Here is a 112,710-nt window from a genome sequence, read left to right on the forward strand (position 1 = left end):
TTGAACCGCTGGACACGCCCGAGCGCCGGGCGGGGCTGAAGGGACGGCTGCGCCAGGCCGCCTCGGCGGTGCAGGACAAGGATCTGGCCGAACAGTACAGGCGAGAACTGTTCGACCGCTTCGACGCCCTGTTTCCCGCCCGCCGCGCGCCCGCCGCGTCGCCGGCCGCCGGAGCCGGGGGCCGCTGGAGGCCGGGGCCGCCGCCGAAGCTGGGGCAGACCGCCGAGGGGGCGCAGGCGATGCAGTCGCTGAGCCGTTCGATCGAGCCGGTGGCCGCGGCCCTGGCCCACGGCGCGGTCGACGACCCGGAACGGATGGACGATCACCTCGAGGCGATCGCCCGGCACGGCTTCGGCGACCCCGCCCTGGACGGACTGGCGCAGGAGCTGGTTCGCCTGCGGTTCTCGGGGCAAGACCTTGACTCAGCCGCCCTCCGACGCCATCTGGCGCAATCGGGTCATGGCGTTTTGATGCACGAGGTCGAGAAGGCGGCGGCAAAGTCCGGCGCGCCCTTCCTGGCCGCAGACAAGCCCCTCGGCGAGGCGCGGATCCGATGGTCGCAGGCGTTCGACGCGCTCACCCGCGTGGCGGCGCTGGAAGACGCCCTGACTTCGGCGCGTGGCGTGCCGGGGCAGGACGAGGCGTTTCGCCGGCTGAAGGCCGAGCGTGACGTCCTGCGTCGCGCGATCAAAACCGGCGAGATTTGGGAAGACAGCGCGGGTTCGTAACAAACGACCCCGCCACACGTTGTATTGGCGGACGGCCTGATCAGCCCTCCACCCGGAGACATACTGAATGAGTGCGCAGACCGAGACGCAGGAAGCCGAAGTCCAGACCGACGGCCCGCTGCTCGACCTCACCGACGCCGGGGTGAAGAAGTTCATCAAACAGGCCAAGGCGCGGGGCTATGTGACGATGGAGGACCTGAACAAGGTCCTGCCGTCCGAGGAGGTGACTCCGGACGCCATCGAGGACACCCTGGCCATGCTGTCCGAGATGGGCGTCAACGTCGTCGAGGCGGAAGAGGACGCCGCCGAGGGCCAGGCGTCGGAGGGCGGCGAGGTCGCCGCGACCGCCGAGACCGCCGTGGCCGAGACCCCGGCCAAGGCCGCCTATGACCGCACCGACGATCCGGTGCGGATGTATCTGCGCGAGATGGGCTCGGTCGAACTGCTGAGCCGCGAGGGCGAGATCGCCATCGCCAAGCGGATCGAGGCCGGCCGCGACGCCATGATCTCGGGTCTGTGCGAGAGCGCCCTGACGTTCGAGGCCATCATGGTCTGGCGCGACGAACTGGCCAACAACCGCATCCTGCTGCGCGAGGTCATCGATCTGGACGCCACCTACGGCGTGCTGAACCCCTCGTCCCTGCCGCACAACCAGCCGCCCCAGCCCCTGCCGGGCGAGGCCGCCAAACAGCAGCCCTCGTCCGAGGAAGGCGCGGCCGACAAGGCCGAGGAGGACGAGGAGGACGAGGACTTCGACGACGGCGGCGGCATGTCCATCTCGGCCCTCGAGGCCGAGCTGCGCGACGGCGTCATGGAGGTGCTGGACGCCATCGCCGGCGACTTCGGCGCCTTCCGCAAGCTGCAGGACAAGCTGGTCGAGGCGCGGCTGAAGGGCGAGACCCTGACCGCCAAGGACCAGAAGGCCTACGACGCGCTGACGGCGGACATTTCCGGTCGCCTGAAGACCATGAAGCTGAACAACAACCGCATCGAGGCGCTGGTCGAGCAGCTGTATGCGATCAACAAGCGCTTGATGGGCCTGGAAGGCCGTCTGCTGCGTCTGGCGGACAGCTACGGCATCTCGCGTCCGGAGTTCCTGAAGGCCTATTTCGGGGCCGAGCTGGACCCGAACTGGGCCGAGCGGGTCAAGGAGATGGGCGTGCGCTGGACCAAGTTCAGCGAAAACGAACAGAGCCAGATTGCGCAGATCCGCGCCGATGTCGCCGCCGTGGCGACCGAGGCCGGACTGCCCATCGACGACTACCGTCGCATCGTCCAGACGGTGCAGAAGGGCGAGCGCGAGGCCCGTCAGGCCAAGAAGGAAATGGTCGAGGCCAACCTGCGCCTCGTGATCTCCATCGCCAAGAAATACACCAACCGCGGCCTGCAGTTCCTTGATTTGATTCAGGAAGGGAACATTGGTCTCATGAAGGCGGTCGACAAGTTCGAGTACCGCCGCGGCTACAAGTTCTCGACCTACGCCACCTGGTGGATCCGTCAGGCGATCACCCGCTCGATCGCCGACCAGGCGCGGACCATCCGGATCCCGGTGCACATGATCGAGACGATCAACAAGATCGTCCGCACCAGCCGCCAGATGCTGCACGAGATCGGCCGCGAGCCGACCCCGGAAGAGCTGGCCGAGAAACTGGCCATGCCGCTGGAGAAGGTCCGCAAGGTCCTCAAGATCGCCAAGGAGCCGATCAGCCTCGAGACGCCGATCGGCGACGAGGAGGACTCGCACCTCGGCGACTTCATCGAGGACAAGAACGCCATCCTGCCGATCGACGCGGCCATCCAGTCGAACCTGCGCGAGACCACCACCCGCGTGCTGGCGTCCCTGACGCCGCGCGAGGAGCGGGTCCTGCGTATGCGCTTCGGGATCGGCATGAACACGGATCACACGCTGGAAGAGGTCGGCCAGCAGTTCTCGGTCACCCGCGAACGCATCCGCCAGATCGAGGCAAAGGCGCTCAGGAAGCTGAAGCATCCGAGCCGAAGCAGGAAACTGCGGAGTTTTCTGGATCAGTGAGGACATAGAAGGTGAACCTCACTGATCTACGCGAAGAAATCATCGCGGCAGACGCAAAATCCGCGTTCGATGTCCTTGTCGCTGGGTTTTCGTCGCATGCCGAGTTCTCGGTTCACGCACATGAACAGGGTTTTCTAAACAGCCTGCGGATTTTGCGGGGGGATGATTTCTGTTTCGCCGCCATCCCGCACGACGAGTGGGTTCTGGCCTACATTCGAAAGCCCGCGTTGCGGCACGGGCTTTCGACTTATGAAAATGTCGTGGCGGAATTTCCGGATGCCCGACTTAACAGTAAGGGCGAAATCACTTTGCGGATTCGCGACGCTGCAACTGCTGAACGTTGGCTCTCCGTAGCCTTGGCGGAAGCATAGCGGTAGTGTGGATGGGTCTTCGGGCCTGATCGGCACACCGCCCGCAAACCGTGCGGCACGTCTCATCCATCCGTAGGGCGGGGTTCACCCCGCCTCCCCTCATGCCCAACAAAAGCCGGGGTGAACCCCGCCCTACCGCTTTTTGCCCGGCGGCGCCGATTGGCGCAAGTCTGCCGCGCCCGCCCTTGCCTCCCCATGCAAAACCAACCATTCTTGCCCGACACGCCCGGAGTCTCCCATGACCTCATTCCTCTCCCGCCTGTTCGGCAAATCCGCCGCCGCTCCCCCTGCGGCCCCAGATCCCGTCCTGCACAACGATTTCCGCATCTTCCCCGACCCGATCAAAGAGGGCAGCACCTTCCGCATCGCCGCCCGCGTTGAAAAGACCATCGCGGGCGAGGTGAAATCCCACCAGCTGATCCGCGCCGACACACGCGGCAGTCTGGACGAGGCCACCGAAGCCTCTGTCGCCAAGGCCAGGCAGGCCATCGACCAGTTGGGCGACACGCTGTTCAGCTGACCCCGGCCTGTAAGCTCACCAAACCCCGGCCGCCCCTTCAGGCCGGGTCGGCCTCCACCACCTCCCACGCCTCGCCCATCGCCACAATGCAGGCCCGCCCGTCGCTGTAGCTTTGCACCAGCGTCCAGTCGCCGCGCGGCGTGGCCCAGACCTCCATCACCATCTCCACATTGCGCACCCCCTGCCCGGCCAGTTGCGCGCCGTATTGCACGGTCAGCCGCTGCACCATCTGGGCCCGCGGGGCGCAGATCACCTCGGCCAGCGGCGACCCGGCGGCCAGCGGCGATGCACCCGGCCAAAGCAGGATCAGACAGGCCAGCACAGGCATGATTCGGATGTCCATACAGAAAACCGTAACACAGGGATGACAAATTCAAAGCCTCTCGCCAAACCACCCTGACCGCGCCCGGTTACCATTCCCCTGCCCCAACGCGCGCCCCACCGGGGCCAATCCCCCTGCGCACACACGTCATGCGCAAAGCCATACGTTTTCCATACGCAAACCAGACGCAAACCAGCCCCGCTGAGTCCGCGCCGCCACACCTCCCTCCCCAGATCATGTGGCACCAACTTCGCCCTAGCCCAGATCGCTGGCTTGCCCCTATACTCTGTGGATACCAACCCGGAGCATACCGGGATCAGAGGCAGGCCCATCAACGAACAAGCGAGGAGGGAGCCTATGCGCTGCCCATTCTGCGGCAATATCGACACCCAGGTGAAGGACTCGCGCCCGGCCGAGGATCACGTCGCCATCCGGCGCCGGCGGTTCTGCCCGGCCTGCGGGGGGCGCTTTACCACCTATGAACGCGTGCAATTGCGCGATCTTGTGGTCATCAAATCCTCTGGCAAACGCGAGGATTTTGACCGCGACAAGCTGGAACGCGCCATCCGCATCTCGATGCAGAAACGCCCCATCGACCCGGAACGGATCGACCAGATGATCAGCGGAATCGTGCGGCGGCTGGAATCGATCGGCGATACCGACATCCCGTCGCGCACCATCGGTGATATCGTCATGGAAAGTCTGGCGCGGATCGACACCGTGGCCTACGTCCGTTTTGCCAGCGTTTACAAGAACTTCCAGGCGGCAGACGATTTTGACAAATTCGTCAGCGAGTTGCGCCCCGGCGAAAAACCGGAAGAGTGAGCGGGGCGGACGAAGCCCATATGGCCCACGCCCTCGCGCTTGCTGCGCGGGGGCTTGGCCGCACCTGGCCGAACCCGGCGGTCGGCTGTGTGATTGTCCGCGATGGCCGCATCCTGGGCCGGGGCTGGACCCAGCCGGGGGGCCGCCCCCACGCCGAACGCCGCGCGCTGGACCTCGCGGGCGATGCGCGCGGGGCCACCGCTTATGTCACGCTGGAACCCTGCGCCCATCACGGCCACACCCCGCCCTGCAGCGATGCGCTGATCGCGGCGGGCGTTGCCCGTGTGGTCACAGCACTCACCGACCCCGACCCGCGTGTGTCGGGCAAGGGCCATGCGATGCTGCGTGCGGCCGGGATCACGGTTACCGAAAATATCCTTGCAGAACAAGCCACTCTCCTGAACGCGGGCTTTCTGAAACGCGTGACCCGGGGCCTGCCCTTCGTCACCCTGAAACTCGCAACCACCATCGACGGCCGCATTGCCACCGCCAGCGGCGAGTCGCGCTGGATCACCGGCCCGCAGGCCCGGCGCTTCGTCCACGGGCTGCGCCTTACCCATGATGCGGTGATGGTCGGCTCCGGCACCGCCCGCGCCGATGACCCGGATCTGACCGTGCGCGACATCGGGGCCACCCATCAGCCGGTCCGCGTCCTGCTGGACCGCGCCCTGTCGCACCGCCCCGACAGCCGCCTCGGCCAGACCGCGCGGCAGCATCCGGTCTGGGTCCTGCACGCCGCCAACGCCCCGGCACAGGCGCAGCAAGCGTGGCAAGACACCGGCGCCGTGCTGCTGCCCTGCCCGACCGCCCAAGGCCACCTCGACCTGACCGCCGCATTGCAGATCCTTGCGGCCCAAGGCATCACCCGTATCCTGAGCGAGGGCGGCGGCACCATCGCCGCAGCGCTGATCGCTGCGGGCCTTGTCGATGACCTGATCCACCTGAGCGCTGGCAAACTGATCGGCGCAGATGGCACCCCGGCCCTAGGCCCGCTCACCCTGCCCCGCCTGTCCGACGCCCCGACCTTCCGCCTGATCGACCGGAAAACACTCGGGCCGGACACGCTGACCCACTGGACAAGCCTCTGAAGGCATTGCACCTTTCTTAAATACTCCCCGCAGAGCGGCCTTTCCTAGCGCCGCGCCATCACCTTCGCGATAGCCGCCGGCATCAGCCCCGTCTGGTCGCCGAACACGCGCACGCCCTTGCCCTGTTCCCACAACGCCACCAGCAGCCAATCACGGTACATCGCGATGGCCCCTTCCGTGATGTCGCAGGCATGTGGCTGGCAGCCGCTGGCCACCACCCAATCCCCCACGGTCTCGAAATTGCTGGCGACCCCGATGATCCGCTGTGCGTCCAGCAACGCCGCCTCCCCCATCTGCGCCACCAACCGCTCGCGCTGTTCGGGGGCCGACAGAAATTCACTCGGATGGCGTCCGAGCCAGGCCGAGGGCGGCGCGGTCGCCGCGATACCACTTGGCGGCATCTGCAGCACCACATCACGGATCGCGGCGCTTTTCCCGTCCCAGTGAAAGGCAACCGGCCCCTCACCGGGCCGCATCGATGGCAGTGTCACGATCACAGACTCTGCGTCCCAGCTCACCTCGGCAAGGTCGGAACAGGTGCCAAAGCGGTCGCTCAGCCGCAGCTGCCCGGGGCGCGTGTCCAGCCAGACGAACTCCGCCGGGCAGGCCGATCCGCCGGAGGAGACCGACACCAGCACCACATCGCCAAGCCGTTCGCCAAAGGACGCATAGGGCATCCCTTCGAACACAAAGGTCTGCCCGCCGATGCTCAGCACAGAATCGATGTCCTGCCGCGTGATGACCGCCACGCCAGAGGGCGTGTCGATCCGGTTATAGCTGTCCTGTGCCTGTACAGATCCGGCACAAGTTATGGCCATCAGGCCGATGATGGTTCCACGCATGGTCATCCCTACCCTTCTGCAAATAAATCGCCCTGCCCCGGCACCTTGGGTGCCTCCAGCCCCAGATGCCGCCAGGCCTTTGATCCCAGCATCCGCCCGCGCGGGGTGCGCAGGATCAGCCCCTGCTGCAACAGATACGGCTCGATCACCTCTTCAATGGCATCGCGCGGCTCGCTCAGCGCGGCGGCAATCGTCTCCACCCCCACCGGGCCGCCGCCGTAATTCTCGGCCAGCAGCACCAGATAGCGCCGGTCGGCCCCGTCCAGCCCCAGATGATCGACCCCCAGCCGCGTCAGCGCCCGGTCGGCAAGCGCCCGGCTGATCCGCCCGCCCTCTTCCACCAACGCAAAATCCACCACCCGGCGCAGCAGGCGCCCGGCGATGCGCGGGGTGCCACGCGCGCGGCGCGCAATCTCGCGGCAGCCCTCAGGCTCGGCCTGCACGCCCAGAAGCCGCGCGCCACGGGTCACAATCTCGAACAGCTCGGCTTCGGTATAGAATTCCAGCCGGGTCGGAATGCCGAAGCGGTCGCGCAGGGGCGTGGTCAAAAGCCCCAGCCGTGTGGTGGCCCCCACGAGAGTAAACGGCTGTAATTCAATGCGAACCGTCCGCGCCGCAGGCCCCTCGCCGATCACCAGATCGAGCGCAAAATCCTCAAGCGCCGGGTACAGCACCTCTTCGACCACCGGCGACAGCCGGTGAATTTCGTCGATGAACAGCACATCGCGCGGTTCCAGATTGGTCAGGATTGCGGCCAGATCACCGGGGCGGGCCAGCACCGGGCCAGAGGTCATCCGAAACCCCACCCCCAACTCGCGCGCCATGATCTGCGCCAGCGTGGTCTTGCCAAGGCCCGGTGGCCCGTGGAACAGCGTATGGTCCATCGCCTCGCCGCGCATCTTCGCGGCTTCGATGAACACACGCAGATTGGCCCGCGCCTCGGCCTGCCCGATAAATTCGTCCAGGCCCTGCGGGCGCAAGGCGCGGTCAGTGTCTTCGGGCAAGCGCTCGGGGCGCAGGGCGGGATCTGGCTGCAACATGGCAGAACAATCCCCGAACGCCGGGGATTTTGCAAGCCGTCAGATCAGACCACAGGTCAGACCCACGGCCCGGATTTCGGCGCTGCACGCCCACCCGCCCGCGGGATCGACGACCGCCCCACCGGCTGGCGCGTCACCGTCATCGCCTCCAGCGCCGCAATCCGGTTGGCGGTGTTGGGATGGGTCGAGAACAGCTTGTCATGCGCATGGGCATGCAGCGGGTTGATGATGAACATATGCGCAATGGCCGGATTGCGCTCGGCCGCGTTGTTGTCGATGCCCTTGGCAAAGGCGTCGATCTTGTGCAACGCACTGGCCAGCCAGGACGGATTCCCACAAATCTCCGCCCCGACCCGGTCGGCCTCATACTCGCGTGAGCGTGAGATCGCCATCTGCACCAGCGCCGCCGCCAAGGGCGCAAGGATCATCAGGGCAATGGTGCCGATCATTCCGCCGGGCCGGTCGCGGCTGCCACCGAAGAACAGCGCGAAATTCGCCAGCATCGAAATTGCCCCGGCAAAGGTGGCCGTGACAGTCATGATCAGCGTGTCATGGTTGCGGATATGCGCCAGTTCATGCGCCATCACGGCCGCCACCTCTTCGTCACTCAACCGGCGCAACAGGCCCGTGGTCGCCGCAACCGCCGCGTTCTGCGGGTTGCGCCCGGTGGCAAAGGCATTGGGCTGGTCGGTGTCGATCACAAAGACCCTGGGGCGCGGCATTCCCGCCCCGTCGGCCAGTCGGTGCACCATCCGCACCAGCCCCGGCGCGCTGGCCTCATCCACGGCCTTGGCCCCGGTCATCGACAGCACGGCCTTGTCCGAGTTCCAGTAGGCAAACAGGTTCATCGCCGCCGCAACCGCCAGCGCAATCGCCGCCCCGCTGGCCCCGCCCAGCATTGCGCCCAAGCCCATGAACAGGGCCGTCAGCGCCGCCATCAGCATGAATGTCTTGACGTAGCCGCCCATGGGTCCCCTCGCTTTTACCACTTCCGATATGGGAAACCCCGGCGCAGTTGAAAAGAGCGACACGTCAATTCGGCCTGTGAATTGCAGCTTTTCCAAATACTCCGGGGGGGGCGCGGCACGCGCGGGGGGCTGGCCCCCCTACTTCGGTGCCAGCAAACGCAACGCCTTGCGGATGATGGTGCCGGTTTCTGCCTCCGGCTCTTCCCCGGCCACCGTGGCCACGGCCTGCGCCGCGTCGCCATGGCCATACCCAAGGTTCAGAAGCGCCGACAGCGCATCCGCAGTGGCCCCGGCCCGCCGGGCCGGGCCTTCGTCCGACTTTGCCGCTTTCTTTGGCGGGGCCACCGGGGCCATATCCTCGATCACCTGATCATCGACCTCGGCCCGGGCCGACAGGCTGACGCCTGCGGCCATCACCGCCGGGGCCTTGGCCTTCAGCTCCAGAATAACCCGCTGCGCCAGTTTCGGCCCCACACCGGGGGCGGCCTGCACCGCGCGCGCGTCGCCCAGCGTGATCGCGCGCGCCACACCTTCTGCCCCCAGCGCGCCCAGAATGGACAGCGCCGCCTTGGCCCCAACCCCCTGCACCGTCACCAGCAGCCGGTGCCATTCCTTTTCCAGCATGGTCGGAAAGCCGAACAGTTGCAGCAGATCTTCACGCACCAAGAGTTCGGTATACAGCGACACCGGCTCGCCCAGCAGCGGCAGCGCTGCCATTGTTCGGTCCGACACATGCACGATATAGCCCACGCCGCGCACGTCGATCAGCACTTCGCCGGTGCCGCGCCAGTCCAGCCTGCCAGAGATTTTCCCGATCATCCTGCCGCCCTTTTCACTGCGGCTTCCAGCCGGCCTGCCGATTGCAGATGATGCGCGTGGCAGATCGCGATGGCCAGCGCATCCGCCGCATCCGGCCCGGCGATCACCACGCCCGGCAGATGCAACCGCACCATATGGTCAACCTGCACCTTGGCGGCATGGCCGACACCCACCACACATTTCTTGACCGCATTGGGGGCATATTCCCCCACCGCCAGCCCGAACTGCGCGGGCACCAGCAAGGCAATGCCGCGCGCCTGCCCCAGTTTCAGCGTCGCCACCGCGTCCTTGTTCACAAATGTATGCTCCACCGCCGCCGTTTCGGGCTGCCACTGGCGGATCACCTCGGTCAATTGGGCGTGCAGGCTGCGCAACCGTTCGGCCAACGACCCCTCCGCCCCATCGGAATGGCAGATGCCATTTGCGACATGGGTGATTCGCGCGCCTGCCACGTCAATCACGCCCCAGCCAAGGTTTCGTAACCCCGGATCGATTCCCACAACCCGCATCCCTGCCCGCATCCCTGTTTTCCGGTCTGTCTGTTTGGCAAGGGCTAGCACGAAAGGGGAACATTCGCCAAGCCAATTCCCCGCACGGGCCGAAATCGACCCGGCAAGCAGCCCGGTTTTTACACCGCCGTTACACTTCGGGCCTGATACCGACATTCGGCGCGTGAAAGACGACGCCTCCGGCCATGTCCTTAAAATTAAGGCAAAAACCGGGGTTCCGCCCATGCAGTGGCTGCATGGCAGCCATGATGCGGGGCCATCTTGCTTTGCACATGCAGCATCGTTATCTGGCAAAGCGAGGGCAAAAACGCCTCTCACATAAGCAGTTTAAAAAGGATCACCGCAATGGCCGCTTTTGAAACGACCCGCACGGCGCCGTTCGGCGCCATCTCGATTTTCCGCGCCGTTCAGGGCGTTGGCAGCATGTTTGCCGCCGTTTCCGCCTGGAACGATGCCCGTATTACCCGCAAAGCCCTGTCCAGACTGTCGGACCGTGAGCTTGACGATATCGGCCTGTGCCGCGGCGACATCGAGAGCCTGACCCGCTGAACCGGACCCCGGCCTTGACGCCGCCCCGGTTCCGCCAAAGGATCAGCCGAATGACATAAGGCCGCCGAGCATCGCTCTGGCGGCCTTCTTGTTTGTGCTGCCGTTTGTTCCGGACCCGCAGGCGGACCGCTCAGCCGTCAAGCCGTCCGAACAGCGCAATCTGCCGCGCAATTGTCGTGGTGACGGGATCAGCCTGCATCAGCCAGCCGCCAAGGCGTTCCACCCCCTGCCCCGCCAGCAGATCGGCGACCCGGTCGCTGTAAGCCACGCTTCCCAGCTGATACAGGAAGGCCGCTTTCATCAAAGTGCCAACGAAGACCGCGATGAAAAGCGGGCGCAGCACCGGCACCCGGATCTTGCGGCGGTACCTGGGATGGGACCGGGTGTAGAACGAACGCCCCAGCGCGCCCTCAGCCTCAAAGCCATGACCTTTGGCATGGGCCTTGTGAATGCGCGCAATGCGGGTATTGAACTCAGCGATGCTGTCAGACATGACCTGTCTCCACACTCTCAAATCGCCCCACGCAAAAAACGTAAGGCGGAAATGTGGCAACTTCGGGGCAATAAAGGCGGCTTTCCGGCGACAATCGCCGGGCTTTGTCTCAGATACGCCGCATAACCAGCGTGGACCATTCGCCGATATCCTCACGCCCGGCGGGATCAAACCCGGCGGCGACATAGGCAGCCGTCACGGTTTCGGCCTGCACCACCAGCAGACCCGACAGGATGCACAAGCCCCCCGGTGCCAGATGCGCCGCCATCGGCGGGGCCAGTTCGATCAGCGGGCCTTTCAGGATATTGGCAAAGACCAGATCAAAGGGTGCTGCCTCGGCCAGACGCGGATGGGCAAAGCCCGCCGCCTCCATACACTCGATCCGGCCCTCCAGCCCGTTGATCGCCACATTGGCGCGGGCGACATCCACCGCCACCTGATCAATGTCGCTGGCCAGCACCAGCGCATCCGGCAGCACCGCCGCCGCCGCCATCGCCAGCACGGCGGTGCCGCAGCCGATATCGGCCACACGTGCGGGCGCAAAGCCATCGCTGAACAGCCGGTCGAACGCGCGCAGGCACCCCAGCGTGGTGCCATGGTGGCCGGTGCCAAAGGCAACCGTCGCCTCGATCTGCAAGGCCACGCGGTCAGGCCCCAGATCTGCGGCGCGGTCGGTATCATGGCTGCCGAACACAAAGAACCGACCGGCCTCGACCGGGGCCAGTTCGCGGCGCACCTTGGCCACCCAGTCGATTTCCGGCAGTTCCGAAATCGCAAACGGCCTGGCCCCATGTGCCGCCGCCAAGGCAACGAGCATCCCGGCATCGGGCTGGTCCAGGAAATACGACCCCACCTCCCACAGGCCCGAGTCGTCCTCAATCTCGAACGCGCCCACACCGTAGGGGCCGGGTTCCATCGCTTCAATCGCCTCGGCCAAGGCCTTGGCCGCCGCCTCACCCGGCAGGGTGGTCAGCGCGGTAAAGGTGCGTTGTGCGTGTTCGGTCACGCTAAAGGGGGTGGCGCCGAACGCTTCGGCCAGCACGTCCAGCAGCGCTGCATTCGGTTCTTTGGCAAACAGCGCCACCACCCGCGCCAGACCGGGGGTTTCCGCCTCGTCGTAGATGTCCACCTCCAGCGGTTCCGGCTGCATCCGTTCCAGCGCCTGAGCCAGACTTTCGGCGGCGTCATCGCCTGCGATGGTGGTCAGCGCGGTATAGGTGGGCATTGTGGAAACCTCTGGCATGTTCGCGTCTGGCCCTAGCCGCCGCTGCCTCTGGCGTCAAGGCGACTGCCGCCAACCCGGCCCCGCAGCACGCGCCAGACCACACCCGCCAGACGGCGCGGGCCAAGATCGGCGTAATCCATCTCTCCGGCCAGCAGGGCCAGATAGCGGCGCTGAAAATGGTCGGATGACCCAAGTGCGCGCAACAGGCGCGGCTGCAAGGCGGGGTGGTAGACCAGCTTTGCCAGCAGCCGCGCCCGCAGCAGTTCCGCCCGGATCGGCCGCATATGGGCCTGATAGCGGATCAACGCCGTCTGCGGCGCGCCTGCGCGCAGCGCCTCGGATGCAGCTTCGGCGGCCAGCCGCCCCGACAGGATGGCCCAGCCGATGCCCTCGCCGGTGATCGGGTCGACCAGCCCCGCCGCATCCCCCGCCAGCAGAACAGTCCCCCGCCCCGGCACCGCGCGCGATGCACCCGATGGCAGGTGATGCCCTTTGATCTTCACCGTGGCAGGGTCCACACCCCGCGCGCGCAGCCAGTCGTGAAAGCGCGGGCGCAGGTCCTTTTCCTGCACCGACACCCCGCCGATCCCCAGCGTGCGGCCCTGCGCCTTTGGGAAATCCCAGCCGTAGCCAAAGGGCAGCGCGGTCATGTCCAACCCGGTCTCTGGCCCCGGCGCGCCCGGCACCTCGGCCTCCAGCGCGAAACCGATGGTGGCGGGGTCATGCCCGCGGCCAAACAGCGCCCGCGCCACGCCCGAATGCACGCCATCGGCCCCGATCATCAGCGGCGCGGTCAGCACCTGACCCCCTGCCAGCGTGACGCGGCCCGCCCCGGGCAAACATTCCGCCATGCGCTGCCCGCAAAAATCCTGCGCCCCGGCGGCAATGGCGCGGGTGCGCAGCTCTGCGTCAAAGGCGGCGCGCATGGTCATGTAAATCGGCGGGGCGTGGTCCAGCCGGGCCAGACTCACAGGACCAGAGAAAAACCGCACCGAACGGCTGATGTGAAACAACCCGTCCGGCAGATCGCCGAACACCGCGCGCGCATAGCCGTAGGCCCGCGCCGTCACGCCGCCGCCGCACAGCTTGTCGCGCGGGAACAGCGCCTTGTCGATCAGTGCCACCCGCAGCCCGGCCCGGATGGCGCTGATCGCGGCGGCAGAGCCCGCAGGCCCCGCCCCGATCACCAGCACATCATGGCTGGTGGCGCGCAAGGTCAGGCCGAAACGCCGGTGCCGATCGGGCAGGTCACGCCAGTGCCGCCGATGCCGCAATAGCCGTTGGGGTTCTTCTGCAGGTATTGCTGATGATAGTCCTCGGCAAAGAAGAACTCCGGCACCGGCACAATCTCGGTCGTGATCGTGCCCTTGCCAGCCTTGCTCAGCGCGTCCTGATAGACGGCGCGGGTGGCTTCAGCCGCAGCAGCCTGCGCGTCAGTGTAGGTGTATATGCCGGACCGATAGGTCGAGCCCACATCATTGCCCTGCCGCATGCCTTGCGTCGGGTCGTGGCCTTCCCAGAACAGCTTCAACAACTGCTCGTAACTCACGATCTTCGGGTCATAAATCACCCGCACCACCTCATTGTGGCCGGTCAGCTGGGTGCAGGTTTCCTTGTAGGTCGGGTTCGGGGTAAAGCCGCCCGCATAGCCCACCATGGTCAGCCAGACGCCGGGGGTCTGCCAGAACTTGCGCTCCACCCCCCAGAAACAGCCCATGCCGAACATCGCCTCTGCCATGCCCTCGGGCACCGGTGATTTCAGGGGCAGGCCGGAAATGAAATGCGTGTCGGCGGTCGGCAGCGGCTCTGCCCGACCGGGCAGCGCGTCTTTCGGGTCAACCATCTGCGATTTGGCGCGGTTCATGAAGAACATCTTGAAACTCTCCTGAGGTCAGACAGGATATATAGGGTCGGCCGCGCGAAACACCACTCACTCTGCGGGTTCCTGGGCCGCGACAGGCAGGCCGCGGGCAAAGATCGTCTCATACCCCGGCTCCGGGTGGCGCGGGATCAGCAGCACCAGCCCCAGCGCGATCAAGGCCATCCCCGCCCCCAGCAGGAACACATAGTCGGGCGAGGTGGCCCACAAATACCCCATTCCGGCCGGCAAAAACACCGCCGCGATGTGGTTGATGGTGAAGGACACCGCCGCCGTGGGCGCAATGTCTGCCGGATCGGCAATCTTCTGGAAATAGGTGCGCAGGGCAAAGGACAGCGCAAAAAACATCTGATCGGCGATATAGAGCGCGCCCGCAATCACCAGCCCCCAGCCGAACCAATAGATGCCACCGTAGAACAGAAACACCAGCGTCAGCCCGATGTATTCAAACGCCATCACCGACCGTTCGCCAAAGCGGCCAAGTGCGCGGCCCATGGCAGGGGCGGCGACCATCTGCAGCACATAGTTGATGAGCAAAAGCGCGGTCATCTCTGACACCCGCATCCCGAAGCGTTCCACCATCATGAATCCGGCAAACACCACGAAAATCTGCCGCCGCGAGCCTGCCATGAACTGCAGCGCATAGAACAGCCAGTAGCGCCGCCGCAGAACGATGGTGTTGCGCTGCTTGATCGGGTTCACGAACTGCGGATAGGCAAGGGCCGCAAACAGCGTCAGCGCAATCGTCGCCCCGCCTGCCACCATATACACCGTGTTATAGGTCAGGTCATAGCGATCCCACAGCAGCATCAGCATACCGTAAGCCAGCAACGATGCCCCTGACCCCACCGCCACAATGCGCCCCAGCACCTGCGGCGCGCGGGATTTTTCCACCCATTGCAGTTGCAAGGACTGGTTCACCGTTTCAAAATAATGAAACCCGATCGACGACAGCAATGTCACGATCAGCAAGCCGCCAAAGCTGGGAAACCACGCGGTGACGACCGTGGCCACCCCCAGCAGCAGCAGGCTGCACAGCGCCAGCATCTGTTCGCGGAACACCAGCAGCAGCGCGATCACCCCCACCGCCAGCAGGCCCGGAATTTCGCGCACCGTGTGCAGCCAGCCGATTTCCACCCCGGTGAACCCGGCCATCTCGATGACGAAATTGTTCAGCACCGCCGACCAGGTGGCAAAGGCCAGCGGCATCGCCGCCGCCATCACATAGAGCAGCGTTTCCGGCCTGCGCCAGCGGGGCAAGGTATGGGCATCATCAAGGGACATGCGCTCGAACATGCCATTCTCCTACACCCGAAGCCCGCAATCCGCCAAGCGCGCGATTGTGTTGGGTACAGGCCGCGCCCTTGCGCGGCGCCCTGCCCCCGCTTACCCATGCGTAAAAACGAGGACAAATGCATGAGCCTTGGTGTCTTTCTTGCTGTCCTCGGGGCCGCCTTTCTGCACGCGCTGTGGAACGCGCTGATCAAGCTTGGCACCTCCAAGGTCGGGACGATGGTGATCCTGTCGGTCATCGAGGTGCCCATCGGGCTGGCCGTCGCTGCCCTGTCGCCGCCCATCAACCCCGCTGCAATCCCTTGGGTCATCGCCGCAGGCTGCACGCATTTCGCCTATAAGTTCTTTCTGACCTACGCCTATGACCGGGGTGATCTGAGCCGCGTCTATCCCATCGCGCGCGGGGCGGCCCCGATGCTGGTGGCTCTGGCGGGGGCGATGATGCTGCCCGATGCGGTCAGCTCGCGGCAGTATATCGCCATTGCGGTTCTGGGCCTTGGCATCCTGCTGATGGCGCGGGGCGTATTTTCCAGTGGCGAGGACCGGCGGCTGCTGCCCTTCGCCCTCGGCTCTGCCGCCGCGACCGCCACCTACACGATGATCGACGGCATGGGCGCGCGCATATCGGGCGCGCCTGCGGCCTATGTGGCATGGGTCTTTGTGGCGGACGGGCTGATCTTCACGCTGGGAATGCTCGCGCTGCGCGGCCGGTCGGTCCTGCCGCGCGACGCCCGCGCCTGGGGACTTGGATCAGTTGCCTCGGTCGCCAGCTACGGGGCCTATGCAGTGTCGATCTGGGCGATGACCATCGCCCCCATCGCCGTGGTTGCGGCCTTGCGCGAAACCTCGATCCTGTTTGCCGTGCTGATCGGCTGGATCGCATTCGGCGAGAAGATGAGCGGTGAAAAGGCCATCGCCGCCGCTGTCATTGTGACGGGCGTCCTGCTGACGCGGGCCTAGCGCAGGCCCGGACGTTCGGGGATCACCTGCTGCACAATCCCGGCAAAGGTCAGGTAAAGCGAGGTCAGGATCAGCCCCCAATGCGCCCAGGATGCCGGATGGAAATCGACGAATGCCGCCCATCCGGCAAACACCACCCACAAGAGCGACACCGGCAGCGAGATATTGCGCCAGCGTCTGGTGCGGGTCGGGTGAATGAATTTCAGGTTGCAGAACATCGCCACCGTCAGCGCAATCACAATGGCCAGCACCAGCAGCGTGCCCGGGGCCACCGCAAACAGCACCAGCACCACCATGTTCCAGCAGGCGGGAAAGCCGGCAAAGGACTTATCCTTGGTTTTCATGCGGGTATCGGCGAAATAGATCACCGACCCGTAAACGATCACGATGATCGCAATCCACCCGGTCCAGCCCGGCAACAGCCCGGATTTGAACAGCGCATAGGCCGGAATGAACACATAGGTCAGAAAGTCGATGATCAGGTCCAGCAGCACGCCATCGTAGTTCGGCCAGTTCTTGTCGACCTCATACCGGCGCGCCAAGGGGCCATCGATGCCATCGACGATCAGCGCGAACACCAGCCACAGGAACATCAGGCTCCAGTTTTCTTCAACAGCTGCCAGCATGGCAAACATCGACAAAACCGCGCCGGTGGCGGTCAGCAGATGGACGGAAAGGGCTTTGTAACGCAATTGCATCACGGTTTGATGGCCCAATCCGCGCGCGGGTGCAACCAGTCAGGCGCGGGGATGCGCCTTTTCATACACTTCCATCAGCCTTGCCGCATCAACTGCCGTATAAACCTGCGTCGTCGACAGCGACGCATGGCCCAGCAATTCCTGTATCGCGCGCAGATCACCCCCGGCCGACAGCAGATGCGTGGCAAAGCTGTGGCGCATTGCATGCGGCGTCGCGGTCGCGGACAGGCCCAGCTGCATCCGCGCCTGCTCCATCACCGCCGAGATCAGCCTTGGGTTCAGCGGCCCGCCACGCGCACCGCGAAACAGCGCCTGACCAGCGTCCAGATCAAAGGGGCACAGCCGCACATAATCAGCCACCGCCGCCCGCGCGACGGGCAGCACCGGCACCAGCCGGGTCTTGTTGCCCTTGCCGGTGATCCGCAACACCTCGGGCAGCGGATGCGCCGCCCCGGTCAGACCAAGCGCCTCGGATATCCGCAAGCCGCAGCCGTAAAGCAGCGTCAGCACCGCCCTGTCACGCGCACCGACCCAGTCGTCGCGCCCCTGATCGGCCACCGTGTCGATCATATCCTGCGCGCCGCTTACCGACAGCGGGCGCGGCAGCTTGCGCTTGAAGCGTGGCGCGCGCGCCGACAGCACTGTGGTCGCATCCGCGCCCGCCCGGTCCGCCACCCAGGCGGTAAAGCTTTTCACCGAACTCAACGCCCGCGCCAATGACCGCGCCGACACCCCGCGCGCCCGTTCATGCGCCATCCACGCCCGCAGATCGCCCTGCGGCAGGCTGGCAAGCCCCGCCAGCCCCTCGGTTCCGCCGCGATGGATCGCCAGAAACTGCAGATATCCGGTCACGTCGCGCAGATAGGCGGTCACGGTATTCTGTGCCGCCCCATGGATGGCCGACAACTGCTGGCTCCATGTGGCCAACGCGTCCCGCACCTGTGGAGATATCGCAGTCACGACAGCCAGCGGCGCATGGTCCGTTCAAACACACCCGCGAAATGCGCCAGCAGATCGGTGCCGTGGGTCGATTTGAACTGATGCGGGTCCTCCGCCCCCAGCACCAGCATTCCCGGAAGGCGCCCCTTGCCGAAATCCAGCTTCAGCAGCGCCTCGGACCGTATCCAGCCCGCCCGGTCACCATAAATCGCATCCGACGACGGGATGGTCTGGCGCAGCGTGACCGGGCGCAACGGCACATTGCGCCCACCTGTCAGATAGTCGCCCACGAACCCCGGTTCGGCCACGAACAGCACTTCCCCCAGCTTGCGCAGCGCCGGGTCCTCAGAATCCTGCACCGATTCCAGCACCAGCCGGATGCAGTCCACCCGCAGGGTTGCCGCCACATCGGTGGACAGGTTTTTCAGAAAATCCTCAAAGCTCAGCGGGTCCAGCATCTGCAGGATCGCCCGGTGCACCTGATTGGTCCCGGCAAGGTTTTCATAGGCCGCCGCAATCACCGTGCGGTGGGTGTCTTCCAGCCGGTCCAGCCGGTTTTCCAGCCGCTCCATCGCGATGCCGCGCAGATCGACGATATTGCTGCCCATGGCCCGTTCATTGGCCCCGATCAGGGCCGCCATCAGATCGCGGTCCTCCAGAATCGTCTCGGGTTCGGCAATGATACGGTCACGCAGGTCTTGTTCGATCATGGTCACTCTGCCCGGTTCTTTTGGGTGATTTGCTTGCGATGATAACGGCAAGTGCCCCGGATAGGGAAGATTTTACGCCTGCAGGCCGCAGGCCCGCCCGCATTCCGCCGCCGCCCTGTATCTGATATGTCGCGCCGGTCACATGCGCGGAGACGACACGATGTCCAGTTTTCAGGGCGGGCCCAGTCCCGAAGGATCACCCGGCCTTCTGATCCTCTATACCGGCGGCACCATCGGGATGGTGCCCGGCCCCGCCGGTCTGCAACCCGGCCCCGGTGTGCTGGAAGCCGCCCTTCCAGTGCTGACCCCGGCGGGCGTTGCGGTGACGGTGGAACAGTTCACCCCCCTGATCGACAGCGCCAACATCCGCCCCGCCGACTGGAACCACATGCTGGGCCGGATTGACGCATGGAAGGGTCAGGCCGTGATTGTCGTGCACGGCACCGACACCATGGCCTATACGGGTGCTGCCCTGTCCGCCGCCCTGTCCGATGCGCGGCTGCCGGTCATCCTGTGCGGATCGATGGCCCCCCTGAACACCGGCGGCGATGCCGAGGCGAACCTGACGCTGGCGCTTATCTCCGCACTCAGTGCCCCGGCGGGGGTCTGGCTGGCCTTTGCAGGCCGCCTGTTGCCCGCCGCCGGGCTGGTGAAGCAAGACAGCCACGCGGCGGATGCCTTCCGCAGCATCCCGCAGGAACGGCTGCCAACACCCGCGCGCCGCTTTGCCGACCGCAGACTGGCGATCCTGTCGCTCTCGCCCGGCCTGCCCGCCGCAGCACTCAACGCTGCACTGGGCGAACTGGATGGCGCAGTGCTGCGGGTGTTTGGCGCGGGCACCATGATGCAGGACCCCGCCATCATCGACGCCCTGCGCAGCGCCGTCGCCCGCGGCGGCCGCCTGCGCGCGGTCAGCCAATGCGAAAACGGCGGGCTGGAGCCCGCCGCCTATGCAGCCGGGGCTGCACTCTGGTCTGCCGGAGTGGAAAACGGCGCGGGCGAGACGGCAGAGCTGGCGCTTGCACGTCTATGGCTGGCCTTGTCCTGAACCGCCCCCCTCCCCCTTGGGGGGTCGGGGGGCTGGCTGGCCTCAGATGATCTTCTGACCCGTCTGCGCCCAATCCTTGGTGAACTGGTCCAGCCCTTTTTCGGTCAGCACATGGGTTGCCAACGCCTTGATCACCGATGGCGGCGCGGTCATCACATCGGCCCCGATCAGTGCGCATTGGGTGACATGGTTCGCCGTGCGGATCGAGGCTGCCAGAATCTGCGTGTCAAAGCCGTAGTTGTCATAGATCTGGCGGATGTCGCTGATCAGCTCCAGCCCGTCGAGGTTGATGTCATCCAGCCGCCCGATGAACGGGCTGATGAAGGTCGCCCCGGCCTTGGCGGCCAGCAGCGCCTGATTGGCGGAAAAGCACAAGGTGACGTTGACCATAAGACCATCATCAGACAGCACTTTACAGGTTTTCAGCCCGTCCCATGTCAGGGGCACCTTGACGGCAATGTTCTCGGCGATCTCGGCCAGTTTGCGGCCTTCGGCGATCATGTCCTCGGCCTTCAGCGCCACCACTTCGGCGGACACCGGGCCAGAAACGATCGAACAGATCTCTTTCGTCACCTCCAGAATATTGCGGCCGGATTTCAGGATCAGCGACGGGTTGGTGGTCACACCATCGACCATGCCAAGGTCGTTCAGCTCGGCAATTGCCGCGACATCGGCGGTATCTACGAAAAATCTCATGGGGCGCGTCCTTCGATAGGGTTCGGCGGGGGGTTGCGACAGGGTCTGTGGGGGTTTACCCCATCAACATCAAAAACGAAAGACGGGTGATGGCGCTAACAGTCACAGATCGGACACCGGACAGAACCTATGCGCCGGGCCAGACCGTCGGCGTGCTGATCACCGAGGCGCTGGGGCGCACAGGCCCCGGCGTGCTGGATTACCGCGCGCCGGAAGGCGGCTGCGGCGACGGCGATCTGGTCGAGGTGCCGCTGGGGCCGCGCAAAATTCTCGGTGTGGTCTGGGGTCCGGGGGAAGGCACCTATGATCCCGCCAAACTGCGCAGCGTGTCGCGCGTGCTGGATGCCCGCCCGATGCGGGCCGAATTGCGCAGTTTCCTGACCCGCGCTGCCGATTATACCCTGACCCCGCTGCCCGCCATGCTGCGCCTTGCCACCCGCGCGCCGGGGCTGATGTCGGGTGCCGCCACCCGCCGCGTCTACCGCCTTGCGGGGCCAGTGCCGAACCAGCTGACCGACGCCCGCTTCCGGGTGATCGAGGCGCTGCGCGATTACGGCGGTGCATCCGTGACGCTGGCCGAATTGACCGAAGCGGCGGGCTGCACCGCATCGGTGGTCAAGGGCCTTGTCGCCAAAGGCGTGCTGGCCGAAGAAGACGCGCCCAAAGACACCCCCTACCCGCCGCTGAACGCCAATGCCGATGGTCGTCTTGCGGGCGACCAGATCGCCGCAGGCGACGCACTGGTCGCAGCGGTGGACCGGGGCGATTACTCCTGCACCCTGCTGAAAGGCGTTACCGGATCAGGCAAAACCGAAGTCTACCTTGAGGCCGTCGCCGAATGCCTGCGCCAGCACCGGCAAGCCCTTGTCCTGCTGCCGGAAATCGCGCTGACCGCCGATTTCCTGACCCGCGTGCAGGCCCGCTTTGGCGCGCGGCCCGCCGAATGGCATTCCGGTGTGACCATGACCGAACGCCGACGCATGTGGCGCATGGTGGCCGAAGGGGGAGCGTCTTTCGTGGTGGGCGCACGTTCGGCCCTGTTCCTGCCGTTTCAGGATCTTGGCCTGATCGTGGTGGATGAAGAACACGACACCTCGTACAAGCAAGAGGAAGGCGTGCTGTATAACGCCCGCGACATGGCGGTGCTGCGCGGTGCCATTCAGGGTTGCCCGGTGGTCCTGGCCTCGGCCACGCCCAGCCTTGAATCCTGGGCCAATGCCGATGCCGGCAAATACCTGCGCCTGAACCTCAGCGCCCGCTATGGCGCGGCGGAAATGCCTGAGATGCGCGCCATCGACATGCGGGGGGAATCGCTGAGCAATGACCGCTTCATCTCCCCCAGCCTTGCCGCCGCCGTCACTGACCGGGTGGCAAAGGGCGAACAGTCGCTGTTGTTCCTCAACCGCCGCGGATACGCCCCGATTACCCTTTGCCGCGCCTGCGGCCATCAGGTCGGCTGCGACCATTGCGACGCGCGGATGGTAGAGCACCGCTTTCTCAAGCGCCTTGTCTGCCACCAGTGCGGGGCCACCAAACCCGTGCCCACCACCTGCCCCGCCTGCAAGGTCGAGGGCAAGATGGCCGCCGTCGGCCCCGGCGTCGAGCGGCTGGCCGAAGAGGTCACCGCCCGTTTCCCCGATGCCCGCGTGGCGGTGCTGTCGTCTGACCTGTTCGGATCGGCCCGCACGCTGAAAGCGCAGATCGGGGTGATCGCAGAGGGCGGGGCAGATATCATCATCGGCACCCAGATTGTCGCCAAGGGCCACAACTTCCCCCTGCTGACCCTCGTCGGCGTCATAGACGCCGACCTCGGGTTGCAGGGGTCTGACCTGCGGGCAGCCGAGCGCACCTTTCAGCTGATGCGGCAGGTCGCGGGCCGCGCAGGCCGGGCCGAATTGCGCGGGACGGCGCTGCTGCAAACCCACCAGCCTGACCACCCGGTGATCCGCGCCATCCTTGGCGGCGATGAAGAGGCGTTCTGGAAGGCCGAAGCCGCCGAGCGACAGGCCGCAGGTGTGCCGCCCTATGGCCGGATGGCCGGCATCATCCTGTCAGGCCCCGATGTGGCCCAAGTCTTTGATCTTGGCGGCGAACTCGCCCGCCGCGACGCCCCCCTGCGCCGGATCGGCGCGCAGGTCTTCGGCCCCGCCCCCGCCCCCATCGCCCGCGTCCGTGGCCGCCACCGGGTGCGGCTGCTGGTCAAGGCCGACAAGGGCACCAGCCTGCAGGCCGCGCTGTCGGATTGGGTGGCGCAGGTGAAGCTGCCCACCAATGTGCGGCTGGCGATCGACATTGATCCACAGAGTTTTTACTGACGCGGTTGCGCAGTCTGCTGAGTGCGGGAGCGCTCCGCGCGGGAGTATTTGGAAAAGGTGCAATGCCATAGGGCACGCCCTTGCTGCGGTGTAGGACGCCAGCTGATCCGTGCGGGGCGCTGTGCCGCTGGCTGGCGCTGCAGTTTATCGTTGCTGAAAGGCCAGCCGCAGGCCGAGCGCGCAATACAGCGTGCCGATCACCTTGCCCTGCCAGCGCTGAATCCCCGGGTGGCGCTGCAGGGCACCGCTGATCGTGCCGGCGCAGGCAGCCACCAGCAGCGTCGCCGCCGTTCCGACCCCTACAAACAACAGGCCCAGCACCAGCAGTTGCAGCGCGACATTGCCTTGGGCGGGCACCACGAATTGCGGCAGGAAGGCAAGGAAGAACATGGCAGATTTCGGGTTCAGCACCTCGGCCAGACAGGCCTGCCGGAAGGCGGCAGCGGGCGTGATGGGGGTCACCGGCTGCTGACCCACCCTATGCTGACCCGGTGCAGGTGCCTTTTCCAGCAGGCTGCGCAGCCCGATATAGATCAGATAGCCTGCGCCCAGCAGCTTTATCACCATGAAAGCCTGGGCCGAGGCCATGATCACCGCCGAAACGCCGACCACTGCCAGCACGGTATGGATCACATCACCAAAGCCGATGCCAAGGCTGGTCGCCACCCCGGCCCGGGTGCCCGAAGTGCTGGCCCGCGCCAGCGTCAGCAGGATCGACGGGCCGGGAAAGAACACAAAGCCGACCAGCACTGCCAGATAGGTCATCAGCATTGTCAGCTCCGGCATCTTTGCCCCCGTCATCCGCGCGCATGGTCTGCAGGGTATGCTATGAAACAGACCGCCAGACTGCAATCAATTCGTGAAACCTGTCGCAAGATCAAAAGTCCAACCCATTGATATTCCTCAATCGACTGTCTTCCCCCTGTGTTGCACCCGGGGCCACCCGCAGGCCTGAGCCGCCCCTGAACGCCCCGTCAGTCCCCGGCAGTTCCGGTCACCGCCTTCACCTGCGCCATGAAATCCTCACCCCGTTTTTCAAAGTTGGGGTACTGGTCGAAACTGGCCGCCGCCGGGGCCAGCAGCACCACCTCACCCGGTACCGCCTCCTCCGCCGCGCGGGCCACTGCCTGTGCCATGGTCCCGCAGATCTCATGCGGGGTGTCGCCCAGTTGCAGGGCAAAGTCGCGGGCCGAGTGGCCGATCAGATAGGCCTTCACCACCGGGCCAAGGAACGGCTGCAACGCGGCGATCCCGCCGTCCTTGCCCATGCCCCCCGCAATCCAGCGGATCGCCGGAAAGGCCTGCAAGGCCTTGGCCGCGCTGTCCACATTGGTGGCCTTCGAATCGTTGATGAAGCGCACGCCGCCGCGCTCTCCCACCAGCTGGCTGCGGTGCGGCAGCCCGGCGAAGGTGGCGAACGCCCCTTCAATCAGCTTGGGCGCGATGCCCAGGGCGCGGGCTGCCGCATAGGCGGCGCAGGCGTTCTGGTGGTTGTGGGCACCGGGCAGGCCCGGGACCTCGCGCAGGTCAATGCTGGCCACCTGCCGCCCCTTGCGCCATTCCGACAGGAAGCCCTTGCGGGCAAAGACGCTCCACCCGAACTGGTCCAGCTTCTGGCCGGACGAGATCCGGATCACCCGGTCATCCAGCGGGCCCATGCCCATCTGATTGGCCAGAAACTGGCCCTCCACCTCATCCACCCCGATCACCGCGCGATCGGGGCCGCCTTCGGCAAACAGCCGCCGCTTGGCCGCGAAATAGCCCCCCATGCCGTGGTGCCGGTCCAGATGGTCGGGCGACAGGTTGGTGAAGACCGCCACATCCGGGGTCAGCGCGCGGGCCAGATCGGTCTGATAGCTGGACAGTTCCAGCACCACCACCTCGCCATCCTGCGCCGGGTCGATCGACAGCACCCCCTTGCCGATGTTGCCCGCCATCTGCACGGGGCGGCCCGCGACCTCCAGAATGTGGTGGATCAGAGCCGTGGTGGTGGATTTGCCGTTCGATCCGGTCACGCAGACCACGCGGGGCATGGTCTCAAACTCCTCCCAGTCCGAGGCGGCAAAGCTGCGAAAGAACAGGCCGATGTCATTGTCGACCGGCACCCCCGCCTCCAGCGCGCGGGCGAGGATCTTGTGGGGGGCGGGGTAGAGATGCGGGATGCCAGGGCTGGTGATCAGGCAGGCCACCCCGTCGAAGGCGCCCGCGCGCGACAGATCGGTAAGGGTGAAGCCCTCTGCCTCGGCTGTTGCCCGCGCCTCGGGGCTGTCGTCCCACAGCAGCGGTCGTGCCTCCCCCGCGATCAGCGCGCGGGCGGTGGCGAGGCCGGAACGGCCGAGGCCCAGAACGGCGACCTTTGCGCCTGCGTAGCCCTTGACTGGAATCATATGCCGCCCCTTCTGAATTGACCCTCACCCGATAGGGGATGGCGGCCCATCTTGGAAGAGGGCGGCTTTGCCTGCGGGGGACAGCGTGTAGCGGCCCTTGGCCGGGTGGTCGAACCAGCCGTAGTGATTGTCGCGCAGGATCGCGCCTGCCCGCGCGATCCCGGTGGCCTTGGCCAGTGCCGCCGGGCTGGTGCCTTCGGGCAGGACACTCAGGGCGGCGGCGAGGCGCAGGGCGTCCTGACGGTAGGCGGTCATCCGTTTGACCCGGGTGGTGCCACCGGTGTTGGGGTCGCCCTGCCGCTTGTGGAACTCGCGCAGCAGGCGGGCGGCTTTGGCGGCGTTCTTGCGGGGTTGATAGGGGCCGGGATCAAGGTGCGGTTCGACCCGGCCGTCGTGGATGGTCAGCAGGCCGAGACCGAGCCGGCGCAAAAGGGCGGTCAGGTCGCGGTAGCGATGGGTCCATTTTGCGGGCTGGGGCACGGCGAGGTAGACGTGGTCAAACAGCCCCTGCCGCGCCACCCCCTGCAGGATCAGGGGCAGGTTGAGGGCGGTTTTCAGCTCGACGATCACCGGAGGGTCCGGGTCGCGGCAGGCCATCACATCCGCCGCCCCGACCTCGGCCTTGACGGTATAGCCCTGCGCTTCGAGGAAGGCTTTGACGGGGAGGTAGAGGTCAGCTTCGCGCAAGGGGTGTCCACTGTGTTACAGGGATGCGGGATCAATGATATCAAGGGTTTGGGTTTTTGATGTTAAGAAAATTTAATGATTGGGGAGACAAAGCGGGCCGGGTCCGTGGGGAAAGGATGGCGGGTTTGATGGGGGGTTGCAAGGGTCGGGGGCAAGGGTGGCGGGGTGAACCCCACCCTACGGCGGTTGTCTGGATGCGCCATTCAGGTGGGTGGTTCCGGGGCAAAGCCCCGGGTTCACCCACCTTGGGGTGGCAGTCGGGCTGCCGGTGTACTGGCTACCGTACCTTCAGAGTTGCCAGACCGATCAGCGCGAGGATCAGGCTGATGATCCAGAAGCGGATCACGATCTGGGGTTCGGCCCAGCCTTTCTTTTCGAAATGGTGGTGGATCGGGGCCATCAGGAACACGCGTTTGCCGGTGCTTTTGAAGTAGAGCACCTGGATGATGACTGACAGCGCCTCGACCACGAACAGGCCGCCGACGATGGCGAGGACGATTTCGTGCTTGGTGCAGACCGCGATGGCCCCCAGCGCTCCGCCAAGGGCGAGGCTGCCGGTGTCGCCCATGAACACCGCTGCCGGGGGGGCGTTGTACCACAGAAAGCCCATGCCGCCGCCGAACAGGGCGGCGCAGAAGATCAGCAGTTCGCCGGTGCCGGGCACGAAGTGGACACCCAGATAGGTGGTGTAATTGAAGTTGCCGACCACATAGGCGATCACGCCAAAGGTGCCTGCCGCGATCATTACCGGCATGATGGCAAGGCCGTCCAGCCCGTCGGTCAGGTTCACCGCATTGGCAGAGCCGACGATGACGATCATCCCGAAGGGGATGAAAAAGAACGACATGTTCAGCAGCAGGTCTTTCAGGAAGGGAAAGGCCAGCTGGCTGGTCAGTTCAGGCGGGTGGAAGCTGGCGGCGGCGAAGGTGGCGAGCGCCGCGATCACCAGACCGGCGGAAAAGCGGACCTTGCCCGAGACGCCCTTTGTGGTCTGTTTGGTGACCTTGGCATAATCATCGGCAAAGCCGATCAGGCCGAATGCAAGGGTGACCAGCAGCACGATCCAGACATAGGGGTTGTCGAGCCGCGCCCAGAGCAGGGTGGAAAACAACAGCGCCGACAGGATCAGGAGGCCGCCCATGGTGGGGGTGCCGGCCTTGATGAAATGCGAGGCCGGGCCGTCATCGCGGATCGGCTGGCCCTTGCCCTGCTTGCGGCGCAGGATGTTGATCAGCGGCTGACCGAACATGAAGCCAAAGACCAGCGCCGTCAGGAAGGCGCCGCCGGCGCGGAAGGTAATGTAGCGGAAGAGGTTGAAAACATCGCCCCCCCCGGAAAACTCGGTCAGCAGATACAGCATTCAGGCGGTCCCTTCTGTTGGGGCGTTGCCTTGGCCCATTTTGCGCAGGGCGTCAACGACGAGGCTGACCTTTGATCCCTTTGAGCCTTTGACGAGAATGATATCGCCTGCGTCCACCAGCTGGCGGGCGTGGGCGGCGAGGTCGGGGGCGGTTTCCGCCCATTCGCCGCGCTGTGCACGCGGGAGGGCGGCGTGCAGGGCGCGCATACGTGGGCCGACGCAATGGATGGTGTGGATGGCATCCAGCCCCGGATGGCGGGCGATGGCGGCGTGCAGGGCGGTCTCGGACGGGCCAAGCTCCAGCATGTCGCCAAGGATGGCGATGCGGCGGCCCTGCCCCACCCGGCCAACGCCGTTTTCGGGCTGTGCGGCGATGAGGACATCGAGGCTGGCGGCCATAGACGCGGGATTGGCGTTGAACGCGTCGTCAATCAGCTGAAAGCTGGTTTCATCAACACGGTCAAGCTGGATGGTTTCGCGGGTCCCACGCCCGGCAGGGGGCTGCCAGTTGCCGATGTCGCAGGCGGCCAGTGCCGGATCACACCCCAGCGCATCGGCGACGGCGAGCGCGCCAAGCGCGTTGAGTGCGAAATGCCTGCCGGGGGTGCGGACCTTGAACAGCAGGGGCGTGCCGTTGCGGGTGGCGCGGATGACGGTGGCGTCCTCGGTGATATCGGCGTGATCCATATGATAGTGCGCGCCGGGGGCGGTGCCGAACAGGACCGCCCTGGCACCGCTGGCGGCGGCTTTGGCCAGCAGGATGGGGGTGGTCGGCAAATCGGCGTTCAGAATCGCGGTACCGCCGGGCAGCAGGCCATCGATGATGGCGGCTTTTTCATGCGCGATGGCGTCGACATCCGGGAACGCCTCCAGATGCGCAGGGGCGACGATGGTGATCAGGATCACATGTGGCTGCGCCATACGGGCGAGCGGGGCGATTTCGCCGGGGTGGCTCATGCCGATTTCGATCACCGCAAAATCGGTGTCTGCGGGCATGCGGGCAAGGGTCAGCGGCACGCCCCAGTGGTTGTTATAGCTGGCCTCGGCCGCGTGAACGTGGCCCTGCCCGCCAAGGATGGCGCGCAGCATGTCCTTGGTGCTGGTCTTGCCGACCGATCCGGTGACGCCGACGACCCTGGCACGGGTGCGGGCACGGGCAAAGGTGCCGAGATGTTCAAGCGCTTGCAGCACGTCCGGGACGATCAGCAGCGGGGCGTCTTTGGCGACGCCTTCGGGGCGGTGGGTCACGAGGGCGCTCGCGGCCCCTTTTTTCAGGGCCTGCGCTACGAAATCATGGCCGTCGCGCGCGTCCTTGAGGGCCACGAACAGGTCGCCCGATTGCAGGGTTCGCGTGTCGATCGACACGCCGCTGGCCTGCCATGCGGCGGTGGTGCTGCCGCCGGTGGCCGTCACGGCATCGGCAGAGGTCCAGAGCGGTGCGGGGGCCATCAGATCACCCCGTCGAGGGCGGCGACGGCGACGCTGGCCTGTTCGACATCATCGAACGGGTAGACCTGCCCGGCGATGGTCTGGCCGGTTTCGTGCCCCTTGCCCGCGATCAGCAGGGCGTCGCCCGGTTGCAGGGCATCGACGCCGCGCAGGATGGCTTCGGCGCGGTCGCCGACCTCGGTCGCGTCGGGACAGGCGGCCATGATGGCGGCGCGGATGCTGGCGGGGTCTTCAGAGCGGGGGTTGTCATCGGTGACGTAGAGCACATCGGCATGAGCCGCGGCGGCTGCCCCCATGAGGGGGCGCTTGCTGGTATCGCGGTCGCCGCCTGCCCCGAAGACGATGATGATACGGCCCATGACATGCGGGCGCAGGGCGCGCAGGGCGGTTTCAATCGCGTCGGGCGTGTGGGCGTAATCGACATAGACCGCAGCACCGTTGCTGCGGGTGGCGGCAAGCTGCATGCGGCCGCGCACGCCGGTCAGTTTCGGCAGGGTAGCGAAGACCGCTTGCGGGTCATCGCCCGAGGCGATGGCGAGGCCCGCCGCAAGGGCCACGTTTTCCGCCTGAAACCCGCCGACAAGGTTCAGGCGGGTCATGTGGGGCTGACCTTGCCACGCAAAGCGCAGGTCCTGTCCGGTGGCATCATAGCGTTGGGACAAAAGGCGCAGGTCTGCGCCCTGTCCGTGGCCGATGGTCATGGTCGGCAGACCGCGATCCAGACACAGCGTCACGATATCAGACCCATGCGCGCCGTTCAGGTTGACCACGGCCACCGCGTCATCGGGCAAGAGGCGGGTGAACAGGGCGGCTTTGGCCTGCAGATAGGCCTCCATCGTGTGGTGATAGTCCAGATGATCCTGCGTCAGGTTGGTGAACCCGGCAGCACACAGGCGCACGCCGTCCATCCGGCGCTGGTCGAGGCCATGAGACGAGGCCTCCATCGCGCCATGGGTCACGCCTGCGCCTGCGGCCTGCGCCAGCATGGCGTGCAGGGTGATGGCGTCTGGCGTGGTGTGGGCCGAGGGCGCGGTCCATGCGCCCTCTACCCCGGTGGTGCCGATGTTGATGGCGGGATGGTCCAGCGCTTCCCAGATCTGGCGGGTGAATGTGGCGACAGAGGTTTTGCCATTGGTGCCGGTGACGGCCACCATGCGGGCGGGTTGGTCCATGAACCACAGGCTGGCGGCGCGGGCCAAGGCCTCGCGCGCGTCTTCGACGACCACGACGGGGGTAGGCCCTGCGGGCAGCAGGCGGGCCCCGGCGGCGTCGGTGAGGATGGCGGCGGCCCCCTGGTCTATCGCAGTGGCGGCAAAACTTGCGCCGTGCACCCGGCTGCCGGGCAGCGCGGCAAAGAGAAAGCCGGGCTGCACCGCCCGGCTGTCGACCGTAAGGCCGATGATGACCGGGTTTGCCCCGGCCCGGGGCGTCAGTCCCAGATCTGCCAGTGTCGCGCGGCGGGTTGCGCGCGGATTTGCCCGGTGCGGTGCCATGTCATGTTCCCTCAGTTCCGGACGGCTGTTAGCCCATCAAGGGGGGGCGCTTCAACCATCGGACGGATATCCAGCAGGGGGGCGATGCGTCTTGTGATCTCGGCCGCGACCGGAACCGAAGTCCAGCCCGCGGTGCGGCGGGGTTCGGTGCCGGAGGTTTCCACGGGTTCATCCAGCGTGACCAGCACCACATAGCGCGGGTCCGAAGCCGGGAAGACCGACGCGAAGGTGTTGATCACCTTGTCTTTGTAATAGCCGCCGGTGCGCTTTGGCTTGTCGGCGGTGCCGGTCTTGCCCGCGACCTCATAACCCGGCACCTCTGCCATGCTGGCGGTGCCTTTGGTGACGACGGCGCGCAGCATCTTGACCGACGCATCGGCCACATCTTCGCGCATCACCCGGACGCCGGGGCGCGGGCCGGTCTGTTTGATGATCGTCGGCTTTACGGTGATTCCCCCGTTTGCAATGGTCGCATAGGCGGCGGCAAGGTGCAGCGGGCTGGCTGACATCCCGTGACCATAAGATGTGGTGATGGTCACGATATCGGGCCAGCGGGCAGGCAGCAGCGGCTTTGCACCCGGGGCTTCGGTCAGCTCGATCGGGGTCGCCTCGAAAAAGCCCAGCGATTTCAGGAAAGCCTGCTGGCGCAATCCGCCGATCTGCAGGGCCAGCCTTGCGGTACCGACGTTCGATGATTTCACGATGACATCGGTGACGGTCAGCAGCGGGCCGTAGTTCTTGTTCTGAAATTCACGAATCCGGTGCTTGCCCCATTGCATGGGCGCATCGCCGTCAACCATGGTGTCGGGCCCCACCAGACCCAGTTCCATTGCCTGCGCGATGGCAAATATCTTGAAGGTGGAGCCGAGTTCATAGACCCCCTGCACCGCGCGGTTGAACAGCGGGCTGTCACCGGGTTCGGCATCCTTTGGCAAAACCGGGTTGGGGCGGTTGTTGGGATCAAAGGCAGGAAGGCTGGCCAGCGACAGGATCTCGCCGGTTTTCACGTCCATGATGATGGCAGCGCCACCCTTGGCGTTCATCATGGTGATGCCGGCGTCAAGGATTTCCTCGACCGCGGCCTGCACTGTCAGGTCGATGGACAGTTCCAGCGGTGTTGCCGACAGGGCCGGGTCGCGCAGGCGGGCGTCCATCGCACGCTCTACCCCGGCGGTGCCGATGACTTCGGCAGAGTTCACACCTTCGGCCCCGAAAGAAGTGCCGCCCAGCACATGGGCGGCAAGCGTGCCGTTGGGATACAGCCGCATTTCACGCGGGCCGAACAGCAGGCCCGGATCGCCGATATCATGCACGGCCTGCATCTGTTCGGGGCTGAGCACCTTGCGCAGCCACATGAAGCGGCGGCCGTCGGTGAAGCGCCGGGTCAGATCGTCGGCTTTCATCTCGGGGAAGATCGCGGCCAGCTCACCGGCGACGCGGGCCGGATCGACCATGTCCTTGGGGTGCGCGTACAGCGCATGGGTCAGCATGTTGGTGGCCAGAACCCGGCCATTGCGGTCAGTGATATCGGCACGTTGGGCCAGGATTTCGGCACCAGAGGCGAAGGAACGCGGCTCGGCGGCCTGGGTGGTGGCGACGATGCCCATGCGGGCACCGATGGCGGAAAATGCCACAAAGAAGGTGAAGCCAAGGATCAGCAGCCGCACTTCGGCACGGCTGCGCGAGGCATCGCGGCTTTGTTCATGGCGCAGGCGCAGGTTTTCGCGCTCGATCACATCGGGGTTTTCACCCTGTGCGCGGGCCTTGAGGATGCGGGCAAGCGGTCGGAGGGGGGTACGGGTCACAGCGGTTCCTCCTCGGGGTTCAACTGGCCGGTGACCATGACAGAGTTATTGATATCGCCGAAGAATTCTTCGACCGCCGGGTAAGACAGGTTGGCGGCATCGCCAAACTGGGTGGGTTCCAGCGGCATCAGGCCCAGCCGCTCAAAATTGAGCGAGGCCAGTTCGCGCAGCCGGTCGGGGCGGTTGAGGTAAGCCCATTCGGCACGTTGCAGGGCAAGCGCCTCGCGCAGGCTGGCGATTTCGGCGTTCAGGCCGGACACTTCGCGCAGCACCTGACGTGTGTCGTAATGTTCCCGGTAGGCCCAGAAGCCAAGGGCCAGCACGGCAAGAAATGACAGCACATAGATGACCGGGCGCATCAGCGGCGTCCTTTCTTCTGGGGCGGTTCTGGCAGGCCAAGGTTTGACGGATCCAGGCTTTGGGCGGGGGCCGTAGTGCGGCGGCCGATGCGCAGCTTGGCCGAGCGCGCACGCGGGTTTTCGGCAAGCTCGGCCGCGTCCGGACCAACGGCGCGTTTGGTCACGATGTCAAACCGCGCGGTGTTCAGCGCGGTTTGCGGGGCGTAGCGGTTGGCATTGGCCTCGGTTCCCGAGGCCAGCTGGAAGAAGCGTTTGACGATCCGGTCTTCCAGACTGTGGAAGCTGACCACGGCCAGCAGCCCGCCGGGTTTCAGCGCGCGTTCCGCCGCCATCAGCCCTTCGGCCAGTTCGGTGAATTCGGTGTTTACCGCGATGCGGATGGCCTGAAAGCTGCGCGTCGCCGGGTGGCTTTGGCCGGGCTTGGGGCGCGGCAGACAACGGGCGACGATTTCGGCCAGTTGCAGGGTGGTCTCGATCGGCGCGCGGGTGCGATGCTCGACGATGGATTTGGCAATGCGGCGCGAGGCACGCTCTTCGCCGTAGTGATACAGGATATCGGCGATGCGGGTCTCATCCGCGGTGTTGACCAGATCAGCGGCGGACGGGCCATCCTGCGACATGCGCATGTCGAGCGGGCCATCCTTCATGAAGGAAAACCCGCGCGCGGCCTGATCCAGCTGCATCGAGCTGACGCCAAGGTCCAGCACCACGCCGTCAAGCGGAGTTTCGCCGTAGGTATCAAGTTTGGAAAACGTGCCGGCCACCAGCGTCAGCCGGTCGCCATAGGTGCCGCGCCAGCTTTGCGCCATGTCGAGCGCCATCGGGTCGCGGTCAACGCCGATCACATCCGCCCCGGCATCCAGCAGCGCGCGGGCATAGCCCCCTGCCCCGAAAGTGCCGTCCAGCCACAGCCCGCCTATCGGCGCGCAAAGGTCCAGAATGGGGCGCAAAAGCACCGGGATATGGGGGGCGCGACCCGGATCATGATCGCCTGTCACTGCCATCTTACCCGACCTTTGGGTAACGGCCAACCACCGCAAGGGCATCTTCGCCGTCACCGTCATCGTCATCATCGCCAAACACGTCGCGGTAGACATCGCCGCGCCACAGCGAGAAACGGTCGGTCGCACCGGCAAGCGCGGATTCGACGCCCTCTTTGATCATCTCGGGCGTCAGGCCCAGCTTTTCGCGCACCGGGCCGGGCAGGACGATGCGGCCATCGTCGTCGATTTCCACGGTGGCAGAGCGGGTGATCAGGTCGCGTTCGGCCTTGATCCGGTCTTTGCTGCCCAAGGGAATGGTTTCGACCCAGCGGGCCAGAGCATCGGCGCCCGCCATGGAATAGCAGTCGCAGAACTGGCGGTTCTTGCCGCCGTAGACGATGATCATGCGGGTGCGGGGGGTGTCGGAGGTGCGGGGATCGCCGGCGTCAAGGACACGTCGGAACGGTGCCGGGATCAGGACCCGGGCTTTGGAATCTACCTTTTGGTAGTATTCACCGCGAAACATATCCGACATATTGCCTGAGCTTTCGCCCGTCCCTTTCCGTCGATGTGACCCTTTGCGGGGGGTCAGAAATGAATGCGGCGGACCGAGCTGCTGCCACTGCTCGATCCGCCGCCTGTCCCATCGCTGGGCGTCCAGCTACGCGTGCCACCTGGGGGAGATGTCTGCTCGCTCGCGCGCCGGATCTGTTTGTCTAAACGGGGTTGCCTGTATGAAGCCTGACTGTTTCGCCTGTTTGCGGTCTTAAGCTGCCGCTGCTGTTCGTACTGCCCGTTTCGATGTCACAAGGGATGCCATGGGATGATCTGGGAAGCAACGGGAAATTTTGGGCACAGGCGGGCCAATCGGGGTTTGTCGCCCGGTTCGGAACAGCATCTGGGAACGTATCCGTTAGTAATTCAGCAAATTATAGGCAGTAACGTCCGCGTGAGCGCTATATGTAGTGGTCGCAGTTTTTCCCGGGGTTTCCCGGCCAATGGTTAAATATTTCGCGTCAGGCGTGTGAAATTGGTCTTTTGTGACAGGAAGATCACCATGAAACGCAAGAATCCGGTGGCTTCACACCATTTTCCCAGAAAATCCCGGTTGCGTGATTCGGCGTGATCGGGGTTTCCCGGATGATCCCGGCTGGTCACTGACCGGCCATGGGTCAGGGGATGCGGGCCGGAAGATAGGCCGCGGCACCGGGCAGGGGATCACATCGGTCAGCAGTGCAACAACCGGCAGTCCCACGCCCGCCAAGGCCAGGGCCTTGGCGGAGCATCAGTCCCGCTGTGCAGATGCCGCGCTATCTGTATGCGCCCCCACTTTCGCCAAAAGTGTCAGGCCATACCGCCCGCAATCAGGCGATGGGCAAGACGGGCATAGGCTTCGGCCTCGGGGGCATCGGTGGCGGCGATGGGGGTGCCTGAATCGCCGGCCTGCCGGACGGCGAGGGTCAGCGGCAGTTCGCCAAGAAACGGCAGGTCAAGGCGTTCGGCATCGGCCTTCACCCCGCCATGGCCAAAGATCTGCGTCTCATGCCCGCAATTGGGGCAGCAGAAGGTCGACATATTCTCGATCAGCCCCAGCACCGGGGTTTTCAGCTTGAGGAACATATCAAGCGCCTTGCGCGCATCGAGCAGCGCCACATCCTGCGGCGTGCTGACCACAATCGCCCCGGTCAGCTGCGTGCGCTGGCACAGGGTCAGCTGGATATCGCCGGTGCCGGGCGGCAGGTCGATGAGCAGGATATCCAGATTCCCCCAAGCCACCTGTGTCAGCAGTTGTTGCAGCGCACCCATGATCATCGGGCCGCGCCAGATCACCGCCTCGTCATCCTTGAGCATCAGGCCAAGCGACATCATGGTGACGCCATGCGCCACGATGGGTTCGATGATCTTGCCATCGGGGCTGCCGGGGCGGCGGTTGACGCCCATCATCCGGGGCTGGCTGGGGCCGTAGATATCGGCGTCGAGCAGGCCGACGCGGCGGCCCTGCCGGGCAAGGGCGACGGCAAGGTTGGAGGAGACGGTGGATTTGCCCACCCCGCCCTTGCCCGAGCCGATGGCAATGATGCGGTCGATTCCGGCCAGCTTCTGCGGGCCGCCCTGTTGCGGCGTGGGGTGCTGACCGATCTTCAGGCTGGGCGCGGCAGGTTTGGCGGCGGGACCGTGGGCGGTGGTGACGGCCTGCACGGCGATGACACCGGGCAATGCGCGCACGGCGGCCTCGGCCTGCGGCTGCAACGGGGCAACCTCGCGCGCGGATTCGGGCGTCGGGGCCTCAATGACGAATCGCACGCTGATGCCACCGGCAGAGTCGTCCAGCGTCAGGGCGCGGATCATGTCCTGTGACACAAGATCGCCGCCGCCCGGCAGCTTGATTCCAGACAGCGCCGCCATCACCGTTTCCCGAGAGACACCCATGATCATTATCCTTTTGCCTGTCCTTGCAGCACAGTCGCGATCTTTGCCCGAAAGCTCAAGGTTTGCTTGACCAAACGCTCAAAATTTACACGAAGGCGCTGAAATTAATGACGTTTCTGTGACAAAAAGCCATGCAGGTTCTGCATGGCAGCATTGCACATGTAGGCTATTGTGCAGGTGCAGCATTTGCCCCATGTTACCCCTAACAACGCGGCAGAACGCTGCAACCGAACCGAAACCGAGAGGCTATAGAGCTATGGCATATATAAACTCATCGCGTGCCGCTTCCTACGGCATTGCTGACCGGGCCCTGGCCATCGTGAAAACCATTCGCGTTGGTCTGGAACGTCGCCGGGTGTTCAAACAGACCGTGCGGGAACTGCAGGCGCTGTCGAACCGCGAACTGGCTGATTTGGGCATTCACCGCACCATGATCACCCGCGTCGCGAATGAGGCTGCCTACGGCAAGTGAATTTTCTTTGCGGGGCCCCGCTCCTCCTCCCAGGGGTCCGTAGCAAAAGCGTCGGCATCAACCTCCTCCCTGATGCCGACGCCCTTTAAAACCGAGCTTCGGCTCTTATCTGATACGGGCGGTCTCGTCCTCCTCCCAGAGACCGGTCGGAACAGCGGCACCCTCTCTCCTCCTCCCTGAGGGTGCCGCGGATCATTCGAGGGTGACCTTGGTCGTCCCTCACCACAGTTCGAACGGCCCCTCCTCCTCCCTGGGCCGGTCGGATCAGCGGCGGCCCCCTCCTCCTCCCTGGGGTCGCCGCGCCCGAAATTCCGGGGGCGCGGTCCTGATGGATCTGCCCCCACCACAGTTCGAACGGCTCCTCCTCCTCCCTGAGCCGGTCGGATCAGCGGCGGCCCCCTCCTCCTCCCTGGGGTCGCCGCGCCCGAAATTCGAGGGCTTGCCCCTCACCATGGTTCGGTCCTGCCCCCTCCTCCTCCCTGGGGTTGGACTGAAAAGCGGAACCTAGCGCCCCCTCCTCCTCCCTGGGGTTCGGGTTCCCTGATACGCCGGCCCCCTCCTCCTCCCTTGGGCTGGTCGTGAATGATGCGGCGGCGCCCCTCCTCCTCCCTGGGCGTCGCCGTTTTCAGTTTCAGGGGTTGCGATTGCCGGGGCAGACCGGAATAGTCGCGGCAAACGGGGGCGTTATGCGGATTTCCTTGATATCAGCGGCGGTTGTGGCAGCGCTTGTCGGCTATGGGTCAACCATTGCCTTGGTGCTGGCGGCGGCTTTGGCCGTGGGTGCCGATGCGGGCCAGACGGCAAGCTGGGTGCTGGCGATATCGCTGGCCAAGGCGGTGGGGTCGGCGTGGCTGTCGGTGTGGAACCGGGTGCCGGTGGTGCTGGCATGGTCGACGCCCGGTGCGGCGCTGATTGCGGCGACCAGCGGGATTACGATGGGCCAAGCGGTCGGGGCCTTTGTCCTGGCCGGCGGTCTGGTGGCGCTGACGGCGGCCGTGCGGCCCTTGGGCCGTTTGGTGGCGGCGATTCCCGATGGGATTGCGGCGGCGATGCTGGCGGGGGTTTTGCTGCCGTTCTGCCTGCGCGGTGCGGGTGCGGCAGAGGCGGCACCGGGGTTGGTGCTGCCGATGGTGGCGGTGTTTGCGCTGGTGCGGCTGTGGAACCCGGCGCTGGCGGTGCTGGCCGCCCTTGCGGCAGGGCTGGCTTTGGCCTTTGGCACCGGGGCAGCGCTGCTGCCCGCGCTGGCGTTTCCCGCCCCCGCCCCGGTGTTCGTGATGCCCGAATGGAATATCGGCGTGCTGATCGGGCTGGGTGTGCCGCTGTATCTGGTGACGATGGCGAGCCAGAACCTGCCGGGGTTCGCGGTGATGCGGGCGGCGGGGTATCAGCCGCCGGTGACGCGGGCCTTGGCGGTGACCGGGGGGATTTCGGCGGTCTCGGCGCTGTTCGGGGCGCATACGATCAACATGGCCGCGATCACGGCGGCGATCTGCATGGGCGATGACGTGCACCCCGACCGTGACCAGCGCTGGAAGGTCGGACTGGCATATGCGGGGGCATGGGTTCTGCTGGGCCTGTGTTCCCCGGCGATTCTGGTGCTGCTGGGGGCTTTGCCGCCGCAGGTGATGGTGGCTTTGGTCGCGCTGGCGCTGCTGGGGCCGCTGATGGGGGCGCTGGCGGGGGCCTTTGCGGTGGTGGACACGCGCTTTGCCGCCACAATCACGTTGGCCGTGAGCGGGTCGGGCGTGGTGGTGTTCGGCGTGGGGGCGGCGTTCTGGGGGCTGGTCGCCGGGCTGGTGATTTACGGACTGGAACGGGTGAAGCGCGGCTGAGGGCGGTGCTTTTGACAGGCGTTGGATTTGAGTATTTTTGTCAAGATGAATGGGCAAGGGCCGCGCAAAGCCCTGTCAGAACGGCACATCGTCGGCCTGCGCGGCAGGGATGACGAAGCGGGCGACCAGTTTTTTGGGGCCGGCGTGTTCGAAATCGACGTCGAGTTTATCGCCTTCGATGTCGGTGACGTGGCCGTAGCCGAATTTCTGGTGGAACACCCGGTCGCCGATGGTGAAGGCGGAGATTGCCTCGGCATCGATGGTGACGTGGCGCGATTCCTTGGGCTGATGCACCGGACGGTTCGACTGGCCCGCCTGCAACCGGCGCCAGCCGGGGGAGTTGTAGACATCGGCCTTTGACACCCGCTCCTCGAGCCCGGAACCGAAGCCGACCGGGGCGGCGGCACCGTAGCCGCCACCGTAGAGGCCGGGCGGGGTCAGCACCTCGACATGATCCGACGGGAGTTCGTCGATGAAGCGCGAGGGGAGTTGGCTTTGCCACTGGCCATAGACGCGGCGGTTGGAGGCGAAGCTGATGGTGCACAGTTCTTCGGCGCGGGTGATGCCGACGTAAGCCAGGCGGCGTTCTTCCTCGATGCCCTTGAGGCCCGATTCGTCCATGCTGCGCTGGCTGGGGAACAGCCCGTCTTCCCAACCCGGCAGGAAGACCACGGGGAATTCCAGACCCTTGGCGGCGTGCAGGGTCATGATCGAGATTTTCTCGGACGATTCCTCGGTCTCGTTCTCCATGATCAGGCTGACATGTTCGAGAAAGCCTTGCAGATTTTCGAACTGTTCCAGCGCCTTCACCAGTTCTTTCAGGTTTTCGAGCCGGCCCGGGCCTTCGGGCGTTTTGTCGTTTTGCCACATCGTGGTGTAGCCGGATTCGTCGAGGATCTGTTCGGCAAGGGCAATGTGGTTGTAGTCGGCGTGCAGGGTGGCGGCGTGCCAGCGGTCGACACCTTCGACAAACTGGCGCAACTGGCCGCCGCCCTTGCCGCCGATGGTGGCCTTGGCCACCGCTTCGCGCGCGCCGTCGAGCAGCGGCACGCCTGCGGCGCGGGCCATGCGCTGGATGTCGCCTTGGGCCTTGTCACCCAGGCCCCGCTTGGGCGTGTTGATGATACGCTCAAAGGCCAGATCATCTTCGGGTGAGACGGCGAGGCGGAAATAGGCCATGGCGTCCCTGATCTCCAGCCGCTCATAGAACCGCGGGCCGCCGATGACGCGGTAAGGCAGACCGATGGTGAGGAAGCGGTCCTCGAACGCGCGCATCTGATGCGAGGCGCGGACAAGAATCGCCTGACTGTCGAGCCCGACCGGATCAAGTCCTCGGGTGCCGCGTTGCAGCGCCTCGGCCTCTTCGCCGATCCAGCGCGCCTCTTCCTCGCCGTCCCAATGGCCGATCAGGCGGACCTTCTGGCCCGGCTCACCCGCCGTCCACAGGGTTTTGCCCAAACGCCCCTTATTGGCGGCGATCACGCCAGAGGCGGCGGCGAGGATGTGGGCGGTGGAGCGGTAATTCTGTTCCAGCTTGATCACGGTCGCGCCGGGAAAGTCCTTTTCAAACCGCAAAATATTGCCGACCTCGGCGCCGCGCCAGCCGTAGATCGACTGGTCATCATCGCCGACGCAGCAGATGTTCTTGTGCGATTGCGCCAGCAGGCGCAACCAGAGGTATTGGCAGACGTTGGTATCCTGATACTCATCCACCAGAATATAGCGGAACCAGCGTTGATACTGGCCCAGCACATCGGGGTGGGCCTGAAAGATGGTGACGCAGTGAAGCAGAAGGTCGCCGAAATCGGTGGCGTTCAGGGTGCGCAGACGGTCCTGGTAGGCGGCGTAAAGCTCGGTTCCCATGTTGTTGAAGCCGGAAGCCTCGTTCGAGGGCACATTCATCGGCGTCAGGGCGCGGTTTTTCCAGCCGTCGATCATGCCCGCCAACATGCGGGCGGGCCAGCGTTTTTCATCGATATCGGCGGCAGCGATCAACTGTTTCATCAGGCGGATCTGGTCGTCGGTGTCGAGAATGGTGAAGTTGGGCTTCAGCCCCGCCAATTCGGCATGGCGGCGCAGGATTTTCACCGAGAGCGAGTGGAAGGTGCCCATCCACGGCATCCCCTCGGCGACCTGTCCCAAAAGGCGGCCAACCCGTTCCTTCATCTCGCGCGCGGCCTTGTTGGTAAAGGTCACCGACAGAATCTCATTCGGGCGGGCGCGGCCGGTGTGCAAAAGGTGCACGATGCGGCTGGTCAACGCCTTGGTTTTGCCGGTACCGGCCCCGGCCAGCATCAGGACCGGGCCATCCAGCGCCTCGACCGCGGCGCGCTGTGCGGGGTTCAGGTCGTCGAGATAAGGCGCAGGCCGTGCGGCCATGGCGCGCTGCGACAAAGGTACTTTCGGCGGCACGGAAGGTGCGGCGGCGGCCTCGAAGGCGTCATTTTCATCCCAATCGGTCATCGGGCATTTATACGCCGGATTGGCCGGATGAAAAGCGTCTGTTCGTGACTTGTTCACATTTTCGCTGCGCAAAGGCGGGAATTCGCAGGGGCAAAGCCGCGCTTGCAAATTTCGCGAACTTTGCCGTTTGCGCACACAGCACTCTTGCGCTGCAGTGCGGCACCAATAGAGTGAGGCGGAATGCCGCGCCTCTGCCGCGCCGTCGCCACGCCTTTGATGGAGTTAGCCATGCCCGAGTTCAGCAAGATTCTTGTCGCCAACCGGGGGGAGATCGCCATTCGGGTGATGCGGGCCGCGAATGAAATGGGCAAGAAGACGGTGGCGGTGTTTGCCGAGGAAGACAAACTGAGCCTTCACCGTTTCAAGGCCGATGAGGCGTACCGGATCGGTGAAGGGCTGTCGCCGGTGGGGGCTTACCTGTCGATCCCGGAAATCATCCGGGTGGCCAAGATGTGCGGCGCGGATGCGATCCACCCCGGCTATGGGCTGCTGTCGGAAAACCCGGATTTTGTTGAGGCCTGTGATCAGGCCGGGATTACCTTCATTGGGCCACGGGCCGAAACCATGCGCGCGCTTGGCGACAAGGCTTCGGCGCGGCGGGTGGCGATTGAGGCCGGGGTGCCGGTTATTCCCGCCACCGAAGTGCTGGGCGAGGATATGGCCGCGATCAAGGCCGAGGCCAAGCTGGTGGGCTATCCGCTGATGCTGAAAGCGTCCTGGGGCGGCGGCGGGCGCGGGATGCGACCGATTCTGGCAGAGGATGAGCTGGAGGCAAAGGTGCGCGAAGGCCGGCGCGAGGCAGAGGCGGCGTTCGGCAATGGCGAGGGCTATCTGGAAAAGATGATCCAGCGCGCGCGGCATGTCGAGGTGCAGATCCTTGGCGACAAGCATGGCGAAATCTATCACCTGTGGGAACGGGACTGCACCGTGCAGCGCCGCAATCAGAAGGTGGTGGAGCGCGCGCCTGCCCCTTATCTCACCGAGGCGCAGCGGGCCGAGGTCTGCGAGATGGGCCGCAAGATCTGTGCCCATGTGAATTACGAATGCGCGGGAACGGTCGAGTTCCTGATGGATATGGATGATGAGAAATTCTATTTCATCGAGGTAAACCCACGTGTGCAGGTTGAACATACCGTGACCGAGGAAGTCACCGGCATCGACATCGTACAGGCGCAGATCCTGATTGCCGAGGGCAAGACGCTTGCGCAGGCAACAGGCGTGGCCGATCAGGCCGGGGTAAAACTGAACGGCCATGCGCTGCAATGCCGGGTCACGACCGAAGATCCGCTGAACAATTTCATCCCGGACTACGGGCGGTTGACCGCCTATCGCAGCGCCACTGGCAATGGCATCCGGCTGGATGGTGGTACCGCCTATGCCGGGGGGGTGATCACCCGGTATTACGACTCGCTGCTGGTCAAGGTGACCGCCCATGCGCAAACGCCGGAAAAGGCGATAGCGCGCATGGACAGGGCGCTGCGCGAATTCCGCATCCGCGGCGTGGCGACGAATATCGAGTTTGTGATCAACCTGTTGCAGCATCCGACTTTCCTCGATGACAGCTATACGACGAAATTCATCGACACCACGCCCGACCTTTTTGCCTTCCGCAAGCGGCGCGACCGGGCGACCAAGATCCTGACCTATATCGCCGACATCACGGTGAACGGGCATCCGGAAACCGCAGGTCGTGCGAAGCCGCATGCCGAGGCCAAGGCCCCCAAACCGCCGAAGGTGCGCGCAGAACCGGCGATGGGCACACGCAACCTGCTGGAGCAAAAGGGCCCGCATGCAGTGGCGGATTGGATGAAAGCGCAGAAAAAGGTGCTGATCACCGATACCACCATGCGTGATGGTCACCAAAGCCTGCTGGCCACCCGGATGCGGTCAATCGACATGATCAAGGTGGCACCAGCCTATGCAGCACACCTGCCGCAACTGTTCAGCGTGGAATGCTGGGGCGGGGCGACGTTTGACGTGGCCTATCGCTTTTTGCAGGAATGCCCGTGGCAGCGGCTGCGCGACTTGCGCGCCCAGATGCCCAATCTGATGACCCAGATGTTGCTGCGCGCCAGCAATGGGGTGGGCTATACCAATTACCCCGACAACGTGGTGCAGGCGTTCGTCAAGCAGGCCGCCGAGACCGGGGTGGATGTGTTCCGCGTGTTCGACAGCCTGAACTGGGTTGAGAATATGCGCGTGGCGATGGATGCGGTGCTGGAAGCAAACAAGGTTTGCGAAGGCACGATCTGCTATACCGGCGATCTGCTGGACCCTGCGCGGGCGAAATATGATCTGAAATACTATGTCGAACGCGCGCTGGAGCTGAAGGGGGCGGGCGCGCATATCCTTGGTCTGAAGGATATGGCGGGACTGCTGAAACCGGCGGCGGCGCGGGTGCTGATCAAGGCGCTGAAGCAAGAGGTCGGTCTGCCGGTGCATTTCCACACCCATGACACATCGGGGGCTGCGGCGGCGACCATTCTGGCGGCCTGTGATGCGGGCGTCGATGCGGTCGATGCGGCGATGGATGCGTTTTCGGGCGGCACCTCGCAGCCCTGTCTTGGGTCGATCGTCGAGGCGCTGCGCCATACCGACCGCGACACGGGCCTTGATATTGCCGCGATCCGAGAGATTTCCAACTATTGGGAACAGGTGCGGGCGCAATATGCGGCGTTTGAATCGGGTTCCCCTGCCCCGGCGTCGGAAGTGTACCTGCACGAAATGCCCGGCGGGCAGTTCACCAACCTGAAAGCGCAGGCGCGGTCCCTGGGGCTGGAAGAACGCTGGCCCGAGGTGGCGCAGGCCTATGCCGATGCCAACCAGATGTTCGGTGATATCGTAAAGGTCACGCCATCGTCGAAAGTGGTGGGCGATATGGCGCTGATCATGGTGGCGCAGGGCCTGACCCGGGCGCAGGTCGAAGACCCGGGGGTGGAGCTGGCCTTCCCCGACTCGGTGATCGATATGCTCAAGGGCAATCTGGGGCAGCCGCATGGCGGCTGGCCCGAGGGCATTCTGAAAAAGGTGCTGAAAGGTGAGGCCCCGCTGACCGACCGGCCCGGCAAGACCCTGCCGCCGGTCGATCTGAGCGAGGTGCGTGCCAAGCTGGCGCAGGAACTGCATCTGGGGCAGGATGAGGCCGATGGCGAGATGCTGGATGAAGAAGACCTGAACGGATACCTGATGTATCCCAAGGTGTTCATGGATTACCGCGCCCGCCACCGCCTGTACGGTCCGGTCCGGATTCTGCCGACACGGACGTTCTTTTACGGCATGGCCTCGGGAGAAGAGATCACCGCCGAGATTGATCCCGGCAAGACGCTGGAAATACGGCTGCAGGCGGTGGGCGATGTGTCGGAAGACGGCGATGTGAAGGTGTTTTTCGAGCTGAACGGCCAGCCCCGGGTGATCCGGGTCGCCAACCGGGCCATCAAGGCGAAAACCGCCGCCCGGCCCAAGGCGGCCGAAGGCAACGCCGGCCATATCGGCGCGCCGATGCCGGGATCGGTCGCCAGCATTGCGGTAACGGTGGGGCAGAAGGTGCGCGCGGGCGATCTTTTGCTGACCATCGAGGCGATGAAGATGGAAACCGGCCTGCACGCCGACCGGGAAGCCGTGGTCAAGGCGCTGCATGTGCAGGCGGGCAGTCAGATCGACGCCAAGGATCTGCTGGTCGAGCTGGAATAGGCATATATTACAAACGGTTGTAGGCCCAGCCCCTGTGGTGGGGCCTTTCTTTCACCGCCCACACAAACCGGCGCGAAAAATGCGCCGCGCCATGCATTTTTCCCTTGCAGGCACCCGCGCCATCCCCTAAATCACCGCTTACCGAAACGGTGCGGGCGTAGCTCAGGGGTAGAGCATAACCTTGCCAAGGTTAGGGTCGGGCGTTCGAATCGCCTCGCCCGCTCCATTTCGGTCTGAAACGGGCAGCTTCGGCTGCCCTTTTTCATTTCCTGCCCCCGCCATCTGCTGAACGCCGCACAAGGTCGCCCCTTGGAAGCGCAATCTGCGGGATCGGGTTTGTGCAGTGGGCAGTGGGCAGGCCAAAACGAAAAAAACCGCCCGAAGGCGGTCTGTTTCGTCGGTGTCATCCCCATGAAACATGGTGGGTGACCCTGGAATCGAACCAGGCGTGGGTCTCCCCGGCGGAGTTACAGTCCGCTGCCGCACCTTGCAGCTCGTCACCCGACGGGGGCGGAATACCCAAGGGGCCGGGGGGCGTCAAGCACCGAATGCAAAAGCGATTGCAAAGCGCAGGCCAGAGTTTCGGCTTGCGCATCCCCCCTGCCCCGCCGCATTCTGTGACGCCAGAAACAATGGGCTGAATGATGAAGACCGGAACCACCAAACCAACCTGGGTGATCGACAAGGAACGCGGCAAGCGGGCCGAAGCGAAGGAGACCGTCTGGCTGTTCGGCCTGCACGCCGTGCGCGATGCGCTGGTCAATCCGGCGCGGGAAAAGCTGCGGCTGGTGCTGACCAAGAACGCGCTCGACAAGCTGGAAGAGGCGGTGGCGCTGTCGGGGATTGAGCCGGAGATTGCCGATCCGCGCAAGTTCGACGTGCCGATCGATGACGGATCTGTCCACCAAGGGGCGGCGATGGAAGTGCGCCCGCTGAACTGGGGCAAGCTGGCCGATGTGGCGATTTCGGGCGCAGGCGCACCGCTGGTGGTGCTGCTGGACCGGGTGACCGACCCGCATAACGTGGGCGCGGTGCTGCGCAGCGCGGAAGTGTTCGGCGCACGGGCGGTGATTGCCCCCCGCCACCACTCGGCGCCGGAAACCGGGGCGCTGGCCAAGACCGCCAGCGGCGCACTGGAGCGGCAGCCCTATCTGCGGGTCGGCAATCTGTCGGATGCGATGCAGGAACTGCGCGACATGGGTTATATCCTGATCGGGCTGGAGGGTGAGGCAGAACACACGCTGGAGGGGGCGCTCGATCTGGCCAACAAGCGCCCCATCGCGCTGGTGATGGGGGCCGAGGGGCCGGGTTTGCGGGAAAAAACCCGCGACACCTGCGACTATCTGGCGCGCATTCCATACACCGGGGCCTTTGGCAGCCTGAACGTTTCCAACGCCGCTGCGGTCTCGCTTTATGCCGCCAGCCAGCGGGTGGTTCACAAAAGCGCGACATGAGCTTTAAGCCCGCACCGGACTACCTATCTGACACTGTATGGATGCGGGCTGGAACTCCCGCGTCACATTCACTGTCCCTCGTTCCGCGACTTGGCGCCCGGGCTTCAACCCGTGGCGCCTTTTTCTTGCTGCTTGCACAGGTGAAGCCATGACCCGGACCGAAGACGCCCGCCTTGCCGGGATTCTGACCCGCTGCCGCACCATTGCCTTGGTGGGCTGGTCGCCCAAGCCCGACCGACCGAGCCACCGGGTGGCGGCATTTCTGGCGCGTCAGGGATATCGGGTGATTCCGGTAAACCCCGGTCAGGCCGGGCAGATCGTTCTGGGTGAGACGGTGCGCGCCAGCCTGTCGGAGATTGAGGGCCATGTTGACATGGTCGACATCTTCCGCCGGTCCGAAGAAGCGGGTGCGGTGGTCGATGAAGCGCTGGCGCGGTTTCCCGAACTGGTCTGTGTCTGGATGCAGCTGGGCGTGGAAGACGAGTCAGCCGCCGCACGGGCCCGCGCGCAGGGCGTAGAGGTGGTGATGAACCGCTGCCCTGCCATCGAGATCCCGCGGCTGGGGCTGGGCTGAGAGCCGCGCCGCCTTCCTTTTGCCGCAGGTCAGGCTGTAAGGCTGCAAGATGAGTATTTGGGTCAAGATGAAGGCGTGGAACACCGCCCGCCCCTTCATCTTGACCCAAATACTCAATTTCCGCTCAGTCCCGCCGCGCTGCCTTTTCCGCGATACCCGACAGCCCCGCGCGCCGGTCAAGCTCGGCCAGCACATCTGCCAGCGGCACATCGCGGGCGGCGAGCATCACCAGCAGGTGATACAGCACATCTGCCGCCTCTGACGTCAGTTTGGCACGGTCGCCCTTTACTGCTTCGATGATCGCCTCTATCGCCTCTTCGCCGAATTTCTCGGCGCATTTTTCCGGGCCCTTGGCCAGCAGCTTTGCGGTCCAGCTCGACTCGGGGTCTGCGCCCTTGCGTGCGGTGATGGTGGCTGACAGGCGGTTCAATGTATCGCTCATGACAGCCGCACCGGAATGCCGGCGGCGGCCATGTGGGCCTTGGCCTGACCGATGGTGAAGGTGCCGAAGTGGAAGATGCTCGCAGCCAGCACGGCGCTTGCGTGGCCTTCGGTCACCCCTTCGACCAGATGATCGAGCGTTCCGACACCGCCCGAGGCGATGACCGGGATCGACACCGCATCGGCGATGGCGCGGGTCAGGGGCAGGTTGTAGCCGCCCTTGGTGCCGTCACGGTCCATGCTGGTGAGCAGGATTTCCCCCGCGCCCTTGGCGGCGACGGTGCGGGCAAACTCCACCGCGTCGATGCCGGTAGGCTTGCGGCCGCCATGGGTGAAAATCTCCCATTTTCCGGCGGAAACGGTCTTGGCGTCTATGGCCACCACGATGCACTGGCTGCCGAAACGATCGGCGGCATCGGCCACCACATCGGGGTTGGCGACCGCCGCCGAATTGAAGCTGACCTTATCGGCCCCCGCCAGCAGCAGCGCGCGCACATCATGATGCGTGCGCACGCCGCCACCCACGGTCAGCGGCATGAAGCATTGCTCGGCGGTCCGGGTCACCAGATCGAACATCGTGCCGCGATTCTCATGCGTGGCGTGGATATCAAGAAAGGTCAGCTCATCCGCGCCCGCCGCGTCATAGGCGCGCGCGGCCGCGACCGGATCACCCGCGTCGATCAGGTTGATGAAATTGACGCCCTTGACCACACGGCCATCGGCGACATCAAGGCAGGGGATGATGCGGGTTTTGAGCATATGCGGACCCTAGCGCGTGCGGGGGGCCGGGGAAAGGGGGCGCTGCCCCCCGCGCTGTGCGCGTCCCCCGGAGGAATTGGAAAAGCTGCACCTCAGGCTTTGAGTGCCTGCAAAGCGGTTGCGAGATCAATGGCCCCGTCATAGAGCGCGCGGCCCGAGATGGCACCGGCGATGACGCCGGTTTCTTGCAGCGCCGCAAGGTCGGCCATGGAGGAGACGCCGCCCGATGCGATGACGGGGATGGAGACGGCACGGGCGAGGGCCTCGGTCGCAGGAATGTTGGGGCCTTGCATCGCGCCGTCGCGGTCGATGTCGGTGTAGATGATCGCCGCCACCCCCGCGTCTTCAAAGCTGCGGGCGAGGTCGGTGGCCTGCACGGTGGTTTCCACCGCCCAGCCTTTGGTGGCGACAAAGCCTTTGCGGGCGTCGATGCCCACCGCAATCTTGCCCGGAAAAGCGCGGGCGGCGTCGCGCACCAGCGCGGGGTTTTCCACCGCGACCGTGCCGAGGATCACGCGGGCGAGGCCCTTTTCCAGCCACATCTCTATCGTGGCCATGTCGCGGATGCCGCCGCCAAGCTGGGCGGGGACGGTGATGCGGCTCAGGATCGCCTCGACCGCGAGCGCGTTGACCGGCTGGCCTGCGAAGGCACCGTTCAGGTCGACCAGATGCAACCAGTCGCAGCCTGCGGCCTCAAACGCCGCGGCCTGTGCGGCCGGGTCATCGCCGAAGACGGTGGCGGCAGACATCTCGCCACGCAGCAGGCGGACGCAGTGGCCATCTTTCAGGTCGATGGCAGGATAGAGGATCATAGCGCACCCAATTTCAGCTTTTCCCCCCTTTGGCATGGCAGGCCGCCGATGCCAAGAGGGCCGCGACCCGACGTCATGCTTGCAAGGCACGGGGCGGATTGCGGATGATCGGCACAGCTTCAGGGAGGAGCCCATCATGAACAGATTCGCGAAACGGCTGGCACTGGCTGCTGCCGTGATTTTCACCGCTTCCGCCGCCCTTGCCGATCCGGCAGAGGGGGTCTGGAAGACCAAGCCGGATGACAATGGCAACTTTGGCCATGTGCAGGTGACCACCTGCGGGGCCGCCGTGTGCGGCACGCTGGTCAAGGCCTTTGACGGGGCAGGCAAAGAGATAAAATCCGACAATGTCGGCAAGCGGGTGGTCTGGGACATGCGGTCCAAAGGCGGCGGCGCTTATGGCGATGGCAAAGTCTGGTCACCCGACCGCAACAAGACCTACAACGGCAAGATGGTTCTGCAGGGCAACGGGCTGGCGATTTCGGGCTGCGTGCTGGGGATCTGCCGCGACGGCGGAACCTGGAGCCGGGTGAAATAGCAGAGATCGGGTTGAAACGGGGGGCGCGTGGCAGCAAGGGTTGCCGCGCGCCTTTTGCTTTGGGGGGACCTGATGACAGATGCAGATTGGGCGGAACTGGTGGCACGGCGGGCGCGGCCCGGGGTGATCGAGGTGCTGAGCACCGGGATCTTCTGCGGCTTTGGCTGCGTCGCGCGCACGCCCCCGCGCCGCAATGTGCGGCTGCTTGACAATGCGCCCGGGGCGATGGCGGCGGGCCTGCGGGCCTGCGGGCCTGCAAACGCTGTGGCGGTCAGCCGAAGACCGACCAGCCGGTGGCCAGGGCCAGCCGCTCCATCGCGTCAGCCCCCAGTTTGGAATTGCCCTGAGCGTTCAGACCCGGCGACCACACCGCAATGCTGGCGCGTCCTGGTGCAATGGCCAGGATGCCACCGCCGACCCCGGATTTGCCGGGCAGGCCGACGTTATAGGCGAAATCGCCCGAGGCGTCGTAATGGCCGCAGGTCAGCATCAGCGCGTTGATCCGGCGCACGCGTGATGGCGACACCAGACGCGGCGCAGTGTCGAACCCCGCCAGAAAGCGCCCGGCGCGGGCCAGTTGCACGCAGGTCATCTCCACCGCGCATTGGTGGCAATAGGTGCCGATGGTCAGCGCTGTCGGGTTTTGCAGATTGCCATGTGCGGCCATGAATTCCGCCATCGCGATATTGCGATGCGCATGGGCCAGTTCCGACAGGGCGACAGCCTTGTCGATATGGATATCGTCATCTTCGGCGGCGCTGCGCAGGAACTGCAGCACCTCTGCCAGCACGTCGCGCGGTTGCAACCCGTGCAGGATGGCATCTGTCACCGCGATGGCACCGGGGTTGACGAACGGGTTGCGCGGGATGCCGTTGTTCTGCTCCAGCGCGACGATGGAATTGAAGGCCAGCCCCGAAGGCTCTCGCCCCACCCGGACCCAGAGACTGTCGCCCAGACGGCCAAGGGCGATGGCGAGGGTGAAGACCTTGGAGATTGACTGGATCGAGAAGGGTGTTGTGGCATCGCCTGCGTGCAGGGTCTCCCCGCCGGGCAGGCAGACGGCAATGCCGAACTGGCCGGGATCGATGCAGCCCAGTTCGGGGATATAGGTGGCGGGCGCGCCCCGGTCGGTCGCGGCCGCCATGTCATGTGCGATTTCGTCAAGGATCGGCTGCAGATCAGCCGGGGTCATGGCTTCCATTGCAGGAAATTGGCAATCAGGCGCAAGCCGGTGGCCTGCGATTTTTCCGGGTGGAACTGGGTGCCGACCATGGTGCCCCGCCCGATGATCGCGGTGACATCACCGGCATAATCGACATGGGCCAGACGCTGGGCCGGATCGGATACCCGGAAGTGGTAGGAGTGCACGAAATAGGCGTGATCGCCGGTTTCGATCCCCGCCAGCACCGGGTGGGGGTGGTCGATCACCAGATCATTCCAGCCCATATGCGGGACTTTCAGGCTGGGGTCGGCGGGGGCGATCTTCACCACCTCGCCCGGGACCCAGTCAAAGCCTTTGGTGTCAGCGTATTCGCGGCCCCGGCTCGCCATCATCTGCATGCCGACGCAGATGCCGAGGAAGGGGCGGGCCTTGGTCGTGACCGCCTCTTCAATCGCCTCAAACAGCCCGCCGACATCGCCGAGCGCCCGACGACAGGCTGGGAAGGCACCGTCACCGGGCAGCACGATGCGGTCGGCGCAGGCGACATCTTCGGGGCGGGATGTCACGAGGACATCACCGCCGCCGACCTCTGCCGCCATGCGCTGGAACGCCTTTTCGGCAGAGTGCAGGTTGCCGCTATCGTAATCGACGAGGACGGTGAGCATGGTTCTGGGCCCTTGGCACCCCGCGGGGCTGTGGGAGCCTCCGGCGGGGATATTTGAAGACTGAAAATGGGTTAGAGCGCGCCTTTGGTCGAGGGCAGCTGGCCTGCCATGCGGGGGTCGGGTTCGACCGCCATGCGCAGGGCGCGGGCGACGGCTTTGAACGCGGCCTCAGCGATGTGGTGGCTGTTCAACCCATGGACGCGGTCGATGTGCAGGGTGATGCCGCCGTGGGTGGCAAAGCCCTGAAAGAATTCGCGCACCAGTTCGGTGTCGAAGGTGCCGATCTTTGCGGTCGGGAAATCGACGTTCCAGACAAGGAACGGCCGGGCCGACAGGTCCAGCGCGCAGGTGATCTGGGTGTCGTCCATCGCAAGCGCGAAATGGCCATAACGGCGGATGCCGGTCTTGTCGCCAAGTGCGCGCGTCAGCGCCTGACCCAGCGCTATGCCGCAGTCTTCCACCGTGTGGTGATCGTCGATGTGCAGGTCGCCCTTGGCCTGCAGGGTGATGTCGATCAGGGAATGGCGGGCAAGCTGGTCGAGCATATGGTCGAAGAACCCGACACCGGTGTTCACGTCATACTGGCCGGTGCCGTCGAGGTTGATCGCGACCGCAATCTCGGTCTCGGCGGTTTTGCGGGTGATTTCGGCGGTGCGCATCGGCGTGCCCTTTTGGCTTGGGGATCGCGGTCTTATAGGGCGACGCGGGCGCGATGGGAAGCGATCAGCGCAGACCCCGCAAGCATGAGGCCCGACACCGTGGCGATCATGCCAGAGGCCGACAGGGTGAAGGGCAGCCCCACCCACAGCGGCGCATAGCCTGCAAGAATATAGCCAATCAGCGCCGAGGCGACGGCGAAGCTGAGCGAGGCCGCGAGTTGCGCGGGCAAGGTGCGGGTCAGCAGCCGCGCCGAAGCGGCAGGGCAGATCAGCATGGCGATGGTGAGGATCGAGCCTACGGCCTGAAAGGCGGCCACCGCTGCAAGGGCGGTGGCAGCAGTCAGTCCGGCACGCAGCCAGGCGACGGGGATGCCTTGGGTTTGGGCAAAGACCGGGTCAAAAGTCGCCAGCACCAGAGGCCGCCAGACCAGCCGCAGCGCGATGGCAAGGCCCGCCGCAATCAGGGTCAGGCGCAGCAGTTCGGGCGGAGGGGCACCCAGCCAGATCAGGCTTTCCAGATTGCCATAAAGCGCGTGTTCGACATCCAGATGCACGCCCGAGGTGCCGGTGGTTTCCAGCAGCACCACGCCAAGCGCAAACATCGTGGTGAAGACCACGGCCATCGCCGCCCCCGGCTCCAGCTGCGCGCGGCGGGTGACCCATTCGATCAGCAGCGCCGACAGCCCCGCCGCAACCAGCGCCCCTGCCCCCATCACCACGCCGCTGCCAGATCCGGTCAGCAGGAAGGCCGCGACAATGCCGGGCAGGACCACATGGCTCATGGCGTCGCCCAGCATGGCGCGGCGCGACAGCAGCAGGAAATTGCCGGGCAGTACGCAGGCAATGGCGGCGAGCGATGCGATCAGCATCGGCGGCAGCGAGAACAGCAGGAATTCATCCATCGCGCTTGCCCCGGATCAGCAGCGTCAGCGCGAAACCGCCCGCCGCCAGCAGCACGATCACCGGGCCGGTGGGCAGGTCGGGTACCGAGGCCGAAATGGCAGCACCAGTGTAGCCGCAGGCGGCCCCGATCAGCGCTGACAGGGAGGCGGTGCCGGTGACGGTCGTGCTCCACATCCTTGCCGTCACGGCGGGGGTGACCAGCAGTGCCACGATCAGGATCAGCCCGGTCACGTTCAGCCCGACCAGCACCACCGCCAGCACCAGCGCCATCAGCGCCGCGTCCATCCGGCGCGGCCTGACACCCATCATCTGCGCGTGCAGCGGATCGAAGGCGACCATGGCCAGCGGACGGCGCAGCGCCCAGAGCGCGCAGGTGACGGCCAGGCCGCCAAAGCCGATCACCAGCGCATCGGCGCGCAGCATCCCGGCGGTGGAGCCGAGCAGCACGGTTTCCAACCCCGCCGGGCGGCCGGTGCCAAGGCCCTGAATGAGCGTCAGAATCACGATGCCCGCGCCGTAAAAACTGGCCAGCACCGCACCCGTGGCAGCGTCTTCGTGCATCTGGCGGGCAAGGCGCTGCACCGCCCAAAGGCCCGCAGCGGCGGTCAGGGCCGCGCCCAGCATCAGCCCCGGCAGAAAGCGGCCATCGCCGCCAAGCGCCACCATGGCCAGAAAGGCCAGACCTATGCCCGGCAGGGTGGCATGGGCCATCGCATCCGACATCAGTGCGCGGCGGCGCAGGGTCAGGAACGCGCCCGCAGCCCCGGCCGCCGCGCCCAGCAGGGCGGCCCCAAGGCTGACCAGCGCGGCGTTGTAACCGGCTTGCAGCAGCAGGGCCTGCCAGATCATGCGGCGGGCCTTCGGGTAGGTTCGGCAGGGTCCAGCATCAGGGCGGGGCCATAGGCCTGCGCCAGTGCGGCGCGGGTGAAGGTATCGGCCACCGGACCTTCGGCGACGGTGCGGCGGTTCATCAGCAGCACCCGGTCGAAATAGGCGGCCACCGTAGACAGGTCATGATGCACGGCGACGATCGTCGCCCCGCCGTCGCGCAGCGATTTCAGCACCCCGATGATCGCAGCCTCGGTCGCGGCATCGACCCCGGCAAAGGGTTCGTCGAGCAGGAACAGATCCGCCCCCTGCGCCAAGGCGCGGGCCAGAAACACCCGTTGTTGCTGGCCGCCCGACAGGGCACCGATCTGGCGGCGGGCGAAATCCTGCATGCCGACGCGGGCCAGTGCCCCCATGGCATGCGCCGTCATCCGCCTGTCAATCCGGCCCAGCAGCCCGGTTTTGCGATAGCAGCCCATCAGCACCACGTCGATCACCCGGACCGGAAAGCTCCAGTCCACCGCCGCGCGTTGCGGCACATAGGCAATGCGGGGCATCGCCTGTGCCACCGGAACCCCGAAGGCGGCGACGGTGCCCTGCGCCTCGACCAGACCGAGTACGGATTTCAGGAAGGTGGATTTACCCGCCCCATTTGGGCCGATGATGGCGGTCATGCTGCCGATGGGGAAGTCAGCGGACGCCCCATCGAGTGCCAGCACATCGTTGTAGCGCAGGGTCAGACCCTGCACGGCAAGCGCGGTTTGGACCTTGGCCTGCACCGGCCTGCCTGCGCCATCCTCAGCCATGTGCGGCCAGGGCCCCAGAGGCCCCCCGCTCTGGCGCCGTACCGCCCAGTGCGCGGGTGATGGATGTGGCGTTGTGATCCATCATGCCGACCCAGGTGCCTTCATAGCTGCCGTCCGGCCCCATGGCGTCGGAAAACAGCTCCCCCCCGATGCGGACAGTATGGCCGCGGGCCGCGGCCCCTTCAATCAGCGCGCGCAGGGCGCGGTCAGAGACCGAGCTTTCGACAAACACCGCAGGCACCTGCCGGGCGACCAGCAGATCAACCAGTTCGGCAATGCGCGACAGACCGGCCTCGGAATCAGTGGAAATGCCCTGAACGCCTTCCACCTCCAGCCCGAAGGCGCGACCGAAATAGGCGAAGGCGTCATGGGCGGTGACCAGCAGACGCGATCCGGCGGGAATAGTATCGAGCGCCGTTTTGGCATAGCTTGCAATCGCCTCAACCTCGGCCCGGTAGGCGGTGCCACGCGCGGCCACATCGGGGGCGAAGGCGGCCAGCGTCGGCTCCATCGCCTGACTGACCTGCGCCCAGAGTGCGGGGTCAAACCAGATATGCGGGTCGGGACGGTCGGGATAGGCGGGATCGGCCAGCAAAAGGTCGGCTGGCAGGGTTTCGGCCACGGCCAGCACGGGAGAGTTTTGCGACAAGCCCGCCATCAGCTTGGCGAACTGCGCCTCAAGGTTCAGCCCGTGCCAGAGCACCAGATCGGCGCGCGACAGGGTCAGGATATCATTGCGGGTGGGCCGGTGGCCATGCGGGTCCATCCCCGGCCCGATCAGCGCGGTGACCGGCAGACCAGTCAGCGCCCGCGCGGCATCGGCGATCATGCCCGTCGTGGCGACGATGCGGGGCACCGTGTCGGCACCGGCAACGCGCGGGGCAATCGTCAGACCGGGCGCAAGGGCCGCTGCCATCAGCCCGATAAATCTGCGTCGCGCCAGCATGAGAGGTGTCCTGAGCAAGGGGTTTTTACAATTTCAGACTTATGCGAATTATTCTCAATGTCAATAGTTTTGCGAACCATTCTCAATATCATACCGCCGCAGATTGCGCGTGCCACTGCCCGGCATCGGCTTTCACAGGCTCGCAAACCCCGCTACACATCGTTTAAGCGCCTGTGAGGCAGGCAAAACAGCGGGAGACCCGATGCCCGATCCCGGCTCGACTCAGCGACAGGATTTCACCGTCATGGCCATCGGTCAGGCCGGGCGGCTGCAATATGAGGCGATCCTGCTGGCAGGCTCGCTGCGGCTGACCAACCCCGGCTTCTCCGGGCGGCTGGTGATCTGCGAACCGCAGCCGGGGCCGCTGTGGCAAACCGATCCGCGCATGAGTGTCGGCGCGCGGGAGGTGCTGAAAGGTCTGGGGGCCACGATTCTGCCGTTCGAGTCGCAGGTTTTCGGGCAGGCCTACCCCTATGGCAACAAGATCGAGGCGCTGGCCGCCCTGCCCGAGGCACCGTTTCTGTTTCTGGACACAGACACCCTGATCACCGGCGATCTGGCCACGGTGGTGTTTGATTTCATCCGCCCGGCCGCCAGCATGCGGCGCGAGGGGACATGGCCAAAGATAGAATTGTACGGGCCCGGATACAGCGCGATCTGGAAATCGCTTTATGACCGCTTCGGGCTGGACTTTGCCAGCTCGCTGGACCGGAGCCAGCCGGATGACTACTGGCAGCGCTATCTGTATTTCAACGCGGGCTGGTTCTTTCATGCCAGTCCCCGGCGCTTTGGCGCACGGTTCCTGACCTATGCGAAGTCAATCCGCGATGACCCGCCGCCCGAACTGGTGTTGCAGGAACTTGACCCATGGCTGGATCAGGTGGCGCTGCCGCTGGTGATCCATTCCCTTGGCGGCGGTCGGCCCGGCGTGGGGCACGCGGGGCTTGATGGCGATGTGACCTGCCATTACCGCACCCTGCCGCTGCTGTACGCCCGCGAAAGCGACCGGGCGGTCGAGGTGCTGGAGGCGGTGGCGAAAGACCCACCCCTGCGCCGGGTGCTGCGCGACCATCCGCCGGTCAAGGCGATGGTGCTGCAAAATCAGGGCCGCCGGGCGCGCGCACTGTTTGACCGCGCAAACCTGCCGCAGCGCGAACAGGTGATCCGCAACACGCTGAAACGTGAAGGGTTGTGGCTGCGCTGAACCCGGCTGCGCTAAAGCCGCAGGATGGGCCAGAGGGATGCCACCAGCAGCACCGCCATGGTCCAGTTGAACACCTGCAACCGGCGGTTGGTGGTCAGCCAGCGCCGCAACTGCTGGCCCGCCACGGTCCAGACCGAGACCGAAGGCAGGTTTACACACGCAAACACCACCGCCACCGTCAGCATGGCGGCAGCCCCCTGCCCGCCCGCGTAAACCGTCACCGCTGTCAGCGCCATCGCCCAGGCCTTGGGGTTGACCCATTGGAACGCCGCCGCCTGCAGGAAACTGAACGGGCGACCACCGACCGTGCCCTCTTTCGGGGCGGCGGCATGGGCGATCTTCCACGCCAGCCAGAGCATATACACGACTGAACCGAATTTCAGCGCCAGCCCCAGCGACGGCACGATCTGAAACACCTGCGCCAACCCCAGACCCAGCAGCAGCACCATCAACGCATGGCCAAGGCTGATGCCCAGCATATGCGGCAGGCTGCGGCGAAAGCCAAAGTTCGCGCCCGAGGCCAACAGCATCATATTGTTCGGCCCCGGCGTGACCGAGGTGACAAAGGCAAAGCCGATAAGCGCGGTGAGAAGGTCATATGTCACGGAACACTTGTGCCACGGGGCACGCCGCATAAAATTGCGATCTGCGGCGCGATATGGCATCATACACAACAAATGACGAAGATTGATCCGACAGACGAAAAGATATTGCGCGAACTGACCCGCGACGGCCGGCAATCCAATCTGGACCTTGCCGCCCGCATCAACCTGTCACCTTCGGCCACACTGCGCCGGGTGCAGGAACTGGAGCGGCAGGGCGTTATCAAAGGCTATCGCGCCGTGCTCGACCCTGTGGCCATGGGGGTGGGCTTTATCGCCTATGTCACCGTCGGGCTGAACAGCCACACCAAAGAATCACAAGAGGCGTTCGAACGCGCCATCGCCCGCGCCCCGCAAGTGGCCGAATGTCACAATGTGACCGGCACGGTCGAATATCTGCTGCGGGTCGAGGCGGCGGATCTGGCCGCCTATAAGCACTGGCATACAGATGTGCTGGGCGTCCTGCCGCAGGTCCGGTCGATCACCACCTTTGTCGTGATGGGCAGCCCGAAAGACATGCGCGCCTGACAAAATGCGCGACAGCCGGTTGCACCTTTCACAAATACTCCCGCGCGGCGCGCTCCCCGGTTCGCTGCCGGCCGCTCCGCGGGGAGTATTTGTGAAAGGGGCAATGCAAAGGGCCTGTTCTGCGTGTTTCAACTGGCACCCGGTTGATGGCCGCGACAATCCCCGGTAGCGTCCGGGGCACATTGCTCAGGGGGGACATCAGATGACCGACACAAGCAGCTACGGCTTTGACACTTTGGCCATTCATGCGGGGGCCGAGCCGGACCCGGCGACCGGCGCGCGTCAGGTGCCGATTTACCAGACCACGGCCTATGTGTTCCGCGATGCGGATCACGCGGCCAAACTCTTCAATTTGCAGGAGGTCGGGTATATTTACTCGCGCCTGACCAATCCTACGGTTTCGGCGCTGGCCAACCGGGTCTGTGCGCTGGAGGGCGGGGCCGGGGCGATCTGCTGCTCATCCGGTCATGCCGCGCAGATCATGGCGCTGTTTCCGCTGATGGGTCCGGGGCTGAACATCATCGCCTCGACCCGGCTCTATGGTGGCACGCTGACGCAGTTCAGCCAGACCATCAAGCGCTTTGGCTGGTCGGCCACCTTCGTCGATTTCGATGATCTGGCGGCGGTTGAGGCGGCGGTGGATGACAACACCCGCGCGATCTTCTGCGAAACCATTGCCAATCCGGGCGGCTATATCACCGATCTGGATGCGATTGCGGCCATTGCGAACAAGGTCGGCCTGCCGCTGATCGTCGACAACACCACGGCCACGCCGTACCTGTGCAAACCCATCGAGCATGGCGCGACGCTGGTCGTGCATTCGGCCACCAAATACCTGACCGGCAATGGCACGGTCACCGGCGGTGTGGTGGTTGATTCGGGCACGTTCGACTGGTCGGCCAGCGGCAAGTTCCCCTCCCTGTCGGAACCGGAGCCGGCCTATCACGGGCTGGCCTTCCACCCGGCGCTCGGCGCGATGGCCTTCACCTTCCATTCCATCGCCGTCGGCCTGCGCGATCTGGGCATGACGATGAACCCGCAAGGCGCGCACTACACACTGATGGGGATCGAAACCCTGTCGCTGCGGATGCAGCGGCATGTGGAAAACGCCGTTGCCGTGGCCCGCTGGCTGGAGGCTGATCCGCGGGTCGAGATGGTCACCTATGCCGGGTTGGACAGCAGCCCCTATGCCGACCGCATCCCACGGATCTGCCCGAAAGGCGCGGGTGCCCTGTTCACCTTCGGGCTGAAGGGCGGCTATGACGCCTGCGTCAAGCTGATCGACAACATGAAGCTGTTCAGCCATGTCGCCAATCTGGGCGACACCCGCAGCCTGATCATCCACCCGGCCTCGACCACGCACCGCCAATTGTCGGAAGCCGATCAGATCAAGGCAGGGGCGGCGCCGAATGTGGTGCGCGTGTCGATCGGAATCGAGGATCTGGCCGATATCATCGCCGATCTGGATCAGGCGATGGACGCCGCAACTGCCTGAGCTTTGTCTGACAGCAACCTGAAAATAAATGAAATCTGCCGGGCGCGGCGCGATGCGCGCCCGGCAGGATGTACCCCTTACTGGGCGATCTCGAACACGACGGTGACCGATGATGTGGTGGCGACTTCGCCCGCCGCCACCGGCACCGCGCCTGCCGAGTCCGCAGACTGGCGGAACATCGGCTGCGGCGGCACATAGCCACCGCCTTCAGTGATCGACACGATCGGGCCAAGCGTTGCCCCGGCGGCTTCAACCAGCAGCGTGGCACGGGCGCGGGCATCCTCTACCGCGGCCTTGCGCGCGGCATCCATCGCAGGGCGCGGTTCGGACAGGCCAAAACTCAGCCCATTCAGGGTATTGGCCCCGTCCTGGATGGCGGCGTCGATCACTTGCCCCAGCCCGTCCAGATCGCGAATCCGCACGGTCAACTGGTTCGATGCGGTATAGCCGTCGATACGCGGGCGCACACCGCTGTCATAGCCGGTCCAGTTCGGGTTGATCGACAGGTTGGTGGTCTGCATGTCGCGGTCACCGATGCCCGCCGCTTTCAGCCGGGCCATCACGGCGTTGAGCGCCTCGGTATTGCTGGCCATGGCGGCGACGGCCGTCTCGCCAAGGGTGGTGACGCCCAGCGACAGGGTGGCGATGTCGGGGATGCCGTCCACCACGCCTTCGCCGGTAACGGTGATCTGTGCGGTCTGGGGTGCCGAATGTGGGGCCGTCTGTGCGACGGTCTGGGCCTGTACCGCCGTCAGCGCGGTGGCCGAAAGCAGGGTGGCGATAAGGGTGGCGTGCAGAATGCGCATGATGTCTTCTCCTAAAGATGCAATCAGTTTCCGGACATGGAACGCAGGCCGCAAGGCGATCCTTGGCGCATCACGGGGCTTTTTCTTTCATTCGGCGGAAAGCTGCTGTAGGAAAGACTTAGCCAGCAAGAGGCGGTTTCCGCAGCTTGTATCCTCATGCTAGACGCCGGACATGACACCCAGCTTTGCCCTGAACCTGACCGAAGACAGCATCTCGCTTTTGCACCGGACAACCGGGGGCTGGCGGGATCTGGGGGTTGTGGCCTTTGACACGCCCGATCTGGGGGCGGCGCTGGACGATTTGCGCAGCCTCGCAGAGGGGCTGTCGCCCAAGGGCCTCACCACCAAGCTGATCATCCCCGAGTCGCAGATCCTGTATCTGCAGATCGATGCGTCCGGGCCGGATGACGCCAGCCGCCGCGCCCAGATAGAGGCGGCGCTGGACGGGCGCACGCCCTATGCCCTGGATGAGCTGATCTACGACTGGTCGGGCAGCGGCCCCACCGTGACTGTGGCGGTCGTGGCGCGCGAAACGCTGGCTGAGGCGGAAGGATTCGCAACCGAACACAGGTTCAACCCGGTGGCCTTTGTGGCAAGCCCGGAGTCCGGGTTTGACAAAGAGCCGTTCTTTGGCCCCTCGGCTCTGGCCGCCAGCCTGTTGAAACCGGGCCAGCAGGTAAAGCCGGATGCAATGCCGGTCAGGATTGTCGGGCAAGAGTCGCCGCCCGCAGCGGTGGCTGCGTTTGCAGAAGACTCCGCCGTTTTTGCCGGTGCGCCTGCGCAACCAGTACAAAAGGATGTGGTTGAGCCGGTTGCGGAACCGGTTTCGCAAAGCGCTCCTGCCGAGGACGCGCCCGTGACGGCCGCGCCCGATTTGCCCGAACCTGAGGTCCCGGTGCCCGCCGCGCCCGCGCCGGAGTTGCCAGATCCCGCCCCCGTGCCAGAGCCCGCCCCTGCGCCGCAGCCCGATCTGCCAGCACAGAAGACCGCGTCCGAAAGTCCGGCGACCGCGCCGGATCTGCCCCCCGCCCTGCCAGCCCGGCCGGATTTTGCGCCTGTGCAACGCACAGAACCGGTTGCACCGCCCGCGCCGAACGCGCCCGCGCCAGAGCTGCGCAATGATCCGTCGCGGCTGACCGAGGTGTTGGCAAAGGCCACAGCTGCCGAGGCCGAAGCCCCGATGGCGGTGGACGTGCCGACCGAAGACGGGACGGATGAAGACGGTGCGGACATACCACCGATGCCAGCCGGGGCGCGTGGCCCGGTGGTGTCGACGCAGATACCGCCGTCTGACGAATTGCCGCCGCCGCCATCTGCGGCGGCACTTTCGGCTTTTGCAAGCCGCCGGCCCGCCGATGGCGCGCCACGCCCCTTGGGGGCCGCAACGCCCGGTCCTGACCGGGGCACGGCCCAGCCGGTGGTCCCTGCGGCGGTGCGCCCGGCGCTGGGTGCCAAGCCGGTGGTCGAACGGCCCGCAGCCGCGCGACCTGCCCCGAAATTCAGCTATGACGATCCGGCACCGCCGCCATCGCGGCTGCCCGGCGACCCGCCCACGCCGCAGCCCGCTGCGGCTGGCAAGACCGCCAAAGGCTTCCGCGGACTTGGCACGCTTGTCACGGCCCCCAGCATTCCCGGCACCCGCAAGAAAAAGCCCGTCCTGAACGGTACCGCCACCAATGCGGGCAAGCCTGCGGCTCTGTCCGCCGGATCAACACTGACCGCGCCGCTTGATGGGGCACCGACCACGGCCGCTGTCCGGGCGGCGTCACAATCGCTCGGACGCCAGCAGCCGGTGTCGCCTGACGCGATTGCCCGGGGCCTCAGCGCGCGCGGGTTACCTCAGCGCGGCAAGCCGAAATATCTGGGCCTGATCCTGACGGCGGTGCTGCTGCTGTTGCTGGCGCTGGTCGCGGCATGGTCATCCTACATTCTGGTAAAGGATGACGACGCGGCGACCGAGATCCAGTTTGCCGGCTTCGATGATGAGGCGATTGCGGATGGTCAGGTGCCGGATGCAGAGGCTGAGATGCTGGCCGATCTGGAGGATGATGCAGATCTGCCGGTCGATGTTGACCTAACGGCACCCGCAGAAACCGCCGCTGCGGAGCCTGCCCTGGATGTGGCTGAAGCGGCCCCCGCCGAAGATGTTGCGGTTGTTGCCCCCGTGGTTGCAGAACCAGCGCCGCAGACCGGCATGCAGGAAGTGGTGGCCGAGGCCACCCAGCCCGGCGCGGCCAATCAGGACGAGATCTTCCTTGCCGGAATGGACGCTCCGCCCACTCTGAACGATCCGCTGGTGTTGTCGGCACCCGCAGCACAAGGCGATGCCCCCCCCGCCGCGCAAATGCCGCCACCGCCTTTTGGCACGGTGTATCAGTTTGACGACAATGGCCGGATCGTGCCCACTGCCGATGGCATCCTGACGCCCGAAGGGGTGTTGCTGGTGGCCGGACGCCCCTCTGTCGTACCGCCACAACGTCCTGCAACCATCGCGGCTGCGGTATCAGAGGCGGTTACGCAAGCTGTCGCAGCACCCGTGCCCGCTGAAACCGCAAACCCGGCCGCCGTGCCGCCTGCGGCCGGTGACGTGCAGCCCGCACAGACCTTTGCTGCTGATCCTTCGCTGTCTTCGGCCCGCCCGCGTCTGCGCCCCGAGGGGCTGGCCCCGGCATCAGCCACCGGAGACGATGCCGCGCTGGACGACCCGTCGCTGGCCCCGGCAGAGGACAGCCGCTTTGCGAGCCTGCGCCCCCGCCTGCGCCCCGCAGCGATTCTGGCGGCAGGAGAGGCTGCGCGCGCGGCCTCTGCCTCTGCCTCATTGGCGGTAGAGATGGCCGTGGCCGAAGCCGCCCCGGATGGCAGCCTGAGCCCGCTTGCAGTTTCGGTCTCACGCGTGCCCGCGCCGCGCCCTCGCGACATGACCCGTGCGGTCGAGGCGGCTGTGGCGGCGGCAACCCGGCAGTCACAACCGCAGGCCGTGGCCGCAGCTTCTACAGCGGCACGGCAGCCTTCTGCTGCGGATGAGGCGGATGACGAACCCGAAGTGGCGACAGCCGCCCCGGCGATTCCAACCCGTGCCAATGTGGCCAAGCAGGCCACCTTTGTGAATGCGATCAACCTGTCGAAGATCAATCTGATCGGCGTTTATGGCACGCAATCCAAGCGCTATGCCTTGGTGCGGCAGGCGAATGGCCGCTATCGCAAGGTCAGTGTCGGCGACAATCTTGACGGTGGCCGGGTACAGGCGATCACCGCATCGGAAGTGCGCTACCAGAAGGGCGGGCGGATGCTGGCCCTCGCGATGCCCAAGGGCTGAGGGGTGGCCGGTGGGGCTCAGGCCCCGCTGACCCCCGCCTCGGCAAAGCTGGCCATGCCCGAATGACAGGCTACTGCCCCCTGAACGATCCCCAACGCAAGCGCCGCGCCCGAGCCTTCGCCAAGGCGCAGGCCAAGGTTCAGCAACGGCTGCTTGTCCAGCGCTACAAGCAGACCGGCGTGCCCCGCCTCGGCGCTGACATGGCCGGCAAGGCAATGGTCAAGCGCGCCGGGCTGTGTCCGGTGCAGCACCAGCGCCGCAGCACAACAGATGAACCCATCCAGCACCACCGCAACCCGTTCAGCCCGCGCGCGGGCAATGGCACCCGCCATGGCCGCAATTTCGCGCCCGCCAAGGCAGCGCAGCACCTGCAACGGGTCTGACAACAGGGCAGCATGGGCGGCAAGGCCCGCGCGTACCACATCAGCCTTGCGGGCAAGGCCATGATCATCCACGCCGGTGCCCCGGCCCACCCAATCCTCTGCCACGCCGCCCAGCAGCGCGGTGGCGATGGCGGCGGCAGAGGTGGTGTTGCCGATGCCCATTTCGCCGGTGACCAGCAGATCAGCCTGCGGGTCCACCGCGTTCCAGCCCGTGGTCAGGGCAGCGACAAGCTCTGCCTCGGTCATCGCGGGGCTTTGGGTGAAATCGGCGGTGGGGTGGTCAAGGTCGAGCGCGTGCACCGTCATTGCCGCCCCAAAGGTTTTTGACAACTGGTTGATCGCCGCGCCGCCGTGGCGGAAGTTGACGACCATCTGCGCCGTCACCTCGGGCGGGAAGGCCGACACACCGCGCGCGGCAATGCCGTGATTGCCGGCAAAAATCACCACCTGCGGCGCGCTGGCCTGTGGCCTCTCCCTGCCCTGCCAACCCGCCAGCCAGATCGCCAGATCCTCCAGCCGCCCCAAAGACCCGGGGGGTTTGGTCAGTTGGCCATTGCGTGCCGCCGCCGCCGCGCCTGCGGCAGGGTCAGGTGCGGGGAGCGTGGCGAGATGGGAGCGAAAGCTGTCGAGGGTGGTGAAGGGCGCGGTCATGCCGGGGTTCCTGCGTTGCAAGGGGCTGGGGCCTTGGCTACAGACTGGGCCAGAGGATTTCCAGCCGGGAAAGGTCGGTATGACAGCCAAACGCGACAGGCCGGTGTGGATTCCGGCCGATCTTGCCTCGGCCTTCGGGTTGCTGAGCCGCCTGCCCCTTCCGCAAACCCGCCACCACCGCGCGGCAGCCTGCTGGGCCTGGCCGCTGGTGGGGCTGGTGGTGGGCGGGCTGGCTGCAGCTGCGGGATGGGCGGCGGTGGCCGCTGGCCTGCCGGTCGGGCTGGCGGCGGCGCTGGTGCTGGCGGTCGGCGCGATGGCCACCGGCGCGCTGCACGAAGACGGGCTGGCCGATACAGCCGACGGGCTGTTCGGGGGCTGGACGCCTGAACGGCGGCTGGAGATCATGAAGGACAGCCATATCGGCAGCTATGGCACGCTGGCGCTGCTGCTGGTGGGTTTGGCTGCATGGTCGGCGCTGGGGGCGCTGCTGACCGCCGGCGCCTATGGGGCGATTGTGGCGGCGGCGGCACTGTCGCGCGCGCCGATGGCGCTGATCATGGCACTGATGCCGCAGGCGCGGGCCAATGGGCTGTCGCATTCGGTAGGGCAGCCCCCGCTATGGGCGGCGCTGTGTGCTTCGGGCGTGGCGATGCTGATCGCGCTGCCGCTTGGGCCAGTGGCCGGGGTGATGGCGGTTGCGGCAGCACTGGCCGCGATGGCGGTGGCGCTGCTGGCCCGGGCGCGGATTGGCGGGCAGACCGGGGATATTCTGGGGGCCAGTCAGCAAATGGCCTCTCTGGCGGCGCTGGCCGCTGCGGCGGGCTGGCTGGCATGAAAACGGCGGCCCCGATGGGCCGCCGTTTCCTGTAACATAAAGATCGGATCAAGCGGCGCGGCTGACCAGAACGTCATCGACGGTCTTGGCAGCAGAGCCTGCATCAACGCCGGACACAGCGGCGACTTCGCGGGTCAGACGCTCCAGCGCGGCTTCGTACAGCTGACGTTCGGAATAGGATTGTTCGCGCTGATCATCGCTGCGGTGCAGGTCGCGCACCACTTCGGCAATGGCCATCAGATCACCGGAGTTGATCTTTTGCTCATATTCCTGTGCGCGGCGCGACCACATGGCCCGCTTGACCTTGGCCTTGCCTTTCAGCGTATCCAGCGCCTTGGACACCACATCGGGGGCCGACAAGGCGCGCATGCCGATTTCGGTGGCTTTGTGCGTGGGAACCCGCAGCGTCATCTTGTCCTTTTCAAAGGTGATGACGAACAGCTCCAGCTTGAATCCGGCGATTTCCTGCTCTTCAATGGACATGATCTTGCCCACGCCATGAGCGGGATATACAACGAATTCATTCGGGCGGAACTCGGGTCTTTTGGACTTGGTCATTCAGTCGCTTCCTAACAGCGGAGGCCCTCTGGCGACAAAAGTACCGCCCGGACATGAAAATGTCCGGCGATGCGGTGGCAGATGTCACAAGAATGTCCACCTCAGGCGAGCAGCGCTGAGCGGATGTCAGGCGTCCATGGTTGTTTGTCATATATGTATAGCACAAAATTCACCTGATTCCAACTGCCGCAAACCCGGGCACCCCGGGTATCTGCCATTGAAATCATTGAACTTTCCCAAGCCACGCCGAATCAGCATGGCAGCGTTGCCGAATCACGTGTCAATAAGTGCTCAGCTGCCCTCGCCCGGCGCTTCGGAAAAATACTTATCGCGTTTGTCTTTTTCGCCGTCCCGCGCCTCGGCTTCGGGCAGCGGGTCCCGGCGGACTGTGATCACAGGCCACATTTCCGAATACTTGCGGTTGAAAGAGACCCAGGCATCCATATCCGGTTCTGTGTCCGGGCGGATCGCATCGGCGGGGCATTCGGGTTCGCACACGCCACAGTCGATGCATTCATCAGGGTGAATGACCAGCATGTTTTCGCCTTCATAGAAGCAGTCCACCGGACAGACTTCGACGCAGTCGGTGTATTTGCAGGCGATACAGTTATCAATCACCACATAAGTCATCGGATCAGGCCCTTGGATTGGTCGGGTCACTAGCTAGTGCAAGCCGGGGGATCATTCAAGCGCCTCTGGCAGCGCTTGCGGGTCGAGGTCGAGATAAAGCGCCTGCGCCTCGGCCGCCGGGCCGCGCCGCTCGCCAAGGGCCAGAACCCTGATCACGCGGATCTGCTTGCCCTGAGCAAAGGTCAGCACGTCGCCGGTGCAGATGCCGTGGCCGGGTTTGCGGGTGCGCTGGCCGTTCACCCGGCAATGGCCGCTTTCGATCACGTCGGCAGACAGGCCGCGCGATTTGAAAAACCGCGCCTGCCACAACCATTTATCCAGCCGCAGACGCGGCCGGGTGTCGGGCGCGGGCTTAGCCCCCGGCCCGGCCAAGCCTCAGACCTTGCCCTTCAGCGCCAGCAGCGCAGCAAAGGGGTTGTCAGGGTCGATCGGTTTGTCGGCACGCTGCGGGCGGGCCTCAAACTGGCGCGGCTTGTTGTCGTTGCGATCCGGACGGTCGCCCTTGCCCTTGCCGCGATCCCCCTTGCCATAGGGCTTGCCGTCACCTTGCGGGCGCGGGCCACGATCACCCTGCGGCCTGTCACCCTGCGGTTTGTCGCCGCGTGGGCGGTCTGACTTCGGGCGGTCGCCTTTCGGCCGATCTCCCTGCGGCCGATCTCCCTGCGGACGGTCACCCTGTGGGCGATCCCCTTGCGGACGGTCGCCTTGCGGGCGGTCCCCTTGTGGCCGGTCGCGGCGTTCGCCCTGCGGGCGGGCGCCGCGTTCGGGGCGGGCGTTGCGCGGCTTCGGAGCCCAGGTGAAGGTGTAGAACGACTCCATCTCTGGCGCTGCGGGTTCCGCTTCAGGCTCCGCCGGTTCGGGCTCTGGCACCGGGGCCAGCACCGAAACCTCTTCGGGAATCGGGTTCTGCGGCGCATCGGGGTCGACAGCGGGCAGCACCACAACCGGCTCTGCCGCCTTGACCTTGGCGCGTTCGGCCTTTTCACCCTTATAGCCCAGACCGGCCATCAGATCGGCGAACTGGTCCAGCGTCATGCCGGTGATCGACAGCATGTCCGGCGTCGCCTCAAACCCGGCGCGGCTGTCTTTCTGGCGCAGGATATCGGCCAGACGTTCCAGCATGTCGATGCGGATCGCACGGCTGCCCGCCGGGTGATAGCCTGCCAGCGTGTAATGCTCTTTCGGCACCTCGGCCACGTTGGGAATCGTCACCAGCCCGGGGGGCGGGCTTTCGGGGAATTCGTCCAGACCATTCCACAGCGACCACAGCACCAGCCGCAGACGCGTTGGCGCAGGTTTCAGCAGCAAGGGCAGGAAGATGGTGAACTGGCCAAAGCGCACGCCATGCTTGCGCAGGGCACCGCGCGCTTCCTGATCCAGTTCCTTGACGTCATTCGCCACAACGTCGCGCGGCAGAACGCCAAGGCCTTCGACCAGACGGAAGGCAAAGCCGCGGGCCAGCCCGGCAAGGGTTTCGTCCCGGCTCATCGCGGCCAGCGGCTCAAACTGCGCGGCCACTTTGCGGTCGATGAAATGCTGCAGGCGGCGGCGGACTTTTTCCACCACCTCGAACCCGGCTTCGTCATCGACGAAAGCCTCAACAGACGGGCGCAGCGCCTCGGCGCCCTTGACCAGCTTGCCGACCGCGGTGGTGCCCCACATCAGGCCCCCCTGCTCGGTGAAATCCATCTCGGTGTCGGGCGCGTTGTAGAAACGGTCCGCCCGCAGGTGGAATTCGGGCTTGAGCGCCTGAACGGCGGCCTGCGCCATCACCTTCGCCTCATCGGGGGAGGTGCTGGCATCCTGCCGGAACCGGAATCCCTCCAGCTTGCCGACAAACTCGCCCTCAACGGTCACTTCGCCTTTGTCATTCACCTCGGCCACGAGGGTCTCCTTCTGTTTCAACCGGCGAAGCAGAACGCTGGTCCGCCGGTCTACAAATCTCTGCGTCAGTCGTGCGTGTAACGCATCTGACAGGCGGTCTTCTACAGCGCGCGTCTCGTCGCGCCAATGGCTTTCGTCATCAACCCAGCCTTTGCGCTGTGCAATGTAGGTCCAGGTGCGAATATACGCCAACCGTTTGGAAATGGCATCGATATCGCCATCGGTCCGGTCGATTCTGGCCACTGCCTTGCCGATCCAGTCCGAAGGCACTCTGCCCCCACCCAAGCCCCGGCCGCAGAGGTATTCGAAAATCGTCGCCAGCAGGCCCGCATGGTCGCTGTCACTGGACCCGCGAAAGTCGGGGACGCGGCAGACATCCCATAGCAATTGCACACGTTTGGGGGTGGTCAGGCGGTCGCGCACCTCGGCCATTTCCACCAGCGCCTTGAGGGCGAGCACATCATCAGCGTCGCGGGCGCGGGTCAGCCATTCGTTGGAGGTGTGTTCCTCCAGACTGCGGATCAGGCGGTCGGCGGTGCCGAAATCCAGCTGATGATTGCGCCACATCAGTTTGCGGACCGGGGCGAACTGGTGGTTCTCGATAGCCTCGATGACATCCTCATCAATGGGCCGCGCTTCGCCCGTCACGCCGAAGGTGCCGTTTTCCGTGTGACGCCCGGCCCGGCCCGCGATCTGCGCCAGCTCTTGCGGGAAAAGCCCGCGCATCCGGCGGCCATCGAATTTGGCGGTGGCGGAAAAGGCGATGTGCTTGATGTCAAGGTTCAGGCCCATGCCGATGGCATCGGTGGCGACCAGATAATCAACATCGCCGTTCTGATACAGCGCCACCTGCGCATTGCGGGTCCGGGGGGAAAGCGCGCCCATAACCACGGCGCAACCGCCCTTTTGCCGGCGGATCAGTTCAGCAATGGCATAGACGTTTTCAACCGAAAACCCGACGATGGCACTGCGTGGCGGCATCCGGCTTATCTTTTTCGAACCTGTGTAGGTCAGCGTGCTGAACCGCTCGCGCTTCAGGAAGGTCACGCCCTGCACCAGCCCGGCAATCGCCGGGCGCATGGTTTCTGCCCCCAGAAACAGCGTTTCATGCAGGCCACGCGCCCGCAACAGCCGGTCAGTGAAGACATGGCCCCGGTCCGGATCAGCACAAAGCTGAATCTCGTCTATCGCCACAAAATCCGCGCCGATTTCCAGCGGCATCGCCTCTACTGTGCAGACCCAATACTGGGTGCGGTCGGGCACGATGCGTTCTTCACCCGTCACCAGCGCCACGACCGATGGGCCGCGCAGCGCGACAATCCGGTCATACACCTCTCGCGCCAGCAGGCGCAGCGGCAGGCCGATGACCCCGGTGCGGTGGCCCAGCATCCGGTCGATGGCGTAATGCGTCTTGCCGGTGTTGGTCGGCCCAAGGACCGCCGTGACCCGGCCCGTGGTCGCGCTCATCCTGTGTGCCTTTACGCCCTGCCGTTACAGATCAGTACCTGCGACCTTTGCCTCAAGCCGCTGCACCGACTGTGATACGCCGCGCAGGTTGGGATGTATAGCCAGGGCGGCGCGATACACTTCCAGCGCCTTTTGCGGATTGTTCAGTTCCTCATACATCGCGCCAAGCCCGGCCATGGCCCCGAAATGCCGTTCGTTGAGCGTCAGGGTGCGGGCAATATCTGCGATCGAGGGGCCGAACTGCCCCGCCTGATAATAGGCAGCGGCGCGACCATTCCAGCCTTCGGCAAACTCCGGCGCGTGGTCGGTCAGCGCGGTGAAATGATCAATCGCCTCGGCCGGGTTGCCTGCGGCAAGCGCATCGCGCCCACGTTGCAGCAAAAGATCCATCGCCGGAGATCCGCTTTTTGACCATTCATTCCAGATTTCCCGCTCCAGCCGCGCGGCGGCGCGGGCATCGGCAGATTTCAGCTTGTCGAACATCCCATCAAGCGGTTCTTCCGCCCCGGCGGTCGCCGTCAGCAGAAAAACTGCGAAAAGTGCCGCAACGATAGGATTGAGAAACTGACGATGAACTTTCATATGATGATGGTAGCGCATTGGCGCAGAAACACCATATCCAAGCCCTCACAAGGCAGAGAGGAATTTGTATGAGCGACGTGGTAACAGAAGCCGTCGACGTGCTGTCAAAAAAACTGTCCGGCGGTTTTGACGGTGTCGCAAAATTCGTGATCGAAGGCGAAGGCGCAATCATGCTGGACCCGACGGGCGTGCGCGCGGGCGATGACCCGGCAGATGTGACGATGACCGCCAGTGCCGAAGTGTTCAAACGCATTCTGGACGGCGATCTGAACCCGACCATGGCCTTCATGCAGGGCAAGCTGGCAGTCGATGGCAGCATGGGTCTGGCGATGAAGCTGGGTTCGGTTCTGGGGTGACGGCAGGCGCGCTCCTTCCGGCACCGTTTTATGCCGATCTTGCCCTTGGCCCCCAGGGTGGGGAAGCGTTCTGGCTGACGGCTGAGGATGGGCTGCGCATCCGTGCCGGGGTCTGGCCGGTTGGGGCAAAGGGTACGGTGCTGCTGTTCCCCGGCCGCACTGAATATGCCGAGAAATACGGCATGGCAGCCGCGGACCTGCAGGCGCGCGGCTATGCGACAGTGGCTATCGACTGGCGCGGGCAAGGGCTTGCGGACCGGATCTTGCCGGACCGCATGATGGGCCATGTCGGGCGGTTTCAGGATTATCAGCTGGATGTGCAGGCAGTTCTGGCGCTGGTCAGGCGGCTTGGCCTGCCCGAGCCGTTGTATCTGCTGTCGCATTCGATGGGCGGGGCGATTGCCTTGCGGTCGCTGATGCGGGGGCTGCCGGTGAAAGCCGCCTCGTTTTCGGCCCCGATGTGGGGCATTGCGATGGCCGCCTGGATGCGGCCCTTTGCCCAGCCGGTGGCGCAGCTGTCGGGCTGGTTTGGCCGCGCGCACCGCTTTGCCCCCAGCACATCGGAAAAAAGCTATGTGCTGGAGGCCGAGTTTGGCGGCAATGTGCTGACCAACGACCCGGACATGTGGCGCTACATGAAGCGGCAGGTGGTGGAACGTCCGGAACTGGCACTGGGCGGGCCGAGTCTGGCCTGGCTGCAGACGGCACTCATGGAATGCCGCGACATGTCGCTGGCCCCTGCCCCGGATTACCCGGCGCTGACCGCCCTGGGCAGCGCGGAAAAGGTGGTGGATGTCGCCCCGGTGCATCTGCGGATGGCAGGCTGGCGGCGCGGGCGGCTGGAACTGTTTGCGGGCGCCGAACACGAGATTCTGATGGAAACTCCGGACCGCCGGCAGCGGTTCTTTGACATGACGGCAGAACTGTTCGACGCGCATCCCTAAGCGGCCGGCCGCGCGCGGCGCCCGATGGGGGCCGCCCTGCGCGGTCTGTCTGGAAAACAGCAATCCGGGCGCGCGGTGCGCCGGGTCAGATCGTGATCTGACTGAATCCGTCGCGCAGGGCGTGGGACCAGGCGTCGCTCATGGCGCGGAAGGATTCGTCCCCCGCCTCGATCCGGCGCAGGGTGCCGATGCGCAGCTCATCGCGGATGACCACGCACAGATCCAGCGGCATGCCGACCGACAGGTTGGAGCGCAGCGTCGAGTCCATCGACAACAGCACCGCCTTTTGCGCATCGCTGAGCGTTGTGGTGGGCTTCACCACCCGGTCGAGGATGGGTTTGCCGTATTTGTGTTCGCCGATCTGCAGGAAAGGCGTGTCTTCGGTGGCCTCGATGAAATTGCCTTCGGGGTAGATCAGGAACATCCGCATGCCGCCGCCCTTGCGCTGACCGGCGACGATCATCGTGGCGCTGGCACCCTGCGCCATGGAGAGTTTTTCATCAATGTCGCGCCGCACCCGCGCCAGCACATCGCCAATGATTTCGGCAACCGCGAGCATGGTCGGGGCCAGCAGGACCGAGGTTTCGGGCGTGGCGTCGGGGCTGTCAATCGCGTCGCGCAGGCGTGCGATGGTGGTTTGGGTGACCGACAGACTGCCTGCGGTCAGCACTGTGATGATCCGCTCGCCCGGGTTTTCGAAATGAAACATCTTGCGATAGGTGGCGATGTTGTCGAGACCGGCGTTGGTGCGGGTGTCCGACAGCAGCACCATGCCTTCATTCAGCAACAGGCCGACACAATAGGTCATTTCAGGGTCCCCATGACGTTCCGCTGCACGCTATCGCCGGGGCGCGGGGATGGAAAGGGGCGATGATGCTGCGCGCGGCCCCGACCGCCAGATCACAGGCTGGCAAGCACGATCAGGGCGGGGCCACTGGCCAACTGCATCGCGCCAAGCACCAGGACAGCCGTTGCACCGATGCGGAAAAAGCGGCTTTGCCAGAATTTGCGGCGGGTCGCTGCCGTCTCGGCCATGACGGGTGCATCCGCGAGGGGCTCGGTTTCGAACAGGGCCGGCAAGGTGTGTTTCCGGGGAAGGACCGGACCGGCGCTGTGATCCTGTTGGTGGTCCGGCGGGGATGGGTCCGATGCGGAGATGTCAATCGGCTGGGACTGGTCCAGCGCCTCAAGAAATTGACCCAGCCGAAACACATCGCCGCCCTCGGCAGCCTCTTCCGGCCCCGGCAAGGCAAAGCCGGGTGCGTTTTCGGCAAGCCGGTGGATCAGATCCAGACGCGCCGCTTCATCGCTGGCGGGATAATGACCGGCGGGAGCGCCGGATTTATAGGTGTTCAGACCGAAGCCCGACTCGAGCAGGTATTTTCGCAGGTCAGGGGGCGCGCGGCGCAACGCATCAGCCGTGCGCGGGTCGCGGAACAGGGCCACGGTGGCAGACTCGCGTTCCGGACCAGTGCTGAAATCTTCCAGCATCCCGGCAAGGCGTGGATCAGTGGTTCCGAAATCCGGAATGATCCTGAAAATGTCAAAGTCATAGGCCAAGGCCATGGTGTATCCCCTGCGATCCTGTCGCAAGGGGCACGCTGCCCCCAGGATGTGGCAAGAGCGCGGCAAAATAAGGGAATTTACCGCAAAATCCCTGCTATTGCTGTGTCTGCGACTGGGTTTGCGACGCCTGCACCGTGACCGAGACGTCAAGGCTTTCTTCACCCTGCCCGCGCGCGATGCCCCGGATCATTGCAGCGTGCGGCGAATCAAGCCCCGAGCCCAGCCGGATGTAGCGGTCATCCGGGCAGCAGCGGTTGGCGGCATCAAAGCCCACCCAGCCCAGCCCGGCGATAAACACCTCGGCCCAGGCATGGGCGGCCTCGGCTGCCGCGCCGTCAACGCCGACCAGAAGGTAGCCCGAAACATAGCGCGCGGGCAGGCCGATGTGGCGCGCCACCGCAATCACGGCATGGGCCTGATCCTGACAGACGCCAGTGCCCTGCGCCAAGGCTTCGGCGGCGGTGGTGTGGGCGTTGGTGGTATCTGCCGTATAGACAATGGCGTCCGACACCCGTGCAGAGATATCATGCGCGGCGGCCAGCGCATCCTGCGCCGGCGTCAGTCCATCGGCCAGTGCGGCCAATGCTGCATCGGCCTCGGTCGGGTGGGTGCTGCGCAGATAGGCTTCCGGCGGTGTCAACTCTTTATGGCCGCGCAGCACGCCGGCCATATCGACGGTTTCAATCTGGCCGGTCACCCGCACGGTGATTTCATTGACCGGGCCAAGCACGGTCCAGCCCTGCACCCAATCGCCCGCGCCATCGCGGAAACCGCCGCCCATCTGGCCATCGCTGACGCTGACTTTCCAGCGGATCATCTTTTGCCCGGCGCATTGCGACGGCATCAGCCGGTGGCTTTGCACCACGCCGCGCACTGGCTGGTCGTAGAAATAGCGGGTGACATGATCAACACTCAGCAACATCAGCGCACATCCCCATTCAGATAGCAGTCGCGGACAACAGACCCGGCATGCGCCATATCCCCGATAAAGCGGCTGAGGAATTCGTGCAGCCCTTCTTCAAAAACATCCTCGACCCGCAGTTCGGCCAGTTCGGCATGAATGCCGCGCGCCCGTTCCTGCGCAAAGGTCTTGCGCTGGTAGCTGCGCGCCAGACGGTCCAGATGGTTGGTCATGCCTTCGACACAGGTGATCAGGCTGCGCGGGCATTGCGGGTTCAGGATCAGGAAATGCGCAATCTTGGCCGCCGTCACCTCGCCCCCATAAGCCCAGTGAAACGCCCGGTGCGAGGACATGGCGCGCAAGAGCGTGGTCCATTGGTAATTGTCGAGACCCGAGCCGACAAATTCGATCTTTGGCAACAGGACATAATATTTCACATCCATCAGCCGGGCGGTGTTGTCGGCGCGTTCCAGATAATAGCCAAGATTCAGGAAATCCCAGCCATCGTTGCGCAACAGGGTGGCGTCAATGGACCCGCGCACAAGGGCGGTGTTGCGCATGGTCCAGTCGGTCAGCAGTGACAGGTCCAGCTCTGACCGCGGGCGGCGTTCCAGCTGGCGCAATTCCTGAAACGCGGTGTTGAGCGCATCCCAGACCTGCGTGGTCAGGGCCGTGCGCACGATGCGCCCGTTTTCACGCGCCGCCGTGATGCACGACATCACAGAAGACGCGTTGTCGCTGTCAAAAAAGAACCAGCTTTCCAGATTGCGCTGGACGGCATCGCCGTATTTCTTGGCGAACCCGTTGGCGGTGCCGCTGGCGTGCAGCAGCGATTCCCATTCGTTGCGATAGCCTGCCGCCGAGGGCATCAGCGCGATGCGCGCCCCCACCTCCAGCAGTCGGGCCGAGGTTTCAGCACGCTCCAGATAGCGGGCGAGCCAGAAGAGGTTGTCTGCGGTTCTGCTCAGCATGATGTGTTCACTCCGCCAGCACCCAGGTATCCTTGACGCCCCCGCCCTGCGACGAGTTTACCACCAGCGACCCTTCGGTCAGCGCCACGCGGGTAAGGCCACCCGGCACCAGTTCGATCCGCTCGCCCACCAGACAATAGGGCCGCAGATCGACATGACGGGGGGCGATGCCTTCGGCAACAAAGGTCGGCGTGGTGGACAGCGCCAGCGTGGGCTGGGCGATGTAGTTGTGCGGGTTGGCGGTGATGCGGGCGCGGAACAGTTCCACCTGATCCGCCGAGGCTTTCGGCCCCACCAGCATGCCATAGCCGCCAGAGCCATGAACCTCTTTCACCACCAGATCCTTGAGGTTGGACAGCACGTATTTGCAATCGTCATCCTTGCCGCATTGCCAGGTCGGCACATTCTTCAGGATCGGTTCTTCGCCCAGATAGAACCGGATCATTTCGGGCACATAGGTATAGACTGCCTTGTCATCGGCCACCCCTGCCCCCGGTGCCGAACAGATGCTGACCCCGCCGGAACGGTACACATCCATCAGCCCCGGAATGCCCAGCATGGAATCCGGGCGGAAACACAGCGGGTCAATGTAGGAATCGTCCAGACGGCGGTAGATCACATCCACCCGGCGCGGGCCTTCGGTGGTGCGCATGAAGACGTATTCGCCTTCGACAAACAGATCCTGCCCTTCGACCAGTTCCACGCCCATCAGGTCGGCCAGAAAGGAATGCTCGTAATAGGCCGAATTGTAATGCCCCGGCGTCAGGATCACCACCGTCGGGTCGCGGTCACATTTGGCGGGGGCGACGCTGGCAAGGGTGCGGCGCAGGATTTCGGGGTAGCTGTCCACCGGCTCGATCCGGTTTTCGCGGAACAGGTCGGGGAACATCCGCATCATGATCTCGCGGTTTTCCAGCATATAGCTGACGCCGGAAGGGGTGCGGCAATTGTCTTCCAGCACGAAGAATTCATCAGGGCCCGTGCGCACCAGATCAATGCCGACGATGTGGGAATAGACCCCCTTGGGCGGCACAAAGCCGACGACAGAGTTTTCATAGGCCTCATTCAGATAGACCAGACGGCCGGGAATGCGACCGGCGCGCACGATCTCTCCGCGCCCGTAGACATCGACCAGAAACGCATTCAGCGCCCGTGCCCGTTGCTTGATGCCGCGTTCCAGTTTCGCCCATTCGGCCCCGGAAAACACCCGGGGGAACATGTCGAACGGGATCAGCCGGTCGGGATCGCCGCCTTCGCCATAGACCGCAAAGGTGATGCCGATACGGCGAAACAATGCCTCGGCCTCGGCCTGCTTCATCTGGCGCAGTTCGGCGGGCATGGAGGTCATCCAGTCCTGCAGACGCGCATAGGGTGCGCGCACGTCACTGCCCTGATACATCTCATTGAAGTAACTTGTCACAAACGGCCCCCGTGCCCTCGTTCTTGAAGTCAGTAAATCAGTCCGTTTCCAACTGCGAAAGGGGGAGCCTGCATTTCCTGCCCGTATTCCCCCCATTCGCCCGCATTTTGTGCGGCGCAAATGTGTCCTGTGACCTTTCCCGATTGCGGGGGCGTGCTAATCTCTGCCCATGTCCGCAGAATTGCTCAGTTTTACCGAACGCGGCATTTTCTGTGCCGAAGGCGGGTTCTACATCGACCCGTGGCGGCCCGTTGACCGGGCGCTGATCACCCATGGCCACAGCGATCACGCCAGATGGGGCCATGGCCACTATCTTTGCACGGATCAGGCCTTGCCGGTGATGCGCCACCGGCTGGGGCAGATCGTGGCCGAGGGGATTGCCTATGGCGAGGTGCGGCAGATCGGCGGGGTCCGCGTGAGCTTTCGCCCCGCCGGGCATGTGCCGGGATCCGCGCAGATCAGGGTGGAGCGCGGCGGCGAGGTCTGGGTCGTCTCGGGCGATTACAAGGTCGAGGATGACGGGTTGTCCGAGGCGTTTGTGCCGGTGCCCTGCCATACCTTCATCACCGAATGCACCTTTGGCCTGCCGCTGTTCCGCTGGCAGCCGCAGGCGGTGATTGCCGGGCAACTGGCCGCGTGGTGGCAGACCAATGCGGCAGAGGGGCGGGTGTCGATCCTGGCGGCTTACGGTCTGGGCAAGGCGCAGCGGCTGATGACGCTGCTGCCCGATGCGGGCCCGATCCTGACCCATGGCGCGGTGGAAGAAACCACCCGCATATTGCGCGATCAGGGCTATGCGCTGCCGCAAACCATACGCGTCACGCCCGGGATTGATGCGAAATCGCATCCCGGGGCCTTGGTGATTGCGCCGCCATCGGCGCTTGGCACCGCATGGGCGCGGCGCTTTGGCCCTACGGCTGAGGCTTTTGCCAGCGGCTGGATGGCGTTGCGTGGCATCCGTCGCCGCCGGGGCCTTGGCACCGGCTTTGTGATCTCGGATCACGCCGACTGGCCCGGCCTGAACACGGCGATCCGCGCCACCGGGGCCGAGCGGGTCTTTGTCACCCACGGCTACACCACGCCGTTCCGGCGCTGGCTGGAGGAACAGGGCTATGACGCCGGGATCGTCCAGACCGAATTCGGCGGTGATGAAGCGGATACGGAAAGCGCGGCGGAACCGGCATGAAGCGTTTCGCCGCCCTGTTCAATGCCTTGGACGCCACGACAAAAACCGGCGAGAAAACTGCCGCCTTGTCTGCCTATTTCTGCACCGCCCCCGAGGCGGACCGGGTCTGGACCATTGCCCTGCTGTCGGGCCGCCGCCCGAAGCGCGCCGTCAATGCCACCGAACTGCGCATTTGGGCGGCAGAGGCGGCCGGGGTGCCGCTGTGGCTGTTCGAGGAATCTTACAATGTGGCAGGCGATCTGGCGGAAACCATCGCCCGCCTGCTGCCCTTGCCAGGCCAAGAGACCGACCCGTCGCTGGATGCCACCATCCGCGCGCTGATGGCGCTGACCGGGCGGCCCGAAGCGGAACGCCGGGCCTTTGTCACCGCGTCATGGGCAGCTTTGGGTCCGGATGAGCGGTTTTTGTTCAACAAGCTGCTGACCGGCGGTTTTCGCATGGGGGTCAGCCGGGGGTTGATGACCCGCGCGCTGGCACAGGCGACCGGCGTGGAAGAGGCGGTGATGGCGCACCGGCTGATGGGTGACTGGGACCCGGCCCGCACCCGCTTTGTCGACCTGACGCAGGAAGGTGGTGCGGGGCAGGCTGCACGGCCCTATCCGTTTGCGCTGGCCAGTCCGCTGGAGGCGGCACCCGACAGCCTTGGCCCGGCAACCGACTGGCTGGCCGAATGGAAGTGGGATGGCATCCGCGGCCAGATCATCGCCCGCAATGGGGCCTTTGCGGTCTGGAGCCGGGGCGAGGATCTGATCACCGACCGCTTTCCCGAATTTGCCCCCCCCTGCAGGACCATCTGCCCCCCGGCACCGTGCTGGATGGCGAGATCGTGGTTTGGAACGGCTCTGCCCCCCTGCCCTTTGCAGATCTGCAAAAGCGCCTTGGCCGCAAGACCGTGCCGAAAAAACTGCTGGCCGAGGCCCCGGCACATTTTCTGGCCTATGATCTGCTGGAAGCGGAGGGTCTGGACCTGCGCGACGCCCCCCTGTCAGACCGCCGCGCACGGCTGGAGGCGGTGCTGGCCGCCCTGCCGCCCGGGCTGCCACTGTCGCCTTCGCCAGCCGCCGTTGGCGACTGGGCCGCGCTGACCGCGATACGCGCGCAGGCACGCGACCGGATGGCCGAGGGGTTGATGCTCAAACGCCTGTCCTCGCCCTATCACACCGGGCGCAAGCGGGGGGATTGGTGGAAATGGAAGCTGGACCCGTTCACGGTGGACGCGGTGATGCTGTATGCGCAGGCGGGGCACGGGCGGCGGGCCAACCTGTTCACCGATTTCACCTTTGCGGTGCGTGACGGCAATGATCTGGTGCCCTTCACCAAAGCCTATTCCGGCCTGACCGACGTGGAGTTCGCCGAGATCACCCGCTGGGTCGGCAAGCACACGCTGGAACGCTTCGGCCCGGTGCGCCGGGTCTCACCCGAGCTGGTGTTCGAAATCGGGTTCGAGGGGATACAGGCAAGTCCGCGCCACAAATCCGGCATCGCGCTGCGCTTTCCGCGCATGCTGCGCTGGCGCAAGGATAAGGGGGTGGACGAGATTGACACGCTGGACGGCCTGCGCGAGCTGCTTCGGCAGATGTCGGGTGCGGTGGCTTTGCCCGCAAAAGTAAAAAAGACGGGGGCTTTGCCCCCGGACCCCCAGGATATTTAGAAACAGATGATGGGCAGCGGGTTGTCTTTTCGGCAACGCCGCCCCTATTTGAAGGAAAGAGATTTCTGGAAGGATGGTCCATGACCCTGCCAATGCCCCGCCCCGTTTTTGATGCCAATGCAACCTCTGGCGGGTTTGGCAGCCTGCCCGAATGGGATCTGCGCGATCTGTATCCTTCGCCGGAGTCGGACGCGTTCGCGACGGATATGGGCTGGCTGGAAACGGCCTGCGCGGAATTTGCGGCGGCGTATGAAGGCAAGCTGACGGGTCTGGATGCAAGTGCGATGCTGGCCTGTGTGCTGGCCTATGAGCAGATCGACATTGTTGCCGGGCGGCTGATGTCCTTTGCGGGGCTGCGCTATTACCAGAACACGATGGACAGCGACCGCGCCAAGTTCATGGCCGATGTGCAGGACAAGATCACCACCTTCACCACGCCGCTGGTGTTTTTCAGCCTTGAGTTCAACCGGCTGGAAAACGTCCCGCTGGACGCGCTGATCGCCGCCAATTCCGATCTGGCCCGCTACAAGCCGGTGTTTGACCGGATGCGGGCGATGCGGCCGCATCAGCTGTCGGACGAGCTGGAAAAATTCCTGCATGACGAGTCGGTCGTGGGCGCAAGTGCGTGGAACAAGCTGTTTGATGAAACCATGGCCGGGTTGATGTTCAGCGTCGAGGGCGAAGAGGAAGAGCTGAACCTTGAAGCCACGCTGAACCTGCTGACCGACCCGGTGCGCGCCAAGCGCGAAGCCGCAGCGCGGGCGCTGGCAGTGGTGTTTGACAAGAACATCAAGCTGTTTGCCCGGGTGCACAACACCCTCGCAAAGGAAAAAGAAATCCATGACCGCTGGCGCAAGATGCTAAGCCCGCAACATGGCCGGCACCTGTCGAACCATGTCGAGCCCGAGGTGGTGGAGGCGCTGCGCAATGCCGTGGTCGCGGCCTACCCAAAGCTGAGCCACCGCTATTACCGGCTGAAAGCCAAGTGGATGGGTCTGGAGCGGTTGCAGGTCTGGGACCGCAACGCGCCGCTGGCGCTGGAGCCTGCGCGCGTGGTGGGTTGGGATGAGGCGACGAAGACGGTGCTGGACGCCTACGGCAGCTTCGCGCCCGAAATGGCCGAAATTGCGAAGCCGTTCTTTGAGAAGGGCTGGATCGACGCCGGGGTCAAGCCGGGCAAGGCCCCCGGAGCCTTCGCACACCCCACCGTGTCTACCGTGCACCCTTATGTGATGCTGAACTATCTGGGCAAGCCGCGCGATGTGATGACGCTGGCGCATGAGCTGGGCCACGGCGTGCATCAGGTGCTGGCGGCGGGTCAGGGTGAATTGTTGTCCTCCACCCCGCTGACGCTGGCAGAAACCGCAAGTGTGTTCGGCGAGATGCTGACCTTCCGCAAACTGCTGGATCAGGCCAAGACGAAGGCCGAGCGCAAGACCCTGCTGGCGGGCAAGGTCGAGGATATGATCAACACCGTGGTCCGCCAGATCGCGTTCTACGACTTTGAATGCAAACTGCACGCCGCGCGGGCGGAAGGCGAGCTGACGCCGGATGACATCAATGCGCTGTGGATGAGCGTGCAGGCGCAATCCTTGGGCGATGTGTTTGATTTCATGGACGGCTATGAAACCTTCTGGGCCTATATCCCGCATTTCGTGCATTCGCCGTTCTATGTCTATGCCTATGCCTTTGGTGACGGGCTGGTGAACGCGCTGTATGCGGCTTACGCCGATGGCTTGCCGGACTTTGAAGCGAAGTATTTCGAGATGCTGAAAGCTGGCGGATCAAAGCACCACAAGGAGCTGCTGGCACCGTTCGGGCTGGATGCATCGGACCCGAAATTCTGGGACAAGGGCCTGTCGATGATTGCAGGCTTTATCGACGAGCTGGAGGCGATGGAGGACTGACCTCCCGCCTTACATCCGGTTGGACCGGCGCTCTACCAGACTGGCAAGGTGGGCGAGCATCAATTGCTCGGCCGCTTCGGCGGAATTGGCGACGGCATCAGCGCCGGTCAGATCCCGCAGATCAGGTTCGTGCGTGGTGATCGCCCCGCCGATCATCACCCAGACCCCGGGAATATGCGCGCGCAGCGCCACCACAAGCCGGGTCAGCGGCAGGGTCATTTCGGGCGACGTCGCCCCCAGAGCCACGCTGATCGGCGCGCGGCGTTCGATATCGGCGATCAGGCCGTCATGGTCGTCGTTCGACACCAGTTCGATTTCCCAGCCGCGACGGCGCAGATCATCGGCGGTCATGGTCAGGCCGATCATATGGCCCTCTTGCGGACAGGGTGCAAAAACCGCGTGCTGGCCGGGTTTGCGGTCAGAGATCTGCACAAAGACATCGCGCAGATCGTTCATGATCCGCCACACCCGATGCGAGGTGCGCAGCATCGACGGCATCGCAATCCCGTCACGCGCCCAGGTGTTTCCGACCTGCTGCACCGCGCCCGCCAGCAAGCCGTAGTACAGCGTATCAGCGGTCATTCCCCCCAGCCGCGCATCGCGCACATAGTCAGCCGCCAAAGCATCGTCTTCGGACAACAGGGCCTTGCTCAGCAGAGCGATTTTCGGGGCCGTCGCCTCTACCCGGTCACGGCGCGCTTGTGCCGCGACACGCAGGATGACCTCTTCGGCAAACGAAAATACACTGGCTGTCGAAGCCCCTGAACGCTGGCTGTCAGAGCGTGATGCGCGGCGGGCATCAGCGGACGGCGCTGGAAAGCGTGTTGCCATGTCTGGTCACTTTGATCTTGAGCCGCGCGTTGAACGGGCCGGATGGCCTTGTGACGCGGGGCAGTCCCCCCGGACGATTCCTGTCCTTGGATCAACTCTTGTCCAAATGTGTCAACCTGTCCAGACAAGTTTTGCAGAAATCTGCGCTGCATCTGCATGCTGCAACGCAGAAATCATTGGCTTTTTCGCCCTAGAGCGTGATTTCCTGTGCGGTATCAAGGGCGCGGTCCATCATCGCCTGTGTCCCGCGCACAAATTCAAGCGGGCACGGATAAGCGGCCCCGGTGCGGACACTGCGGCCAAAGGCTTCGACCTGCAGCTTGTAGTGGTTGTCGGTCGGGAAGCGGTCGGTGATCACGCGCTGGCCGGGCAGGTGCAGTTCGACTGAGGCCACGTCGTGCACGTTGGCGTTGAACGGGGCAGAGCCGACGCGGATCATGCCCTTGTCGCCCTGAAACACCACCTCTTGCCGGTTGGCCAGCCGCATCGAGGTCATCGAGCGATAGGTGAATCGCCCGGTCGGGCCCTGCATCATGGCATTCAGATCGGCAAACACCTCAACCCCGGCGTCCAGAATGATCTTAGCCGCCACGTCCACGGGTTCCGCTCCGGTGACAAAGCGCATCGACCCCAGGGTATATACCCCGATATCACGCAGCGACCCGCCGCCGGTATCGGGGCGGTTGCGGATGTTGTCCGGCTCTGCCGCGTTGTTATAGCTGAAGGCGGCATCGACGTGGCGCAGCTGGCCGATCTTGCCCTCTGCCAGCCACTCCTTGGCGCGTTGCCATTGCGGATGATGTACGATCATGAACGCCTCTGCCGCCAGCAGCCCGCTGGCGTCGCGGGCGACGATGATCTGGTCGATCTGCTCGGCGCGCAGGGCGATGGGCTTTTCGGTCAGCACATGCTTGCCGGCGGCCAGTGCCTTGAGCGTCCATTCCACATGCAGATGGTTCGGCAGCGGCACGTAAACCGCATCAATCGTCGGATCGGCAAGCAGCGCATCATAGCTGGAATGCAATTGCAGGCCGGGGCAAAAGGCGCGGAAGCCGTCGGCCTTGGCAGGGTCTGACGTGGCCAGAGCCGCAAGTTCGGCCCCTGCGGCGGCATGGATGGCCGGAGCCATATGCTCACGTGCGAATTTGGCCGCGCCAAGCACGCCCCAACGAACTGGTTTCATCTGCTGTCTCTCCCTGTTAGCGCAATCAGCCTAACGGCTTGGGGCGACAGGGGGAAGCCCCTTGAGGCGCGGTATCAGTCCTTGCGGAACCGCATCAGGGTCATCATGCCGAAGGGCGGCAGCGCCACCTCTTCGATCAGGCTCAGCCCGCGCGTATCGGTGACGGTGCTGCGCCGGAAGTCGGAATGCCAGCCCAGACGGTCGGCAAAGGGCGCAAAGACCCGTTCCAGCCAAGGCAGCGCACCCTTGTCCTGCGGGTCGCGGGCGAAATGGTTGACCATGACGATGGTGCCGCCGGGGCGCAACACGCGGGCCATTTCGGCCATCACCCGCTCGGGTTCCGGCACGACCGACATGATGTGCAGCGCTGAGATGTGGTCAAAGCTGTTGTCGGGAAATTCCAGCACGCGCGCATCCATCAGGCGCAGCGCTTCGACATTCGACAGGCCGAGTTCAGACACCTTGCCTTGCGCCTTTTCCAGCATTTCGGCACTGGCGTCGATGCCGGTCACCAGAACTTCGGGCCGGTAGGCGGGCAGGGACAGGCCGGTGCCCACCCCCACCTCCAGCACACGCCCGCCCAGCCCGTTCAGCACAGACACCGCCCGGCGTCGCCCCACCCGCGTGATCACGCCGAATGTGGCGTCGTAGATCGGGGCCCAGCGGGCATAGGATTTGCGGACAGCGTGGATATCCATGTCAGACGACACTCCTTAAAGACCGCGCACTTTTGCGCCAGAGAAACAGGATTGCCGCAAGATACACCAGATCCAGCAACAGCAATGTGACCCAAGGATAGGTCAGCAAGGCGGCAATCAGCGCCACCGACCCCACGAGGATGAAGCGGGCGTTTTCGGTATAGATCCTCACCCCCTTGAAAGAAGGTGTTGGCATCCGTGAAATCATCAGCGCGCCGACAAAGACCATCCAGATCGAAACCGCCCATGGCGGCAGGCGCAGGGCGTTGTCAAAGCCATAAGCCAGATAGATCGGCAACAGCGCCAGCATCGCCCCCGCAGGCGAGGGTACACCGACAAAGCCCTTGGGTTTATCGGCAGCCTCCGGCTCACGATTGCCGACGTTGAACCGCGCCAGACGCAACATGCAGCACACCGCGTAGATCAGCACCGCAATCCAGCCGAGCGAGGTGTCGGCGCGCATGCCCCAGAAATACAGCACCAGTGCCGGGGTCACGCCAAAATTGACCAGATCGCACAAGCTGTCCAGCTCGGCCCCGATGGCGCTTTCAGATTTCAGCATCCGCGCCAGCCGCCCGTCGATCCCGTCCAGTGCGGCGGCAAGGCCGATCAGCGCCACCGCCCAGCCAAACCGCCCTTCGACCGCCATGCGGATCGCGGTCAGCCCGGCGCACAGCGCAAGGATCGAGATCAGGTTCGGCAGCAGGTGCAGAATGTGCATCCGGCGCCGCAGCGGCGCTTTCGGCTCTTCGGTCATTCCAGACGGCCCATGGTCTGCGGCAATTCACGCCCCAGCACCGCCAGCACGGTTTCGCCCGCCACCATGGTCTGGCCGATGGCAACCTGCGGGTTCACGCCTTCAGGCAGGTAAACATCCACACGGCTGCCAAAACGGATCAGGCCAAAGCGTTCGCCGGTGCGAATGCCCTGCCCTTCGGCCACCCACCACATGATGCGGCGCGCGACCAGACCAGCGATCTGCACCACGGCAATCTGGCGGCCATCAGGCAGGTCAATCCGCAGCGAGTTGCGCTCATTGTCCACCGACGCTTTGTCGAGCGAGGCGTTCAGGAACTTGCCCGGCCGATAGCTCATGGCACCGATGGTGCCGGCAACCGGCGCGCGGTTCACGTGGCAGTTGAACACGTTCATGAACACCGACACCCGCATCAGCGGCTCCGGCCCCATGCCCAGTTCCGGCGGAGGCACGGCGCGTTCGATCAGGCTGATCACACCATCGGCAGGCGAGACCAGAATGCCCGCGCCCTGCGGCACGGTGCGCTTGGGATCGCGGAAGAAGTAGTAGCACCAGACCGTCAGGCCGACGCCGATCCAGCCCAAAGGCTCCCACAGCCAGAACAGCACAAGGGTGATCGCGGCAAAGATTGCCACGAATTTATAGCCCTCAGGGTGCATCGGTTTAAGAAAAGTGCCCAGCATGGTCATGGTTGGTCCGGTCCTTTTAACCAATGGCCGAGGACGTAGCCTGCCCGCCCGGCGGGGGCAAACAAAAACGACACATCAGCCGACAAAAACGTCAGATTTTCGGCGGATGCCCGCCAGTTATGCTGGGAGTGGTAACGGTCCCCAGCCGTAAGGCCAAGGGCTTGCAGACATGCGAAAGGCGGCCCGTAGCGGGGCCGCCTTCCTTTCGACAGGGCGGCAGCATCAGCCCGGAACCACCATGCCCTTGCCCTTGGCAAGTTCGCGCATCTTGCTCTGCAGCTTTTCAAACGCCCGCACTTCGATCTGGCGGATGCGTTCGCGGCTGACCGAGTGCTTTTCCGACAAGGTTTCCAGCGTGACAGGCTCTTCGGCCAGACGGCGCTGCATCAGGATTTCCTTTTCGCGGTCGTTCAGCACCGACATGGCCTGCACCAGCAGACGGCGGCGGATGTCCAGCTCGTCCGTCTCGGCATAAGCCTCGGCCTGATTGCTGTTTTCATCTTCCAGCCAGTCCTGCCACTGCGCGCCGCCATCCTCGGACCCGACGGTCGCGTTGAGCGACGCATCGGCACCGGCCATGCGGCGGTTCATGGCGATGACCTCATCCTCGGTCACCGACAGATCCTTGGCAATCTGGGCCACATTTTCCGGGCGCAGATCGCCTTCTTCCAGCGCGCCCAGCTTGGCCTTGGCCTTACGCAGATTGAAGAACAACTTTTTCTGCGCGCTGGTGGTGCCCAGTTTCACAAGGCTCCACGACCGCAGGATATATTCCTGAATGCTGGCCCTGATCCACCACATCGCATAGGTCGCCAGACGGAAGCCGCGTTCCGGGTCAAACCGCTTGACCGCCTGCATCAGGCCGACATTGGCCTCGGAAATCACTTCCGCCTGCGGCAGGCCATAGCCGCGATAGCCCATGGCGATTTTGGCGGCCAGGCGCAGGTGACTGGTCACCAGCTTATGCGCCGACGCGCTGTCCTGCCGGTCGACCCAGGCCTTGGCCAGCATGTATTCTTCTTCCGGTTCCAGCAGCGGAAACTTGCGGATTTCCTGCATATACCGGTTCAGGCCCTGTTCCGGGCTTGGTGCGGGTAGGTTGGTATAGGTGCTCATCTTTCGCCCCCTGTTTCGCCCCGGTGCCATCAGCCCCCGGGGACCGCTTAACCTAAGGTTTGCCTGCCGCCCCTGCAAGGGCACGACCTATCATCCCTTGATTAACGCCCAGTGAAGCCCTTTCCGTTCCTCACGGAAAGGTATGTGACCGGGTTTTCACGCGAATGTCAGTCTTTGGGTGCGCGCATCGCCTCTAAAAGCGTCGCGATATCGTCTGGCAGCGGCGAGGTGAATTCCAGCCATTCATCGGTGACCGGGTGGGTAAAACCCAGCGTGGCCGCGTGCAGCGCCTGCCGGGGAAAGCCGTTGCCCATGTCGGCGGCAAGGGGCGTGAGCGCCTTGGGCGACAGTTTGCGCTTGCCGCCATAGGTCTGATCGCCCAGCAGCCCATGCCCGGCATGGGCCATGTGCACCCGGATCTGATGGGTGCGCCCGGTTTCCAGCCAGCATTCCACCAGTGCGGCCTGATCGGCAAACGCCTCCAGCACCCGAACCCGCGTGACTGCGTGGCGGCCATCATGCCAGACCACCGCCTGCCGCTGACGGTCGGTCTTGTGGCGCGCCAGCAGGGTGGCAATCTTGATGATGCCGCCGGTCTCGAACGTGACCCCCTTGATCCCGCGCAGGCGCGGGTCGGCAGCATTGGGTACGGCATGCACCAGCGCCAGATAGCGGCGGTTCACGTCATGGCGTTCGAACTGCGTGGCCAGACCGTGATGCGCCTTGTCGGATTTCGCCACCACCAACAGGCCGGTGGTGTCCTTGTCGATCCGGTGCACAATCCCCGGCCGCCGCTCACCACCGATGCCTGACAGCGTGTCGCCACAATGGGCCAGCAGCGCGTTCACCAACGTGCCAGATGGCGTGCCGGGGGCCGGATGAACCACCATGCCGACGGGTTTATCGACCACGATCAGGTGGTCATCTTCATAGATCACGCTCAGCGGAATGTCTTCGGCCAGTGTATCCACACTGACAGGCGGGTCGAGGAACAGGGTGATCACATCACCATCCTCAGCGCGCGTCTTGGGGTCGGTCAGCGCCTCACCCCCACGCCAGACCGCACCCTCACCGATCATCTTCATCAGCCGGGTGCGGGAAAGCGACGCTTCCTCTGGCACCGAACGGGCAAGCGCCTTATCAAGACGGTCAGCGCAGCCTGTCGCGATGGTCACCAGCAGGGTGAACTCGTCGTCCTCGGATGCATCGGCAAAAGGGCCTGACATGAACAACACTCCTGAAACCGAAGCGCTTCCGCCTTCGCTGAGACTTCTGAAATGGCTGGTGATCACACTTACCGCCACGATGATTGTCGGTGTCATAACCGTGGTCGGGCTGCTTGTCACCCGTATGCCGGATATCTCGCCACTGGCCACGCCGGATCAGCTGGCCCTGCCCGACGGCGCGCGGGCAGCGGCGGTGACGATGGGGCGCGATTTCATTGCTGTGGTCACAGAAGATGACCGCATTCTGATCTTCGGCCGCGATGGAGCGTTGCGGCAGGAAGTGGATGTGGTGGGCGTCACCAGCAGCACACAGCCCTGAACGTCAGACCCGCTTCAGCCTGATCACCACATCGACGCGTGAAACCTCGGTGCCGTCGGGCGCGTCGGGCAGGCCGCTGATTTCCAGCTGATCCTTGGGCGCATCGGTCAGCTCTGCCGTGTCTTCCCAGTAGAAATGCGGGTGATCATCCATGCGGGTGTCGAAATAGCTTTTCGATCCGTCCACCACCACTTCGTTCATCAACCCAGCCTCGCAAAAGGCGCGCAAGGTGTTGTAAACCGTGGCAAGGCTGACCCGGTCGCCTGACTGCACCGACAGGGCGAACAGGCTTTCCGCCGTGACATGCCGGTCAAGCCCGTCGCCCACCAGCAGACTGGCAAGCGACAACCTCTGGCGCGTCGGGCGCAAACCGCCCTTTGCCAGCCATTCCGTTCCACGTTCCAGTGCCGAATTTTGCATATGGGTTCCTGTCGTCATCCTTCATATAAAGCGCTTGCCCCCCCGATTTCAATGGAAAACAGGGAGAGTGCCTGCGCGGCGCGCCCTTGCCTCTGACTCTGTGCAAGTGTTACAGCATTGAAACGAATGACACCGGACTACGGGAGAACAGTCGACGATGGGTCAATTTCCGTCCAGCTTTGACAAAGAGGCACTTCTGGCCTGCGCGCGTGGTGAATTGTTCGGCCCCGGTAATGCCCAGCTTCCCGCGCCGCCGATGCTGATGATGGACCGCATCACCGAGATTTCCGAAGATGGCGGTGAATTCGGCAAGGGCCATGTGGTGGCCGAATTCGACATCAGCCCCGACCTGTGGTTTTTCGACTGCCATTTCCCCGGCAACCCGATCATGCCCGGCTGCCTTGGCCTGGACGGGTTGTGGCAGCTGACCGGCTTTAACCTCGGCTGGCGCGGCTGGCAGGGTCGCGGCTATGCGCTGGGTGTGGGTGAGGTGAAGCTGACCGGCATGGTGCGGCCTGACCGCAAGATGCTGCGCTATTTCGTCGATTTCACCAAGGCGCTGTCGACCCGCCGCCTGACCATGGGCGTGGCCAATGGCCGGGTGGAAGCCGACGGCGAAGTGATTTACCAAGTGACAGATATGAAAGTGGCCCTCTCGGCCACCTGACCCCAAGATAGGAGGCGCCCATGCGTCGTGTTGTCATCACCGGCATCGGCATTGTTTCCCCCATCGGCAACACCGCCGCTGAGGTTGAAGCATCCCTGCGGGCCGGGAAATCCGGCATCGTCTTCGCGCCCGAATATGCCGAACGCGGCTTCCGCAGCCAGATCCACGGTCAGCCGCAGATCGTGCTGGAGGACAATATCGACAAGCGCGATCTGCGCTTCATGGGCGACGGCGCAGCCTACAACTTCATCGCCATGCGGCAGGCGATTGAAGATTCGGGGCTCGAGGCGTCGGACATCTCGAACGACCGCACCGGCATTATCGTCGGCTCTGGCGGGCCCTCGACCAAGTCGTTCTTCAAGGCCCACAATATTGTGCGCGATTCCGGCAGCCCGAAACGGATCGGCCCGTTCGGGGTGACAAAAGGCATGTCATCCACCAACTCGGCCTGCCTTGCGACGCCGTTCAAGATCCGGGGCGTGAACTATTCGATCACCTCGGCCTGTTCCACCTCGGCCCATTGCATCGGCAACGGGGCAGAGCTGATCCAGTTCGGCAAGCAGGATATCGTGTTTGCCGGTGGGGGTGAGGAGTTGGACTGGACGCTGTCTTGCCTGTTTGACGCCATGGGCGCCATGTCATCCAAGTACAACGACGCGCCCGAAACCGCATCGCGCGCTTTTGACGCGACGCGCGACGGGTTCGTGATTGCCGGCGGCGGTGGTGTGGTGGTTCTGGAAGAGTTGAACCACGCACTGGCGCGCGGGGCAAAGATCTATGCCGAAGTCACCGGCTATGGTGCCACATCCGACGGCCACGACATGGTGGCCCCTTCGGGTGAGGGCGGCGAGCGCTCGATGCGGCAGGCCATTGCCACCCTGCCTGAAGGCCGCAGCATCAGCTATATCAATGCCCATGGCACCAGCACCCCCGCAGGCGACGTGACCGAGGTCAAAGCCGTGCGCCGGGTCTTCGGTGACGGTTCGGTGCCGCCGATTTCCTCGACCAAATCGCTGACAGGCCACAGCCTGGGTGCCACCGGCGTGCATGAGGCGATTTACTCCCTGCTGATGTTGCAGGGCAATTTCATCGCGGCTTCGGCCAATGTCACCCAGCTTGACCCCGAGCTGAAACCCGAAGAAATCGCCACCACCTATCGCGAGGGCGTGGAGATGGATTCTGTCCTGTCCAACAGCTTTGGCTTTGGCGGCACCAATGCGACATTGGTGATGAGCAAATATCGCGCGTAAGGACAGATCATGGCCGGTTGGATGAAGGGCAAGCGCGGGCTTGTCATGGGCGTGGCGAATGAACGCTCGATCGCCTGGGGCATTGCGAAGACGCTGGCCGATGAGGGCGCAGAGCTGGCGTTTTCCTATCAGGGCGACGCTTTCGGCAAGCGGGTGGAGCCGCTGGCGGCCTCTGTCGGGTCTGACCTGCTGGTCGATGTTGATGTGACCAACGACGACAGCATGGACGCCTGCTTTGCCGCCCTGAAGGATCGCTGGGGTACGATGGATTTCCTGATCCACGCCATCGCGTTTTCCGACAAGAACGAGTTGACGGGCCGGTTCATCAACACGTCACGCGGGAACTTCCAGAACTCGCTGACGATTTCGTGCTTCTCCTTCATCGACGTGGCGCGTCGCGCGTCAGAGATGATGCCGGATGGCGGCAGCCTGATCACCCTGACCTTTCAGGGCTCAAACCGCGTGTCACCGAATTACAACGTGATGGGCGTGGCCAAAGCGGCGCTGGAAAGCGCCACGCGCTATCTGGCCAATGATCTGGGCGCGCAGAAGATCCGCGTCAACGCGATCTCTCCCGGCCCGATGAAAACCCTCGCGGGGGCCGCCATCGGCGGCGCGCGGGCCACCTATCGCCACACCGAAGAAAACGCGCCCCTGCGCGCGAATGCCACGCTGGAGGCGATTGGCGGCACGGCGGCCTGGCTGTGTTCCGATTTCGGGGCCTCGACCACGGGTGAGGTGATCCATGTCGATGGCGGCTATCATGTGCTGGGCTTCCCGCAGCCCGCGAACATGTAAGCGCAAGAATTTTCTGCGAAAATTCGTAGAAACGATTTTTCGCAGAAAAATCGCCCGGTCAGACCGTGTGCAGATACAGGTCGAAATCGACCTCTGACACTGTACGCATCACCCGCGCATACTCCGCTGCCTTGATCGCAGTGAAGGTGCGGTGCATGTCCTCGCCCAACGCCTCTTTCAGAAAATCCGAAGCCTTCGCCGCCTCAATCGCCTGCCGCCAGTCCAACGGAATCGCGGGCGCATCCTGCCCCGCCTCATACCCGTTCCCCACCGTCTCCGGCCCCGGGTCGATCTTGTGCTGCAATCCGTGGCGGATGCCGGCCAGAACGGTTGCTGCCACCAGATAGGGGTTGGCATCGACCCCCGCCGGGCGATGTTCAATCCGGCGCGCCCGGATATCGCCAGCCGGGATCCGCAAGGCGACAGACCGGTTGTTCACGCCCCAGGTAGGGCTGACCGGTGCGTAACTTTGCGCCGCAAAGCGTCGCCAGGAATTGGCGTGGGGTGCGAAGACCAGCATAGATTCCCCCATCGTCGCGCGCAATCCGCCAAGCGCGTGCAGGATCGTGGGGTTCCACACCCCCTCCTGCGCCTCAACAAAGACGTTGGTGCCTTTGGCATCCATCATCGAGACATGGAAATGCATGCCGGAGCCTGCGTAATCCTCATTCGGCTTGGCCATGAAACAGGCGGTCACCCCATGTGCCCGGGCCTGCGCCCGCACGATGCGTTTCAGCCGCATCAGATCATCCGCCGCCTGCATCACATCGGTGCGGTAATGCAGGGTCAGCTCATACTGACCGGGGGCGTATTCGGAAATCATCGTCTCGGCGGTGATGCCCGCCTTGGCAGCACCAGCGTAGATGTCGGAAAACAGCGGCAGCATTCCGTGGAGATGGTCGACCGAATAGACCTCGGTCTTCGACGATCTGCGCCCGTCCAGCACATCCCGCGCGGGCTGCATCTTGCCATCCGCTCCGCGCTCATTGGCAAGCAGGAAAAACTCCAGCTCAAACGCCCCCGCCGGATGCAGCCCTTCGCCAGCCAGCGCATCGACCTGACGCTTCAACGCATGGCGCGGGTCAGACGGCATCGGCCTGCCGTCCAGATCATACATCGACATCAGCACTTCGCCACGCGGCGGGGTGGTGTTGTGCAGCACCACAAGGGTGCCCGGAATTGGCCAAGCCCGCAGATCGCCGTCGCCCTGATCCCAGATCAGCCCGGTTTCATGCACATCCTCACCGCAGATGTCGAGGCCCAGGATGGAAATCGGCAGATGCCGGCCGTTATCGTAAAACGACAAGAGCTCATGCCGGCGGATGATCTTGCCGCGGCCAATCCCGTTTGAATCGTGCAAGACGATGTCAAACGCCTCTATCTCCGGATGGGCGGCAAGGAAGGCTTCGGCCTCGGCAACGGTCGAGCCGGAGGGGCTGTGCAATGTGGTCATGGGACACTCAGGCAAAAAGCTCGGACAGGATTTCATCAAAGGCCAGACCCAGACGATCAATCTGGCGCGGGCGGGTGGCGGGGCTGACCAGCATCATGTTGTGGAACGGCGCAATCAGACAGCCCCGGTTCAGCAGCGCGGTGTGCAAGGCCGCCTCGACCTGCGGTTGGTGGGCGTTAGCGGCCTCCGTGCCATTGTGCAGCGGACCGGGGGCGCAGATGAACTCCACCCGCGCGCCCACCCGCACCACGTGCCAGGGCGCACCATGAGCGTCGATCGACTGCTGCAAGGCTGCGGCCAGTTTTGCCGCGCCTTTGTCCATTTGGGCATAGGCGTCTTTGGTCATCACGTCCGCAAGGGTCGCCACCAGACAGGCGAACTGCATGGGGTTGGCCGACAATGTGGTCCCCATGCCGGAATGACCCGGCGGACGGGTCGCGTCGTATTCGTTAAAGCGCGCGGCCACGGCCTCGGTCATGCCCCAGACCGCTGTCGGCATCCCACCGGCGACGCATTTGCCCACCACGAACATATCCGGTGACAGGCCATGTACCCCGGTATAGCCGCCCAGCCCGGTCGAAATTGTATGGGTCTCATCCATGATCAACAGCGCGCCATAGCGATGCGTCAGCGCGCGCAAGCCCTCATGGAACCCACCCTTAGGCAGGACCATGCAGGAATTGGTCATCACCGGCTCGGTCAGCACCGCAGCCACATCGCCCTTGGCCAGCGCCGCCTCGACCCCGGCCAGATCGTTGAATTCACAGACCACCGCGCCCAGAGACAGGTCCTGCACCTGCCCCACCAGCCCGGGGCGGTTGCCGGTGCGACCATCCGCCAGTTCGACCATCGTATCGTCCAGCGTGCCGTGATAGCAGCCGTTGAACACCAGCACCTTTGGCCGCCCGGTCACCGCCCGTGCCACGCGCAAAGCAAAGCGGTTGGCGTCGGTGGCCGTGGTGGCGATCTGCCAGCGGAAGTCGCCGAAGCGCTTGGTCAGCAGACGGCCTGCCTCCATCGCGGCGGTCGTCGGCAGCATATAGGTCAGCCCGTGACGCGCCTGTTTGCGGATGGCATCGGCCACGGGCTTCGGCGAATGGCCGAACATGCTGCCGGTGTCGCCCAGACAGAAATCGTCAATCCCGTAACTGTCGATATCGGTGATCCGCGCACCCCTGGCCTTCGCGACCAGTGGCAGATGCGGCATCGGCCAGTCGCGCATCCAGTGCATCGGCACCCCGTTGAGGAAGGCCCCTGCCCCATCTGCCAGTGCCTTGGCCGACCTGGGCCGCGACCTTGTATAACGCTGCGCCTCGCGCGCGGCAAAGGCGGTCAGGCGGTCAGTCGGCACTCCGGCAATGGTTGGCTGTGACATGGTGGTCTCTCTGGTTGGCGCAGTATTGCCGGGAATTTGATCAAATTCAAGAGGGCGATGTGGGGCAGGTTTGCGGTCAGATCTGTGAGCAGTGCGCAGCGATACCGGCGCAAGAGTGAGTATTTGGAAAGCAGCAATTGGCAGGGTCCGCGCCGGCCTGACCTAGAGCCAGTCGGCGCGGCCGGTTCCGGTGGCTTCGGCAACGGTGTTGAAGCCGTCGCGGGCGAGCAGCGCGTCAAGGCCAAGTGCGATGCGGGCGGCGAGGCCGATGCCTTCATAGACCATCGCCGTGTAAAGTTGCACGGCTGAGGCCCCGGCGCGGATCTTGGCGTAGGCCTGTTCGGCGCTGCCGATGCCACCCACGCCGATCAGCGGCAACTGCCCGTGGGTGGCCAGCGACAGCTGCGCCAGCACGCGGGTGGATTTTTCGAACAATGGCGCGCCCGATAGGCCCCCAGTCTCAGTGTGGGTTGCACTTTTCAGATCTTCGCGCGACAGCGTGGTGTTGGTGGCGATAATCCCCGCCAGCCCCGCCGAGACGGCAATCGCGCCGATTTCGGCAATCTCGTCCGGGGTAAGGTCAGGAGCGATTTTCAGAAACACCGGGATCTGCGTCGCCAGTGCTGCCCGCACCTCCATCACCCGCGCCAGCAGGGCGGTCAGGGCCGCCGGCCCTTGCAGATCGCGCAGCTTTTCGGTGTTGGGAGAACTGACGTTGACGGTCGCAAAATCCACATGCGGCCCGCAGGTCGCCAGCACATGGGCGAAATCAGCTGCGCGGTCGTTCGAGGTTTTGTTCGCCCCCAGATTGAGGCCGATGGGCAGGCTGCGCGGACGATTTTGCAGACGCGCGGCAATCGCCGCCATCCCGTCATTGTTGAAGCCGAAGCGGTTGATCGCGGCGCGGTCCTCGGTCAGGCGGAACAGACGGGGCTTCGGATTGCCGGGCTGCGGCTCCGGCGTTGCGGCCCCCACCTCCAGAAAGCCAAAGCCCGCACGGGCAAGCGGCCCAAGCGCGGTTGCATTCTTGTCGTACCCGGCAGCGAGCCCGACCGGATTGGCCAGTTGCATCCCTGCAATCGTGCAGGCCAGACGTGGCGATGTCACCACGCCCGGCAGGGGCACCAGCCCACTGTTCAATGCCCGGAGCGACAGGCCATGCGCCGTTTCAGGGTCCAGCCGGTGCAGGACGGCCAGCCCGGCGCGTTCGATCAGGTTCACCACACACCTTCCGGGAAAATATGGCCCGTGGCCCCCAGAGGCAGCGATTTGTCCCAGACCACATCAGACAGCCGCAACGGGCGGTAAAGATGCGGGAAAAGATCCCCCCCGCGTGACGGCTCCCATTTCAGATCGGTCCCCAGCGCGCCTGAACGGAAGGCCACCAGCACCAGATCGCTTTCGGTGGCAAAGTGGCGCGCGGCGGTTTCGGCCACTTGCGCGGCGGTCGAGAAATGGATGAACCCATCCGCCAGATCGACGGGTGCCCCGGCGGTTTCACCTGCGGCGCGGAACGCATCCCATTCGGGGCGGCGGAAGATCTTGTAAATCAGCATGGCTTTCCATGCACATTGCGGAAGGCCCGGTCAATGGCAACTGCGGGGCAACCACCTGTCACCGGGCATTTGCAAAGGTGACGCAAGGTCAGGCAGGGCCGCGAACCAGACACGGGTTTGACTCGGCCGGTCTTGCGAGTCACGCTCGGCCCATCAAACAACACGGGAGTCACCTTATGAAAAACCATTTGCTTGGGTCCGCTGCGGCCATTGCGCTGTCGGCGGGGGCGGCGCAGGCCGATTACACGCTGCATGTCTTGCATATCAACGACTTCCACAGCCGGATTGAGGCGATCAACCGATCCGATTCGACCTGTTCCGCCGAGGATGCCGCCGAGAACAAGTGCTTTGGCGGCATCGCCCGCGTGGCAACCAAGGTCAACGAGTTGCGCGACAGCCTGACCGCCGATGGCCAGAATGTGATCTTTGTCGATGCCGGTGATCAGTTTCAGGGCAGCCTGATGTACACCACCTATAAAGGTGCTGTTGAGGCCGAGTTCATGGAGCAGTTGCGCCCCGACGCCATGGTGCTGGGGAATCACGAATTTGATGATGGCCCCGAAGGGCTGGCAAACTTTCTCGACAAGGTGACTTTCCCGGTCATTTCCGGCAACCTTGATGTCAGCCAGTCGAATGTGTTGGCAGGCCGGGTGCAGAACCATGTGGTGCTGGAGGTCGGGGGCGAAAAGATCGGGATCATTTCGGTTCTGGCAACCGATACGGTTGAAACCTCCAGCCCCGGCCCTTCGGTAATCTTTCAGGATGAGATCGACAGTCTGAAAGCCGATGTGGCGACGCTGGAAGCCGAAGGTGTGACCAAGATCATCGCCGTCACCCATGTCGGCTTTACCCGCGATCTGGAAATCGCTGCCGCCGTGCCGGGGATTGACGCGGTGGTCGGCGGCCACAGCCACACCTACCTGTCTGCCAGCGATCCGGCCCGCGCCGGGGCCTACCCGACCTGGGTCAGCCAGGACTCGGGTGCCATGGTGCCGGTGGTGCAGGCCTATGCCTATTCGAAATACCTTGGCCATCTGGAGCTGACCTTTGATGATGACGGGTCGCTGATCCACGCCGGCGGCGATACCATCCTTCTGGACGCCAGTGTCATCCCCGACCCGGCCATCGAGGCCCGCGTCGCCGAGCTTGCCGGGCCGATCGAAGAGCTGAAAGCCACCGTCATCGGCGAGACGACCGAGGCGATTGATGGCAGCCGCGAAACCTGCCGTCAGGGCGAATGCCAGATGGGCAATCTGGTGACCGATGCTATGCTCGACCGGGTCAAGGATCAGGGCGTGACCATCGCCATCACCAACGGCGGCGGCCTGCGCAGTTCCATCGATGCCGGTCCGGTCACGATGGGCGAAGCGCTGAGCGTGCTGCCGTTCCAGAACACGCTGTCGACCTTTACCGTCACCGGCGATGTGATTCTGGCTGCGCTTGAAAACGGCACCAGCGGGCTGGAAGACGGCGCAGGCCGCTTTGCGCAGGTGGCGGGGATGAAATACACCTTTGATCCGGCGCAAGACGTGGGAAGCCGTGTTTCAGAGGTGATGGTTCTGGTCGGTGGCGACGCCTGGGCACCGATTGATCCGGCGGCGGAATACATGCTGGTGTCGAACAACTACATGCGCGGCGGCGGGGATGGCTACCGCATGTTCGTTGACGCCAGCAACGCCTATGATTTCGGCCCAGATCTGGCCGATGTGATGGCGGAATATCTGGCAAAATCGCAGCCCTATGCGCCCTATCTGGACGGGCGCATCACCCGGAAATAACGGCATCTGCCGTGCAAGGGGGGCTGCTGGCAACAGCGGCCCCCGTTTTTTGGCCCTGCGCCGCGGACCGGCCTTCAATGGCCCCATCCGGCCCGCCCGTCCCAAAGCCCAAGCTTGCAAGCCCCCCCAATTAGGCGCATAGACTCGCGCCACGGGTGACCGGGCCCCTCTGGCAGGACTTTGCGGCAATCCTGCGATGTCGGCACCTGAACCGCCACATGCCGCGCGGTCACTTGTTCATGTCTTCCCCAGATACACTGCAGCGCTCGTCGCTGTCCTATTTCACATGGGCCTTTATCGTCACGGCGATCGGTCTTGCCCTCGGCCTTTGGCTGGGGTTTTCCACCGAACACAGCTTTGCCGGGGCCATGAAGGTTTTCTTTATTGTCACCGTTCTGGCCGTGCTGGAAATCTCGCTGTCGTTTGACAATGCCATCGTCAATGCCAACAAGCTGAAAGACATGACCCCGGTCTGGCAACAGCGGTTTCTGACCTGGGGCATCCTGATCGCCGTGTTCGGGATGCGGATCGTATTTCCGCTGCTGATTGTGGTCATCGCTGCCAATGTCGGCCCATGGTCGGCACTGGTGATGGCGGCCAGCCAGCCAGAAGAATACAGCCGCATCATGATGGAAGCCCATCTGCCGATTGCGGCCTTTGGCGGCACCTTCCTGATGATGGTGGCGCTGTCGTTCTTTTTCGACCACGAAAAAGAGGTGCACTGGGTACGTTGGCTGGAAGAAAAGGTCACAGCCTATTCCTCGGTCAAAGGGATCGAGATTGCCTTTGTGCTGGTGGTTATGCTGGCGTTTTCCGAGGTGATCGAAAACCAGAAGGGCGCGGCCTACGCGACCACCTTCTTCCATGCGGCGATCTGGGGCTTGCTGACCTTTCTGCTGGTCGAGGTGCTGGGCGGCGTGCTGGATCGCAGCCAGCAAGTGCTGCAAGGCGCGGCAAAGGGCGGCCTGGGCGCGTTTCTGTATCTGGAGGTGCTGGATGCCAGCTTCAGCTTTGACGGCGTGATCGGGGCCTTTGCCCTGTCATCCAACCTGTTCATCATTGCCATCGGTCTGGGCATCGGGGCGATGTATGTGCGGTCGATGACCATCATGCTGGTCGAACGCGGCACGCTGGCACAATACCGCTATCTGGAACATGGTGCTTTCTACGCCATCCTGATCCTGTCGGTGATCATGTATGTGCAGACCCTCACCCATATTCCCGAAGTGATCACAGGTCTGGGCGGGGCCACCCTGATCGGCATCGCCCTGTGGTCATCGATCCGCTGGAACAAGGCACATCGGGCGGATTGATCGGAGAGGGGCAATCTGGAGCGGGCGGCGAGCGACGGGGCGGTAAATCTAACCCTGTGGCCTGTCGCCTTTTCTGTTGTTTCTTAATAACTTGCGACCCGTGAGGTTTCCGGCGGTTTTTTCGGCGTGTGCCTGACGTGCTGTCAGGGTGTGCCCATTTTGCAGAGCCAGCGCCCACCCGCAAGGCTCATTTCTTCCGCTCGGCCAATGAACGCGCGATCTTCACCAGTGAACTCGCAATCTTCACCAGTATCCCAAGGGCCAGCCCGAACAGGAAGACCTTGACGCCTTGGTCAATTGCTTGGCCGCTGCTGCCGGACAACAAATAGCGAGAGGCGGCGGCGGCTCTGGAGGCGGGGTCATCTATACTCGCCACGTAGTAGCCGATGCCAACGCGAAGTGCGCCAAAGATAAGCGTCAACCAAGCAATGATACTTCCAAGAATGAGCATCTTATTCCTCTCTGCGACCGGCCACTGATCTACTGATTTCGGTCAGGATGCCCAAGACGAGGCCGCAAAACAGCATAATGTAACCCTGTTGTCTGAAAACCTTGCCTTGCTTCCCATTCCATTGGCTAGCATCGATATTGAGCATATTCGCAAACACTGACTCTGCTTGGTTTATGTCAAACTCATGCCCTGCCACCACACCAAAGATGCCCGCAACCGTTGCAAACCACGCAACCACTCGACCAAAATTCGTGAAGAACATCTATACCTCCGCGTCACGTTCTTAATGTTCTAGCCGCAGTCGTTCCCGATGTCAGGGTCGGTTTGCGCTTGGGTCAAAAATCTTTGGACCAGACCTCAACAGGTGAAGCAGAAAATCTCCCGGTGGCCCACGCCGTTCCACCTTCCGGGCCAGCCCACGCTGCACCTTTCCTGCCCTTGGTCCAACCTCCGGCCACACGGTTAGGCCCCCACATTCTCACGCCATAGCATTCTCAACGTTCGTTGTTGTCCATTAATCCACGATGCGAATCTAGTGTTCGCAAACTGACAAGGGTTCCGAGTTTGCCTCTGGAGCACGCTCAGGTGCCCGGATGAAGTTTTGAGGGGCAGCGATGCGGGACCAAGCGGACGGTCAGATTTGTAGCGCACCCTCAATCCGAGAGCCTTGGAAAACCTCCGCATCGCAACTAAATTTGAGAGCGATCAACGCTTAAAACAACGTCAAGCCAATAGTGACTAAGGTTGCGAGAACGGCCATAATTTCCAACGCATTGAAGGCTGTGCTTTGATGAAGTTTTCTGACCAGAACGGGTGATTTGCGCAGTGCCATCATGATCCTCGCAGTACGCCCGAACACACGTATGGCCTCATCGCGCCTGATGTTGATAGCATCGTCGCGTGTTAGACCGGGCAAACGGGGTGGGACTGCTTGTATTTCTTCAGTCAGATATAGCAAATCATCCTGCATCTGCTGATGCGCGTCGCCTTCAGTAATTGCTAAAAGTACAGGGGTGGAATCTTTCAGCGCATTGATCGCGTCGTCAGACAACTCGCGCAGGTTCTGTTCCTGCAGAATGCGGCGGTTGACGTACACATCGGCATGGGTCGCGCGTATGCCCTGCGCGCCCTGTTCAATCGCTATCATCAAAGACAGAGTTTCTTCTGACGCTGGCAGTTCGCCGACCGCAATCTGGCGTGTCAGGCTTTGATGAACGGTTGTGAAATCCATCTCGATGCGCTGCGGGTCATTGGCAAACCGCTTTAGCGTGCGTTTGAGCTTGCGGATTTCGAGCGAGGTTTCATTCAGCCCGTTTTTAGGGTCCTGTAGAACATCTTCAATTGCATCGGCCAATTGCGCGAGGATAGCGTTCAGCAAATCGGGTTTTTTGATAGGCTGATATTGAACCGAAAAGCGGCCAGTATCGGTGCTCTGCACTAAACTTTCCGCAAGCGGGGTCAATTCACTAAGGGCTTGGGCCTGTGCGTTGATCGTATCGCCCCCAATCGGCTGCAGGACGCTGTCTGCGGGGGAGTAGGGCTGGGGCCATGGCGGCAGGCTTTGCAGGTAGGTCAGCGTGTCGCGGGTGCGTTTTTTGTCATCTTCGATCTGGGCCAGTGCCTCCAACCACACATCGCGTTCAATGACGCGGGTCTTTTCGAAACTTACGCCTTTCCCGCCACCGGTTCCCAGGTTGCTCAGCCCTACAATCGGACGCAGGTCAGTAATCCGGGTGTTAAAGAGGTTTAGGGTTTGCAACGCGGCCAGATCAGCCAAAGGAGCGAGATCGGTAATCGGCGTGTTGGCGAGAAAGAGGGTCTGCAACGCGGTCAGGCCAGCCAAAGGAGCGAGATCAGCGATCTCAGTGTCGGCGAGATAAAGGGACTGTAGCCCTGTCATTCCCACCAGCGGCGCGAGATCTGCAATCGGGGTGCCGCCTAGGTTAAGGTCACGCAGCCCCTTCATTCGCACTAGCGGCGCGAGATCTGCAATCTGTGTGCCCCTGAGGTTGAGGGAACGCAACCTCGTCAAGGCCGCCAGTGGCGCGAAATCCGTAATCTTGGTGTTGAAGATGTTGAGTTGCTGCAACCCCCTTAGCTTCGCTAGCGGCGCAAGATCTGTGATTTGGGTTTCATAAAGGATGAGGTCCCGCAAGCCCGTCAGGCCCGCCAGCGGCGCGAAATCGGCTATGCTAGTACGGTCGAGGTTGAGGCGCTGCAAACTTGTCATCCCGGCCAGCGGCGCGAAATCAGTAATCAGTGTACCGCCGAGGTAGAGTCTTTGCAGGCGCGTCAGTGACGCCAGCGGCGCGAGATCAGTAATCTGGGTGCTGCTGAGGTTGAGAACACGCAACCATGTCATCCCCGCCAGCGGCGCAAAATCGGCGATTTGAGTGCCGCTGAGATGAATAGTGTGCAACTCCGTCAGAGCTGCGATCTCTGGCGGCAGGCGGTCGAGCGAGCGGCCGATTTCGCCAACTGCCCGGGCTGTGAGATCTAGAGTGTTCGCGCCTGTGGTGTTGGCCCTCACAATCTGTTCCTGCGCGTTTGCAAAGGCTATTTCTGCGTCACTCATCCCAGCGCGGCCGCCTTTTGCTTGTTTTCTAGATACTGCGCATCATTGAAACAAAAACGCTGATTTTGAAAGCGCGTTATAGCGCAATCTGACCGTCCGCTCTGGGCTTTGGGTGTGGAAAAATTCGGTCGCATGACGTCGGCCTCGGACCAAATTCTCATGTAGTAACGGCCGAGAAATATCATTTCGATACGAGCTACCAGAGCGTACCGCCGAGGTGCACTCGGCTAGCTGTCGTCTTTTCAGCGATGTTGGACAAACATTCGGTGCCCTGCTTCCATCAGATTTTTTTAAAGAGGCGAACACGAGCGGCCTTGATCATCTGACACGAAATATTCCACCGCACAAATCCGACAACCAGAGATCATATTTAAGGCTCGCGGCGCACCCCCCGTGGCCCCCTTTGGTTTCTCATGGCGGGCAGCATGAAGTGATCTTGCCGGGGAACAGGCGGTGACCGGAGAATTTTACCGGCGGGGCTTCGCTGTCTCTTTGAACCTTGGCCTAGTGAGTCGTCTCATTGCCTGTCCAGCGAGTCTCACACGAATGGTGTTGACAATTAAAAGACTGTCGGGGTATCAGGTCTAAGACTTCAAACAGACTCACGGAGACCTGACCCATGATCATCGGCTATGCCCGCACATCCACCACGGACCAGAAGGCGGGCCTTGAGGCGCAGCTTAGGGAACTCGTAAAGGTGCCCTGTGACGAAGTCTTTCAGGAGGAAGTGTCCTCGGTAGATCAGACCAGCCGGGGGCAGCTTGAATGCGCCCTGCAGTTCATCCGCAAGGGCGACGTACTGGTGGTCACCAAGTTGGACCGTCTGGCCCGGTCGGTGAAACACCTGCTGGAAATCACAGAGCGGGTGGAGGCCAAGGGCGCGACCTTGCGCATCCTTGACGCTGCCATTGATACCGCCACGCCCAACGGTCGGCTGATGTTGAACCTGCTGGGGTCCATCGCGCAGTTTGAACGGGAGATCATGCTGGAACGCCAGCGGGAGGGCATCGCCAAGGCCAAGGCCGAAGGGAAGTATCGGGGGAGGAAGCCCACAGGGGATGATGTGGTGGCCGAGTTGAAGCGTCTGGTGGCCGATGGGGTGCCCATAGCTGAGGCAGGCAAGCGTGTCGGCATCAGCCGTGCGACAGCTTTTCGCGTGGTTAAGGAAACATAGGTCAAGCCGTATGAGTAAATAAATATGATTTGCGCTTTAAGCGCAACACTGCGCGTCACAAGAGGTGGCAACTGCGTCACAAGTTGCAAATAGGCAGCCTTTCGCGACTCACAACGCCCGAGACATAAAATCTCCTGCTCAAAGGGCCGCCGCCAGTAAGTTGTTTGATTTCATATGGCTAGTGTTGCTGTGTCTAATCGCTGCGCCTAGGTTCCTCTCATCGCCAGACAGAGGAACCCCATGACTTTTGCAAACCACGCCACATTCCAAAACCAAGCCTCACACCCGGAAATCATCCTCCCAAACACCACAAAAGCCACTCAACTCGCGCAAGAAGCCCGTCATGGTCTCCGTATGGTGGCCGAGGGGGAAGATAGGGTGATCGAAGGTTGGCTGATATATGGCGCTGCGCTGTTGGTAGGACGAAAGCTTTTCCCATCCGACAACAAGTTCCATGACTGGCTGCGGTCTTCCAACTTGGAATACCACGGACACCCAGCCGACCCTGCCGCAGCGATGTGGGCAGCCGGTGACCTCGACGCCTTCCGTGTTCAGCGCGGCCTGCACCCCAAGGTCCGGACTGTGCGTGGCCTCCACGCCAGATGGAAAGAAGCCCAGAAGCCCCAGCCCAAGGCACCCAAGGAAGTCCCTACTGAGGATGAACTGCGGGTCGTTCGCAAACTGCGCACCCTTGTTGCTCACCCGAGCACTGACCCTGCCATCAAGGCCAACGCACAGCGCAAGCTGGACACTTACACGGAACGCTTCGGTGAAATCAAAACCGAGACCTCCAAGCAAAACCTCTCTAAGAAACAATTGGCCCACGAAATTTCCAAGCTATTGGCTTTCAACGTCATTAATGACTGGCGGGTCTTTGAGATCATTCGGGTCGCTATCTACCAGACGTATGGGGCATCCGAGGGAAGCCTCGAGCGCATTCTTGCCGAAGTTATGAAACGATAGCACGAAAGGACAGTTCTTGCTCTCAGGCATATCCCGGAAGAGAGAATTTCCTTCAAGCGCATGTTTTTAAACATTTCACACAAGACACAACCTGACTCATACAGATGTAGCGCATGTCGCGCCCTGAAAGGTTTCCCCCATGTCCCTCTCTATCGAAGCCCACAGCCTCTGCCTCACAATCCGCATTGGCCGCTGGGAGGGGTCAGCGTGGCGCAAGGCGCACCCCTTCCGACCCTTTGAGGACCATGACCTATGGACCCTGACGACCCGTAATGACCACGCTGCGGGCTTCCGTGAGGCTGTCCTGTCGCTGCCGTTGGTTGCCCTTTGCTGGACCAAAAGGACCGCCTAATCGATTTCCCCCCATCAGAGATATATCATCCATCTTCCGTGTGTTTCCGTGCCTCGGTTTCCACGGAGGATGTGTGAAGTATCCCCGCCAGTGAGTTCGGTCGGGTGTTTGTTGATCAAGGGAGGTGTGGCCTAGTCACCCATGCCTCCTGATCACCGCCCCTGACCGGGCACCCTTTTTCGTCCTCTTGCACCAACACGGTGGGGATGGCTTCGACCCCGGCTCGGACAGGCCCAAGTCGATTTCCCCCCATCACAGCCCCCATCCGCTTTCACCGCCTCCCCCAGCGTACCTAAGGCTGGCCTCGGGATGCAGTAGGAGGTCAGCCATAGCAGGCCCCGTTGGGCATGTGGTGATCATGGCGAAGCCAAACCACATCAATGATGCCCCTGATAGCTGCCCCTGACGGGCACCCCCTTTTTCGTCCTCTTGCACCAACACGGTGCCCGCTGATGTCCGTGGGTCTGATGCCCACGATGAACCGACCAGACAGCCCCCTTCGATTGCGGGGTGATCATGGCGAAGCCACACCCATCCATCAATCACACGACAGATGCCCCTGACCGGGCACCCCTTTTTGCCCTGTTGCACCAACACGGCTGAGGGTCTGCACCCAAACATATTCGGTTATCCGCATGCGTATGGGCGTATCAGTTTGTCATTCCCGTTTGCATCAACACCCCAAGGAACCCCTCATGCCCCCTAAAAGCCCATCCTATCGCCCCCGCCATTCCACACCGTATGAGCGCAAACCTGATGGCCGCCCGACCGTCAACGGCCTGCAACCCTCCTACCGCCATTACTACTACTCCCGGCTGCTCAAGGCGATGTGGCGGGGTCTCGCATGGTCCACAACGAATGCCCTGACAGCTGACCATAAGGCCGCTCATGGCTGGAAGGCGTTTCGGGTCAGGGGCAGCGTTGCGGCCCTCCTAGAACACCTCGCGGAGAACCATCGGGGTCTTGATGGGATCGACCGTGACATCGCCTTGAACGAAGTCGCCAACGCCCTCTTTGCCGCTGGTCTGGAAGCCCTTCTCAAAGACCCGGCTTGGTCTGGGGCCACCCGGCCATCACCAGCCCATCTTGAGCACAACAAACAGCCAATCACGGGATATTCTTTCAGATGAACCAGATGACTTTCGACCTCGGGGATACAACCCCCAGAGAGGCGATAGGAGGGGCACAGGAACGCCCTGAGCGGGCACCGGGGGTCAGCCTGCCCAGCAACATGCAGACGCGCACAAAGGACCGTCAGGCAGCGCTTCGTAAGCCCCCGCCATGTGACATTGATAAGCTGCGGACGCTTCTCAATTATGACCCGGAGACTGGAGAACTGCGCTGGTTACCGAGACATTCGGACAAGGGATGGACGGCCCGCTTCGCCGGGAAAATTGCCCTTACGAGCGTTGTCCGGGGCATGAGACAGGGGGCTGTCTACGGCCAGCACCAATACGCCCATCGGGTTGCTTATGCCCTGCACAACGGCAGATGGCCTGAGGGGGAAATGATTGCCCGCAATGGCGACCTCACTGACCTCCGTGCTGAAAATCTTCTGACCACCTCGCCCAGCCTGATATCTCAGAGGGAGGCAAAGAAGACCCGGAAGAACAACACATCAGGCATTCCGGGGGTCAGCTTTCACAAGCCATCGGGCAGATGGCAGGCCCACATCACGATAGCTGGCAAGCACATCGCACTAGGCCGCTTCGGAACCCCTAAAGCCGCAGCCAAAGCCCGACACCGCTATGAGGCCCGCCACGGCCTTACCGCATCCCAGATCGAAGCCCGTATCGCGGCCTGCTGATCACAATCAACATCATCACCATCAACCACCAACCTCACCGAAGGACTCTTTGAACATGGAATACAACGCAGCAACCGACAGCTTCGTGACCGATGACGGTCGGCACATCTCTGCCCGTGGCATGGAGCAGGGCACCGCAGCCTTTCACGCCCGCAGCATCCCGCAGCCCACCGCAGCCCGCACGGAAGTCGGCTATGGCCGCGAGGTCACCATCGGCCACGACGGCATGACCACCCACCGCGACAGCCCGTCCGGGGCCTCGTTCTCATTCTCCGAACAGGTCAACCCGGCAATCCCCGCGACCACCATTCAGACGAAGTCAGGCAGCCCTGTGCTATGCCGTGCGCCGCAAGGGTCTGACACCATTATAATCAAAGGACAGCGGGCTTCTCTGGATGTTTTCGCCAGCTTGGGCGAAATCACCCGCACCCCCGATGGCGGCTTCATCATCCCCGGCGGGGCTGCACCCGGCCCTTTCGTCCAGGGTGATGCAGGGGCACCCGAAACCTCCCCGCAACAGCAGCCACAGACAAACCCTGAGGCCACCCCTACGGCCCCTTGGGCAGCCGACAGGGCAACCTCTGCCGTGGTCAATGAACTGGCCTCTACGCTGCCCGCCCCGGTCACCTATGGCCTGATGGATGATTATGCCAAGACCGGCACCTTCTCAGAGACCGAACTGCAGGACGCTGCCAACGCCTCGGGGCAACCTCTGGAGGCCATCCGGGGCAAACTGGAGGCAGCACAGGCGGGCATGGAGGCAGCCGTATACAGCCGCCTTGAGGGCCTTGGGGTCCATGACCATGACCTGTTCTCGGATTACTGTCAGGGGCATCCTCAGCGCGCCCTTGAAGCCTTCGATGCGCTGCGGACCATGGTCGCCACAGGGGACGCCTCGGGGTTCGATAAGCTGGCCCAAGGGTATGCCAGTGAACTTGGGGGACTGGACCCGCAGTCTGTGGCGACAGCCTTGCAGGAAGCTGGCATCAAGTTCACCTATGACCGCAGCACCTTCGACTTCATCATCGAAATGGACGGCATGACACTGCCCTATAAGCAGGCTGTCCGTAACGGGATGGTCAAGGTTTCCCGCATCTGACAACTCAACGCCCCCCATCGGTCACCCGGTGGGGGGCATTTTGTCCGTGATTACCACGTCGAGGGCGTTAACCTCTGCTAGTGGACAGGAAGCCCATTGGCTTAGAACAGACATCAGCCACGCCCTAGCAAACCAGAATACGACATCCAGTTTGCCCGTCTTTGAGCAGAGGGAGGCTTCGGTTTGGCTGCATAGAAATGCATTACGACCATAAGCGCGCCGCGATGCGCATTGATCATCTAGATGCAGCGAGAATTTGAGTGTAGGCTCCGCGAAACAACCCACTGGACGATTGATCTTGAAATGATTGATGATTTATTACCACAACTTTCAAACTGGTGGGGCGATTTGGAGCGATGGTGGCGAAACAGCCTTACAACCGTGACACGCGACGATTACACTCCGTTTCTGGATGTAAGCGGCTTTCTAGGCATTTTGGCCTTTTCAGTAGCTGTGTTTACACTCACTAGTGCAAAGTTTCAAATTAGACAGGCAACTGCTCTTGTGCCATTGCGACCAGTTTTCTTTGTGGCTCTAATAACTTCTGGTATGATAACTTTCTTAATTGAAGCGTTCATTCTTTATGAATTGAAAATTCCTAGCTTCCTTAATCCAAACAAAATAAACTACTTTGTATCCGCAGTCCTGTCCATTCTAATTCTTTACTGGATGTGTATTTGCTTTGTGCGCCCCCCCCGATTTTCTCGCTTTACGGCTCGACGCTTTTTTCAACAAACCTACATTCACATAAATAACGGCGGAAAGGATGAGATGCTTGCCTTGGCTAGAGAACTCATGCGTGAAGCACCAAGGTTGATGCGCCACGCTCCACAAACAAAGCAGCACTACTTTAAGAATGAAGAACCAATTACGCTATCGGCAGTGCAAACACATGCGCACTTTCTTTTAGAACTCCTAGGCGACACTCGTTTCTGTGAAATGTTAGCAAGCGAAATTCCATCGTTTCCTGCTCACATGGTGGAAGAAGCAATAAATATGAAACGATATGATGTTCGTATCCAGCTCATGGTGCGACGTACGGTTTTGGCGATGCTGAAAAGACCGAACTCCGCCTTGTTCGTAGAGAACGAATGGCTGGAGCAGGGGTTCATTGGTGATGCGAAACCCATTACGCGCGCGATTTTTAAAAACTGGCACTACCTTGAGAGTTACGAGCGGGGCTTGGAGTCACCTCTTGATATGAGTTATCCGCACGCTCGCACTTGGGACACTGAAACGTGGCGGGTCTACTTTGGCCTTGCGCGTGAGTATGTTCGAGGATTAGTCTTCCAAGGGAGGCCAAACTGGGATGCTCGCGGCATCCACTACATCTTAGAAACAACAAAGAAAGCGTACGAAAATCTTGGCGATATGGCAAGGTACGAAAGTACATTTAGCTCCCAAAATCCTTTATGGCACGCGCGAGAGGCGAATAAATTTCTGAATGAACTCGTGGTGATTTTTGATGAATCAGGCGGCTGGGTGGGATTTGATAGAACCGACGATTTTCGATACGGTCACGATTTATCTTCTAGAATTGCAGAGTTGCGCTTTGAAACCATTTTCACTGCTGCGCAGGTTAATACCAAAGAATTCCGGATGTGGGATGTTCAGCATAATTTAGTTTGGTACCCCATTGAGATGCGTTCGGCCAGAGAAACAAAAGTAATGATGATGGCATCTAGGAAACTCCGGAGAATGATTTGGAATGAGATTGTTCAGATGGATGACATTCCAAATTACAAAGGGGCAGCGTACATTCGTTTTTGCCTCAATGTCTTGGGCTTTTACGACCCAAGCATTCAGCGTAAAAGGTCTCTGGACAAGGATTCGTGGCCACTTGCAAAAGTTCTGGCTGACTGGGTAAGAAGAAACTACCAAACAGTTGCCAAATCACATCCGCCAGTGGCAAAGGCAATGCTTCCTGCAAATATTGAATACGATCCAGTGTCGCAGACACTAGTTCGGTTGCAGGATGATACACTTACTGGCGTGCCGCGACGGAAGGTTTTTGCGCTCAATGTGGCGCGTCCTGATCTCCCTGAGTAGCTGCGGCCTGCTTCGCCCGTTCTCAATTTTCTTCCAGAGCGCCACCGCGCCAAAATCGTCTGCACATTGATCCAATAGACCTTCGTTTGAACAACAATGGACGTACCGGAGGTTGACCGGAAACCGTTGGTGTTGTCGGGCCACCTAGGCTTCCAACCCAAAGGCCCGCTTCATGACCCGCGTTGTCGCCCGCAGCTTGGCAACCTCGCCACCATAGACCCGGTCACCGACACCGCCCAGCGCGTGACCCAGTATCAGGTTCTGGTCTAGCGATGCCGCCTCGGACAGCGTCAGCCTGTCTTTCATATTGTGGCGCAGGGAATGGATGACGTGCTTTTCGTCTACCGACACCCGCCTCAGGTGCTTCATAAGCGATGCAGAGGCAGCGTCTGACCCCCTGTTGCGGCCATAGGTAGGGAACAGCATAAGTTCACCCTCAGCCGCCTCAAGGGCCTCCTGAGCGGCAGCCAAGGCGTCACCAACAAGCGGCACTTGACGCCGGGAGGACTCCGTTTTCAGGCTGCGCAGATCGTGCGGCTCAATGCGGATGTGCGGCAGGTCACCCGTCACCTTCACATCCTCCACCCGCAGCCCAGTGATCTCGGCAATACGGCATCCTGTCCCTTCGATCAGCCGCCAGATATGCGCCAGCGCCGGGGAGGCATTAGCAAGTATCCTGTCGCGCGTCTCTTTGAGGACATCAACCGGCAACGGGTCGCGCTTTTCAGAAGCCTTGCGGCCCTGACCCTTGGCCACACGTTCCACCGGCAGACGGCTGAAAGGGTTCTGAACGTTGTCCCCCAAGCCGAACTCCACCTTCGCAAAGTTGATGACAGCCGTAATGATCGTCAGTTCCCGCGACACCGTGGCGGCGCTGACCTTCCCGCCAACGCCTCTACCCCTGACCTTCACCCGGTCAAGCATTTCATCCCGCACCGCTCGGGCGTCCTCTCGGGCGATCGATGACAATGCGGGGTCACGCCCCATGGCGTTGATGGCGGTTTCTATGACCCGCCTTGCAAGCCCCACCACGCGGCTATCCGTGTCCGGGTGGCTCTCGTTCAGATGCTCTTTGAGATACAGCTTCAGGGCATCCCCAAGAGTCGGTTCGGGGGCCTTGATCTTGCCCGGAGCGTCCCTCAGCAGATTGATCGTGTAGCGGTCCAGTGGCGGCACACCAAGTGGCCCGTCTTCGTCCTGCGGGTATTTGTCGGCAAGCGTATCGGCCACTATGTCCAGATCATCCTGAGAAGCCCCTGCGGCGACCAGATCAGCGCGCCTTCTGAGGGCTTCTGCATAGGCTTCACGCTCAGACAGCTTGGCATTGGCCACGCCCTTTGTTCGCGCCCGACCCAGCTTGGCCTCGGCAATCTCCCGCTCCACCTCGGCATGATACCGGGGATAGGCGGCAAGGGCTGCCCGCTGGGAATCACCCAGCTTGCGTTTGAACTCCCGCTTGGCGATGACCTCGGCAACATCTTTGGGCACCCTGCGGCGGTACTGCCAACTGCCCGATTTGGTTCGCTCGATGTGCTTCAAAACAAGTCCCATGTGTGCCCCGTGTGTGCTGTAATGTGCACCGGAAGGGAACGCAAGTATCGGAAGTTATTGAGAAATATGGACTGACAAGGGGTCCAATGGAGCGGGCGGCGGGAATCGAACCCGCGTCTTTAGCTTGGAAGGCTAAGGTCTTACCATTACACAACGCCCGCGCTCTGGGCTGGAAATAGAGGATCGCGCGGGCAGGGTCAACCGGGGCCGTGCGGAGGGCGGGGCAGATTTTCCTGATGTCCGCACCTCCCCCCGGGTTTAAGGCCTGCGGTCAGGGCCGGATCAGCCCGGCGTTGCGGGCGATCATGGCGGCGTGGGTGCGGTTTCTGGCCCCCAGTTTGCGGGCAAGGGTCTTGACGTGCAGTTTGACCGTCACTTCCTGAACCGCCAGATCGCGGGCGATTTCCTTGTTGGACTTGCCGTCGCAGATGCCTTCCAGCACTTCGCGTTCCCGCCGGGTCAGGTCTTCCAGCACCGCGTTCGGCGGCGGCGGATCTTCCAGCATCGACATTGGGGCGAAAATCTCACCCGCAGCCATCCGCTTGATGGCGGCGATCAGCGCTTTGATCCCCAATGTTTTTGGCACAAAACCGACAGCGCCACTGGCAAGCGCCTCTTGCGCCAAATCGCGGCGGATGGTGCCGGACATCACCGCCACAGGCACCCCGGGCGCGGCACTGCGGACCTTGCGTAGCCCGTCCAGCCCGTCCATCCCCGGCATCTGGTAATCCAGCAGCACCAGATCAAAGGGTTGCTGCGTCAGGGCGTCGAGCGCCGGCTGCAACCCTGCCACAGAGACCACCACAATGCCGCCATCCACCGCCACCAATGCGGAGACCGATTCACGGAACAAGTCATGATCGTCGGCCAGAAGCATCCGCACGTGTCTTTTCCTCTGTCCGGCAAGGGACATTCGCATTTTCGGGAGCGTCATTTCGGCATGAAATGTACTAAGATATACCTTAGCCTGATTTTGGTCCGCAGATGCAAGGGTTCCGATGACAATTTTGCCATACACTCCCCCCTGGCGGGCGCTCGGATCAATTCGCGCTCTCGCGGTTGTCGGCATGGTGCTGGGGCTTCTGGCCATCATCGGCGCGCTGGCCCTGGATGTGCGCAACCGGCTGGACGAACTGGATCTGGCCGACAGTGACAACGGCCAATGGGTCATGATGCAGACCGAGGTAGAGGTGTTGCGCCTGCAAAGCACGCTGGTCAGGGCGCGCGCGGGGCAAGCCAGCCCGAATGAAGTGCGGCGCTGGTTCAATGTGATGTACAGCCGCCTGCGCATGCTGGAACAAAGTCCGCTTTACGCAGGCTTCATCCAGCAGCCCGAAAACCTGAGCCGGCTGAAAGCGATGCAGGCCTATGCAGACAGATGGGTCAGCGCGATTGACGCTTCAGACGCCGTCCTTGCCGCCGCCCTGCCGGACATGGAAGCGCAAAGCGCCGAAGTTCAGCGGCTGACACGGGATCTGTCGCTGGACTCATTGCTGATGTTTTCGGTAAATACGGATGAATCGCGCGCCAGTGTGAGACGCACCCTGACGCTGCTGGCCACAGCCATCGCAGCCACCATCCTGCTGCTGGTCTTGCTGGCTGGCATGGCCAGCCGCCTGTTCCGGGTCACACAGCGGCAGGCGCGTGAAAATCAGATTGCCGGAGAGCGGCTGCAGCTGATCATCGCCACCTCGCCCGATGCCATTGTGGTAACCAACCGCGGCGGCTGGGTGGTAGAGTTCAACCCGGTGGCCGAGGCGATGTTCGGCCTGTCGCGGAACCAGGTTCTGGGCCGGCAGATTGTGCCCATTCTGTTTTCGCCGCAGACGCAGGAAGATTATCAGGCACGGCTGCGCGACATTATCTCTGCTGCCGTCAGGTCCGGCCCCCAGCGCTTTGAAATCACCGGCCGCCGCGCGGATGGACGGGCGATCCCGCTGGAGGCGTCGCTTGCGATCCGCGATCTGAACCGGGGCGCACTGATCGTCACTTTTCTGCGCGACATTTCGCAGCGTCAGGCCGACCGGCTGGCGCTGGAAGAAGCGCTGACGCGGGCCCGTGCCGGAGAAAAGGCCAAGGCCGATTTTCTGGCCGTGATGAGCCATGAGATGCGCACACCGCTGAACGGGCTGATCGGGTCGATGGAGCTGATGAATGACACCACGCTTGATGACAGCCAGCGTGAACTGCTGCGGATCATGGGTGTCTCGGGCGACATTCTGCTGGGCCATGTCGATTCCGTGCTGGACCTGTCACGCACCGCAGCCGGTCAGATCCGGCTGGCCGACACGCCCTTTGCGCTCGACCGGCTGATCGAGGATTGTCTTGCCAATCAGGCTGGTGTGGCCCGCGCGGGGGGCAACAGCCTGCAACATGTGCCGCTGTCGGGCCCTCTGGGAAACGTGCGGGGCGATCCGGGGCGGTTGCAGCAGATCTTGCTGAACCTGATCGGCAATGCGGTCAAATTCACCCGCAATGGCACCATCACCATAGAAACCGAACGCCTGCCCGGACGGACCGACAGCACCGGGCCGCAGATGACGGAAATCCGCGTCATCGATACCGGCATCGGCATCGCCCCCGCCGATCTG

Annotated in this window: 105 protein-coding genes, 3 tRNA genes and 2 pseudogenes (1 of these 110 only partly in view); 41 read left to right on the forward strand and 69 right to left on the reverse strand. The window is 63.6% G+C overall.

Features of this window, described 5'->3' with window-relative positions:
- The 4 genes from Q7J44_RS14325 to Q7J44_RS14340 form a co-directional block, all read left to right on the forward strand.
- Positions 1-728, forward strand: a 728-nt coding sequence (locus tag Q7J44_RS14325) for a hypothetical protein (RefSeq protein ID WP_304880985.1), incomplete at its 5' end; no start/stop codon positions are given.
- A gap of 67 nt (positions 729-795) precedes the next feature.
- A complete protein-coding gene (gene rpoD, locus Q7J44_RS14330) occupies positions 796-2,760 on the forward strand; it encodes an RNA polymerase sigma factor RpoD (RefSeq protein ID WP_304880987.1) in 1,965 nt (654 codons plus the stop codon).
- Positions 2,761-2,771: 11 nt separating this feature from the next.
- Positions 2,772-3,131, forward strand: coding sequence for a hypothetical protein (locus tag Q7J44_RS14335; protein ID WP_304880989.1), 360 nt, complete (start codon positions 2,772-2,774; stop codon positions 3,129-3,131).
- A gap of 238 nt (positions 3,132-3,369) precedes the next feature.
- Positions 3,370-3,651 carry an HlyU family transcriptional regulator gene (locus tag Q7J44_RS14340; protein WP_304880991.1) on the forward strand — a complete coding sequence of 94 codons (282 nt, stop codon included), beginning with the start codon at positions 3,370-3,372 and terminating at the stop codon, positions 3,649-3,651.
- Between the two features lie 37 nt (positions 3,652-3,688).
- On the opposite strand, the gene Q7J44_RS14345 is transcribed toward Q7J44_RS14340, so the two are convergent.
- Positions 3,689-3,994, reverse strand: a complete 306-nt coding sequence (locus Q7J44_RS14345) for a hypothetical protein (RefSeq protein WP_304880993.1) — start codon at positions 3,992-3,994, stop codon at positions 3,689-3,691.
- Between the two features lie 336 nt (positions 3,995-4,330).
- Between Q7J44_RS14345 and nrdR the strand changes: the two genes are divergently transcribed.
- Both nrdR and ribD read left to right on the forward strand, forming a co-directional pair.
- Entirely contained in the window at positions 4,331-4,798 is a 468-nt protein-coding gene (gene nrdR / locus Q7J44_RS14350) for a transcriptional regulator NrdR (RefSeq protein ID WP_103332883.1), read from the forward strand.
- 20 nt (positions 4,799-4,818) lie between these two features.
- Positions 4,819-5,886, forward strand: coding sequence for a bifunctional diaminohydroxyphosphoribosylaminopyrimidine deaminase/5-amino-6-(5-phosphoribosylamino)uracil reductase RibD (gene ribD, locus Q7J44_RS14355; protein WP_304880995.1), 1,068 nt, complete (start codon positions 4,819-4,821; stop codon positions 5,884-5,886).
- 44 nt (positions 5,887-5,930) lie between these two features.
- Here ribD and Q7J44_RS14360 read toward each other — a convergent pair whose 3' ends face one another.
- The 5 genes from Q7J44_RS14360 to ruvC all read right to left on the reverse strand — a co-directional run bounded on the left by Q7J44_RS14360 (position 5,931) and on the right by ruvC (position 10,064).
- Positions 5,931-6,734 (reverse strand): hypothetical protein, encoded by an 804-nt coding sequence (locus tag Q7J44_RS14360; RefSeq protein WP_304880997.1) that lies wholly within the window; start codon positions 6,732-6,734, stop codon positions 5,931-5,933.
- Between the two features lie 2 nt (positions 6,735-6,736).
- Complete coding sequence (gene ruvB / locus Q7J44_RS14365) at positions 6,737-7,768, reverse strand: Holliday junction branch migration DNA helicase RuvB (protein ID WP_304880999.1); 1,032 nt, start codon at positions 7,766-7,768, stop codon at positions 6,737-6,739.
- A 56-nt stretch (positions 7,769-7,824) separates the two neighbouring features.
- Complete coding sequence (gene htpX / locus Q7J44_RS14370; protein ID WP_304881001.1) at positions 7,825-8,736, reverse strand: zinc metalloprotease HtpX; 912 nt, start codon at positions 8,734-8,736, stop codon at positions 7,825-7,827.
- A 138-nt stretch (positions 8,737-8,874) separates the two neighbouring features.
- Positions 8,875-9,555: a Holliday junction branch migration protein RuvA gene (gene ruvA, locus Q7J44_RS14375; protein WP_304881003.1), complete on the reverse strand. Its 681-nt coding sequence runs from the start codon at positions 9,553-9,555 to the stop codon at positions 8,875-8,877.
- Positions 9,552-10,064 (reverse strand): crossover junction endodeoxyribonuclease RuvC, encoded by a 513-nt coding sequence (gene ruvC / locus Q7J44_RS14380; protein WP_304881005.1) that lies wholly within the window; start codon positions 10,062-10,064, stop codon positions 9,552-9,554. Before ruvC ends, ruvA begins: the two co-directional genes overlap by 4 nt.
- 345 nt (positions 10,065-10,409) lie before the next feature.
- Here ruvC and Q7J44_RS14385 point away from each other — a divergent pair, with 345 nt between their 5' ends.
- The gene (locus tag Q7J44_RS14385) at positions 10,410-10,613 is read left to right on the forward strand and encodes a DUF1127 domain-containing protein (protein ID WP_304881007.1); all 204 of its coding nucleotides are present in this window, start codon (positions 10,410-10,412) and stop codon (positions 10,611-10,613) included.
- A 130-nt stretch (positions 10,614-10,743) separates the two neighbouring features.
- On the opposite strand, the gene Q7J44_RS14390 is transcribed toward Q7J44_RS14385, so the two are convergent.
- From Q7J44_RS14390 to Q7J44_RS14410, 5 genes are all read right to left on the reverse strand, one after another.
- Positions 10,744-11,106 carry a hypothetical protein gene (locus Q7J44_RS14390; RefSeq protein WP_304881008.1) on the reverse strand — a complete coding sequence of 121 codons (363 nt, stop codon included), beginning with the start codon at positions 11,104-11,106 and terminating at the stop codon, positions 10,744-10,746.
- A gap of 109 nt (positions 11,107-11,215) precedes the next feature.
- Positions 11,216-12,112 (reverse strand): 50S ribosomal protein L11 methyltransferase, encoded by an 897-nt coding sequence (locus Q7J44_RS14395; RefSeq protein ID WP_304881273.1) that lies wholly within the window; start codon positions 12,110-12,112, stop codon positions 11,216-11,218.
- Between the two features lie 251 nt (positions 12,113-12,363).
- Positions 12,364-13,545: a geranylgeranyl reductase family protein gene (locus tag Q7J44_RS14400; RefSeq protein WP_304881010.1), complete on the reverse strand. Its 1,182-nt coding sequence runs from the start codon at positions 13,543-13,545 to the stop codon at positions 12,364-12,366.
- A gap of 2 nt (positions 13,546-13,547) precedes the next feature.
- Positions 13,548-14,204: a peptide-methionine (S)-S-oxide reductase MsrA gene (gene msrA / locus Q7J44_RS14405; protein WP_304881012.1), complete on the reverse strand. Its 657-nt coding sequence runs from the start codon at positions 14,202-14,204 to the stop codon at positions 13,548-13,550.
- Between the two features lie 57 nt (positions 14,205-14,261).
- Complete coding sequence (locus tag Q7J44_RS14410; RefSeq protein WP_304881014.1) at positions 14,262-15,506, reverse strand: MFS transporter; 1,245 nt, start codon at positions 15,504-15,506, stop codon at positions 14,262-14,264.
- A gap of 120 nt (positions 15,507-15,626) precedes the next feature.
- Here Q7J44_RS14410 and Q7J44_RS14415 point away from each other — a divergent pair, with 120 nt between their 5' ends.
- Positions 15,627-16,463 (forward strand): DMT family transporter, encoded by an 837-nt coding sequence (locus Q7J44_RS14415; RefSeq protein WP_304881016.1) that lies wholly within the window; start codon positions 15,627-15,629, stop codon positions 16,461-16,463.
- Here Q7J44_RS14415 and Q7J44_RS14420 read toward each other — a convergent pair.
- The 3 genes from Q7J44_RS14420 to Q7J44_RS14430 are packed head-to-tail and all read right to left on the reverse strand — an operon-like array spanning position 16,460 to position 18,810.
- Positions 16,460-17,161, reverse strand: a complete 702-nt coding sequence (locus tag Q7J44_RS14420) for a phosphatidylcholine/phosphatidylserine synthase (protein WP_304881018.1) — start codon at positions 17,159-17,161, stop codon at positions 16,460-16,462. The genes Q7J44_RS14415 and Q7J44_RS14420 overlap by 4 nt on opposite strands.
- Positions 17,162-17,200: 39 nt before the next feature.
- Complete coding sequence (locus tag Q7J44_RS14425) at positions 17,201-18,121, reverse strand: tyrosine recombinase XerC (protein WP_304881020.1); 921 nt, start codon at positions 18,119-18,121, stop codon at positions 17,201-17,203.
- Complete coding sequence (locus tag Q7J44_RS14430; RefSeq protein ID WP_304881275.1) at positions 18,118-18,810, reverse strand: DUF484 family protein; 693 nt, start codon at positions 18,808-18,810, stop codon at positions 18,118-18,120. Before Q7J44_RS14430 ends, Q7J44_RS14425 begins: the two co-directional genes overlap by 4 nt.
- Positions 18,811-18,970: 160 nt before the next feature.
- Between Q7J44_RS14430 and Q7J44_RS14435 the strand changes: the two genes are divergently transcribed.
- Complete coding sequence (locus Q7J44_RS14435; protein ID WP_304881022.1) at positions 18,971-19,858, forward strand: asparaginase domain-containing protein; 888 nt, start codon at positions 18,971-18,973, stop codon at positions 19,856-19,858.
- Between the two features lie 42 nt (positions 19,859-19,900).
- Here the strand turns inward: Q7J44_RS14435 and fsa are convergent, their stop codons facing one another.
- A complete protein-coding gene (gene fsa, locus Q7J44_RS14440; protein WP_304881024.1) occupies positions 19,901-20,554 on the reverse strand; it encodes a fructose-6-phosphate aldolase in 654 nt (217 codons plus the stop codon).
- 89 nt (positions 20,555-20,643) lie between these two features.
- On the opposite strand from fsa, the gene Q7J44_RS14445 reads away from it, so the two are divergent.
- A complete protein-coding gene (locus tag Q7J44_RS14445) occupies positions 20,644-22,869 on the forward strand; it encodes a primosomal protein N' (protein ID WP_304881026.1) in 2,226 nt (741 codons plus the stop codon).
- Between the two features lie 144 nt (positions 22,870-23,013).
- Here Q7J44_RS14445 and Q7J44_RS14450 read toward each other — a convergent pair whose 3' ends face one another.
- The 11 genes from Q7J44_RS14450 to Q7J44_RS14500 all read right to left on the reverse strand — a co-directional run bounded on the left by Q7J44_RS14450 (position 23,014) and on the right by Q7J44_RS14500 (position 35,822).
- Positions 23,014-23,655 (reverse strand): LysE family translocator, encoded by a 642-nt coding sequence (locus Q7J44_RS14450; protein WP_304881028.1) that lies wholly within the window; start codon positions 23,653-23,655, stop codon positions 23,014-23,016.
- Positions 23,656-23,843: 188 nt separating this feature from the next.
- A complete protein-coding gene (gene murD / locus Q7J44_RS14455) occupies positions 23,844-25,256 on the reverse strand; it encodes a UDP-N-acetylmuramoyl-L-alanine--D-glutamate ligase (protein ID WP_304881030.1) in 1,413 nt (470 codons plus the stop codon).
- A 24-nt stretch (positions 25,257-25,280) separates the two neighbouring features.
- Positions 25,281-25,943 (reverse strand): DUF2161 domain-containing phosphodiesterase, encoded by a 663-nt coding sequence (locus Q7J44_RS14460; RefSeq protein WP_304881032.1) that lies wholly within the window; start codon positions 25,941-25,943, stop codon positions 25,281-25,283.
- A gap of 277 nt (positions 25,944-26,220) precedes the next feature.
- Entirely contained in the window at positions 26,221-27,303 is a 1,083-nt protein-coding gene (gene mraY / locus Q7J44_RS14465) for a phospho-N-acetylmuramoyl-pentapeptide-transferase (protein ID WP_304881034.1), read from the reverse strand.
- Positions 27,304-28,752: a UDP-N-acetylmuramoyl-tripeptide--D-alanyl-D-alanine ligase gene (gene murF / locus Q7J44_RS14470; protein ID WP_304881036.1), complete on the reverse strand. Its 1,449-nt coding sequence runs from the start codon at positions 28,750-28,752 to the stop codon at positions 27,304-27,306.
- Positions 28,752-30,245: a UDP-N-acetylmuramoyl-L-alanyl-D-glutamate--2,6-diaminopimelate ligase gene (locus Q7J44_RS14475; protein ID WP_304881038.1), complete on the reverse strand. Its 1,494-nt coding sequence runs from the start codon at positions 30,243-30,245 to the stop codon at positions 28,752-28,754. The genes murF and Q7J44_RS14475 overlap by 1 nt, the downstream gene beginning before the upstream one ends.
- A gap of 11 nt (positions 30,246-30,256) precedes the next feature.
- On the reverse strand, positions 30,257-32,050 hold the full coding sequence (locus Q7J44_RS14480; RefSeq protein WP_304881039.1) for a penicillin-binding protein 2: 1,794 nt from the start codon (positions 32,048-32,050) through the stop codon (positions 30,257-30,259).
- The gene (locus tag Q7J44_RS14485; RefSeq protein WP_304881041.1) at positions 32,047-32,409 is read right to left on the reverse strand and encodes a cell division protein FtsL; all 363 of its coding nucleotides are present in this window, start codon (positions 32,407-32,409) and stop codon (positions 32,047-32,049) included. Before Q7J44_RS14485 ends, Q7J44_RS14480 begins: the two co-directional genes overlap by 4 nt.
- A complete protein-coding gene (gene rsmH, locus Q7J44_RS14490; RefSeq protein WP_304881043.1) occupies positions 32,409-33,413 on the reverse strand; it encodes a 16S rRNA (cytosine(1402)-N(4))-methyltransferase RsmH in 1,005 nt (334 codons plus the stop codon). Before rsmH ends, Q7J44_RS14485 begins: the two co-directional genes overlap by 1 nt.
- Position 33,414: 1 nt before the next feature.
- The gene (locus Q7J44_RS14495; RefSeq protein ID WP_304881045.1) at positions 33,415-33,927 is read right to left on the reverse strand and encodes a division/cell wall cluster transcriptional repressor MraZ; all 513 of its coding nucleotides are present in this window, start codon (positions 33,925-33,927) and stop codon (positions 33,415-33,417) included.
- 809 nt (positions 33,928-34,736) lie between these two features.
- Positions 34,737-35,822 carry an Mrp/NBP35 family ATP-binding protein gene (locus Q7J44_RS14500; protein ID WP_304881047.1) on the reverse strand — a complete coding sequence of 362 codons (1,086 nt, stop codon included), beginning with the start codon at positions 35,820-35,822 and terminating at the stop codon, positions 34,737-34,739.
- A gap of 256 nt (positions 35,823-36,078) precedes the next feature.
- Between Q7J44_RS14500 and Q7J44_RS14505 the strand changes: the two genes are divergently transcribed.
- Both Q7J44_RS14505 and Q7J44_RS14510 read left to right on the forward strand, forming a co-directional pair.
- Complete coding sequence (locus Q7J44_RS14505) at positions 36,079-36,294, forward strand: DUF1127 domain-containing protein (protein ID WP_304881049.1); 216 nt, start codon at positions 36,079-36,081, stop codon at positions 36,292-36,294.
- A gap of 686 nt (positions 36,295-36,980) precedes the next feature.
- Positions 36,981-38,126: a benzoate/H(+) symporter BenE family transporter gene (locus Q7J44_RS14510; protein ID WP_304881051.1), complete on the forward strand. Its 1,146-nt coding sequence runs from the start codon at positions 36,981-36,983 to the stop codon at positions 38,124-38,126.
- A gap of 75 nt (positions 38,127-38,201) precedes the next feature.
- On the opposite strand, the gene Q7J44_RS14515 is transcribed toward Q7J44_RS14510, so the two are convergent.
- Positions 38,202-40,589 carry an ATP-dependent helicase gene (locus tag Q7J44_RS14515; RefSeq protein WP_304881053.1) on the reverse strand — a complete coding sequence of 796 codons (2,388 nt, stop codon included), beginning with the start codon at positions 40,587-40,589 and terminating at the stop codon, positions 38,202-38,204.
- A 228-nt stretch (positions 40,590-40,817) separates the two neighbouring features.
- On the opposite strand from Q7J44_RS14515, the gene Q7J44_RS14520 reads away from it, so the two are divergent.
- Both Q7J44_RS14520 and Q7J44_RS14525 read left to right on the forward strand, forming a co-directional pair.
- Positions 40,818-44,279 (forward strand): pyruvate carboxylase, encoded by a 3,462-nt coding sequence (locus tag Q7J44_RS14520; protein WP_304881055.1) that lies wholly within the window; start codon positions 40,818-40,820, stop codon positions 44,277-44,279.
- Between the two features lie 151 nt (positions 44,280-44,430).
- Positions 44,431-44,505, forward strand: a tRNA-Gly gene (locus Q7J44_RS14525).
- Between the two features lie 193 nt (positions 44,506-44,698).
- Here the strand turns inward: Q7J44_RS14525 and Q7J44_RS14530 are convergent.
- Positions 44,699-44,782 (reverse strand) — tRNA-Tyr (locus Q7J44_RS14530).
- A gap of 141 nt (positions 44,783-44,923) precedes the next feature.
- On the opposite strand from Q7J44_RS14530, the gene rlmB reads away from it, so the two are divergent.
- Both rlmB and Q7J44_RS14540 read left to right on the forward strand, forming a co-directional pair.
- Positions 44,924-45,733, forward strand: coding sequence for a 23S rRNA (guanosine(2251)-2'-O)-methyltransferase RlmB (rlmB, locus tag Q7J44_RS14535; RefSeq protein WP_304881056.1), 810 nt, complete (start codon positions 44,924-44,926; stop codon positions 45,731-45,733).
- Between the two features lie 148 nt (positions 45,734-45,881).
- Positions 45,882-46,307 carry a CoA-binding protein gene (locus tag Q7J44_RS14540; RefSeq protein ID WP_304881058.1) on the forward strand — a complete coding sequence of 142 codons (426 nt, stop codon included), beginning with the start codon at positions 45,882-45,884 and terminating at the stop codon, positions 46,305-46,307.
- A 124-nt stretch (positions 46,308-46,431) separates the two neighbouring features.
- Here the strand turns inward: Q7J44_RS14540 and Q7J44_RS14545 are convergent, their stop codons facing one another.
- From Q7J44_RS14545 to hisA, 3 genes are all read right to left on the reverse strand, one after another.
- Complete coding sequence (locus Q7J44_RS14545) at positions 46,432-46,749, reverse strand: phosphoribosyl-ATP diphosphatase (RefSeq protein WP_304881060.1); 318 nt, start codon at positions 46,747-46,749, stop codon at positions 46,432-46,434.
- Positions 46,746-47,507 carry an imidazole glycerol phosphate synthase subunit HisF gene (gene hisF / locus Q7J44_RS14550; RefSeq protein WP_304881062.1) on the reverse strand — a complete coding sequence of 254 codons (762 nt, stop codon included), beginning with the start codon at positions 47,505-47,507 and terminating at the stop codon, positions 46,746-46,748. Before hisF ends, Q7J44_RS14545 begins: the two co-directional genes overlap by 4 nt.
- 92 nt (positions 47,508-47,599) lie before the next feature.
- On the reverse strand, positions 47,600-48,319 hold the full coding sequence (hisA, locus tag Q7J44_RS14555) for a 1-(5-phosphoribosyl)-5-[(5-phosphoribosylamino)methylideneamino]imidazole-4-carboxamide isomerase (RefSeq protein WP_304881063.1): 720 nt from the start codon (positions 48,317-48,319) through the stop codon (positions 47,600-47,602).
- Positions 48,320-48,455: 136 nt separating this feature from the next.
- Between hisA and Q7J44_RS14560 the strand changes: the two genes are divergently transcribed.
- Both Q7J44_RS14560 and Q7J44_RS23320 read left to right on the forward strand, forming a co-directional pair.
- On the forward strand, positions 48,456-48,857 hold the full coding sequence (locus Q7J44_RS14560; RefSeq protein ID WP_304881065.1) for a DUF2147 domain-containing protein: 402 nt from the start codon (positions 48,456-48,458) through the stop codon (positions 48,855-48,857).
- A 72-nt stretch (positions 48,858-48,929) separates the two neighbouring features.
- A pseudogene (locus Q7J44_RS23320) lies at positions 48,930-49,094 on the forward strand (Ada metal-binding domain-containing protein); the annotation flags it as partial.
- A 34-nt stretch (positions 49,095-49,128) separates the two neighbouring features.
- Here Q7J44_RS23320 and Q7J44_RS14565 read toward each other — a convergent pair.
- The 7 genes from Q7J44_RS14565 to Q7J44_RS14595 form a co-directional block, all read right to left on the reverse strand.
- Positions 49,129-50,049, reverse strand: a complete 921-nt coding sequence (locus Q7J44_RS14565) for a glutaminase (RefSeq protein ID WP_304881066.1) — start codon at positions 50,047-50,049, stop codon at positions 49,129-49,131.
- Positions 50,046-50,684, reverse strand: a complete 639-nt coding sequence (hisH, locus tag Q7J44_RS14570) for an imidazole glycerol phosphate synthase subunit HisH (RefSeq protein WP_304881068.1) — start codon at positions 50,682-50,684, stop codon at positions 50,046-50,048. Before hisH ends, Q7J44_RS14565 begins: the two co-directional genes overlap by 4 nt.
- 71 nt (positions 50,685-50,755) lie before the next feature.
- On the reverse strand, positions 50,756-51,343 hold the full coding sequence (gene hisB / locus Q7J44_RS14575; RefSeq protein WP_304881070.1) for an imidazoleglycerol-phosphate dehydratase HisB: 588 nt from the start codon (positions 51,341-51,343) through the stop codon (positions 50,756-50,758).
- Between the two features lie 32 nt (positions 51,344-51,375).
- Entirely contained in the window at positions 51,376-52,245 is an 870-nt protein-coding gene (locus tag Q7J44_RS14580; RefSeq protein WP_304881072.1) for a metal ABC transporter permease, read from the reverse strand.
- Positions 52,238-53,095, reverse strand: coding sequence for a metal ABC transporter permease (locus tag Q7J44_RS14585; protein WP_304881074.1), 858 nt, complete (start codon positions 53,093-53,095; stop codon positions 52,238-52,240). Before Q7J44_RS14585 ends, Q7J44_RS14580 begins: the two co-directional genes overlap by 8 nt.
- Positions 53,092-53,880 (reverse strand): metal ABC transporter ATP-binding protein, encoded by a 789-nt coding sequence (locus Q7J44_RS14590; protein ID WP_304881076.1) that lies wholly within the window; start codon positions 53,878-53,880, stop codon positions 53,092-53,094. The genes Q7J44_RS14585 and Q7J44_RS14590 overlap by 4 nt, the downstream gene beginning before the upstream one ends.
- Entirely contained in the window at positions 53,873-54,826 is a 954-nt protein-coding gene (locus Q7J44_RS14595; RefSeq protein ID WP_304881078.1) for a metal ABC transporter solute-binding protein, Zn/Mn family, read from the reverse strand. Before Q7J44_RS14595 ends, Q7J44_RS14590 begins: the two co-directional genes overlap by 8 nt.
- 202 nt (positions 54,827-55,028) lie before the next feature.
- Between Q7J44_RS14595 and Q7J44_RS14600 the strand changes: the two genes are divergently transcribed.
- Entirely contained in the window at positions 55,029-56,030 is a 1,002-nt protein-coding gene (locus tag Q7J44_RS14600; protein WP_304881080.1) for a hypothetical protein, read from the forward strand.
- 11 nt (positions 56,031-56,041) lie between these two features.
- On the opposite strand, the gene Q7J44_RS14605 is transcribed toward Q7J44_RS14600, so the two are convergent.
- On the reverse strand, positions 56,042-56,635 hold the full coding sequence (locus Q7J44_RS14605; protein WP_304881082.1) for a LysE family translocator: 594 nt from the start codon (positions 56,633-56,635) through the stop codon (positions 56,042-56,044).
- Between the two features lie 72 nt (positions 56,636-56,707).
- On the opposite strand from Q7J44_RS14605, the gene Q7J44_RS14610 reads away from it, so the two are divergent.
- Together Q7J44_RS14610 and Q7J44_RS14615 are read left to right on the forward strand one after the other, a co-directional pair.
- Positions 56,708-57,160: an Lrp/AsnC family transcriptional regulator gene (locus Q7J44_RS14610; protein ID WP_304881084.1), complete on the forward strand. Its 453-nt coding sequence runs from the start codon at positions 56,708-56,710 to the stop codon at positions 57,158-57,160.
- Positions 57,161-57,362: 202 nt separating this feature from the next.
- Positions 57,363-58,655 carry an O-acetylhomoserine aminocarboxypropyltransferase/cysteine synthase family protein gene (locus Q7J44_RS14615; RefSeq protein ID WP_304881086.1) on the forward strand — a complete coding sequence of 431 codons (1,293 nt, stop codon included), beginning with the start codon at positions 57,363-57,365 and terminating at the stop codon, positions 58,653-58,655.
- A 77-nt stretch (positions 58,656-58,732) separates the two neighbouring features.
- On the opposite strand, the gene Q7J44_RS14620 is transcribed toward Q7J44_RS14615, so the two are convergent.
- Positions 58,733-59,461, reverse strand: coding sequence for an SIMPL domain-containing protein (locus Q7J44_RS14620; RefSeq protein ID WP_304881088.1), 729 nt, complete (start codon positions 59,459-59,461; stop codon positions 58,733-58,735).
- 172 nt (positions 59,462-59,633) lie between these two features.
- On the opposite strand from Q7J44_RS14620, the gene Q7J44_RS14625 reads away from it, so the two are divergent.
- Positions 59,634-62,777 carry a hypothetical protein gene (locus Q7J44_RS14625; RefSeq protein ID WP_304881090.1) on the forward strand — a complete coding sequence of 1,048 codons (3,144 nt, stop codon included), beginning with the start codon at positions 59,634-59,636 and terminating at the stop codon, positions 62,775-62,777.
- A 17-nt stretch (positions 62,778-62,794) separates the two neighbouring features.
- Here the strand turns inward: Q7J44_RS14625 and cobT are convergent, their stop codons facing one another.
- Positions 62,795-63,811: a nicotinate-nucleotide--dimethylbenzimidazole phosphoribosyltransferase gene (gene cobT, locus Q7J44_RS14630; protein ID WP_304881092.1), complete on the reverse strand. Its 1,017-nt coding sequence runs from the start codon at positions 63,809-63,811 to the stop codon at positions 62,795-62,797.
- 79 nt (positions 63,812-63,890) lie between these two features.
- Here cobT and Q7J44_RS14635 point away from each other — a divergent pair, with 79 nt between their 5' ends.
- On the forward strand, positions 63,891-64,646 hold the full coding sequence (locus Q7J44_RS14635) for an adenosylcobinamide-GDP ribazoletransferase (RefSeq protein ID WP_304881094.1): 756 nt from the start codon (positions 63,891-63,893) through the stop codon (positions 64,644-64,646).
- Between the two features lie 48 nt (positions 64,647-64,694).
- On the opposite strand, the gene Q7J44_RS14640 is transcribed toward Q7J44_RS14635, so the two are convergent.
- The 5 genes from Q7J44_RS14640 to Q7J44_RS14660 form a co-directional block, all read right to left on the reverse strand.
- Positions 64,695-65,204, reverse strand: coding sequence for a CarD family transcriptional regulator (locus Q7J44_RS14640; protein ID WP_100197925.1), 510 nt, complete (start codon positions 65,202-65,204; stop codon positions 64,695-64,697).
- A gap of 291 nt (positions 65,205-65,495) precedes the next feature.
- Positions 65,496-65,834, reverse strand: a complete 339-nt coding sequence (gene fdxA / locus Q7J44_RS14645) for a ferredoxin FdxA (RefSeq protein WP_304881098.1) — start codon at positions 65,832-65,834, stop codon at positions 65,496-65,498.
- 51 nt (positions 65,835-65,885) lie between these two features.
- On the reverse strand, positions 65,886-66,206 hold the full coding sequence (locus Q7J44_RS14650) for an RNA-binding S4 domain-containing protein (RefSeq protein WP_304881100.1): 321 nt from the start codon (positions 66,204-66,206) through the stop codon (positions 65,886-65,888).
- A 3-nt stretch (positions 66,207-66,209) separates the two neighbouring features.
- A complete protein-coding gene (locus Q7J44_RS14655) occupies positions 66,210-69,185 on the reverse strand; it encodes a helicase-related protein (protein ID WP_304881102.1) in 2,976 nt (991 codons plus the stop codon).
- Between the two features lie 24 nt (positions 69,186-69,209).
- On the reverse strand, positions 69,210-69,767 hold the full coding sequence (locus Q7J44_RS14660; RefSeq protein WP_304881104.1) for a tetratricopeptide repeat protein: 558 nt from the start codon (positions 69,765-69,767) through the stop codon (positions 69,210-69,212).
- A 68-nt stretch (positions 69,768-69,835) separates the two neighbouring features.
- On the opposite strand from Q7J44_RS14660, the gene Q7J44_RS14665 reads away from it, so the two are divergent.
- Together Q7J44_RS14665 and Q7J44_RS14670 are read left to right on the forward strand one after the other, a co-directional pair.
- Entirely contained in the window at positions 69,836-70,123 is a 288-nt protein-coding gene (locus Q7J44_RS14665) for an SCP2 sterol-binding domain-containing protein (RefSeq protein ID WP_304881106.1), read from the forward strand.
- Positions 70,120-71,067, forward strand: coding sequence for an alpha/beta fold hydrolase (locus Q7J44_RS14670; RefSeq protein ID WP_304881108.1), 948 nt, complete (start codon positions 70,120-70,122; stop codon positions 71,065-71,067). Before Q7J44_RS14665 ends, Q7J44_RS14670 begins: the two co-directional genes overlap by 4 nt.
- An 85-nt stretch (positions 71,068-71,152) precedes the next feature.
- Here Q7J44_RS14670 and Q7J44_RS14675 read toward each other — a convergent pair whose 3' ends face one another.
- The 5 genes from Q7J44_RS14675 to Q7J44_RS14695 all read right to left on the reverse strand — a co-directional run bounded on the left by Q7J44_RS14675 (position 71,153) and on the right by Q7J44_RS14695 (position 75,904).
- Positions 71,153-71,875, reverse strand: coding sequence for a peptidase (locus tag Q7J44_RS14675; RefSeq protein ID WP_304881110.1), 723 nt, complete (start codon positions 71,873-71,875; stop codon positions 71,153-71,155).
- 92 nt (positions 71,876-71,967) lie between these two features.
- Positions 71,968-72,633, reverse strand: a complete 666-nt coding sequence (locus tag Q7J44_RS14680; protein WP_304881112.1) for a hypothetical protein — start codon at positions 72,631-72,633, stop codon at positions 71,968-71,970.
- A 94-nt stretch (positions 72,634-72,727) separates the two neighbouring features.
- The gene (locus tag Q7J44_RS14685; RefSeq protein WP_304881113.1) at positions 72,728-73,555 is read right to left on the reverse strand and encodes a transglutaminase family protein; all 828 of its coding nucleotides are present in this window, start codon (positions 73,553-73,555) and stop codon (positions 72,728-72,730) included.
- Positions 73,555-74,505 carry an alpha-E domain-containing protein gene (locus Q7J44_RS14690; RefSeq protein ID WP_304881115.1) on the reverse strand — a complete coding sequence of 317 codons (951 nt, stop codon included), beginning with the start codon at positions 74,503-74,505 and terminating at the stop codon, positions 73,555-73,557. The genes Q7J44_RS14685 and Q7J44_RS14690 overlap by 1 nt, the downstream gene beginning before the upstream one ends.
- A 7-nt stretch (positions 74,506-74,512) precedes the next feature.
- Positions 74,513-75,904, reverse strand: coding sequence for a circularly permuted type 2 ATP-grasp protein (locus tag Q7J44_RS14695; RefSeq protein ID WP_304881276.1), 1,392 nt, complete (start codon positions 75,902-75,904; stop codon positions 74,513-74,515).
- A 190-nt stretch (positions 75,905-76,094) separates the two neighbouring features.
- On the opposite strand from Q7J44_RS14695, the gene Q7J44_RS14700 reads away from it, so the two are divergent.
- The 3 genes and pseudogenes from Q7J44_RS14700 (at position 76,095) to Q7J44_RS14710 (ending at position 80,669) form a co-directional block, all read left to right on the forward strand.
- Positions 76,095-77,111, forward strand: a complete 1,017-nt coding sequence (locus Q7J44_RS14700; RefSeq protein ID WP_304881116.1) for a ligase-associated DNA damage response exonuclease — start codon at positions 76,095-76,097, stop codon at positions 77,109-77,111.
- Positions 77,108-78,762 (forward strand): annotated as a pseudogene (locus tag Q7J44_RS14705) (ATP-dependent DNA ligase). The gene Q7J44_RS14700 and the pseudogene Q7J44_RS14705 overlap by 4 nt, the downstream one beginning before the upstream one ends.
- Before the next feature lie 80 nt (positions 78,763-78,842).
- Positions 78,843-80,669 carry a M3 family oligoendopeptidase gene (locus Q7J44_RS14710; RefSeq protein WP_304881118.1) on the forward strand — a complete coding sequence of 609 codons (1,827 nt, stop codon included), beginning with the start codon at positions 78,843-78,845 and terminating at the stop codon, positions 80,667-80,669.
- Positions 80,670-80,678: 9 nt separating this feature from the next.
- On the opposite strand, the gene Q7J44_RS14715 is transcribed toward Q7J44_RS14710, so the two are convergent.
- The 7 genes from Q7J44_RS14715 to Q7J44_RS14745 all read right to left on the reverse strand — a co-directional run bounded on the left by Q7J44_RS14715 (position 80,679) and on the right by Q7J44_RS14745 (position 87,169).
- Entirely contained in the window at positions 80,679-81,500 is an 822-nt protein-coding gene (locus Q7J44_RS14715; protein ID WP_304881120.1) for a B12-binding domain-containing protein, read from the reverse strand.
- A 190-nt stretch (positions 81,501-81,690) separates the two neighbouring features.
- On the reverse strand, positions 81,691-82,683 hold the full coding sequence (locus tag Q7J44_RS14720; RefSeq protein ID WP_304881122.1) for a Gfo/Idh/MocA family protein: 993 nt from the start codon (positions 82,681-82,683) through the stop codon (positions 81,691-81,693).
- A gap of 74 nt (positions 82,684-82,757) precedes the next feature.
- The gene (locus tag Q7J44_RS14725) at positions 82,758-83,381 is read right to left on the reverse strand and encodes a class I SAM-dependent methyltransferase (RefSeq protein ID WP_304881123.1); all 624 of its coding nucleotides are present in this window, start codon (positions 83,379-83,381) and stop codon (positions 82,758-82,760) included.
- Position 83,382: 1 nt separating this feature from the next.
- Positions 83,383-84,138, reverse strand: coding sequence for a CDP-diacylglycerol--serine O-phosphatidyltransferase (pssA, locus tag Q7J44_RS14730; RefSeq protein ID WP_304881125.1), 756 nt, complete (start codon positions 84,136-84,138; stop codon positions 83,383-83,385).
- Positions 84,135-84,827, reverse strand: a complete 693-nt coding sequence (locus Q7J44_RS14735) for a phosphatidylserine decarboxylase (RefSeq protein ID WP_304881127.1) — start codon at positions 84,825-84,827, stop codon at positions 84,135-84,137. The genes pssA and Q7J44_RS14735 overlap by 4 nt, the downstream gene beginning before the upstream one ends.
- Positions 84,828-85,049: 222 nt before the next feature.
- Positions 85,050-85,943, reverse strand: a complete 894-nt coding sequence (rpoH, locus tag Q7J44_RS14740; protein WP_304881129.1) for an RNA polymerase sigma factor RpoH — start codon at positions 85,941-85,943, stop codon at positions 85,050-85,052.
- Positions 85,944-86,110: 167 nt separating this feature from the next.
- The gene (locus tag Q7J44_RS14745) at positions 86,111-87,169 is read right to left on the reverse strand and encodes an RluA family pseudouridine synthase (protein WP_304881131.1); all 1,059 of its coding nucleotides are present in this window, start codon (positions 87,167-87,169) and stop codon (positions 86,111-86,113) included.
- On the opposite strand from Q7J44_RS14745, the gene Q7J44_RS14750 reads away from it, so the two are divergent.
- A complete protein-coding gene (locus tag Q7J44_RS14750; protein WP_304881133.1) occupies positions 87,168-87,488 on the forward strand; it encodes a DUF6476 family protein in 321 nt (106 codons plus the stop codon). The two genes, Q7J44_RS14745 and Q7J44_RS14750, sit on opposite strands and share 2 nt — an antisense overlap.
- A gap of 3 nt (positions 87,489-87,491) precedes the next feature.
- On the opposite strand, the gene irrA is transcribed toward Q7J44_RS14750, so the two are convergent.
- Positions 87,492-87,908, reverse strand: coding sequence for an iron response transcriptional regulator IrrA (irrA, locus tag Q7J44_RS14755; RefSeq protein ID WP_304881135.1), 417 nt, complete (start codon positions 87,906-87,908; stop codon positions 87,492-87,494).
- Between the two features lie 157 nt (positions 87,909-88,065).
- Here irrA and fabA point away from each other — a divergent pair, with 157 nt between their 5' ends.
- Genes fabA through Q7J44_RS14770 form a run of 3 tightly spaced genes read left to right on the forward strand, consistent with a single transcriptional unit; the run spans position 88,066 to position 90,623 of the window.
- The gene (gene fabA, locus Q7J44_RS14760) at positions 88,066-88,575 is read left to right on the forward strand and encodes a bifunctional 3-hydroxydecanoyl-ACP dehydratase/trans-2-decenoyl-ACP isomerase (RefSeq protein ID WP_304881137.1); all 510 of its coding nucleotides are present in this window, start codon (positions 88,066-88,068) and stop codon (positions 88,573-88,575) included.
- 20 nt (positions 88,576-88,595) lie between these two features.
- The gene (gene fabB / locus Q7J44_RS14765; protein ID WP_304881139.1) at positions 88,596-89,825 is read left to right on the forward strand and encodes a beta-ketoacyl-ACP synthase I; all 1,230 of its coding nucleotides are present in this window, start codon (positions 88,596-88,598) and stop codon (positions 89,823-89,825) included.
- A 9-nt stretch (positions 89,826-89,834) separates the two neighbouring features.
- The gene (locus Q7J44_RS14770; RefSeq protein WP_304881141.1) at positions 89,835-90,623 is read left to right on the forward strand and encodes an enoyl-ACP reductase; all 789 of its coding nucleotides are present in this window, start codon (positions 89,835-89,837) and stop codon (positions 90,621-90,623) included.
- A 58-nt stretch (positions 90,624-90,681) separates the two neighbouring features.
- Here the strand turns inward: Q7J44_RS14770 and Q7J44_RS14775 are convergent, their stop codons facing one another.
- The 4 genes from Q7J44_RS14775 to Q7J44_RS14790 all read right to left on the reverse strand — a co-directional run bounded on the left by Q7J44_RS14775 (position 90,682) and on the right by Q7J44_RS14790 (position 95,007).
- Positions 90,682-92,076 (reverse strand): glutamine synthetase family protein, encoded by a 1,395-nt coding sequence (locus tag Q7J44_RS14775; RefSeq protein ID WP_304881142.1) that lies wholly within the window; start codon positions 92,074-92,076, stop codon positions 90,682-90,684.
- A gap of 7 nt (positions 92,077-92,083) precedes the next feature.
- Positions 92,084-93,451 (reverse strand): aspartate aminotransferase family protein, encoded by a 1,368-nt coding sequence (locus Q7J44_RS14780; RefSeq protein ID WP_304881144.1) that lies wholly within the window; start codon positions 93,449-93,451, stop codon positions 92,084-92,086.
- A gap of 162 nt (positions 93,452-93,613) precedes the next feature.
- Positions 93,614-94,672 carry a quinone-dependent dihydroorotate dehydrogenase gene (locus Q7J44_RS14785; RefSeq protein WP_304881146.1) on the reverse strand — a complete coding sequence of 353 codons (1,059 nt, stop codon included), beginning with the start codon at positions 94,670-94,672 and terminating at the stop codon, positions 93,614-93,616.
- Positions 94,669-95,007, reverse strand: coding sequence for a DUF952 domain-containing protein (locus tag Q7J44_RS14790; RefSeq protein WP_304881148.1), 339 nt, complete (start codon positions 95,005-95,007; stop codon positions 94,669-94,671). The genes Q7J44_RS14785 and Q7J44_RS14790 overlap by 4 nt, the downstream gene beginning before the upstream one ends.
- A 176-nt stretch (positions 95,008-95,183) precedes the next feature.
- On the opposite strand from Q7J44_RS14790, the gene Q7J44_RS14795 reads away from it, so the two are divergent.
- Both Q7J44_RS14795 and Q7J44_RS14800 read left to right on the forward strand, forming a co-directional pair.
- A complete protein-coding gene (locus Q7J44_RS14795; protein ID WP_304881150.1) occupies positions 95,184-96,785 on the forward strand; it encodes a bifunctional UDP-sugar hydrolase/5'-nucleotidase in 1,602 nt (533 codons plus the stop codon).
- A 239-nt stretch (positions 96,786-97,024) separates the two neighbouring features.
- Entirely contained in the window at positions 97,025-98,098 is a 1,074-nt protein-coding gene (locus Q7J44_RS14800) for a DUF475 domain-containing protein (RefSeq protein ID WP_304881152.1), read from the forward strand.
- Positions 98,099-98,285: 187 nt separating this feature from the next.
- Here Q7J44_RS14800 and Q7J44_RS14805 read toward each other — a convergent pair whose 3' ends face one another.
- The 3 genes from Q7J44_RS14805 to Q7J44_RS14815 form a co-directional block, all read right to left on the reverse strand.
- Positions 98,286-98,549, reverse strand: coding sequence for a hypothetical protein (locus tag Q7J44_RS14805; protein ID WP_304881154.1), 264 nt, complete (start codon positions 98,547-98,549; stop codon positions 98,286-98,288).
- 1 nt (position 98,550) lies between these two features.
- Positions 98,551-98,811 carry a hypothetical protein gene (locus Q7J44_RS14810; RefSeq protein WP_304881156.1) on the reverse strand — a complete coding sequence of 87 codons (261 nt, stop codon included), beginning with the start codon at positions 98,809-98,811 and terminating at the stop codon, positions 98,551-98,553.
- A 450-nt stretch (positions 98,812-99,261) separates the two neighbouring features.
- On the reverse strand, positions 99,262-101,124 hold the full coding sequence (locus Q7J44_RS14815) for a leucine-rich repeat domain-containing protein (RefSeq protein ID WP_304881158.1): 1,863 nt from the start codon (positions 101,122-101,124) through the stop codon (positions 99,262-99,264).
- Positions 101,125-101,743: 619 nt separating this feature from the next.
- On the opposite strand from Q7J44_RS14815, the gene Q7J44_RS14820 reads away from it, so the two are divergent.
- The 6 genes from Q7J44_RS14820 to Q7J44_RS14845 all read left to right on the forward strand — a co-directional run bounded on the left by Q7J44_RS14820 (position 101,744) and on the right by Q7J44_RS14845 (position 108,568).
- The gene (locus Q7J44_RS14820; RefSeq protein ID WP_304881160.1) at positions 101,744-102,298 is read left to right on the forward strand and encodes a recombinase family protein; all 555 of its coding nucleotides are present in this window, start codon (positions 101,744-101,746) and stop codon (positions 102,296-102,298) included.
- Between the two features lie 240 nt (positions 102,299-102,538).
- On the forward strand, positions 102,539-103,261 hold the full coding sequence (locus tag Q7J44_RS14825) for a hypothetical protein (RefSeq protein WP_304881161.1): 723 nt from the start codon (positions 102,539-102,541) through the stop codon (positions 103,259-103,261).
- Between the two features lie 1,047 nt (positions 103,262-104,308).
- On the forward strand, positions 104,309-104,743 hold the full coding sequence (locus Q7J44_RS14830) for a hypothetical protein (RefSeq protein ID WP_304881163.1): 435 nt from the start codon (positions 104,309-104,311) through the stop codon (positions 104,741-104,743).
- Positions 104,740-105,420 (forward strand): HNH endonuclease, encoded by a 681-nt coding sequence (locus Q7J44_RS14835; RefSeq protein WP_304881165.1) that lies wholly within the window; start codon positions 104,740-104,742, stop codon positions 105,418-105,420. Before Q7J44_RS14830 ends, Q7J44_RS14835 begins: the two co-directional genes overlap by 4 nt.
- 55 nt (positions 105,421-105,475) lie before the next feature.
- The gene (locus Q7J44_RS14840) at positions 105,476-106,519 is read left to right on the forward strand and encodes a hypothetical protein (RefSeq protein ID WP_304881167.1); all 1,044 of its coding nucleotides are present in this window, start codon (positions 105,476-105,478) and stop codon (positions 106,517-106,519) included.
- A 303-nt stretch (positions 106,520-106,822) separates the two neighbouring features.
- Complete coding sequence (locus tag Q7J44_RS14845) at positions 106,823-108,568, forward strand: hypothetical protein (protein WP_304881169.1); 1,746 nt, start codon at positions 106,823-106,825, stop codon at positions 108,566-108,568.
- Positions 108,569-108,712: 144 nt separating this feature from the next.
- Here Q7J44_RS14845 and Q7J44_RS14850 read toward each other — a convergent pair whose 3' ends face one another.
- From Q7J44_RS14850 to Q7J44_RS14860, 3 genes are all read right to left on the reverse strand, one after another.
- Positions 108,713-110,119: a tyrosine-type recombinase/integrase gene (locus Q7J44_RS14850; RefSeq protein WP_304881171.1), complete on the reverse strand. Its 1,407-nt coding sequence runs from the start codon at positions 110,117-110,119 to the stop codon at positions 108,713-108,715.
- Between the two features lie 87 nt (positions 110,120-110,206).
- Positions 110,207-110,280, reverse strand: a tRNA-Gly gene (locus Q7J44_RS14855).
- Between the two features lie 110 nt (positions 110,281-110,390).
- On the reverse strand, positions 110,391-110,996 hold the full coding sequence (locus Q7J44_RS14860; RefSeq protein ID WP_370693015.1) for a response regulator: 606 nt from the start codon (positions 110,994-110,996) through the stop codon (positions 110,391-110,393).
- A gap of 121 nt (positions 110,997-111,117) precedes the next feature.
- Between Q7J44_RS14860 and Q7J44_RS14865 the strand changes: the two genes are divergently transcribed.
- Positions 111,118-112,710, forward strand: the 5' portion of a protein-coding gene (locus Q7J44_RS14865; protein ID WP_304881175.1) for an ATP-binding protein. It continues 966 nt past the right edge of the window; only the first 1,593 of its 2,559 coding nucleotides appear in the window; it begins with the start codon at positions 111,118-111,120; its stop codon lies beyond the right edge, outside the window.

This window comes from Pseudotabrizicola sp. (assembly GCF_030656345.1).
Lineage (GTDB): Bacteria > Pseudomonadota > Alphaproteobacteria > Rhodobacterales > Rhodobacteraceae > Pseudotabrizicola.

Coding starts and splice junctions, on each gene's coding strand:
- Q7J44_RS14735 (WP_304881127.1), bottom strand. CDS start 84,827: ATGACCATGCTGGGCACTTTTCTTAAACCGATGCACCCTGAGGGCTAT.
- Q7J44_RS14640 (WP_100197925.1), bottom strand. CDS start 65,204: ATGACCAAGTCCAAAAGACCCGAGTTCCGCCCGAATGAATTCGTTGTA.
- Q7J44_RS14560 (WP_304881065.1), top strand. CDS start 48,456: ATGAACAGATTCGCGAAACGGCTGGCACTGGCTGCTGCCGTGATTTTC.
- Q7J44_RS14655 (WP_304881102.1), bottom strand. CDS start 69,185: ATGAGCGCGACCACGGGCCGGGTCACGGCGGTCCTTGGGCCGACCAAC.
- Q7J44_RS14805 (WP_304881154.1), bottom strand. CDS start 98,549: ATGCTCATTCTTGGAAGTATCATTGCTTGGTTGACGCTTATCTTTGGC.
- Q7J44_RS14450 (WP_304881028.1), bottom strand. CDS start 23,655: ATGCCGGAGCTGACAATGCTGATGACCTATCTGGCAGTGCTGGTCGGC.
- murD (WP_304881030.1), bottom strand. CDS start 25,256: ATGATTCCAGTCAAGGGCTACGCAGGCGCAAAGGTCGCCGTTCTGGGC.
- Q7J44_RS14690 (WP_304881115.1), bottom strand. CDS start 74,505: ATGCTGAGCAGAACCGCAGACAACCTCTTCTGGCTCGCCCGCTATCTG.
- Q7J44_RS14345 (WP_304880993.1), bottom strand. CDS start 3,994: ATGGACATCCGAATCATGCCTGTGCTGGCCTGTCTGATCCTGCTTTGG.
- Q7J44_RS14695 (WP_304881276.1), bottom strand. CDS start 75,904: ATGTATCAGGGCAGTGACGTGCGCGCACCCTATGCGCGTCTGCAGGAC.
- fabA (WP_304881137.1), top strand. CDS start 88,066: ATGGGTCAATTTCCGTCCAGCTTTGACAAAGAGGCACTTCTGGCCTGC.
- Q7J44_RS14810 (WP_304881156.1), bottom strand. CDS start 98,811: ATGTTCTTCACGAATTTTGGTCGAGTGGTTGCGTGGTTTGCAACGGTT.
- Q7J44_RS14390 (WP_304881008.1), bottom strand. CDS start 11,106: ATGTCTGACAGCATCGCTGAGTTCAATACCCGCATTGCGCGCATTCAC.
- Q7J44_RS14815 (WP_304881158.1), bottom strand. CDS start 101,124: ATGAGTGACGCAGAAATAGCCTTTGCAAACGCGCAGGAACAGATTGTG.
- Q7J44_RS14635 (WP_304881094.1), top strand. CDS start 63,891: ATGACAGCCAAACGCGACAGGCCGGTGTGGATTCCGGCCGATCTTGCC.
- Q7J44_RS14620 (WP_304881088.1), bottom strand. CDS start 59,461: ATGCGCATTCTGCACGCCACCCTTATCGCCACCCTGCTTTCGGCCACC.
- rsmH (WP_304881043.1), bottom strand. CDS start 33,413: ATGGCAGTGACAGGCGATCATGATCCGGGTCGCGCCCCCCATATCCCG.
- Q7J44_RS14505 (WP_304881049.1), top strand. CDS start 36,079: ATGGCATATATAAACTCATCGCGTGCCGCTTCCTACGGCATTGCTGAC.
- irrA (WP_304881135.1), bottom strand. CDS start 87,908: ATGCAAAATTCGGCACTGGAACGTGGAACGGAATGGCTGGCAAAGGGC.
- Q7J44_RS14385 (WP_304881007.1), top strand. CDS start 10,410: ATGGCCGCTTTTGAAACGACCCGCACGGCGCCGTTCGGCGCCATCTCG.
- Q7J44_RS14745 (WP_304881131.1), bottom strand. CDS start 87,169: ATGTCAGGCCCTTTTGCCGATGCATCCGAGGACGACGAGTTCACCCTG.
- Q7J44_RS14540 (WP_304881058.1), top strand. CDS start 45,882: ATGACCCGGACCGAAGACGCCCGCCTTGCCGGGATTCTGACCCGCTGC.
- Q7J44_RS14675 (WP_304881110.1), bottom strand. CDS start 71,875: ATGACCTATTGTGTCGGCCTGTTGCTGAATGAAGGCATGGTGCTGCTG.
- Q7J44_RS14725 (WP_304881123.1), bottom strand. CDS start 83,381: ATGGATATCCACGCTGTCCGCAAATCCTATGCCCGCTGGGCCCCGATC.
- Q7J44_RS14475 (WP_304881038.1), bottom strand. CDS start 30,245: ATGGCACCGCACCGGGCAAATCCGCGCGCAACCCGCCGCGCGACACTG.
- Q7J44_RS14585 (WP_304881074.1), bottom strand. CDS start 53,095: ATGATCTGGCAGGCCCTGCTGCTGCAAGCCGGTTACAACGCCGCGCTG.
- ruvC (WP_304881005.1), bottom strand. CDS start 10,064: ATGCGGGTTGTGGGAATCGATCCGGGGTTACGAAACCTTGGCTGGGGC.
- Q7J44_RS14845 (WP_304881169.1), top strand. CDS start 106,823: ATGATTGATGATTTATTACCACAACTTTCAAACTGGTGGGGCGATTTG.
- Q7J44_RS14485 (WP_304881041.1), bottom strand. CDS start 32,409: ATGCGCCCGGTCATCTATGTGCTGTCATTTCTTGCCGTGCTGGCCCTT.
- Q7J44_RS14500 (WP_304881047.1), bottom strand. CDS start 35,822: ATGGGTGTCTCTCGGGAAACGGTGATGGCGGCGCTGTCTGGAATCAAG.
- pssA (WP_304881125.1), bottom strand. CDS start 84,138: ATGACCGAAGAGCCGAAAGCGCCGCTGCGGCGCCGGATGCACATTCTG.
- hisB (WP_304881070.1), bottom strand. CDS start 51,343: ATGCGCACCGCCGAAATCACCCGCAAAACCGCCGAGACCGAGATTGCG.
- ruvB (WP_304880999.1), bottom strand. CDS start 7,768: ATGTTGCAGCCAGATCCCGCCCTGCGCCCCGAGCGCTTGCCCGAAGAC.
- Q7J44_RS14610 (WP_304881084.1), top strand. CDS start 56,708: ATGACGAAGATTGATCCGACAGACGAAAAGATATTGCGCGAACTGACC.
- Q7J44_RS14710 (WP_304881118.1), top strand. CDS start 78,843: ATGACCCTGCCAATGCCCCGCCCCGTTTTTGATGCCAATGCAACCTCT.
- Q7J44_RS14545 (WP_304881060.1), bottom strand. CDS start 46,749: ATGAGCGATACATTGAACCGCCTGTCAGCCACCATCACCGCACGCAAG.
- Q7J44_RS14510 (WP_304881051.1), top strand. CDS start 36,981: ATGCGGATTTCCTTGATATCAGCGGCGGTTGTGGCAGCGCTTGTCGGC.
- Q7J44_RS14825 (WP_304881161.1), top strand. CDS start 102,539: ATGACTTTTGCAAACCACGCCACATTCCAAAACCAAGCCTCACACCCG.
- hisH (WP_304881068.1), bottom strand. CDS start 50,684: ATGCTCACCGTCCTCGTCGATTACGATAGCGGCAACCTGCACTCTGCC.
- Q7J44_RS14520 (WP_304881055.1), top strand. CDS start 40,818: ATGCCCGAGTTCAGCAAGATTCTTGTCGCCAACCGGGGGGAGATCGCC.
- Q7J44_RS14700 (WP_304881116.1), top strand. CDS start 76,095: ATGTCCGCAGAATTGCTCAGTTTTACCGAACGCGGCATTTTCTGTGCC.
- Q7J44_RS14720 (WP_304881122.1), bottom strand. CDS start 82,683: ATGAAACCAGTTCGTTGGGGCGTGCTTGGCGCGGCCAAATTCGCACGT.
- Q7J44_RS14615 (WP_304881086.1), top strand. CDS start 57,363: ATGACCGACACAAGCAGCTACGGCTTTGACACTTTGGCCATTCATGCG.
- Q7J44_RS14360 (WP_304880997.1), bottom strand. CDS start 6,734: ATGACCATGCGTGGAACCATCATCGGCCTGATGGCCATAACTTGTGCC.
- Q7J44_RS14430 (WP_304881275.1), bottom strand. CDS start 18,810: ATGATCGAACAAGACCTGCGTGACCGTATCATTGCCGAACCCGAGACG.
- Q7J44_RS14800 (WP_304881152.1), top strand. CDS start 97,025: ATGTCTTCCCCAGATACACTGCAGCGCTCGTCGCTGTCCTATTTCACA.
- Q7J44_RS14590 (WP_304881076.1), bottom strand. CDS start 53,880: ATGGCTGAGGATGGCGCAGGCAGGCCGGTGCAGGCCAAGGTCCAAACC.
- Q7J44_RS14580 (WP_304881072.1), bottom strand. CDS start 52,245: ATGGATGAATTCCTGCTGTTCTCGCTGCCGCCGATGCTGATCGCATCG.
- Q7J44_RS14830 (WP_304881163.1), top strand. CDS start 104,309: ATGCCCCCTAAAAGCCCATCCTATCGCCCCCGCCATTCCACACCGTAT.
- cobT (WP_304881092.1), bottom strand. CDS start 63,811: ATGACCGCGCCCTTCACCACCCTCGACAGCTTTCGCTCCCATCTCGCC.
- Q7J44_RS14780 (WP_304881144.1), bottom strand. CDS start 93,451: ATGTCACAGCCAACCATTGCCGGAGTGCCGACTGACCGCCTGACCGCC.
- fdxA (WP_304881098.1), bottom strand. CDS start 65,834: ATGACTTATGTGGTGATTGATAACTGTATCGCCTGCAAATACACCGAC.
- Q7J44_RS14435 (WP_304881022.1), top strand. CDS start 18,971: ATGTCCAGTTTTCAGGGCGGGCCCAGTCCCGAAGGATCACCCGGCCTT.
- Q7J44_RS14820 (WP_304881160.1), top strand. CDS start 101,744: ATGATCATCGGCTATGCCCGCACATCCACCACGGACCAGAAGGCGGGC.
- htpX (WP_304881001.1), bottom strand. CDS start 8,736: ATGGGCGGCTACGTCAAGACATTCATGCTGATGGCGGCGCTGACGGCC.
- Q7J44_RS14715 (WP_304881120.1), bottom strand. CDS start 81,500: ATGGCAACACGCTTTCCAGCGCCGTCCGCTGATGCCCGCCGCGCATCA.
- Q7J44_RS14790 (WP_304881148.1), bottom strand. CDS start 95,007: ATGCTGATTTACAAGATCTTCCGCCGCCCCGAATGGGATGCGTTCCGC.
- Q7J44_RS14340 (WP_304880991.1), top strand. CDS start 3,370: ATGACCTCATTCCTCTCCCGCCTGTTCGGCAAATCCGCCGCCGCTCCC.
- Q7J44_RS14840 (WP_304881167.1), top strand. CDS start 105,476: ATGGAATACAACGCAGCAACCGACAGCTTCGTGACCGATGACGGTCGG.
- Q7J44_RS14795 (WP_304881150.1), top strand. CDS start 95,184: ATGAAAAACCATTTGCTTGGGTCCGCTGCGGCCATTGCGCTGTCGGCG.
- Q7J44_RS14770 (WP_304881141.1), top strand. CDS start 89,835: ATGGCCGGTTGGATGAAGGGCAAGCGCGGGCTTGTCATGGGCGTGGCG.
- Q7J44_RS14515 (WP_304881053.1), bottom strand. CDS start 40,589: ATGACCGATTGGGATGAAAATGACGCCTTCGAGGCCGCCGCCGCACCT.
- Q7J44_RS14420 (WP_304881018.1), bottom strand. CDS start 17,161: ATGCAATTGCGTTACAAAGCCCTTTCCGTCCATCTGCTGACCGCCACC.
- msrA (WP_304881012.1), bottom strand. CDS start 14,204: ATGTTCTTCATGAACCGCGCCAAATCGCAGATGGTTGACCCGAAAGAC.
- Q7J44_RS14680 (WP_304881112.1), bottom strand. CDS start 72,633: ATGGCCTTGGCCTATGACTTTGACATTTTCAGGATCATTCCGGATTTC.
- Q7J44_RS14860 (WP_370693015.1), bottom strand. CDS start 110,996: ATGCTTCTGGCCGACGATCATGACTTGTTCCGTGAATCGGTCTCCGCA.
- Q7J44_RS14445 (WP_304881026.1), top strand. CDS start 20,644: ATGGCGCTAACAGTCACAGATCGGACACCGGACAGAACCTATGCGCCG.
- ruvA (WP_304881003.1), bottom strand. CDS start 9,555: ATGATCGGGAAAATCTCTGGCAGGCTGGACTGGCGCGGCACCGGCGAA.
- Q7J44_RS14685 (WP_304881113.1), bottom strand. CDS start 73,555: ATGTTGCTGAGTGTTGATCATGTCACCCGCTATTTCTACGACCAGCCA.
- fabB (WP_304881139.1), top strand. CDS start 88,596: ATGCGTCGTGTTGTCATCACCGGCATCGGCATTGTTTCCCCCATCGGC.
- Q7J44_RS14835 (WP_304881165.1), top strand. CDS start 104,740: ATGAACCAGATGACTTTCGACCTCGGGGATACAACCCCCAGAGAGGCG.
- ribD (WP_304880995.1), top strand. CDS start 4,819: ATGGCCCACGCCCTCGCGCTTGCTGCGCGGGGGCTTGGCCGCACCTGG.
- rpoD (WP_304880987.1), top strand. CDS start 796: ATGAGTGCGCAGACCGAGACGCAGGAAGCCGAAGTCCAGACCGACGGC.
- murF (WP_304881036.1), bottom strand. CDS start 28,752: ATGGCCCCCGCACCGCTCTGGACCTCTGCCGATGCCGTGACGGCCACC.
- Q7J44_RS14625 (WP_304881090.1), top strand. CDS start 59,634: ATGACACCCAGCTTTGCCCTGAACCTGACCGAAGACAGCATCTCGCTT.
- Q7J44_RS14565 (WP_304881066.1), bottom strand. CDS start 50,049: ATGACCCCGGCTGATCTGCAGCCGATCCTTGACGAAATCGCACATGAC.
- Q7J44_RS14750 (WP_304881133.1), top strand. CDS start 87,168: ATGAACAACACTCCTGAAACCGAAGCGCTTCCGCCTTCGCTGAGACTT.
- rpoH (WP_304881129.1), bottom strand. CDS start 85,943: ATGAGCACCTATACCAACCTACCCGCACCAAGCCCGGAACAGGGCCTG.
- Q7J44_RS14410 (WP_304881014.1), bottom strand. CDS start 15,506: ATGTTCGAGCGCATGTCCCTTGATGATGCCCATACCTTGCCCCGCTGG.
- Q7J44_RS14495 (WP_304881045.1), bottom strand. CDS start 33,927: ATGTCGGATATGTTTCGCGGTGAATACTACCAAAAGGTAGATTCCAAA.
- rlmB (WP_304881056.1), top strand. CDS start 44,924: ATGAAGACCGGAACCACCAAACCAACCTGGGTGATCGACAAGGAACGC.
- hisF (WP_304881062.1), bottom strand. CDS start 47,507: ATGCTCAAAACCCGCATCATCCCCTGCCTTGATGTCGCCGATGGCCGT.
- Q7J44_RS14600 (WP_304881080.1), top strand. CDS start 55,029: ATGCCCGATCCCGGCTCGACTCAGCGACAGGATTTCACCGTCATGGCC.
- fsa (WP_304881024.1), bottom strand. CDS start 20,554: ATGAGATTTTTCGTAGATACCGCCGATGTCGCGGCAATTGCCGAGCTG.
- Q7J44_RS14665 (WP_304881106.1), top strand. CDS start 69,836: ATGAGCGACGTGGTAACAGAAGCCGTCGACGTGCTGTCAAAAAAACTG.
- Q7J44_RS14850 (WP_304881171.1), bottom strand. CDS start 110,119: ATGGGACTTGTTTTGAAGCACATCGAGCGAACCAAATCGGGCAGTTGG.
- nrdR (WP_103332883.1), top strand. CDS start 4,331: ATGCGCTGCCCATTCTGCGGCAATATCGACACCCAGGTGAAGGACTCG.
- Q7J44_RS14775 (WP_304881142.1), bottom strand. CDS start 92,076: ATGACCACATTGCACAGCCCCTCCGGCTCGACCGTTGCCGAGGCCGAA.
- Q7J44_RS14415 (WP_304881016.1), top strand. CDS start 15,627: ATGAGCCTTGGTGTCTTTCTTGCTGTCCTCGGGGCCGCCTTTCTGCAC.
- Q7J44_RS14595 (WP_304881078.1), bottom strand. CDS start 54,826: ATGCTGGCGCGACGCAGATTTATCGGGCTGATGGCAGCGGCCCTTGCG.
- hisA (WP_304881063.1), bottom strand. CDS start 48,319: ATGATCCTCTATCCTGCCATCGACCTGAAAGATGGCCACTGCGTCCGC.
- Q7J44_RS14660 (WP_304881104.1), bottom strand. CDS start 69,767: ATGAAAGTTCATCGTCAGTTTCTCAATCCTATCGTTGCGGCACTTTTC.
- mraY (WP_304881034.1), bottom strand. CDS start 27,303: ATGCTGTATCTGCTGACCGAGTTTTCCGGGGGGGGCGATGTTTTCAAC.